This is a genomic window from Pseudomonas fluorescens (assembly GCF_902497875.1).
GTDB classification, from domain to species: Bacteria; Pseudomonadota; Gammaproteobacteria; order Pseudomonadales; family Pseudomonadaceae; genus Aquipseudomonas; species Aquipseudomonas fluorescens_BR.
Window position 1 is genome coordinate 1 of the sequence record NZ_CABVHY010000021.1, and the last position, 115343, is coordinate 115343.

The following is a 115343-nucleotide window of genomic DNA, read 5'->3' on the forward strand; positions in this document are numbered from 1 at the left end:
CGGGCCGCTTCGATGGCGGCGTTGAGTGCCAGCAGGTTGGTCTGGTCGGCAATCGAGCGAATAACACTCAGCACGCTGACAATCGACAACACATCCTTTTGCAGGCTATCCAGGGACGTACCGCTGTTGCGGATGTCGCTGACCAATGCATGGATCTGCTTGATGCTGCCATCCACCACGCGCTTGGCAGCCTGGCCTTCTTCGTCGGTCTGCTGCGCAGCGACTGCGGCGCCCTGGGCGCTTCTCGCAACTTCCTGAGCCGCCGAGGACATCTCGTTGATCGCCGTCGCGACCTGATCGGTTTCATGGCGCTGACGCTCCATGGCATGCTCCGAACGATGAGCCTGATCGGTGACTTGAGTGACAAGCCCGGTCAATTGCGAGGTCATTTCGGTGATTTGCCGCACCAGGCCATGAATCTTGTCGACGAAGCGGTTGAACGAACCAGCCAGTTCACCCAGCTCATCCTGACTGGTAATTGCCAGACGCCGGGTCAGATCGCCCTCGCCGGCGGCGATATCGTCAAGGTTGGCTTTCATCAGATGCAGCGGACGCAGCATAGTGTTCGCCAGCAGCATGCCGACCGCGCCAATCACCAGCAGCACCACCACGGCGATGCCGACGATACTCAGCACCACCCCTTCCATGCGCTCATGAACCTTGGCTTCGACCAACGCGACCTGCGCTTCGATACCGTCGAGGTTGACCGCAGTGCCGATGACCATGTCCCACTTGGGCAGGTATTCGGAGTAGCCGAGTTTGGGCACCAGGACTTTGTTGTTACCCGGCAGCGACGAGCTGTATTGCAGATAGTGGGTACCGTCCTTGGCGACTTGCACCAACTCACGGTTGAAGTACACGCCATTCGGATCGCGTTTGTCGTTGAAGTTCTGACCCACACCTTCCGGGCTGTTGCCCTTGAACAGGCGCACGATTTGCGAGTCGTAACCGAAGAAGTAGCCATCCTTGCCGTAGCTGATGCTCGACAGCAGCTTGACCACCTGCGCCCGCGCCGCGTCATCACCCGGTGCCGCCGCGTCGTACAGCGGCTTGATCGCACTCATCGCCACCGCTACATAACTTTGCAGGGTCGCCTTGGCATCGCTCAGCAGACGCTGACGGGTTATTTCGACTTCGCTGCGGGCCTGATTCTGCAGAATGAACACCGTGGTCAGACTGATCACCAGCGCAAACAGTAAAACCGGGAGTACCGCGAGGGATAAAACTTTGGCCTTCAGGCTCAGGCGCATGGCGTTCACTCTTGATTGGCGTGGTTAAAGCTATAACGGCACGCCACCGCAAAACTGTAGGAGCGTCGACCGACTGCTCCTTGTAGGGAGAATTGCGGGCCCCACGATATTTCAGATGCCTGCGGTCGGCGAGCTGGCGAAGCCTGCGATCTTTGAGGCGGACAATACGTTGGCCGGACGGGCGCCAGGATCAAAAGATCGCAGCCTGCGGCAGCTCCTACAGGGATTCCGGGATGCAGGGTTATGGGATTACAAAATCATCGCCGCCACCCAGCCAAATGCCAGCAGCGGCAGGTTGTAGTGCAGGAAAGTAGGAACCACGGTGTCCCAGATATGGTGATGCTGGCCGTCGATATTCAGACCGGAGGTCGGTCCCAGGGTCGAGTCGGACGCTGGCGAACCAGCATCACCCAGGGCTCCGGCGGTGCCAACGATGCAGACGATCGCCAACGGACTGAAACCCAGCTGCACGCACAATGGCACGAAGATCGCCGCGAGAATCGGCACGGTGGAGAACGACGAGCCTATCCCCATGGTCACCAGCAAGCCGACCAGCAGCATCAGCAAAGCGCCGATGCCTTTGCTGTGACCGATCCAGGTTGCCGAGGCTTCGACCAGGGTGCGTACTTCACCGGTGGCTTTCATCACCTCGGCAAAGCCCGAAGCGGCAATCATGATGAAGCCGATCATGGCCATCATCTTCATGCCTTCGGTGAACAGTTCATCGGTCTCGCGCCAGCGCACCACACCCGACACTGAAAAGATCAGGAATCCAGCCAGCGCGCCGATGATCATCGAATCCAGCAGCAACTGAATGATGAACGCGGCGGCAATGGCCAGCCCGGCCACCAGCAGGGTCAGCGGGTTGTACTGCACCGCCACCTGCTCGACCTTCTCGATTTTCTCGAGGTCATACACGCGCTTCTTGCGATAGCTGACGAACGCCACCAGCAAACCGAAGACCATGCCCAACGCCGGAATACCCATCGCGTGGGTGACATTGACCTGGCTGACATCCACGCCACTGCTACGGACATTGGCCAGCAGAATTTCATTGAGGAAGATATTGCCGAAACCCACCGGCAAGAACATATAAGGCGTGATCAAACCAAAGGTTATAACGCAGGCAATCAGCCGACGGTCCAATTGCAACTTGGTCAACACATACAACAGGGGTGGGACCAGCAACGGAATGAAGGCGATATGAATCGGCAGGATGTTTTGCGAGGCAATAGCCACCACCCACAGCAAGCCAATCAGTATCCACTTCACCTGCCCGCCACCCGTGGCGTCCTGGCGGTCGACCAGCAGCAAGGCTTTATCCGCCAACGCATGGGCCAGTCCCGACTTGGCAATCGCCACCGCGAAAGCGCCCAGCAAGGCGTAGGACAAGGCCACGGTTGCGCCGCCACCAAGACCACTGTTGAAGGCTTTCAAGGTGGCTTCCATGCCCAGGCCACCGGTCAAGCCGCCCACCAGCGCACCCAGGATCAGCGCGATCACCACATGCACGCGGGACAGGCTGAGTACCAGCATGACGCCAACCGCGGCAATTACTGCATTAATCATCGTTACCTCAAAGCACTACCAAGGGGAAAAACCACCGCAAACGGCATGAGTCCGGCCAAAGAGCTGTGAATCACAGCTGCCGGATTGAGCTCAAAGGGGGGAGTTTTATTAGAGGGCGCGCACTGTGCAGCAGCAGGCTGCTCTTGTCAAAAGTGCCACCCCTCTAACAACTTGATATTTGATTGATATGGATCAAGAAACAAAAAGCGCGGCCGCTATAGAGCGAGGTCTCTCTCGTTTTATCCGCTCAAGGACATCTCCATGTCGCTCAGACAGCTTTCCATTCAATGGAAAATCACCCTTCTGGCCGGTCTCTGCCTGCTCGGCATTGTCACCTTGCTGGTGGGCCTTTCACTCTATCGCATGGAGCACAACGCCGAACTGGTCAAAATCTCGAGCATGGAGATGCTCAACGAAGCGGCCCAATCACGGATCGAGGCCCAGGGTGAAGTCCAGGCGCTGGAGATTCGCCGGCAATTCATGGACGCCTATCAATACGGTCACGGCTTCTCCCGCCAGGTGCTGTTCCTGCGTGAACAGGCCGAGAAACGTTTCCTCGATGCCTTCGACCTGCGCGAAGACCTGACCCGTCAGGTCAAATCGGCCCTGCAAGCCAACCCGGATCTGCTCGGCCTGTCGTTGGTGTTCGAAGCCAATGCGCTGGACAGCAAGGATGAGCTGTTTGTCGACCAGAAAGAAATCGGCAGCAACGACAAGGGCCGTTTTGCCCTGTACTGGTCGCAAACGGCGCCGGGCAAATTGACCTCGATGGCCCTGCCGGAAAGCGACATGGCCGATACCAGCACCGGCCCCAGCGGCGAACCGGCCAATGCCTGGTTCACCTGCCCGCGCGCCACGCTCAAACCTTGCGTGATCGAACCGTACTTCTATGTGATCGACGGCCAGAACGTGCTGATGACCAGCATCGTCTTCCCGCTGATGGTCGACGGCAAAATCATCGCTTCGCTATCGGTCGACATCAACCTCAACAGCCTGCAAACCGTCAGCCAACAAGCGAGCAAGAAGCTCTATGACGGCCAGACCAACGTCAGCATCATCAGCCCGGTCGGTCTGCTGGCTGGTTACAGCCCGGACGCCAGCAAACTGAGCCAGCGCCTGGACATGGTCGACAAGGCCAGCGGTACCGAACTGATCCGCATGTTGTCGGGCAACAGCCAGACCCAGAGCCTGCACAGTAATGAACAACTGAAAGTGCTCGCTCCCTTCATGCCAATCCCCGGCGGCAAGCCATGGGGGGTGTTGCTGGAGGTGCCAGAGAAGGTCCTGATCGGCCCGGCTGAGACCCTGAAGAAAGAACTCGACGAACGCACCACCACCGGCACCCTGATCGAGCTGAGTCTCGGCCTGTTGGCAGCGGTCATTGGCCTGTTGCTGGTCTGGCTGATGGCTCGCAGCGTGACCAGGCCGATCCTCGGTGTCGCGCACATGCTCGAGGACATCGCCAGCGGTGAAGGTGATCTGACCCGGCGCCTGGCTTACGACAAACAGGACGAACTCGGGCAACTGGCCGGCTGGTTCAACCGCTTCCTCGATAAGCTGCAACCGATCATCGCCGAGGTGAAACGCTCGGTGCAGGACGCCCGCAGCACCGCCGACCAATCGGCCGCCATCGCCACCCAGACCAGTGCCGGCATGGAACAGCAGTACCGCCAGGTTGATCAGGTGGCTACTGCTTCCCATGAAATGAGCGCCACCGCCCAGGACGTGGCCCGCAGCGCAGCACAAGCGGCGCAGGCTGCTCGCGACGCCGATCAGGCAACCCGTCAGGGCTTGACCGTGATCGACCGCACCACCACCAGCATCAACACTCTTGCGGCGGACATGAGCACGGCGATGACCCAAGTCGAAGGCCTGGCCGCCAACAGCGAGAAAATCGGTTCGGTGCTGGAAGTGATTCGCGCCATTGCCGAACAGACCAACCTGCTGGCCCTCAACGCGGCCATCGAGGCTGCTCGCGCTGGCGAAGCCGGACGTGGTTTCGCGGTGGTCGCCGATGAAGTGCGCAACCTGGCCCGACGCACCCAGGAGTCGGTGGAGGAAACCCGCCAGGTGATCGAACAGCTGCAAAGCGGTACTCAGGATGTTGTCGGTTCCATGAGCAACAGCCATCGCCAGGCCCAAGGCAGTGTCGAGCAAGTCAGCCAGGCCGTGATCGCCCTGCGCCAGATTGGCGATGCGGTGACCGTGATCACTGATATGAACCTGCAGATCGCCAGCGCCGCGGAAGAGCAAAGCGCCGTGGCCGAGGAGATCAACAACAACGTGGCGACCATTCGAGACGTGACTGAATCGCTGTCGGGGCAAGCCAACGAATCGGCGCGGGTCAGCCAGGCGCTGAACAGCCTGGCCAATCAGCAGCAGAGCTTGATGGATCAGTTCAGGGTTTGATCGGGTTTGGCGGTGTGCATGGCACACCGCCTTTGCGGGCAAGCCACGCTCCCACAAGGTGTGCGCAAACCTGTGGCGAGGGAGCTTGCTCCCGCCGGCCGGTCCGCGCTCGGGCGCAGCAGTCGTAAACCCGAGTGACGCGGTTTACCTGATGGACGGTGTCAGATGATTTTGGGGGCGCTACGCGCCCCAGCGGGAGCAAGCTCCCTCGCCACAGTGGTCTGCGGGCTCAGCTTCCGGGCAACTCAATCACCACCTTCAACCCGCCCAGTTCACTATTCTCCAGGCGCATTTCGCCGCCCCAGACCTCGACGATGTCGCGCACGATGCCCAGTCCCAGGCCATGGCCGTCGGTCTGTTCATCCAGCCGCGTACCGCGGCTGAACACTCGATCGCGATTCTCCTCGGGGATCCCCGGGCCGTCGTCTTCCACCATCAGACGAAACCCCTCATCCGTCTCGGTAATGCTCAGCTGCACCTCGGCATCCGCCCATTTGCAGGCGTTGTCCAGCAGGTTGCCGAGCAATTCGAGCAAGTCTTCCCGGTCCCATGGCAGCTGCAAGCCAGGGCGCACGGCGTGGCTGAGTTCAAGGTGTGCGCCGTGAATCATGTTCAGGGTGGAGAGCAAGCCGGGCAGTTCCAGGTCGCAATCGAACTGCGCGCCCGGCAAGGAATCGCCCGCCAGACGGGCTCGGTTCAGCTCACGATGGAGGCGTTGCTGCACGTGCTCGAGTTGTGTCTGCAGGACCTTGCGCAGCTCAGGATGCGCATCCAGCTTTTCGCTCGAGGCCAGGCTCAGCAGCACCGCCAGCGGGGTTTTCAGCGCATGTCCCAGATTGCCCAAAGCATTACGTGAACGCTTGAGACTGTCCTCGGTGTGCGCGAGCAAATGATTGATCTGCGCCACCAGCGGCTCCAGTTCGACCGGAACCTGGGCGTCCAGTTGTGAACGCTGGCCCTGCTGCAGCTGAGCAATTTGTTCTCGGGCCTTTTCCAGCGGCCGCAAAGCCCGGCGCACGGTGATTCGCTGCAATAGCAGAATCAGCAGCAAGCCCGCCAGGCCAAGGCCCAGGCCGATCTGCTGCATGCGCCGAAAGCTTTCCCGTACCGGGGTGTAGTCCTGCGCCACGCTGATGGAGATCGATTGCCCCAGCCGCCGATAGTCGGAACGCAGGATCAGCAACTGCTGCCCTTCCGGCCCCAGTTGCAAATTACTGTGCAGACCGGGGTGATCCAGCGTCGGCATTTCCTGGTCCCACAAGGACCGCGAGCGCCAATGCGCGTCGGCAAAGTCGATGCGAAAGTAATGCCCGGAAAAGGGCCGCTGATAGGCTGGCGACAAGCGTCGCTCATCCAGTTGCAAACCCTGGGGGCCACGTACCAGGGCCACCAGCAGATTCTCGCTGTCGTTGCGCAGCCCGTCTTCCAGATAACTTTGCAGGCCCCTTTCGAACAGCCAGAGGCTGGTCTGCGCCAACACCAGGCCGACGATGACCAGGACACTGATCAGACCCAGACTCAGTCGGCGCTGAATCGACCTCACTGCGCAGTCCCGCCGAACAGGTAACCCTGGCCGCGACGGGTTTCAATCACGCTGCGACCAAGCTTGCGCCGCAAATGGTTGACGTGGACTTCCAGGACATTCGAGTCGCGCTCGGTTTCACCGTCGTACAAGTGTTCAGCCAGGTGGCTTTTGGAAAGGATTTGCTCAGGGTGCAGCATGAAGTAGCGCAACAAGCGAAACTCGGCCGCTGTCAGCTGAATATCGGCGCCGTCGCGGGTCACGCACTGGCGCCCTTCATCAAGATGCAAGCCGGCGGCCTTGAGGGTCGGCTGATTGGCCAGGCCATGGGAACGCCGCAACAGCGCCTGAACCCGCAAGTGCAACTCCTCGGGATGGAACGGCTTGGTCAGGTAGTCATCGGCACCGGCTTTCAGGCCTTCGATCCGCTCGGCCCAGGAACCACGAGCGGTGAGAATCAACACCGGCGTGGCCAGACCGCCGGCGCGCCATTGGCTCAGCACCTCAAGCCCCGGCAACCCTGGCAGGCCAAGGTCGAGAATGATCAAGTCGTAGGGTTCGCTGCTGCCCTGATACACCGCATCGCGGCCGTCGGCCAGCCAATCGACGGCGTAACCCTGACGATTGAGCCCGGCCAGCAACTCGTCGGCCAGCGGGACGTGGTCTTCCACCAAAAGCAGGCGCATCAATCATCTTCCTTGTCTTTGAGGAGCTCACCGGTGTTGGCGTCGAGCTCGATTTCACGCACCACGCCGTCGGCGGTCAAGAGTTCTATTTCATAGATATAGCGCACCGACCGGTCCTTGTGCTCTTCGAGTTCGGCCTCCAGTAACTTGCCTCCGGGGTAGCGTTGCATGACCGCTCCCAGCAGTTGCTCGAGCGGCGCGATCATCCCTTGCTGACGCAGGTGCAGGGCTTCGTCCTGATCCAGGTCACGGGCCACCACTACCGAGCAAAACACCAGAAGCGCCAGCGCCGTTCGACTGCAGGTGCGCAGATTTACCTTCATTACGTATCCTGATGATCCTTGAGAACCTGCCCGCTGACAGCGTCCAATTCGATGTCCCACTCAACTCCCTGGGCATCGCGCAGTTCCACCTGGTAGATGTACTTGCCGTACTCTTCTTCCAGCTCGGTTTCGTGCACGATGCCGCCCGGGTGTTTGGCCAATGCTGTGGCATTGAGCTTCTCGAAAGATTGAATGGTACCAGCGTCGCGCAGTCTCAGGGCTTCGTCCGGCCCCAGGTCACGGGCGTGCGCCAGGCTGGCAGTCAGGCCGATAACGGTTGCGGTAAACAGGGCAGTCAAAGTTTTCATGATGAATCTCCGTTTTTTTGCCTATGTTGCCTACAGGACCCACGATACCTGCATCAACTTAACTGAAACTGAATTGCCACCATGGCAATCCTGAGATCTTCCACAATCCCCGCCCACGACTATTGAGGTCGGTATGACCGCTATCCACATCAAGTTCCCCGCCCTGACCCTCAAGGCCGGCCAACGTGCCTTCGCGCGGATCCGTGAAAATGGTCTGAGCGCGGCCGATGTCGGCACGCTTCCGGGCGCGGCTGGCGGGCCGAAGGCCCTGGGTATTCAGGGGCTGGATCTGGCGTTGTTTGGTGAGTGGCTGCCGGCGGCGCCGCGGGAGCGCTCGTTGATTGGTGCATCGGTCGGCTCCTGGCGTTTCGCCAGTGCCTGCCTGCCGGATGCCGCCGAAGCGATCAGGCGACTGGGCCAACTGTATAACGAGCAAAGCTTCGCCAAGGGAGTGAACATGGCGGATATCAGTCAAAGCTCGCAACGCATGCTCCACGACCTGCTCGAAGGCCGCGACGCGTTGATCCTCAACAATGCTAACTATCGACTGAACATCATGGTGGTAAAAAGCCACGGATTGTTGGCTGACGATCACCGTGGCCGGCTGGGGCTGGGGTTGTCCTCGGTCATCGCCGATAACTTGCGCGGGCGTTCACGGCTGTCCCGGCATTTCGAACGGGTGATCCTGCATGACCCGCGCCTGGCGCCGCCGCTCAATGCCCTCAACGACTTCCCCTCGCGTTTTGTGCCGCTGGACGCCGCCAACCTGCGCCAGGCCCTGCTCGCGTCCGGCTCGATTCCGATGATCATGCAAGGAGTGCGTGACTTGCCCGGCGCGGGCGTCGGCACCTATCGCGACGGCGGCTTGCTGGATTACCACCTCGACCTGCCTTACAGCGGCGAGGATATCGTGCTCTATCCGCACTTCACCGACCGGGTGATTCCCGGCTGGTTCGACAAAGGCCTGCCATGGCGGCGCGGCAATCCGCAACGGTTACAGGACGTCTTGCTGCTGGCACCCTCCAGGGATTACCTGGCCCGCCTGCCCTACGGCAAATTGCCGGATCGCAACGACTTCAAGCGCTTCATGGGCGATGACCAGAGCCGGCAAAAATACTGGCGCACGGCCATGGAGGAAAGTCGGCGCCTCGGTGACGAGTTCCTTGAGCTGGCAACGAACGGTCGGCTGGGGGAGCACCTGCTGACCCTTTAGTCAGGGATTTCCCGCATCGGCAAAGGCAAACTGTTAAACTCAACACCTGCCTTCATCGCCGCGGGCGATAGCCATCTGACAGAGCTCAAACCACTGTGGAAATTTTCAAAGAGTTTACCTTCGAGTCCGCCCACCGCCTGCCCTACGTTCCAGAAGGCCACAAGTGCGGACGCCTGCATGGCCACTCGTTCAAAGTGGCGATTCACCTGAGCGGTGACCTCGATCCGCGCACCGGCTGGATTCGCGACTTCTCGGAAATCAAGGCGATCTTCAAGCCGCTCTACGAACGTCTCGATCACAATTATTTGAACGACATCCCTGGCCTGGAAAATCCGACCAGCGAAGTCCTGGCCAAATGGATCTGGAGCGAGTTGAAGCCCCTGCTGCCAGAGCTCAGCGCAATCCGCATCCATGAAACCTGCACCAGCGGCTGCATCTATCACGGCGAATAAGCCGGCGATTAAAGAAAACCACCAGGCCCGGTGGTTTTTTTATGCCTGTCCCTTCGGCTTTCAGGTCGTTACAGTCGAGTCTCGTCCCTCGGACCAAAGGCTTTACCCATGCAGTCCATCATTCGCCCGGCCACCCTGGGAGATATCGCGCTGATCGAGGCTATCGTCGAGGCCGCCTACTCCCCGTACATCGAGCGCATCGGCCGCAAACCCGGCCCGATGCTCGATGACTACGCCAGCCAGGTGCTGGCCCGACGCGTTCATGTCATCGAGAGCGACGTGGGGATGGTCGGCCTGGTGGTGTTGATCAATACCGAGGAATACCTGCTACTGGACAACCTGGCCATCAGCCCCGAGGCGCAGGGCCAGGGTTATGGCCGGCAACTATTGGAATTTGCCGAGTTCCACGCGGTGGAAGCGGGCTATGCCTCGATCCACCTGTACACCCATGAAGCGATGAGCGAAAACATTGCGATGTATGCCCGCAGAGGTTTTTACGAAACCCATCGGGTTGAAGAGAATGGTTTGCGGCGGGTGTATATGAGCAAATCGTTGGAGTGACCCCTGATGCCAGATAACTAACATCAGTGTCCAGTCTGGCACGCAATTGTGGCGAGCCACGCTCCCACAGGTTCTGCATCTGATTCATATCTTTCTTATTTCCCACACCGGTGATTCATTTTGTATCACCGCCCCGCTTTCGTGCCTCTGACCTATATTGTGCTGACGGGCCTGCCTGGCACCCGCGAACCGATGGCGGCCGACGCCCAAACATAAGATTGAATAGAAGGATGGTCCCCATGCATATCATCAACGCCCGTCTGCGCAACCGTGAAGGTCTGCATGAGCTGCACCTGGAAAACGGCTTGATCGCCAACATTGCCCGGCAAACCGAAGCCCCGACCCTCGGTCCCGAGGACCTGGACGCCGGCGGCAATTTGGTGGTGCCACCCTTCGTCGAACCACACATCCACCTTGATGCCACCCTCACCGCCGGCGAGCCGCGCTGGAACATGAGCGGCACGCTATTTGAAGGTATCGAATGCTGGGGTGAACGCAAGGTGACTATTACGCAGGAAGACACCAAGACCCGCGCCAGGAAAACCATCCGCGCCCTCGCCGTCCATGGTATCCAGCATGTGCGCACCCATGTCGACGTCACCGACCCGAGCCTGACCGCGCTCAAGGCAATGCTCGAGGTGCGCGAGGAAAGCCGTCATCTGATCGACCTGCAGATCGTCGCATTTCCCCAGGAAGGCATCGAGTCCTACCGCAATGGCCGGGAGCTGATGGAGGAAGCGATTCTGCTGGGTGCCGATGTGATTGGCGGCATTCCGCATTTTGAATACACCCGCGATCAGGGCGTCAGCTCAGTCAAGTTCCTGATGGACCTGGCCGAACGCACCGGCTGCCTGGTGGATGTGCATTGCGACGAAACCGACGACCCGCACTCGCGTTTTCTCGAAGTGCTCGCCGAAGAAGCCCGCAGCCGCGACATGGGCGCCCGGGTCACGGCCAGCCACACCACCGCCATGGGCTCCTATGACAACGCCTACTGCGCCAAACTGTTCCGCCTGCTCGGGCACTCGGGGATCAGCTTCGTTTCCTGCCCGACCGAAAGCATTCACCTGCAGGGGCGCTTCGACAACTTCCCGAAACGCCGTGGCGTGACCCGGGTCAATGAGTTGCTCGAGGCCGGGATGAACGTTTGTTTCGGCCAGGACTCGATCGTCGACCCTTGGTATCCGCTGGGTAATGGCAACATTTTGCGGGTACTGGAAGCCGGGCTGCACATCTGCCACATGCTCGGTTATCGCAATTTGCAAAGCGCCCTCGACCTGGTCACCGACAACAGCGCCAAGGCCCTGGCTTTGGGTGAGCGTTACGGCCTGGAATCCGGTCGCCCGGCCAATCTGTTGATTCTGTCGGCCGACAGCGACTACGAAATGATCCGCAGCCAGGGATTGCCGCTGTATTCGATTCGTGGCGGGGAGGTGTTGATGAAACGACAGATGCCGCAGGTGGAGTTGATAGGGGATTCGGGTTTTAGCTGATTGGCTTTAGAGATTCGCTGGCCGGGCGGGCGCTTTCGCGAGCAAGCTCGCTCCTACACTTGATCAGCGTCGGGCCACAATTGTGAGACCAACACAGAACCAATGTGGGAGCGAGCCTGCTCCGGGCGGCGTTCCGACGATGGCAATCGGTCAGTCACCATAACTCTATGGCATCAGCCGAGCAGTCCCAAACAAGCTGACCCGCCGCAACTCGCCATCCTGTTCTTCCAGAAGCACTGGCGTCGTACCCCCCGGCATGCTCACCGCAACCTCCCCCGCCGCCACCCAGCCTACGCTCCAGGCGGCACAGGCCACCGCACTGGCGCTGGTGCCGGAGGACGCGGTCGGACCTTCGCCGCGTTCAAACACCCGGGCGACTATCCGCCCCTCGGACTCCAGCATCGCCCATTGCAGGTTGACCCCGGCTGGACAAGGCTGACCAGCGCCGGTCGGCATGGCGAAGGCGATGCGGGTCAGACCCGTGGACAACTCGAGCTCGCGCATCTGTTCATTGCTCGGCAACGACGCAATATCTGCCACCAGGGTTACGCAATGGGGATTGCCAATACGCACGAACTGGCTGTGATTCCAGGCCGGGTTGATACTGCAAAGCGCAGCCACCTGATTCAGGCGGTAGCCATTCAATTCGACTGCCTCTAGCCGCTGGGCACCCACGGCCGACGGACCGAACTCAGGTTTGCCCAGGTCCAGCCAGAATCCGCGAATGCCTTCCACCTCAGCCGGCTCTACCGAGGTTTCCACGGGCGACACGGCATCGCCCTTATCGTGATGCACCTTGAGCAGACAATGCCCGTGCGCAGGCATCAATCCTTGATCGGTCAACGCCTGAGCAAAGATCGTCAAACCGTTACCACTGCGCTCGGCCAGCGTACCGTCAGTGTTGACGATCAGCAGGTCATAGGGTGGCACGGACTGAAAGGGGCCAATGAGCAGACCATCCGAGCGATGGGCCTTGGCGCCTGCCGGTTGCGTCCCGGGCGCCCAACCGCAGAATGCCGTTATCGTTCGACAAGCCCAGCGTTCCCTCGTTTGCGCGGCCTCGGCAGCCGTCTGGGGCAACCGGATGCCCGACCTGCGCACGGCGTCGGGGGAAATCACTGCATAAATGTTGCCGCGCGCATCGTAGAACTGTGTCATAGCTCCCCTTTCTCTACAAAATAGCGCCCCGGTGTCACGCCAAACGAGCGGCGAAACATAGCAATAAAGGCGCTGACATTGTCATAACCCACGTCGAGCGCAATACCGGTCACGGGTTTCCCCGCTGCGAGCAATTCAAGCGCGCGCAATAACCGGGCGCGTTCGCGCCATTGGCTAAAAGTAAAACCGGTTTCGATAACAAAACGTCGCGCCAATGTGCGCGAGGACAACCCCGTCCATTGCGCCCATTGTTCCAGTCGGCGGTTATCGGCGGGGTCATCGACCAGTGCCTGGGCGACGCGACGAATACGCGTATCCCGGGGCAGTGGCAAACCGAAAGGCTCAATCGGTAGAGTCGCGATTTCATCGAGAATGACCTGGGCAACCCGCAATTGCAGCGTATCGAGCGGCCCCTCACCCCAGGTGGCGGCTCGCTGGACTGCTTCGCGCAATAGACCGGAGGTGCCAATGATGCAGGGCTGATCTGGCAAACCGGCACAGGCCTGCGGTTCGATATACAGACTCCAGCCGTTGAAGGGGCCGTGGGAGCGCACCCCGTGCAGGCACTGCGCGGGGATCCACACTGCATGAGTGGCAGGGACGACCCAATGGCTGTGAGCCACTTCAACCGACAGCAACCCACGCTGCGCGCCCAACAGCTGTCCGCGAGCATGACGGTGGGCAGCCGTCACGCGCTCGATGGCAGCGTTTTGCACGGCGACAAACAGCAGCGGACCACTGGGCGATTGCATGAGGGATGGGTTGACCAGAGGCTCAATCATTGGCTGATCTGCGGTATCCGATGACCTGAATAACGCAGTTTAGCCAATCCCGACGCACTAGACTGCACATTCAGCCCATTACAGGAACACACCATGCGCGCCGAAGACTTGCTTCCCGACGATCTGGACCTGGGTGATTTCAACGGCACCCAAGTGCGCAAGGGCACCGTCGGTGCCTTTCTGATCAACGCACGTTTGCTGACCGATCCGCGGACACCCCGGGAGCAACGCAATGTCGCCGAGCAGCATATCGTTGAAGCCCTGCCGGCCCTGCGCGCTCTGGGCCTGTTCGATATTTTCCGTTTGCGCGACGAAGGGTTGCGGGCCCTCTGTGAACTGCATTGCGTCGGCGGGAACCCCCTGGCCTCGCCCGACGCAGTCTGATGTGCAAGGATGTTGCGCTGCACATCGTTATAGACCGGATTGCCAAGGATTTTTCATGACCGCCATCAGTACCCCAGCGTCCGTAGTCCCCGGACGCCTGGAGCAAATGTCCACGCGCATCGCTTTCTTCATCGCCGGTTTCGGCATCGCCGCCTGGGCGCCACTGGTGCCTTACGCCAAGGCCCGGGCCGGGCTCGATGAGGGCACCCTTGGTTTATTGTTGCTGTGCCTGGGTGTCGGCTCGATCATTGCCATGCCGCTGGCCGGAGTCCTTGCCTCGCGCTTCGGTTGCCGTCGGGTGATGGCCGCCGGGACTCTTCTGATCTGCCTGGCGCTGCCGCTATTGGCGACGGTTTCTTCGATACCGCTGTTGATTGCCGCGCTGTTCATGTTCGGTGCCGGGCTCGGCTCGGTGGACTCGACTGTGAACCTGCAAGCGGTGATCGTCGAGCGAGCCAGCGGCAAGACCATGATGTCGGGCTTCCACGGGTTGTTCAGCCTCGGTGGGATCGTCGGTGCGGCCGGGGTCAGTGCCTTGCTCGGGTTGGGGATGTCACCGTTGGGCGCGATGCTGGTGGTGATGGTGTTACTACTGCTCGCTTTGCTCAAGGCCGCGCCGCATATGCTGCCCTATGGCAGCGAAAGCACGGGGCCGGCGTTCGCCGTGCCCCATGGCGTGGTGCTGTTTATCGGCATCCTGTGTTTTATCGTATTTCTCGCCGAGGGCGCTGTGCTCGATTGGAGCGCAGTGTTTCTGACCTCCGAGCGCAATCTCGACGCCGCCTACGCCGGCCTGGGTTATGCCGCATTCGCCCTGACCATGACCGCTGGCCGCCTGACTGGTGATGCCATCGTGCAGCGGCTCGGCGCCAAACGGGTGATCGTTATTGGCGGACTGACCGCCGCCGCAGGCCTGCTGCTCGCCACCCTGGCCCCGGCCTGGGAAGCGGCATTGGTAGGTTATGCATTGGTCGGTGCCGGCTGCTCGAACATTGTCCCGGTGCTGTACACCGCCGTCGGCAAACAGAAAGTCATGCCCGAAAACATCGCCGTGCCAGCCATTACCACCCTGGGCTACGCCGGCATCCTCGCCGGCCCGGCGGTGATCGGCTTTATCGCCCACGGCAGCAGCTTGAGCATTGCCTTTGGCTTGATTGCGCTGCTGTTGCTGGCCGTTGCGGCCAGTGGGAAAGTGTTGAAGGTTTGACAGCAAGTCCTCTGTAGGAGCGAGCTTGCTCGCGATGGACTCAAGGGCGGCGCGTTTATTCAGAAAACACGCGTTATCGTTAACGTCCATCGCGAGCAAGTCGGATCGCCGCACCGTCGCTCCTACAATTATCAGAACCCCACGCTGGCCTGCACAAAGAATGTCCGTGGCTGCCCGACGTAGATCCCCGAGTTGTTGTCGCTCGAGCGGGTGTAGTACTGGTGATCGAAGAGGTTTTTCACCCCGGCGCCGAGTTTCAGGTTCGACAACTGTGAGCCGAAGTCGTAACCGCCGCGAACGTTCCAGGTCACGTAACCCGGCATGTCACCGAACTGACCATCGGCGGTACCTTCGGTGATGTAGTTGCCACTGAAGCTGCCATCGGCGTTGATCCCGGTGCCCGGTGCATGCTGTTTGGACTGGGCGAACGCATCGAGGTTATAGGTCCAGCGATTGATGTCGTAACGCAGCCCCAGGGTAGCGACTTGCCGGGAATAGAACGGCAGATCACGGCCCTTGAAGCCGGGGATGTCACCTTCGTTGGTGGCGCGGGTGTAGGTGAACCCGGCGTTGGCGGTCAGGCCAGACAACCGTGGGTCGAGGGCGGCCAGGTCATAGCGCACCGATGCTTCCAGGCCCTGGTGCTTGGTGGCACCGAGGTTGGTCCAGCCGACATCGTTGCTGACGTATTGCAGCTCTTCGTCGAAGTCGATGTAGAACAGCGTGACCTCACCGCCCCACACCTCATCGTTGTAGCGGGTACCGATCTCGTAGGTCTTGGCTTTTTCCGGGTTCAGGCCGTTCGCGGTCTGGTCACCCACCCCGCCTTGACCGAGCTGGAAGTACTGCAGGCTACCGAACGAAGTCTCGTAGTTGGCGAAGAGTTTCCAGGCGTCGGACAGGTGATACATCACGCTCAGGGCCGGTAGCGGCTCGTTACTTTCGATGTCGCGACGTTTCTCCTGCACCGGCCGGCCATTGAGGCCCAGCACCGGTCGCTCGTGCCACTCGGTTTTAATGTTTTCGAAACGGATGCCCGGGGTAATGGTCCAGTTGCCGACATCGATCTTGTCGTCGATGTAAAACGCATTGGCTTCGGTGCCGCCGGTACGGTCCTGATAGACATGCCCGTCCGAGGTCGGGGTGACTACCGGCTCATTGTTCACCAGCGCCAGGCGGCTGGCCTCTTCGTGCATGCCTTCTTTCAAGTAGCGATAACCGACGCTGGCTTCCTGAGTGGTCGGCCCGACGTCGAACACATGGGACACCCGCGGCTCGATGCCGTAGGTGTAATAGGTGCGCGGATAGGAACTGAGGGTTTTCTGATCGCGGGCGGCGATGTTGCTGCCACGGAAGCTGTCGGAGTAATAAGTCAGCACTTCGAACTGGGTGCGGTCGTCGATTTGGCGCAGGTACTTGAAGGACACGTCCTTGCGCCGGCCGCTGAAGTTGTCCCAATCACGGTCGGACTGGAACGGATCAGCATCGAATTGCGCCTGGGTCAGGCCGCCGGGCATGTCGGCGCTGGCGTCGTAGTAATGGAAATTCAGCGAAAAATCGTCCTGATCGGTCGGTGCCCAGTGGGTCTTGAGGATCACGTCGTCGATGTCGTTGTCATTATTGCTTTTGCGGTAGCCGTCGCCATTCACACCCGAGTAGAGCAAGGCCACGCCCATGCCGTTATCCGCGGTGCCACCAAGGAACGCCGTGTCGATGTGCTTCCAGCCGCCGCGTTGCGAGGTTTCCAGGGTGCTGCCGACTTCACCGGAGAACTTCTCGGGGATTGCCCGGGTCACGAAGTTGATCACCCCGCCGACGTTCTGCGGTCCGTAACGCACGGAGCCGGCACCCCGGACCACGTCGATGCTGTCGAGGTTGCCGGAAGAAATCGGCGCCATGGACAACTGCGGTTGGCCGTAAGGAGCAAAGGCCGCCGGCACGCCGTCGATCAACACCGTGGAGCGCGGCGACAGGCGCGAAGTCAGCCCCCGCACGCCGACGTTCAGCGAAATGTCACTGCCGCCAGTGCCGTTGGCTTCTTGTACTTGCACGCCGGGAACCCGGCGCAGCACATCGCCGACGTTCATCGCGCCCTGCTCGACCATCGCTTCGCGGCGGATCACCGTCCGCGCGCCCGGGTGGTTTTGCACCACGGCGGCGTCGGCGTCGCCGAGCCAGTCACCGACCACCTTGATATCAGTCACGCCCAATTCCAGTGGGCCGGTTGGCGCAGCGGAAGCGGATGAGGGAGCCGGACTCAAGGTCACCGAGCCGGCATCGATCTGATAGTCCAGACCACTGCCTTCAAGCAATTGACGCAGCGCCTGTTCCGGCGACAGGTTGCCATCCACGGCCGGCGCCTGCTTGCCGGCCACCAATTCCGGGTTGAAGAATACTTGCAGCGACGTTTGCTGACCCAGTTGGCTCAGGGCTTCACCCAAGGGTTGAGCCTGGATGTGAATGTTGCCGGGCGCCTGCTCGGCATAAGCCAATGGCAGGCCTGCGCTGACCGCGAGGGCCAGCGCCAGTGGCAGCCAACGAAAAGAGCGCGTGGCGGTATTGTTGTTTTTAACGTCGAGGTTCTTCACGTCGAGCTTGTCCTGTTGATCACACATGTGTGCACCTGTTAATGCAAACCAGTTGCAGTTGGACAAGAAGACGAAGAACTCGAAAAAAACCTGAATCTATCGCGCAATTATTTCCTGACTGCCATCGTCAAGGGTTCGCACCGCCACCGGCAGAATGCTCGGCAAGGCCTTGAGCAGCGCATCGGTGTCGGCGGATTTGAACACGCTGGTCAGGCGCAGATTACCCACCGCAGGATTGGTTACACGCAGGGGTTTATCCCGATAACGCGATACTTCATGGGCCACTTCAGTCAGGCTGGCGTTGTTGAATACCAGCTTGCCGCTGCGCCAGGCCGTGAGTTCCTGAGGGTTGACGGCATAAGCCGCGGCCACCTGGCCCAGTGCATCGACTCGGGTGCCAAGGCCGGCGGTCAGGCTGACAAACTTGCCGTCGGCGGCCTCGCTGCCTTGCACCTTGACCGTCCCTGCTTCAACCACCACCCGGGTTTCGGCCTCATCGCGGCGCACGTCGAAGCGCGTCCCGGTCACTGTGACCTTGCCGGCCCCGGCGGCGACAATAAAGGGCCGACGACTGTCGTGCTCGACGCTGAACATCGCTTCGCCCTGGGTGAGTTCGATCCTGCGACGGTCCTGTTCATAGCGCACCTGAATTTGGCTGCGGCTGTTCAATTCGATCACCGAACCGTCCGGCAACGCCACCTGGCGACGCTCGCCGAGGGCCGTGGAGAATTCGGCGGTGTAGGCTGCCGGCTGGCTCAAACCGTTAAACAAGCCCAAGCCGAGGGACACTGCAAGCACACTGGCCGCCACCGCATAACGCATGATCGGGCGGCGTTTGGCTCGAGGTGGTGGGGTGTCACACAATGCCTGCAAACGCGCCCTGGGCAACAGGTCGGTAGCCGTCCAGAGTTTTTTCAGCAACAGGAATTCATCCCGATGCTGAGGATGCTCCTCCAGCCAGGCCCCGAAGCGCAGATGATCTTCGGCGCTCACCGGCTGATCCTGCAGGCGCACGAACCACTGCGCCGCTTCATCGCGAACCGTCATCGAACCGCACGCACAATCACCCGTCTCCATCATGGAATGTCCTGTTTGGCGGTGGGAGAAAAGTCACGGCAGATCATTGACTCAGTCCATCGAGACGGTCGCGCAGATGCCGCAGGGTGCGGATCATATACTTTTCCACCATGTTTTTAGACAGCCCCAGGCGTTCGGCGATCTCCGCCTGGGTCAGGCCTTCGATCTTCTGCCAGACAAACACCTTGCGGCAGTTGACGGGGAGCTCGGTGAGCGCCCGCTCGATGGAGTCAGCCAGCTGGATCGCGTGCATGAAATGCTCCGGATCGCCGCTGGGCGGCGAACTCTGATGAATCGCTTCCAGTTCCATGGCACCGCGGCGATCTTCACGCCGATAAGCATCCACCGCGATATTGCGCGCGGTTTGATGCAGGTATGCCCGTGGCTGCTCGACCGTCGCCGAATCGGACTCGAGCACCCGCACGAACGTGTCATGGGCCAGATCCTCGGCCTGCTGACGATTTCTCAGCCGACGCGTCCAGGTGCCGATCAACTCTTCGTAGTGCTCGAAAAAGCCTTGTCTGCGGGGCAGCTTGGGGGTCATTGCGGTGCGCTATGGAGGCGGGGCGCGAATAGTAATGCTTCCTATTAAGCCCGGCAATTCATTCAAGCCGCAAGTCGTTCCGCTCGTCGCGTTTTCTTCTTCCGCCCCTCGCTCTGGAATGATCCACACCTCAGGCGGGCCTATGCTTAATGAGTACCAAAGACGTTCACAGGCCAGTCCCGCCTGTGCCGGGAAGACCGCTGCAGAGCGTTGTCATCCCGGATTGTGCCCTCGAGGTGGACAGGCAACCCGGACATTTGCAATCCACCTCGAAGTGACCCAAGAGGAGAAAAAAATGTCCAACTCAGTGAAAAAAATGCCCATCAGCTCTGAAGAGAAAACCAGTCGGCAGCCGGGCACACTGGACCCAAGGCGAACCTTTGAGAAACTGCGGCAGCAAGTCGACCATCTGTTCGAAGATTTCGGTCGAGGCTCGGCGCTCTCTCCTTTCAGCCGCAGCGCTTTCGATCTCGAGCCGTTCTGGCGCAGGGAATTGATCGGTCACGGCATACCCGCGGTGGATATAGCCGAGAAAGAAAAAAGCTACGAAATCAGCGCCGAACTTCCCGGTCTGGATGAAAAAAACATCGAAATCAAGCTATCTGATAGCTCTTTGATTATCAGAGGCGAAAAGAAAGAAGACCGGGAAGAGAACCGCAAAGGCTATCACCTCTCCGAACGCCGTTATGGCTCATTCGAACGGGTCTTCAACTTGCCCAAGGGAGTCGATGCCGACAGGATCGAAGCGCATTTCAGCAAAGGCGTGCTGACGGTGTCGCTGCCGAAAAAACCCGAGGCCATGAAGGCGGAAAAAATCGTGCAGATCAAGGCCGACTGAAACCATGAGTGGCAGTGCCCCTTGTCGGGAGACCGGCAAGGGGCTTTTGCTTGACCGCAGCAACCTCCTCATTTCACCGCTGATCTACAGTGAATCTTGTAACCTTCTCTGGAGAAGACCCATGCGTGCCATGGTGTTACAAGCCCCTGGCGAGCCTCTGCAATTGCAGGATCGTCCGGTGCCGACCCCCGCCGCTCACCAACTGCTGATCAAGGTGCTTGCCTGTGGGGTCTGCCGTACCGATCTGCACCTGGTCGATGGCGAGCTGCCGCAAGCTATATTGCCGAGAGTTCCCGGCCATGAAATTGTCGGTCAGGTGATGGCCGTCGGCTCGCAGGTGGCGCCTTACTGGATCGGCAGGCGAGTCGGTGTTCCTTGGTTGGGCTGGGCCTGTGGGCACTGCGCTTTCTGCCTTGCAGGACGGGAGAACCTGTGTGATCAGGCACTATTCACCGGGTGCCAGCTTGATGGCGGTTATGCTGACTACACCTTGGCCGATGCACGTTTTTGCCTGTCAATTCCAGCCGCACTGGCGCCTGTCGAGGCTGCCCCGCTACTGTGTGCCGGGCTGATCGGTTATCGCGCCTTGCGGCTGGCGGGAGCGTCGCAACGACTGGGCCTCTATGGTTTTGGCGCCGCCGCTCATTTGCTCATACAACTCGCACTGGCGCGTGGTCAGCAGGTCTATGCCTTTACCCGCCCTGGCGATACTAAAGGCCAGGATTACGCAAAAAAACTCGGTGCAGCCTGGGCCGGCTCTTCAGAACAAATGCCACCGCAGCCGCTGGACGCCGCGCTGATCTTCGCCCCGGTCGGGGCCCTGATCCCACTGGCCCTGGCAGCCACGATCAAGGGCGGCTGTGTGATTTGCGCCGGTATCCATATGAGCGATATTCCGGCCTTCCCTTATCAGCTGTTGTGGGGCGAACGGATACTGCGTTCGGTGGCCAATCTGACCCGCGAGGACGGCAAGGCGTTCTTCGCCGAAATCAGTCATACCCCCGTTCGTTCCCAGGTCACTCGTTTTGCCCTGATCGACGCTAACTCCGCCCTGTCCTGCCTGCGACAAGGACAGGTCAAAGGCGCGATCGTGCTGACGCCATGAGCGCCAATGCCTGTTAACGCTGCTCTCCCCAATCCTGTACCTCCGGCAGACGGCTCGATAACGCGCGCCTGACAAGTGGCAGGAAAATCCACTTGCGACAAAATATTACAAACGTCATATTATACATGTAATATTTTCGTCCCACAGGTGCCCTGCCATGACCAGTTTCACTGCAGTTGAAGAACCCGGCGTCGCCGCCACACTGGCCCCACCGCGGCCGGCCTTGTTCAAACGTCTGCTGCTGATGCTGCTGGTGGCTGCTTCGCTGGTACTGATCGGGCTTTATGGTCTGCATTGGTGGACCAGCGGACGTTTTATCGAAGACACCGACGATGCCTATATTGGCGGCGATGTCACGGTGATCGGGCCAAAAGTACCCGGCTACATCGAGCAGGTGCTGGTGACCGACAATCAACCGGTGCATGCCGGTGACTTGCTGATTCGCCTCGACTCACGGGACTACCGCGCCAACCTGGCCAAGGCCGAGGGTGCAGTCGCCGCCGAAGAAGCCTTGCTGGCCAACCTGGATGCCACCGAACAACTGCAGCACGCGGTGATCGCTCAAGCCCGGGCCGGGATCGATGGGACCGCTGCGGAGATGTCCCGTGCGCGGGACGATAATGCGCGCTACAAGCGCCTGGTCGGCAGTTCCGCGGTGTCGGTGGAAAGCGCGCAGCGGGCCGACGCCACCTTCAAGACCGCGCAAGCCCTTGGTGCTCGGGCGCAGGCTGAACTGCTCGCCAGCCAGCGTCAGCTGATGGTCATCGCCACCCAGAAACAGCAGGCCAGAGCGGCCTTGATCCAGGCCCAGGCCGAGCGCGATATCGCTCGCTTGAACCTCGGCTACACCGAGTTGCGCGCGCCGATCGATGGGGTCATTGGTAACCGGCGCGCGCGGGTCGGTGCCTATGCTCAGGCCGGTTCGCAACTGCTCTCGGTGGTGCCGGCCAGCGGCCTGTGGGTCGATGCCAATTTCAAGGAAGATCAATTGGCGCACATGCTCCCGGGTCAGCGGGTCAGCATCCACGCCGATGTGCTGCCCGGGCGTGAATTCCATGGGCATCTGGACAGCCTGGCGCCAGCCACCGGCGCGCAGTTCAGCGTACTGCCGCCGGAAAACGCCACCGGCAACTTCACCAAAATTGTCCAACGGGTGCCGGTGCGCATTGCCCTCGACCCGGCCGATGCGGTGTTGGGGCAACTACGTCCGGGCCTCTCGGTGACGGCCTCGGTCGACACCAAAGCCGAGGATAAACAGTCCTCGCCTGCGCTGACCCAGGCCAGCGCACCATGAGTCGCGCCCTCATCGCCCCGGCCCAACCCTTCGATGCCGCTACCATGGCCACCGCGACCAAGGTGTTCGCCTTCGCCACCATGTGCATCGGCATGTTCATTGCGCTGCTGGATATCCAGATCGTCTCGGCCTCACTGCGGGACATCGGCGGCGGACTCTCGGCCGGCACCGACGAAACCGCCTGGGTGCAGACCAGCTATCTGATCGCCGAAATCATCGTCATCCCGCTCTCGGGCTGGCTGTCCCGGGTGTTTTCCACGCGCTGGCTGTTTTGCGCCTCGGCGGTCGGTTTCACCCTGGCCAGCCTGCTCTGCGGCGCGGCCTGGAACATCCAGAGCATGATCGCCTTCCGGGCGCTGCAAGGCTTTCTCGGCGGTTCGATGATTCCCCTGGTGTTCACCACTGCGTTCTTTTTCTTTGCCGGCAAGCAACGGGTGATCGCCGCCGCCACCATCGGCGCCGTCGCTTCGCTGGCACCGACCCTGGGCCCGGTGATCGGCGGCTGGATCACCGACATCTCGTCCTGGCACTGGCTGTTCTACATCAATCTGGTGCCGGGGATTTTCGTCGCGGTGGCGGTGCCGATGCTGGTGAAAATCGACCAGCCGGAACTGTCACTGCTCAAGGGCGCCGACTACTTGAGCATGCTGTTCATGGCGCTGTTTCTCGGCTGCCTGCAATACACCCTCGAAGAAGGCCCGCGCTGGAACTGGTTCAGCGACAGCACCATCCTCACCACCGCATGGATCTCCGGACTGGCCGGCCTGGCCTTTATCGGCCGCACGTTGCATGTGGCCAATCCGCTCGTCGATTTGCGCGCCTTGAAAGATCGCAACTTTGCCTTGGGCTGTTTTTTTTCCTTCATCACCGGCATCGGCCTGTTTGCGACCATTTACCTGACGCCGCTGTTTCTCGGACGGGTGCGCGGCTACAGCGCGCTGGACATCGGGCTGGCGGTGTTTTCTACCGGGGTGTTCCAGATCCTGGCGATTCCGCTCTATGCGTTTCTGGCCAATCGCATCGACCTGCGCTGGATCATGATGACCGGGCTTGGGTTATTCGCCCTGTCGATGTGGGATTTCAGCCCGATTACCCACGATTGGGGGGCCAGGGAGTTGATGCTGCCACAAGCCTTGCGCGGTATCGCCCAGCAATTGGCCGTACCGCCGGCCGTGACCCTGACCCTCGGTGGGCTGGCCCCCTCGCGGTTGAAACATGCTTCGGGGCTGTTCAATCTGATGCGCAACCTCGGTGGTGCGATCGGTATCGCCGCCTGCGCGACCATCCTCAATGACCGCACCAATCTGCATTTCACCCGGCTGGCGGAGCACCTCAATAGCAGTAACGAAGCCTTGAACCACTGGCTGACGCAGGTGGGCAGCAACTTTGCCACCCTTGGCCTGACCGGCGACCAAGGCGTCACCGCCAGCCTGCATCAGTTGTGGCTGCTGACCTTCCGCGAAGCCCAGACGCAAACCTATGGCGATGCATTTCTGATGATCATGGTCTGCTTCATCATCGCCACAGCGATGGTGCCCTTGATGCGTAAGGTGCAACCACCGGCCGCGCCGTCAGCAGACGCTCATTGATCGTGACTCAGGCCTGCGGCATTTTGCGAAAGCCCACCGCCAGGCGATTCCAGGCGTTGATGGTGGTGATCGCCACCGTCAGGTCGACCATTTCCTTGGCATCGAACTCGGCGCTCAACTGTGCGTAATCTTCATCCGGTGCGTGAGTTTCGCTGAGCAGCGTCAGGGATTCGGTCCAGGCCAGGGCCGCACGTTCACGTGGAGTGAAGAAGGGTGTTTCACGCCAGACCGACACCGCATACAGCCGGCGTTCGGTTTCACCGCCCTTGCGGGCGTCAGCGGTATGCATGTCGACGCAGAAGGCGCAGCCGTTGATTTGCGAAGCGCGCAACTTGACCAGTTCGATCAGCGTTTTTTCCAGCGGCAGTTTCGTCACCGCGGTTTCCAGCGCGATCATGGCTTTGAGGGCGTCCGGCGAGGCGGCGTAGAAATCGATACGAGGTTGCATGATGTGCTCCATAACAAGTGGGTGTGCAGCTACGGTAGCCCCGCCTGTGGTTGGCACAAATAGCCAATTATTGGGAAGTTGAGGATGCCAATCGGCGGTGAATACTCGCCGACTGCCACCAGAAAACACCACACACCCCCTAAGTCCTGCTGCGCAACCACTGCAAAAAGCCCTTCTTCTCCACCGCTTTCGGCACTTCCCGGGTCAAGGTTTGCGCGGTATGCAGACGGTAATCCAACAGGTTTTTCATCGCATCACCGATGTCGCGACGGGCATCCAGGCAGGGTGTGAGGTATTCCTTTTCGATGCGATACAAGGTGCAAAAGGTCTTGGCCGAGAAGTCCGCGGGCACCGCCCCGCCTTCGAGGATCCCGGCCTCGCCGATCACTTCTCCGGGGCCCATGCGCCCGGCCTCGAATTTACTGCCGCCGCGGCTGAGCGCCACCGATACCACTCCGGATTCGATAATGAACAGATGATCGCTGACTTCGCCGCTGGGCAGGATCATCTCGCCGGCGCGGAAGGTTTGCAGCTTCATGTTCTGGCTGAAGGTGTCTTTCTCCTCCTGGCGCAGGGTCGAGAAGATATTCGAGCTTTCCAGCAACGCCCGGGGCCGGGAAAAGTTGGCCGGCGCAGCGTTCTCTACCGTCGACAGCACGCTCACGCCCGAGGCCTTCAGGTGCCGGAAGGCCAGATCGAACAGCTGATTGCGCACTTCGCGCTTCTGGCCCATGGACGAGACAAATCCGCTGATTTCGTATTCCACCCCGCCACTGCCGAAGCTTTTCAGCGTCACATTCGGTGCGGGTTGGCCAAGCAGTTGCCGACAGCCCTGCATGGCCCGCTCCAGCGCTTCGATCACCGTTTGCGGGCGGGCATGAGGGCTGATCTGCAGGCTGACGGACAAGCCGTGCATGTCGCTGGGCCGGCTGAAGTTGATGATCTTGGCCTTGGCCGCCAGGGAATTGGGGATCACTGCCATGCTGCCTTGGGCGGTTTGCAGGCGAGTCGCCCGCCAGTCGATATCGGTCACCCGACCTTCGGTGCCGTCGATGGAGATCCAGTCATCCAGTTGATAAGGTTTGGTGGTATTCAGGACGATGCCGGAAAACACATCGCTGAGGGTACTTTGCAACGCCAGACCGACAATGATCGCCACGGCACCGGAAGTCGCCAGCACACCCTTGACCGGTAAATCCAGCACGTAGGCCAGTGCGGCGATGATCGCGATCAGGAAAATCACCGCGCCGAGCAAATCCTGCAACAGCCGCCCAGTGTGGCCGACCCGCTGCATCATCAAAACGCCGCTCAACACCGTCAGGGTCCGCGCGCAGAACAGCCACCAAGCGATCTGCAAGCCAGTGGCGGCCAGGTGCAAGGGCACATTCTCCGGCCAGGGCGGCGGTTGCATCGGGTTCATGCCTTCGTTGAACAGCAGCACGCTGAACAGCGAGAAAATCACCAGGCGCACCGCCAGTCTCCAGTTGCTGCCACTGGCCGAGATCAGCCGCCACAACAGCAGGTCGATAAGGATCAAGGCCAGAGCGCAAAGCAGCGGGTGATCAGTGAGAAGAGACGGCATCAAACAACTCCAGCGAAGGCCAATGGCGCGAAGATCGCACAAATTACCCATGTGGAGTTATAGCTTTAAAAAGCCAGACAGGGGCTTCTGAAGAAGCCCCTGTCTGTTGTTGAACCGCTCGGGTGTACACGCACCTGTAGGAGCTGCCGAAGGCTGCGATCTTTTGATCTTCCACCGATTCAGCTGATCGCGAAAAGATCGCAGATTACACCAGCGCCTACCCAAGGCAGGTTTATTTGCTGCTGCTGAGGGTGTTGTAACTGGTCATCAGGTTGCGGTAGTCGGGTATATGGTTGGAGAACAAAGTGCCCAGCCCTTCCACATCGTTGCGCCAGTCGCGGTGCAACTCGCAGGCCAGGCCGAACCAGGTCATCAGCTGTGCGCCAGATGCCGACATGCGGTCCCAGGCCGATTGGCGGGTGAGTTCGTTGAAGGTGCCAGACGCATCGGTCACCACGAACACTTCAAAGCCTTCCGCCAGTGCCGACAGCGCCGGGAATGCCACGCAGACCTCGGTCACCACGCCAGCGATGATCAGTTGCTTCTTGCCGGTGGCCTTGATTGCCTTGACGAAGTCTTCGTTGTCCCAGGCGTTGATCTGCCCCGGCCGGGCAATGTACGGCGCATCCGGGAACAGTGCCTTCAACTCCGGCACCAGCGGGCCGTTGGGGCCGGTCTCGAAACTGGTGGTGAGGATGGTTGGCAGCTTGAAGTACTTGGCCAGATCGGCCAGGGCCAGCACGTTGTTCTTGAACCGGTCCGGTTCGATGTCGCGCACCAGCGATAGCAGGCCTGCCTGATGATCGACCAGCAGCACCGCGGCGTTGTCTTTATCCAGACGTTTGTAAGAGGTAGCCATTGTAGTAGTCCTCGCTTCTTATCGATGCCGAGTGAAATTCGGCGTGGGGGTACTCGATTAGCGCTGGGAGTCCAGCACTTCGTGTTCGTTCGCCACTTGCTGAGCCTTGAGATAGCTCTCGATCAGCAATTGATAATGGGGCATGGCCTGGGCGTAAACAGCAGCCCACTGCTCGGCGTCAGGACGGTTCCACGACCCTTGCAGCTCAGATAGCGTAGCCATGATGTCGATCGGCACCACCCCGGCCTGGGCCAAACGGGCAATCGTCAGATCAGTGGCAAGTTTCGAATGGTTGCCGGAGGCGTCGACCACGGCAAAGACCTTGTAGCCTTCATGCACCGCGGCAATCGACGGAAAGGCCAGGCAGACACTGGTCAGGGTGCCGGCGATGACCAGGGTTTTCTTGCCGGTGGCTTTCACCGCGGCGTGAAACTCAGGGTTGTCCCAGGCGTTGATTTCACCTTTGCGGGCCACGTATTGCGCGTGCGGCGCCTCCTGATGAATTTCCGGAATCAACGGCCCGTTCGGTCCTTGTGGCACCGAGGCGGTGGTGATCACCGGCATCTTCAGCAAGGTCGCGGCTTTGGCCAGGGCAATGGCATTGGCGCGCAGTTGCGGCACGTCGATATCCTTGACGATCTGGAACAGCCCGCTCTGGTGGTCAATCAACAGCAGTGCGCTGTCGTTGGGGTCGATGATTGGTTTCAGGCCATTGAAGTTGGCCGCATTGGTAGTGCTCATGAGCGTTTCCTCTTTATGTTGGGCAACAGCCATCCCTGGCCTGTAACCGACCTACGCATCCTGGGTAGAACGGAGTGTTTTATCAGCCGCGCATCTGACCGAACTGGCCGGACTGGAAGTCGGCGAATGCCTGATGGATTTCCTGCTCGGTGTTCATTACGAACGGGCCATGGCCGACGATGGGCTCGTCGATCGGTTCGCCACTGAGCAGTAGCACCACTGCATCGTTATTAGCCTCCAGGCTGAGCTGATCGCCGTTGCGTTCGAACAAGGCCAGCTGTCCTTCGCGAACGCTTTCCAGGCCGTTGACCTGAACCGTGCCGCGCAGCACCACCAGCGCCGTGTTACGACCTTCGTGCAGGTCCAGGGTCAGCGCCTTGCCGGCGTTCAAGCGAATGTCCCAGACATCGATCGGGGTGAACGTGCGCGCCGGTCCGGTATGACCGTCGAATTCACCGGCGATCAGCCTCAGGCTGCCGGCCTGGTCCTTGAGCGGCAGGTTCGGGATATCGCCATCGAGGATGGTCTGGTAACCGGCATCGGCCATCTTGTCCCGGGCCGGCAGGTTGACCCACAGCTGGACCATTTCCAGGGTGCCACCGCTGCGGGCGAACGCTTCAGAATGGAACTCCTCATGCAGGATCCCGGAGGCAGCAGTCATCCACTGCACGTCGCCGGGGCCGATCTTGCCACCGCTGCCGGTGGAATCACGGTGTTCCAGTTCGCCTTTGTAAACGATAGTCACGGTTTCAAAACCACGGTGCGGATGCTGACCAACGCCACGTCGTTGCGTCGTTGGGGTGAACTCGGCAGGGCCGGCGTGATCGAGCAGCAGGAACGGGCTGATGTGTTTGCCCAGGCTGTCGTAGGAAAACAGCGTACGAACCGGGAAACCGTCGCCCACCCAATGGGCCTTTGGGCTGGTGTAGATACCGATGATGTTCTTCATGGTGGGCCTCCGAAAGTGGTTGAGTGAAACCATGGACACACCTTAAATCCGATACCTTTGATGCGGTAGACTGCAAAAATCACTCTTAGCGTTCTATTTGGAGAACGATAGTGGAAGACCTGAACACCCTCTACTACTTCACTCAAGTGGTGGAACACGGTGGTTTCGCCGCCGCCGGGCGTGCGCTGGACATGCCCAAGTCGAAACTCAGCCGGCGTATTTCGCAGCTCGAAGAGCGCCTCGGCGTGCGGCTGATTCATCGCACCAGCCGGCATTGTTCGCTGACCGAAATCGGTCAGGAGTACTACCAACGTTGCCTGGCCATGCGGGTCGAAGCCGAAAGCGCGGCGGAAGTCATCGAGCGCAACCGCTCCGAGCCTCAGGGGCTGGTGCGCATCAGTTGCCCGACGGCGCTGCTCAATTCCTGGGTCGGGCCGATGCTGACCCGCTACATGCTCAAGTACCCGCGGGTGGAGCTGTTTATCGAGAGTACCAACCGCCGGGTCGACCTGATTCACGAAGGCTTCGATATCGCCCTGCGCGTGCGTTTCCCACCACTGGAAAGCAGCGACCTGGTGATGAAAGTGCTGGGCAACAGCACCCAATGCCTGGTGGGTAGCCCGGACTTCCTGACGCGCCTGTCGTCACCCGCCTCTCCTGCCGACCTCAGCGGCCTGCCAAGCCTGCACTGGGGTGCGGCGCAACGCGAATACCACTGGGAACTGTTCGGCCCGGAGGGGGCCAGCGCGGTGATCCGCCATCACCCGCGGATGGTCACCGATGACCTGATCGCTCTGCGTCACGCGGTGCTGGCCGGTATCGGCATCGCCCACCTGCCCGGCGTGGTGGTGCGCGAGGACCTGGCCGCTGGCAGGCTGGTCCAGTTGGTACCGGGCTGGACGCCAAAATCCGGGATTATTCATGCGATCTTCCCCTCCCGACGTGGTTTGCTGCCTTCGGTGCGGACCTTGATCGACTTCCTGGGGGAGGAATTCAGCCAAAGCGACATTGCCTGAGTCGCTGGTGAAGCGGTCGAATTGTCCGATTTGTGGCGTATTTGTCACTGGCTCAGATTATATTTCAATCATAATATTCATCTCGTACTCTTCACTGAACCGCAGAGGAATTCCCCATGCAAAGCCCCTCCCGCGAAGCAACCCTGGCCCAGTGGATCGCTCAGGAACAGACCATGCGCGCCCGTCTGGCCGGGCCCGGCAGTCTGTCCATGGCCGAAGTCAGTGCGTTGTCGCCAACGGAGTTTTTCGAGGGGATCGGTAACGGCGAACTGCCCTCGCCGCCCATTGGCACGTTGCTGGACTTCATCCCTATCGAGTGGTCCGCCGGGCTGTTCATTTTTCAGGGTACGCCCGACTCACGGCACTACAACCCGCTGGGCAGCGTACATGGCGGCTATGCCGCGACCTTGCTGGATTCCTGCATGGGCTGCGCGATCCACACCCAACTGAAAAAGGGTCAGGGCTATACCACCCTGGACCTGCGCATCAGTTATGTCCGCGCCCTTACAGGCAGCAGCGGGCCGGTACGCGCCGAGGGCAAGATCGTCCATCTGGGGCGTTCGACGGCATTGGCCGAGGGGCGGATTTATGATGTGGATGGCCGGCTGTATGCGACCGGGTCGACGACTTGCATGATTCTTGAGGATCGGGGGTAAGGCGAGCAAGCTTGGTCTTGCGGGGACGCTCTTTGGGGCCGGATTCATGACTTGCGGTAAACATTGCTTTGTCGTTCCAGCGGTTTTTCTCATAGGCACGAATGGGGATACTCGTGGCCATCCCCACTGCAACCCCTGGAGTCATGCATGTCTATTCCCGCGTTCGGCCTTGGCACTTTTCGTCTGCAGGGCCAGGTGCTCATCGACTCGGTGAGCAACGGCCTTGAACTGGGCTATCGAGTGATCGACACCGCGCAGATCTACGAGAACGAAGCCGAGGTCGGCCAGGCCATCGCCAACAGTGGCATCCCTCGCGAAGAGCTATTCATCACCAGCAAGATTTGGGTCGCCAACTTCGCCAAAGACAAGCTGATCGATAGCCTCAAGCAAAGCCTGCAAAAACTCCAGACCGATTACCTGGACCTGACCCTGATTCACTGGCCATCACCGGAAGACCAGGTACCGGTTGCCGAATTCATGGGCGCGCTACTCGAAGCCAAACAACAAGGCCTGACGCGGCAGATCGGTATTTCCAACTTCACCGTCGACCTGATGAAGCAAGCCATCGCAGCCGTCGGTGCCGAGAACATCGCCACCCACCAGATCGAACTGCATCCCTACCTGCAAAACCGTACCGTTGTCGAGTTCGCGCAAAGCCAGGGCATCCACGTCACTTCGTACATGACCCTGGCCTATGGCGAAGTGTTGAAGGACCCGCTGATCCAGCAGATCGCCGATCGACTTCAGGCCACTGCGGCGCAAGTCACACTGGCCTGGGCCATGCAGTCGGGTTACGCGGTGATCCCCTCCTCCACCAAACGTGCCAACCTTGCGAGTAACCTCAAGGCCTGTGCCCTGACCTTGAGTGCCGCCGACATGGCGCTAATTACCACCCTTGAACGTGGCCAGCGTCTGACCAGCCCCAAAGGCATCGCGCCAATCTGGGATTGAACCACCCAGCCGTCGCGATCAGTGCTGGTGCAGAGCCTGGGCCAGGCGTTCCATAGCCTCTTGCAAGGCCGCGACCGCCTGGGTCAGTGACGCTTTATCACGCTCGCCAATGGCCGCTTCCAGACCTTCGCAACAAAGGATCAAGTGCTGCGCCTGGACGATTCGGGCACCGCCCTTGATCCGGTGCGCCAGATCCCTGAGACCTCGGTGGTCGCGGTTGGCGTAAAAATCCTGAAGCCGGATCAGGTCTTCTTTGTTGCTGGAAGCCAGGTCATCCAGCAGATTGTCGATCAGCGTCCGGTCCGCGCCGACCCATTGCTCCAGACCGCGCAGGTCAAATTCAGCGGATGTTGGTCCGATGCTCTTTTCAAGCGGTATCGAGGTCGTGCCTGGAGCCCTGGAGGCCAATCGGGCGTTCAGGTCGTGCAGGCTGATGGGTTTGAACAGGCAATCGTCCATCCCCGCGTCCATGCAGCGGATCTTTTCTTCGCGCTGGGCATTCGCGGTAAATCCAAGGATCAGGCAAGCCTCGAGGCCCAGGGTTTGTTCTTCATCGCGAATGGCGACGGCCAGTTCATAGCCGCTCCTGACCGGCATATTGCAGTCGGTGATGACCACGTCGAACTGATGATTTCGCCAGCATTCAAGTCCCTGCTCCCCATCCTCGGCCTCCAGTATGCGGTGACCCAGATAGCTCAGTTGCTGGGTCAACAACAGACGATTGGCCGGGTAATCATCCACCACCAGGATACTCAGCGGTTGAGTAGGCAGCAGATCTTCCGTGACCGGGACTGTCGGTTGAGCCAGCGCCTGCAGAACCGGCAGTTGCAGCCTGACCTCGATCTGCGTTCCCAGGCCCGGGACACTGTTCAGTCGCAAGGTACCGCCCATCATTTCACACAACGAACGGCTGATGACCAAGCCCAGACCCGACCCGTGACGCACCGACTGAGCTGGATTGCCGACCTGAGTGAACGGACTGAACAAGCGCTGCTGGTCATGGATGCTGATACCGATTCCCGTGTCCTCGACCCGCAGGCAAATGCCCAGATGTCCCGGCTGCGAGCCTGGCTCGACCTGCACCCTCAGACGCACTTCACCGGTGTCGGTGAACTTGATGGCATTGCTCAGCAGATTGGAAACGATCTGCTTGAAGCGCAGTGGGTCAATAAGCACTTCGCGGTCACTCTTGTCGTCCAGCTCCAGTACCAATCGCAGGTGCTTGTCCTGAGCCAACCCTTCGAAGACCCTCACTACAGACCCGACCAGTGCCCGAAAATCGGCCCGCTCCGGGGTCAGGGAAAGATGCCCCGATTCGATCCGCGCAATGTCCAGAATGTCGCCGATCAAGTCCAGCAACTCCCGCGCCGCGGCTGAAGCGACCCCTATCGAAAAGCGGTCCGTGATGCCCTGCGCCGCCCGTTTCGTGGCCAGTTCGAGCATGCCAATCAGCGCGTTCATCGGGGTACGGATTTCATGGCTCATCGTTGCCAGGAACCTGGTCTTGGCCCGATTGGCATCGTCCGCGGCATCCTTGGCTTCTTGCAGTTGTTGCAACAGCAACTGACGCGTGCGGATCAGTCGGCGCTGGTAGGCAATCCAGCTCAATGCCAGTAACAGCAACCCGGCAGCCAGGGCAAAGCCCTGGATGATCACCGTACGGTTGCGCAACCAATAGCTGTCCGCCACTACCACTTCATTGCGCCAACGATTGGCCAGCTCATCCATTTCTTCCGGCGGGATGCTTAACAAGGCCTTGTTCAGGATCGAATACAGTTCAAGGGCACCCCGATTGGTGGCAAAGGAAATACGCGCTGGCTCCGTGCCCACTGTGCTGGTTATGCGCAAGCGATCGCGGTAGCGGCGGGAAATCATGTAACGCGCGCTGATCAGCGAGTTCAGGGCCGCATCGGCCTTTCTATTGACTACCAGTTCCATCGCCTGGGCCTGGTTTTCCACTTCAATCAAACGAATGCCCGGAGCCGCGGCCAGAACAAATTCGCGCATTCCGTTGCCGCGAACAAGGGCCAGGCTCTTGCCTGCCATATCATCCAGTGTGTCGGGACTGCCGGCGCGGGTGTTGGTGACTAACACAAAAGGGTTGACCAGGTAGGGTCGAGTGAAACGCAACCCGGTCTCACGCTCAGCGCTATGGGTAATGACCGCCAGCAGATCGGCCTCACCGTCTTGCACTTTCTGGATTTGCCCGGTCAACGAACTGCCCCGCACCATATCGAACTTCAGTCCGGTGCGCAGGCTGATCTTGGCCAGGACCTGGGCACTGAGCCCAAGGAACTCGCCCTTTTCGTCGAAAAATGAAAGGGGCACAACGTCATTGATAACCGCGACTTTCAGCCGCGGATTTTTTTCCAGCCAGTGTTGCTCGCTGAGACTGAAGTTCAGCATCTGCTGGCCGGTGAAGCTGGTCCTGCCGGAGCTCCAGCGGCGCAGAATGGTCATCCGCTCACCGATTGGAATCACCGCCAGCGCTGCGTCGACAATTCGCCGCAGACGCTGGTTTCCACTGTCCATTGCAAAAGCGAAAGGGTTCATTTCCAGCCGGGAAAAGTCTGTCAGCTGGACATTGTTCAGGTAGTTATTGTTGATCAGATATTGGGCGCTGATCGAGTCGCCCAGGTACACATCTGCCTGACCAAAAGCCACCGCGCCGATGGCACTCAGGGGCGAAGGATAAAGTTGCAGGCTGGCATCCGGATAGAAATCGCGCACGGCCTGAGGCGGCAGGTAATGGTTGAGCATCGCCACGCGCTTGCCTGCCAGATCGGGTGGTAGCTCGCTGCTGTCGCCATTGCGAGTGACCAGTGTCGGCAAGTCTTCGGCGTACTCCTGAGACATGGCCAGTTGCGGGTCGGCGGCCTCGAAACCGTTGGCCGTGCCTAACAGATCCAGCTCCCCGCGTTTCAATGCATCGATGACCGCCTCGCGTGACTCATAGCGCAGCACGTCGATGCGGATGTGCAGCAACTGCGCGAGCAAGTCCGCATAGTCCGCGGTGATCCCTTCAAAATCATGGTTGTTAAGGGTCAGATCGAACGGCGCATAATCCGGTGCCGAGGCGCCCAGCCGTAAAACCCCCTTGGCCCTCAACCAGCGCCAATCCGCCTCATCGAGCTCGACCCGGTAATCCTGAACCTGCGAGCGGCCCAGCAGATGCAAAGCTTGCGTCTGGGCAACGGCGCCGGACGAAAACAACAGTTGGCCGAGCAGTATCCCGAAGGCCAGCCCCACGCGCAGGATGGTTTTCATTCAGATCAGATGATTACGTATCGCGTAATCGCGCAAGTGGACCAACGATTGGACCTTCAGCTTTTCGATCAATCGGGTTTTGTAGGTGCTGATGGTCTTGTGGCTCAAGAGCATCGACCTGGCAATGTCCTTGTTACTCAGACCTCGCGCAAGGCCCTGGAAAATCGTCAGCTCACGGTCGGACAATTTTTCGATCAACTGCATTTCCGAGTACTGCAGGTCGCCCAGATGCACCGAACTGCAAGGCAAACGAGGAAAGTAGGTATAACCCGACATCACCGCATTGAGCGCTTTACTCAACTCTTCCAGGTCGTTGGTTTTCGAAATGTAACCGAAGGCGCCGTTACGCATGCAGCGAGCGGAGTAGTGAGCCGCCTCGAGGGAGGTATACACCAGTATCGGGCCGAACGACTGCAAGTCCTTGAGCCGGCTCAAGACTTCCAACCCGTCCATATTGGGCATGCAGATATCCAGCACAATGAGATCGGGTTTATGTTCTCGGGCTATTTGCACCGCTTCCACGCCATTGCAGGCCTCCAGAATTATCTGGAATTTTTCCTTCAAAACCATTTTGACCGCAGCCCGAATGACCGGATGATCATCCACAACCAGAGCTTTTGTGTTTTTCGGATCTTTGCTCATTTGACTTCCTACATAAGCGCCGGTCTATGCCGGTGGCAAGAACGTCCTTGCGCCAAGAAGCTTCTACGTCTCAACCCGCGCGGCTGACTGACGGGACGGCGCGTCAGCACTACGCCTGCGCTGATTACTCTTACATGACGGGACTTGCTTCATCTACCTGTCAGAAATGACAGTTCAGACGAACGGTAACCTCAAAACTTGTGCGTACAGAGGTGAAATGGCGAGAGTTTGGGTGATCTACTGCTCAGATTGCGGGCTTCGATTTCCCGCTCGCTGATTCGGAACAAACGAGAACAGCAACCGGGTTGCACGGAACGAGAGACTTCTCTCTGAAGCCCAACGAGCCAGGGAGTGACGCAAAAAAACGCATCCGGAATAGATCTGGAACAGGGAAGCCTGTCCCTTAGCATGCGTAGCTATGACAGAAACCGCTCTGCCACGGTGTCCCGGATACTTCGGCATATCGAGTGTGCGGATCGATACTGTTCATCAACCGCCCGATCGACTCGAGATCCGGCGTGCGCGCCAGGCTTACCTCGACCTTCTGCCGGTGGCTGGCCTGGATCGGTGTCCGTTGCACACGCTGGTCATCATAGATAAACCCATGCCGAATCTGCTCGTTGTCGACACAGAACGCCAACAGATCCAGGTCGAAGCCGGTGGTCATTGACGCACTGATCATCACCAGATCGAACGGCTCGCAGCCGTATTCCACCAGGGATAAAAGCTCTTGAAGGGTATTTGCCGGAGCTATCCGGAAATAACCCAGCTGGTTCAACACCCTCTCGATTTTCATTCGATGAAAATGCTGATCATCGGCAATCAAGATGCGTAACGCTTTATTCGACATATTTGGCGACCATGGCAATGACATTTCGGCAGACCTGCGCCTGCCAACTTCCGATAGGAAACTAGGCTATGCGAGAGCCAGCGAATTTTATGTAGGACTTTTCTCAAAAAATCCGGACATTTCCTTACGCGTGGCGGTGTGCCTCGATACCTGCATTGCACCCGTGATCACTATTCAGTGGTACTCGGACTCCAGAACGCCTGCACCACCAGCGTCGAAGTGGAGATACGCGCCACCAGTCCATCCAGTTCGTCACCGTCAACCGAAGTCGTGGCCAGGGTTGCTTCGATTTCCACCTCGTCCGTGCCTAACGCGTGCACATCGACATCGCTCGCCGGATAGTTGCTGCGTTCCAGTTCGGCTTCGAGCAACGCCAGCACCGCCTTTTGCTGCGAGCGCCGGGCAATGACGTAGACGATATTGGTGACCTCGGCCGACACCACGTCCAGTGGCTGGCGATTGATGTTATTGACGATCGGGCGCAGCAAGGTGTTCGCCGCAAGGACGAACAAGGTGCCCAGCAACGCTTCCACAATCAGGTCGGCACCGGCACAGGCACCGACTGCCGCCGAAGCCCAGAGGGTTGCCGCAGTGTTCAGGCCACGGACGTTGCCCTCCTCGCGCATGATCACCCCGGCACCGAGAAAACCTATGCCCGAGACCACATACGCCACCACCCGCACCGCCCCTTCCGCACCGCTCAGGTGGTTGGCCATGTCGACGAAAATCGCCGCGCCCAGCGCCACCAGGACATTGGTCCGCAACCCGGCAGTGCGCTGGCGGTACTGGCGTTCGAAGCCGATCAGCCCGCCGAGAATAAAGGCCGCACTGAGGCTGACCAGGGTGTCGACCAGGGAGGTCGGATTGATAGTGTCGAGTGCTTGCATGGAAATATTTCTCCTTGATCGCCACGGTCCTTTGTGCCCCCATCGGCAACAAAAAGACAGGCGCGTCGACGGTGCTGCGATGACGGCGCAATGCCGTGTATCACACACTGTTCAGCGTCGATGAGAGAGACGTCGGGATGCCGGCCTGGACTGGCCGTGATCGGGAGGCCGCTGCTCGCGTTTCGGCGAGACAACGGCACAGGAGACTGTGCGTTATCTTGCCGAGAATGTGCCGGTTACTGATACCGGCCGACTACTGTCACTCGAACAAGTACCCATTATGGGGCTCCGAAATTGATGAAAACGCGCGAAGCTTATGCGTCGATTTTTAGAGAATAATCCAAATGAAAATCTGCGGGTGGTGAATTAGAGGATTCTTCAGGAAGGGTTCAGGTTTGTGGATTTGTATCGCTCTGGAGGCCTATGTGGCGAGGGGGGCTTGCCCCCGCTCGGCTGCGCAGCAGTCGCAAAACCTGAGAATGCCCCCCGCCACAAATGCCCGCCAGACCAAAGATTACGTTAACTGACTGGCATTGGGGCTTGCCCGCGAAGACGGCCCCACAGACACCGAAAATCTCAGCTGGCAGTCGCCAACAAAAAATCCCGTACCGAACGACTCTGCTCCCGGCTCTTGCAATGCTCGTACAGAGAGGTCGCAATCTCATCCGCGCGGATCGGCAACACCGACAGCAAGGTGTCGCTCAAACCATGGCTGGCCTGGCAGAAACCCTGCATATAAATACCAGCCTTGCAGCGCTCATCGGTGAGCAGTCGATAGTTGCGATCCACCTCGAAGTCGCCCAGCCAGGCTTCAAGCGGGGCAAGCAGTTTGCGGTGCATCTGCCGCTCATAACCGGTGGCGAGCACCACCGCGTCATAGTGGCGAACATTCAGCTCACCGGTGGCGTTGTTGCGCAGCGCCAGTTGCACTCCATGTTCGGTCGCCGTGGCTTTTTCCACGGTGGTCAGGGTACGGAAGGCATGGCGGGCGATTCCGGAAACTTTCTGCCGGTAAAAAATGCCGTAGATGCGTTCGATCAGGTCGATATCGACCACTGAATAGTTGGTGTTGTGGTACTCGTTGACCAATCGTTCGCGCTCGCTGCTGGCTTGCTGGAACACCAGATCAGTGAACTCCGGCGAGAACACCTCGTTGACGAACGGGCTGTCATCGGCCGGTTTCAATGCCGACCCACGCAGGATCATATCGACCTGTACCGAAGGGAAACTGTCGTTCAGGTCGATGAAGGCTTCTGCCGCACTCTGCCCACCGCCGATGATCGCGATGCTCATCGGTTGGCCGTTGACGCAGGGTTGTCGGGCCATGCGTTCGAGGTACTGCGAATGGTGGAATACCCGCCAGTCATCCTTGAGCGCCTTGAACGCTTCGGGAATCCGTGGCGTGCCACCGGCGCTGACCACCACCGCACGGCTGGTACGGACAGACTCCTGGCCCCGGGTATCCCGGGAAATTACCCGCAGCGCCTCGACTTGCTGGTTATGCAGGACCGGCTCGATGGCCAGCACCTCTTCACCGTAACGGCTCTGCTCGTGGAAGTGCCCGGCGACCCAGCGCAGGTAGTCGTTGAACTCCATGCGACACGGATAGAAGGTGCCCAGGTTGATGAAGTCCACCAGGCGGCCGTGGGTTTTCAGATAATTGACAAAGGAATAAGGGCTGGTGGGATTGCGCAGCGTCACCAGGTCCTTGAGGAAGGAAATCTGCAATTCGCTCTGGGTCACCAGGGTATTGCCGTGCCAGCGGTAGTCAGCCTGCTTGTCGAGGAACAGCACATCCAGCGCGCCTTGAGCCGGCCCGCGCTCTCGCAGTGCGATGGCCAGCGCCAGGTTCGAGGGGCCGAAACCGATGCCGATCAGGTCGTGAACGAGGGTCGATGCAATTGCCTGTGTCATTTCCAGTGTCCTCTGGATAAGCCCCCCTCAACGCGGGGAGAAAGCCGTAGTGACCTGACCGGCCTGTGACAGGACAGCAGATCGTCTGTTGAGAGGAACGAGGACGATGAAAAAAAATTTAGCTGCAGCGGCTCAGTGGGCATCCCACTGTTTTACGCGCACCCGGCAATGCTTCATGGCATTGACGATGTGCTTCTCCACCAGGCTGCGGGAGATACCCAGGCGTTCGGCGATTTGCGGATGGGACAGACCTTCGATCTTGCGCAGCAGGAAACTCTCACGGCACAGCGCTGGCAGCTCGGCCAGCGCCCGTTGCAGCATGTCCAGGCGTTGTCCGTGATCGAGGGAGGTCTGCGGTGAAGGCGTGAAGAACCGCTCCTCGGTGTCGAGCACTTCCAGTGGTTCGACCTGGCGCAAGGCATTACGCCGGTGGCCGTCGATCACCAGATTCAGTGCCGTGCGATAGAGGAACGCGCGCGGTTGCTCGATTGGCGTGGCGCTAGAGCGCTCCAGCACCCGGACATAAGCGTCATGCACCACATCTTCGGCCACCTGCAGGTTGCCCAGCCTGGCGTTGAGGTAACACACCAGCTCGCGATAGTAGTTTTCCAACATGACTCCCGGCCGCATTCAACGCGGCTGTTGTCCTTGAGCATGACCGACTGCCCAAAAGCTACGGTGCAAGATGATGGCAGTTTGAAGGCGCGTAATTTATAGTAATTCTCATGTAGATTTAAAGAGCTGGTTACAAATGCTTGCGAAAAACCCCGGATAAACCGCGTTAACCGCCTGTATAAACAGCTAAATTCCAACCCCCCGTCCTCGTCTACATGACAGCTCCCCGTGTCTGTCGGCCCACCGACAGCGTTCAACGCTGCCTGAAGCCTGAATGACGGGCCGACTTCCATTGGCCGGAACCCTGCATGAAACGTCCCCAAAAAACCCGACGCGCCCTGTTTGTAGCGCTCGGCCTGCTCCCCCTCATTGCCTTTGCCGCCTGGCAAGTCATCCCGCCGGGCCGCGACAAACTCGCCACCGTCCAGGTCAGCCGAGGCGACATCGAAAGCAGCGTTACCGCCCTTGGCACCTTGCAGCCGCGACGCTATGTCGACGTCGGCGCCCAGGCTTCCGGACAGATCCAGAAGATCCACGTCGAAGCCGGTGACCAGGTCAAGGAAGGCCAACTGCTGGTGGAAATCGATCCCTCCACGCAGAAGGCCAAGCTCGATGCCGCGCGCTTCTCCATCGAGAATCTCAAGGCCCAGCTGCAGGAACAGCGCGCGCAGCATGATCTGGCCCAGCAGAAATACCAGCGTCAGCAACGCCTCGCCGCGGGTGGCGCCACTCGCGAAGAAGACGTCCAGACCGCCCGGGCCGAAGTGCGCGCCACCCAGGCGCGGATCGACATGTTCCAGGCCCAGATCCGTCAGGCCCAGGCCAGCCTGCGCAGTGACGAAGCCGAACTCGGTTACACCCATATCTACGCGCCGATGTCCGGCACCGTGGTGGCGGTGGACGCCCGGGAAGGCCAGACCCTCAACGCGCAACAGCAGACTCCGCTGATCCTGCGTATCGCCAGGCTGTCACCGATGACCGTCTGGGCCGAGGTCTCCGAGGCCGATATCGGTCACGTAAAACCGGGGATGAACGCGTACTTCACCACCCTCAGCGGTGGCAGCCGACGCTGGACCAGCAGCGTGCGGCAGATCCTGCCGATCCCGCCCAAACCCCTGGAGCAAACCGGTCAGAGCAGTGGCAGTCCGACCAGCACCAGCAAAAGCGGCAGCGCTCGGGTGGTGCTGTACACCGTGCTGCTGGACGTCGACAACGCCGACCAGGCGTTGATGGCTGAGATGACCACCCAGGTGTTCTTCGTCGCCAATCGCGCGCAGAACGTCTTGACCGCGCCCATCGCGGCCTTGCAGGGCAGCTCGAAGGCGGACAGCCAGACCGCCCGGGTGGTCGCCAAAAACGGAGATATCCAGCGCCGCGAGGTGCGCACCGGGATCAGTGACCGGCTGCGGGTTCAGGTGCTTGAGGGGCTCGATGAGGGCGAGCACTTGCTGATCGGTCCTGCTGCCGGCAGTGGAGGCTGAATGCAAACGCCGCTGATCGACCTGCGCGACATCCGCAAATCCTATGGAGGCAATGACAGCCCGCTGGTCGAAGTGCTGCGCGGCATCGACCTGTCGATCCATGCCGGAGAGTTCGTGGCGATAGTCGGCGCTTCCGGGTCAGGCAAATCGACCCTGATGAACATCCTCGGTTGCCTCGACCGCCCGACCTCCGGCGAGTACCTGTTCGCCGGTGAAAACGTCGCGCAACTGGACAGCGACGAGCTGGCCTGGCTGCGGCGTGAAGCCTTCGGTTTCGTGTTCCAGGGTTACCATCTGATCCCTTCCGGCTCGGCCCAGGAAAACGTCGAGATGCCGGCGATCTATGCCGGCACCCCCGCCGCCCAGCGCCACGCCCGCGCCGCCGCCCTGCTGGATCGCCTGGGGCTGGCCGAACGCACCGGCAATCGCCCGCATCAACTGTCGGGCGGGCAACAGCAGCGAGTGTCGATTGCCCGCGCCTTGATGAACGGCGGCCATATCATCCTCGCCGACGAACCCACCGGCGCCCTGGACAGCCACAGCGGCGCCGAGGTCATGACCCTGCTCGACGAACTGGCGAGCCAGGGCCACGTGGTGATCCTGATCACCCACGACCGCGAAGTCGCCGCCCGCGCCAAGCGCATCATCGAAATCCGCGACGGGCTGATCATCAGCGACACCGCTCAGGTCGATGCCGGGGCGCAGGTCCCGGTCAACCCCGGAGCCCTGCAAGCCGTCGATCTGCGCAAGCGCCTGAGCGAGGGCAGTGAAGCCACCGGCGCCTGGAAGGGCGAACTGCTGGACGCGGTGCAAGCCGCCTGGCGAGTGATGTGGATCAACCGTTTCCGCACCGCATTGACCCTGCTCGGAATCATCATCGGCGTCGCTTCGGTGGTGGTCATGCTGGCCGTGGGCGAAGGCAGCAAGCGCCAGGTCATGGCACAGATGGGTGCCTTCGGCTCAAACATCCTGTACCTCAGCGGCTCATCACCCAATCCACGCACGCCGCTGGGCATCATCAGGCTTGACGAAGTCGCCGCCCTGGCCGCCCTGCCCCAGGTCAAGCGGATCATGCCGGTCATTGGCGCGGAAGCCGTGGTGCGCTTCGGCAACGTCGATCACACCGCCTATGTCGGCGGCAACGACACCAACTTCCCGGCGATCTTCAACTGGCCGGTGGTTGAAGGCAGCTATTTCACCCAGGCCGATGAAAACACCGCAGCCGCCGTGGCAGTGATCGGGAAAAAAGTCCGCGACAAGTTATTCAAGGATGTCATCGATCCGATCGGCCAATACATCCTGATCGAGAACGTACCGTTCCAGGTGGTCGGCGTGCTGGAAGAAAAAGGCACCAGCTCCGGCGAACAAGACAGCGACGACCGGATCGCCATCCCCTACTCGGCCGCCAGTATCCGGCTGTTCGGCACCCACGATCCGGAATACGTGGCCATCGCCGCAGCCGATGCGCACAACGTCAAGGAGACCGAATTGGCTATCGACCAGTTGCTGCTGCGCATGCACGACGGCAAGCGCGACTTTGAACTGACCAACAACGCCGCCATGATCCAGGCCGAAGCCCGCACCCAGAACACCCTGTCGTTGATGCTCGGCTCGATTGCCGCAATCTCGCTGCTGGTAGGCGGCATCGGGGTGATGAATATCATGCTGATGACCGTTCGCGAACGCACCCGCGAGATCGGTATCCGCATGGCCACCGGGGCCCGGCAACGGGACATCCTGCGCCAGTTCCTGACCGAGGCCGTGATGCTCTCGGTGGTCGGCGGGATCGCCGGGGTCGCCCTGGCGTTGATGGTCGGCGGTGTCCTGCTGCTTGGCAACGTCGCGGTGGCCTTCTCTCTGCCAGCCATTTTCGGCGCCTTCGGCTGCGCCCTGGTCACCGGGGTGGTTTTCGGTTTCATGCCTGCCCGCAAAGCTGCCCGGCTCGACCCGGTCACAGCCCTTACCAGTGAATGATCGCCCTATGAAACCCCCTCTGAGTCTCCTCGCCGCCTGCCTGCTGCTGAGCGCTTGCGGCACTCCTGCGCAGCGTCCGGACAGCGGCATTCAACCGCCCGCAGCCTGGCATTCGCCCGCTGCCGCAGCCGCCCGTCAAACCAGCGAACACTGGTGGACGCACTTCGGCAGTAGCGAGCTGGATCGGTTGATCGAACAGGCACGGCTGGGAAGTTTTGACCTGGCCGCGGCCATGGCCCGGGTACGTCAGGCACAGGCAAGCGCGGTGATCGCCGGCGGGCCACTGCTGCCGGAGATCAAGGGCGGATTTAACGCCAACCGGCAAAAACTGCTGCGTGGCAACGGCTACAGCCAGCTGGACGCCGACAGCAGTAATAAGGCGGTGGATTATTTCGATGCGAATCTGAGCGCCAGTTACGAGATCGACTTCTGGGGTGGTAAGCGCGCGGCCCATGACAGTGCCCTGCACGGCGTGCGCGCCAGCGAGTTCGACCAGGCCACCGTGGAGCTGACATTGCTCAGCAGCGTGGCCAACAGTTATGCCCAGGCCTTGTCGTTGCGTGAGCAAGGGCGGATTTCCGAGTTGAACCTGGCCAACGCGCAAAAGGTCCTGCAACTGGTGCAGACCCGTTACGACGCAGGCTCGGCGACCGCCCTCGAACTGGCTCAGCAAAAGAGTCTGGTCGCCGCCCAGCAACGGCAATTGCCAGCGGTTCAGCAGCAAGCCGAGGACGCCCTGATCACCCTGGCTGCCTTGCTCGGCCAATCGGTGCAAGCACTGTCACTCGGCGAGCAGCGCTTCGAGCAATTGAGCTGGCCGAGCATCGGCGCAGGCCTGCCCAGCGACCTGCTCAGTCGCCGTCCGGACATCGCTCGTGCCGAAGCCCAGTTGGCTGCCGCGCAGGCTGACGTCAGCGTCGCTCGCGCTGCCATGCTGCCCAGTGTCACCTTGAGCGCCAACATCGGCTCGGGCGCCAACAACGCCTCGGATATTTTAAGCAGCCCGTTCTACAACCTGACTGCCGGGCTGGTGGCGCCGATCTTCAACAACGGCCGCCTGGGTGCCGAACGCGACAAGGCCACGGCCCGCCAGCAAGAACTGCTGGAAACCTATCGCGGCTCGATCATCAACGGTTTTGCCGACGTCGAAAAAGCCCTCAACAGCATCGACGGCCTGGACCGGCAACGGCAGTGGCAAAGCGAAGAACTGAGCCAGGCGCAAACCGCCTTCCGGATCGCCGAAAGCCGCTACCAGGCCGGTGCCGAAGACCTGCTCACAGTGCTCGATACCCAGCGCACGCTGTATGCCGCGCAGGATCTGAATGTGCAGCTGCGACTGGCGCGGGTACAGGCCAGTGTGGCGCTGTATAAGGCATTGGGTGGGGGGTGGTCGGTGCTGTGATTCTTGGTTCAAGAGATGCAGTGATTGTCATATCCCAATCGCGAGCAAGCTCGCTCCCACATCTAGTTCTCTGTATGCCCACAATTTTGTGGGCGACATAAATCTAATGTGGGAGCGAGCTTGCTCGCGATGAACACGACGCGGTCTACCTGTCCTGACTAAAGTATTCGCCCTTTGACCTTCAGATTCCGCGCATACCAAGGCCTCTGCGGCACCTTGCGCAACAGGTCCGCGACTTTCTTTTCATCACCAAAGGTGATGCGCAACGCCAGCTTCATGGTCTCCGGATCCATCTCCACCGACTTGCCAGCCTGCAGCCCCGGGGTGGTGCTGCAACCATGGGTGGTCGGCCCCAGCCATGGGTCAGCGATTTCGACCCAGCGTCCCGGGGCGAACCAGGGCACGCCGTTGACTTGCAGCCGGCTGAGTTCACCGGGATGGAAGCGCTCGTGGGCCCGAAACCAGTCTTCCAGGCGGTCGTCGATCCAGCCGTGGAAATGCCAGAACACCGGGTTTACGTGAGAGGAAAACGGGTCGCCGAGAAAGTCGTTTTCCGCCGAGTACCAGCGCGCCGCGAAGTCCGAAGGGTCCCGGGCAAACGGCACCGGCACGCCATTCGACGGATCGCGCGGCACCGAGGCCCAGCGCATGTGCAGCCAGTCATGCAGACCCAGTTCGACCTCCGAGCCGAACTGGCCGAGGGTCAGCTTCGCCAGGTAACGCGGGTCACGGTACTGCGACTCCCATACCTGGAAATTGCTGTGGTAGGTCTCGGCCGCCTTGATATCGCTGACCCATTGGCTGTACTCGGTATCACCCTCGGCCAGCCAGGTCGGTGGCAAGGCGAACCCGTCGTGGTTGTCGAAATAGCGCGCGAAACCTTGCCGGTCGCGTTCAAGCTCCGGCTGCGGCACGGGAAAGTCCGGCCAGGAGGGCAAGTCCTGCATTGAGCGCGCGGTGCCGAGCATGTGCCGGTGCATGAAGAAGAAATCAATCCCCGAACCATTGCGGTCTTTGCGCGGGCCTCGGGCGTCACGCTCCAGATCCCGCGGACCCGGCTGCCAGCCAATGCCACGCAATGCGCCGCGCTGCGTTTCGGAAAGGCTGTGCCACTTGTCCCGCGAAGCATGCCAGAGCTGATGGAACAGCCGGTGCTCGAGGGAAATCAACCACGCCAGAAAGCCCGGGTTCAGGGCAATCCGCTCACGGGCTTCGGGGAACCGGCGCTTGCTGGCGACAAATCGATTGTCCAGCTCGGGCAGACCCAAGGGCCGATCCAGGCGCAGGATCCGCCCGCTGAGGGTGGCGCTGCCGGCATTGCCGAAATCGGCCCAGACTTCATCGAGGCTGAGGTTGAACTCGTACGCGGGTGCGCCACTGGCACTGTCGACGCTGACCAGTCGCCAATGCAACTCGGCGGGATTGGCCTGCAGCAAATCTCCGACGACTCGGAACCGCGGCTCGTCGGCCGCTCGCAAGCGCTCGGCGCTATCCAGATAACCGCGCAGCCCGCGACCACGATGGGCGATGTCCAGAAACAGCTCCAGACCGTTCAGCGGCAAGCCGTCCAGGCCGGCATCCCGACCCTCGAAACGAATCTCCCAGACGCCGCGCAGGCTGTCCGCCAGGTGCTGCCCGGCGGTGTCCGCGAGATCGACCGTGGCCTCACCCGCAGTGATCGTCTCATCCACCCGCGTCAACTCGCGATGCGCATAAAAAGCCGCAGGCACGGCGGCACCGGTCAGCGCCAAGCCCGCGATGAACCCTCGTCGAGAAATCGTCATTGCCCTACCTGTGTCAGCCATGAAGCTGGCTTTATCCAAGCTAGAACGTTTGTTGGGTGGGGAAATTTAAGCGCTGCGGGGGCGAAAAAAGATCGCAGCCTGCACCAGCTCCTACAGGAATTGCAGGTGTACGCGGTCGGCGTAGGAGCTGGCGAAGCCTGCGATCTTTCTGGGAACGACCTAAATTTCCCGGCCTTCTCCTCGTTCTTCCCAGATAGCAAAGGCCCCTGCGCCTGCACCTCGACGGCGAACCTGACTGAGATGGCAATGACAAAACCACGTTCGAAAAAGGCTCTTTACATCGGCCTGCCGCTAGCCCTGGCCGTCACCGCCGGCGCGGGTTTTCTGGCCTGGGATTACTGGTTCAAGGACAATCCCGGTTATCCGGTCAAGGTGATGAAGCAGGCCGATGAGCTGCATGAACGGATGATTTCCTTCGACAGCCACATCACCGTGCCACTGGATTTCGGTACCGCGGAAAACGAAGCTGACAAAGACGGTTCAGGGCAGTTCGATCTGCCCAAGGCCAACCGCGGACGCCTGTCCGGTGCGGCACTGACGATCTTCGGCTGGCCGGAAATGTGGAACGGCCCGAATGCCCCGCACAAACCTACCGCCGGTTTCGTCGAAGAGGCCCGCAACCAGCAGGAGGTTCGCTACAAGATCATCTCCGGCATCGTCCGCGATTTTCCCAACCAGGTCGGCATCGCCTACACCCCGGCAGATTTCCGACGCCTGCATGGCGAAGGCAAGTTCGCGATCTTTATCAGCATGCTCAACGCCTACCCGCTGGGTCACGACCTGAACCTGCTGGACAAGTGGGCTGCGCGCGGCATGCGGATGTTCGGCTTCAGCTATATCGGCAACAACGATTGGGCTGACTCCTCGCGCCCGCTGCCCTTTTTCAACGACTCGCCGGACGCCCTCGACGGCCTCTCGGACATCGGCAAACAGGCGGTGCAACGGCTCAACGATCTGGGGGTGATCATCGACGTGTCGCAAATGTCCACCCAGGCACTGAGCCAAGTCGCCCAGCTGAGTCGCACGCCGATGGTCGCTTCGCACTCGGCGCCCCGGGCCATGGTCGATATTCCGCGCAACCTCAGCGACAAGGAGCTGCAGCTAATCAAGAACAGCGGTGGCGTGGTGCAGATTGTCGGCTTCTCGGCCTACCTGCGGCCATTGAGCCAACCGACCCAGGACAAGCTCAACGCCCTGCGCGCGCGCTTTGACCTGCCACCGCTGCCGAATCTGGCCATGGCCCTGATGCCCGGCGACCCGATCATTGCCGCCTGGCCGGAACAGAAGTTCGGCCAGTACGCCGGCGAGCTCTACAGCATTCTCGAGGAGGAACCCAAGGCCACGCTAAAAGACCTCGGTGACGCCATCGATTACACGGTGAGAAAGATCGGTATCGATCACGTCGGCATTGCCTCGGACTTCAACGAGGGTGGCGGGGTCAAGGACTGGGAAAACGTCGGCCAGATTCGCAATGTCACCGCCGAACTGATCCAGCGCGGTTATGCCGAAGCGGATATCGCCAAACTTTGGGGTGGCAACTTCCTGCGGGTCTGGGACCAGGTGCAGAAAGCCGCCAAACCCGCCCTGACTTCTGCCAAGTGAACAACACCACCATGAATGATCGTCGAACCTTTCTCAAACAGGCCGGGATCCTGGCCGCCGCGCTGCCCCTCGGTGCCGGGCTCGACAGCCAGGCCATGGCCGACACCCTGCAAGCGCTGCCCAAGGACAAATGGGCGCAACTGCGTCAGCTGTTCCTGCTCGACCCCGACTACATCCACTTCTCGAACTTCCTGGTCACCTCCCACCCAAGACCGGTACGCGAGGCCATCGACCAGCACCGCGCTTGGCTCGACCGCAATCCGGGACTGGCAATGGACTGGGACCGCGAAGAAACCTGGAAGCACGAAGCCGAGGTCCGCAACCAGGCCGGCAAATACCTGCAGGCCAAACCCGGGCAAATCGCCCTGACCGGCAGCACCACCGAAGGCCTGGCGATGATTTATGGCGGAATTCATGTGCGCCCGGATCAAGAAATCCTCACCACCGAACACGAGCATTATTCGACCCACAGCATTCTCGAGTTCAGGGCCCAAAAGCAGCAAACCCGGGTGCGCAAGATCAGGCTGTTCAAGGACCCGCAACAGCTCTCGACCGACGAAGTGCTCGACTCGATTCGTCGCAATATCCGGCCCGAGACCCGGGTCCTGGGGATGACCTGGGTGCACTCGGGCAGCGGCGTGAAATTGCCGCTGGCAGAGATCGGCAAGCTGGTGGACGAACACAACAAGGATCGTGACGACCAGAACCGGCTGCTGTACGTCGTCGATGGCGTCCACGGCTTTGGCGTGGAAGACCTGAGCTTCTCGCAAATGAACTGCGACTTCTTTATCGCCGGCACCCACAAGTGGCTGTTTGGCCCGCGCGGTACCGGCATCGTTTGCTCGCGCTTCGAGGAGCTGAAATACCTCACACCCAGTGAGCCGACCTTCTCCGAAGACAACAACTTCGCCACCAGCATGTCCCCCGGCGGCTACCACGCCTTCGAACATCGCTGGGCCCTCAACGAAGCCTTCAAATTGCATTTGCAACTGGGCAAGGCCGAGGTTCAGGCACGCATTCATCAACTCAACAGCTACCTCAAGCAGCGTCTGCAGGAACACTCGCGGATCGAGCTGGTGACGCCCCTCAGTCCCGAGCTGTCGGCCGGTTTCACTTTCTTCCGGATCAAGGATCAGGACAGCGACCAGGTCGCAGCTTATCTGATGCAGAACCGGGTAGTCGTCGATGCCGTGGAGCGCGATGTCGGTCCGCTGATCCGGACCGCTCCGGGCCTGCTCAACAGCGAAGCGGAGGTCGATCGTTTCATGGCCTTGCTGAGCAACAGACGTTGACCCCTTGAAGCCTCCCAGGATGCCATTTCCCTTGATCGAGATGACTCATGACCAATGACCCGCTCACCGCCCAACCGCACGCCTATCCGTTGAAGACGCTGACCGCGTTGGCCTTCACCGCACTGCTCGGCGGCCTGCTGCCAAGTACCGCCCTGGCGGCCACGCCGCCACAACCGGGCAAGGTATTCAAGGACTGCAAGGACTGCCCGGAAATGGTCGTGCTGCCAGCTGGCACCTTCACCATGGGCACTCCGGACGGCGAAGCCGGCCGCGAACCCGACGAGGGTCCGATGCATGAAGTAACCTTCGCTAGACCTTTCGCCATGAGCCGCTTTCAGATCACCGCCGGTGAATGGGACCGCTACGTGCGGGAAACCGGGGTCAAGATCGCCAACGGTGATACCCGGCCCGGTCGCGAATGCGTGGCCAGCAAGCCCCGCTATGCACAGACCCCGCGCCAGCCAGCGGTGTGCATGGACTTCGCCGACGTGCAAGCCTATGTCGCCTGGCTGTCGAAAAAAACCGGGCAGAGCTATCGAATGGTCAGCGAGGCCCAACGCGAGTACGCCGCCCGTGCCGGCTCCAGCGGCCCCTTCCCGTTCCCCTTCGATGAAGGCAAGGCATACAGCATCGCCAAACATGCCAACACCTATGGCCCGGCTGATGGCTACAGTTTCAGCTCGCCGGTCGGCAGCTATCCGCCCAACGCATTCGGCATGTACGACATGCACGGCAATGTCTATGAGTGGATCGCCGACTGTGAACACACCAACTACCTCGGCGCGCCAACCGATGGCAGCGCGTGGGTCGAGCCTGGATGTGAAGCGCTGCAGATCCGCGGCAACGACTGGGGCGAAGCGCCGGTGTTTTCCCGCTCGGGCAACCGCAACAACATCTATCCGCAAACCCGCGGAGACTGGATCGGCTTTCGCGTTATACGTGAGCTCTAGACTATAATCCTGCCCGCCCCTGCATACAGGTCGCCGCCAGTCGGCGGCCTTCTAAATTAAGCGCCTGACCAGACGTTCTACTGGGTATCTGCCTCTACGACCCAAGGAACTGTCCCCTCATGACCCAGCCTGCGCGCGGTGCAATTCATGAATTGTTCACCCTCCTCAAACCCTTTCGGCTAGTCGTCGCGCTATCGATCCTCCTCGGCATGGTCGGCGGGTTGAGCGTCACGGTGTTGCTGGCAACCATCAACACTGCCCTGCACTCGGAAAGCGGCCTGACCCAAGGGGTGGTGGCCCTGTTTGCCGGCCTGTGCCTGCTGGCATTGTTCAGTTCGATCTGCTCGGACATCGGCACCAACTACGTCGGCCAGCACATCATCGCCAAGCTGCGCAAAGAACTGGGAGAAAAGGTCCTCTCGGCCCCCATCGAACAGATCGAGCGTTATCGCAGCCACCGGTTGATCCCGGTGCTGACCCATGACGTGGACACCATCAGCGATTTCGCCTTCGCCTTCGCTCCGCTGGCGATTTCCCTGACCGTGACGCTGGGTTGCATGGGTTACCTGGCCATGTTGTCGTGGCCGATGTTCCTGATGATGGTCGTGGCGATCATCATTGGCACGGGGATTCAGTACTTCGCCCAAAGCCGGGGTATCCAGGGCTTCATGGCCGCCCGGGACGCCGAGGACGAGTTGCAAAAGCACTACAACGCCATTGCCGAAGGCGCCAAGGAACTGCGTATCCACCGGCCACGTCGCCAGCGCATGTTCGTCTCCGGGATCAAGGCCACTGCCGACTTCATCTGCACTACGCAGATCCGTTCGATCAACACCTTCGTCATCGCCAAGACCTTCGGTTCGATGCTGTTCTTTGTCGTCATCGGCCTGGCCCTGGCCCTGCAATCCTTCTGGCCCAGCGCCGACAAGACGGTGATGAGCGGCTTCGTGCTGGTGTTGCTGTACATGAAAGGCCCGCTGGAACATCTGGTGGGCACCCTGCCGATTGTCAGCCGGGCACAGATCGCCTTTCGCCGGATCGCCGAACTCTCCGAGCAGTTCTCTTCCCCCGAGCCACACCTGCTGCTGGATGACCAGGGCAATAAGGCCAAGCCGGTGCACAGCCTCGAGCTGCGCAATGTCAGCTACGCGTTTCCCGCCGCACCGGGCAGCGAAGCGTTTCGCCTGGGGCCGGTGAACCTGAAGATCGAACACGGCGAAATAATCTTTATCGTCGGTGAAAACGGTTGCGGCAAGACCACCTTGATCAAATTGCTGCTGGGACTCTATCCGCCGCAGCAAGGAGAAATCCGTCTCAACGGGCAGAGCATCGACGCCGAACACCGCGACGATTACCGCCAATTGTTCACTACGATTTTCGCCGACTACTACCTGTTCGATGACGTCGTGCAAGGCGACCAGCACATCCCCGAAGACGCCAACCAGTACCTGCAACGCCTGGAGATCGCCCACAAGGTCAGCGTCGCGGACGGCGCCTTCACCACCACCGACCTCTCCACCGGCCAGCGCAAGCGCCTGGCCCTGGTCAACGCCTGGCTGGAACAACGCCCGGTATTGGTATTCGACGAATGGGCGGCCGACCAGGACCCGACCTTCCGGCGGATCTTCTACACCGAGCTGCTCCCGGATCTGAAACGCCTGGGCAAGACCATCATCGTCATCTCCCACGACGACCGCTACTTCGATGTCGCCGACCAGCTGGTGCGCATGGAGGCCGGTCAGGTGGTCACAGCGCTGAGCCCGGCCTGATCCGCTGAAAGCGCGGTCCGGCAGGGTGCCTGCGACCGCGCGGTAGCACCGATTCAACGTTTGGGGGATTTATTTTTTCCGGTTTCACCAACGTGCCGCGTCTAATAATAATTATCATTTACTAAAAACTGCACACTTCGCTTCAGGAGCATTTAGAGCAATGCAAAGCCCTACCCTGTCCCGCACACCTCTGGCAAAGGCGATCCACCGGCAAAAATCCCGCAGAGCAGTCCTGCCCGGCGCTCTGTTGACCCTACTGTTGCTCGGGGTCTCTGAAGTGCAGGCGGCACCGGTCGAGGTGGACATTCCCGCGCAGTCGCTGGCCAGCGCCCTGCAGCAACTGGGGCAACAAGCCAACCTGCAGATCCTCTACAGTCCGGACATGGTCAAGGGCATCAAGTCCACCGCGGTTGCCGGGAACCTTGAGCCCGAACAAGCGCTCGACAGACTGCTGCTGGGGAGCGGCATCACTTTTCAACTGACTGGCAACACAGTCTCGCTGATCCCGGTGGCGGGGGCCTCCAGCGCCGTGGAACTGGGCGCGGTGTCGATCTCCGGCAAGGCGCCGGGTTCGACCACCGAAGGCACCGGCCTGTACACCACTTACTCGTCCAGTAGCTCGACCCGGCTCAACCTGACGCAGAAAGAAACTCCGCAGTCGGTCACCGTGATGACCCGTCAGCGCCTGGATGACCAGCGGCTCACTAATCTGACCGATGTCCTCGAAGCCACCCCGGGTGTCACCGTTACTCGCCTGGGCCTGGGCACCGAGAACGACACCTATTGGTCCCGCGGTTTCCAGATCCAGAACTTCGAGATCGACGGCGTGCCTACCTCCACCCGCCTGGACAACTACACCCAAAGCTCGGCCATATACGACCGTATAGAAATCGTCCGCGGCGCCACCGGCCTGATCAGTGGCATGGGTAACCCATCGGCGACCATCAACCTGATCCGCAAGCGTCCTACCGCGCAAGCACAGGCGAGCATCACTGGCGAAGCCGGTAGCTGGGATCGCTACGGCAGCGGTTTCGATGTTTCCGGGCCACTGACCGAAAGCGGCAATGTGCGCGGCCGCCTGGTGGTCGACTACAAGAACCAGCAAGCCTGGGTCGATCGCTTCAAGCAGGACTCCCAACTGATCTACGGCATCACCGAATTCGACCTGAGCGAATCGACCATGCTGACCGCCGGCTTCAGCTATCAGAAGACCCAGGTCGATGCGCCGCTGCGCGGGGGTTACCAGACCAAATTCAGCAACGGCAACAAAACCCACATGCAGCGCTCGCTCAACCCCGCGCCGAACTGGGCATACAACGACCACGATCAGACCAACTACTTCACCTCCATCGAACATCAATTCGATAACGGCTGGAGCGGCAAGATCGAATACGGCCACACCGAAAACAAATTCGACGAGCTCTTTTCCTACACCATCGGCAGCCTCGACCAGGCCACCGGCTCCGGCGCCGTGCTGCTGCCCGTGCACTGGTCGGGCACACCCCGCCAGGACAACATCGACGCCTACCTGACCGGGCCGTTCTCGGCGTTCGGTCGCGAACATGAGCTGATCGTCGGTGTCACCGCCACCGACTATGAGGAGAACACCCCGAACTACAACGACTGGTTGCGGGACTATGGCTTCCAGGTTCCGGACTATAGAACCTGGAACGGCGATGCACCGAAACCCGCCACACCGGTCGTTGGCAAAGGCAGCATCAAAGAGAAGCAATACGCCGCCTACCTGACCTCGCGCCTGCACGTTACCGACGATCTGAGCGTGATTCTCGGTGGCCGTCTGACCGACTGGAAACGCGACACCGATACCCACCTTTACGGGCAAGGCACGACCACGGTCGAAGAGAAGGAAAGCGGCGTCTTCATTCCTTACACCGGTGTGGTCTACGACCTGGACGATAACTGGTCGCTGTATGCCAGTTACACCAAGATCTTCAACCCGCAGGCTTCCTACGTTCGCGACATCAACCGCAAAGCCCTCGAACCACTGGAAGGCACGGGTTACGAAGTCGGTATCAAGGGCAGCTTCTACGACGAAAAACTCAACGCCAGCCTGGCCCTGTTCAAGCTGGAGCAAGACAACCTCGCGGTATGGCAGTCGAACACCCAGGCCTACATCACCGAGGAAAGCACCAGCACCGAAGGTGTCGAGTTTGAAATGAACGGCGAGCTGGCTGAAGGCTGGCAGGCATCTGCCGGTTATGCCTACAGCGTCACCACCGACGCCGAAGACAAGCGCATCGTCACCAACCTGCCACGCCATATGCTGAAGACGTTCACTGCCTATCGCCTGCCCGGCATGCTGGACAAGCTTACTGTGGGTGGTGGTGTGAACTGGCAGAGCAAGACCGGCGAAAACCTGCACTACTACGAGCAGGGCAGCTATGCGATTACCAACCTCATGGCCCGCTACGACATCTCCAAAAACCTCAGCGCCTCGGTCAACCTGAACAACGTGTTCGACCGTGAGTACTACTCCTTCGTCTACTCCGAAGGTGTGTATGGCGCGCCGCGTAATATCATGACCGGCTTCAAGTACAACTTCTGAGGCTGAGTTCTGGCTGAACAAGCCATGTCGGAAAAAGCGCACCTGGTTTCAGGTTCGCTTTTTTTATGCCTGGGACATTGACTGAACGGCTAAAATGACAAAGCCCAGCGCCAAGGCCAGGCTTTCAATCTTCAAGCGCTTTCTGGTGGAACCGCAGATTGAGAGATGACGATTTTTTCGGAATCCTTCTTGAGGCTGGAGGGGGATAGCACCTCCCCGCAAACAAACAGCAAGCCAAGGAAACCGGCGACACTTAGCGACGCCTTTGATTCAACTGCGGCCTGCATGAAGTCATCAGAAAAACTGGCGCCCATCATGAGGCAGAAAGGGAACACCGATGCTCCATTGAGCAGCGACATCACCGTATCAGTTGTGGTGATTTGTTTTCTGCAGCGCCATTGCTGGGCAAAGCTGATAAGTACACAGATACCTGCAACTATCAGGGTAATTCCGTCGCTGCCAATCTCATGACCATGGACGGTAAACACCTAGGCGATCGCTAGCAGCTTCATTGTCACAAACGCACCGCCAGCGCCGAGAACACCCGCCATAAGTTCGCCAGAGGCTTCCACGCCGAAAAATGCGTTCGCCGCCGCAATCCCCAATAGTGCGCCAGACAGAACAAGCCGCAGAGTCTTGAGGTTGGATATTTTCATGAGTGACCCTTCCTGGGTGAATTGCTTGCCGGTTTTCGAGCATCACACGCGTTGCGATTTGCAGATGCTGAAGGTGGAGTAATTATCCACGCCAATTCTGTGTAATGGTTGAAATGCTCGTCAGTTAATTGTTTACCGGTATTACAGTCTCGCAAGCCTGATCTACGGGCCAAAACATACGCACCAGTTAATCCCTTACACGGTCCGTAGCAGCTGCCGAAGGCTGCGGATACAGCGCCCGCTGCAGTACTTCGGCCAGCTCCCGGTAAACCGCTTCAACCTCGGCAGTCACCATCGGCATACGCAGGAAGTCATGGACCAGCCCGCGATACTCACGGCACTCCACCACACTCCCCTGCGCCGCAAGTCGCTGCGCGTAGGCGCGCCCTTCATCGATCAACGGATCGAAGCCTGCCAGGGCAATGAAGGCTGGTGCCACGCCCTGCAGGTCGGGTGCGAGCAACGGCGAGAAACGCCAGTCATCGCGGTCTTCGGGCGTTCGCGCGTAGTGGTCGTAGAACCACTCCAGGGTCGCGCTTTCCAGTAGATAACCTTCACTCAGCAGCTCCATGGATTCGCTGCGCCGCGAGGCGTCGGTCACCGGGTAGCAAAGCAATTGCAGGCAGGGCTTGAGTCCCGAAGGATCGGCGGCGGCCTCGATGGCCAACACCGTGGCCAACGTTGCGCCGACACTGTCGCCGCCATAGGCTAGCCGATCGGTATCCAGAGCCAGTTCTTCGGCGTTTACGGCCAGCCAGTGCAGGGCATCGGCGGCGTCGTCCACGGCGGTCGGGAACTTGTACTCCGGCGCTCTCCGGTATTCCACTGCGAGCACCGCACAGGGGGTTCGCGCACAAAACTCGCGGCATACCCCATCGTGTGAGTCGAGGCTGCCGACCACAAAACCGCCGCCGTGCAGGAACACCAGCACTGGCAGGGTTTCCTGGCTTTCCCCCAAGGGTCGATAAAGCCGCATCGGCAATGAGCTGCCATCGCGGGTCGGATAATTCAGGTCGAGGCAATCGACCTCGGGCGCCTGCCAGCGCATCCGCGCCGAAGACTGCTCGAACGCCTGCCGTGCCTGCTCTGGCGTCTGCCGATGCAAGGCTATGGAGTCGCCTGTCTGATTCGCTTCGACAAGGTCGAGAAAGGCCGCGATTTCCGGATTCAATGACATCAAATGCATCCTGGGGCGGCCACGCTGGCCGCCCCTCAATCGAACGTTAAAAGAGAGTCAGGCGGTCTGGGCCAGGCAATGTTCGATCAGCGCTTGCAGTTCCGCCTGGTAATCGTCCATCAGCCTGTCGACGGTGCTGGTGCGATAGCGACGGGTGCTGTAGATGCAGCGGAACGACAGCCGACCGTTGAACACCTGCCCCACCAGCTCCAGCCAGTTGGCCATGCCGGCGTCGAGGCTGTAGCTGTCGCCGATGTTGTCATCGGCCGGCAGCAACAACGCCTGTTCATCGAAGCTCTGGTCGAACTGCCCGAGGTAGTTGAACGTCACCCGCGCCTGGGGCAATGCCCCCAGTCGCTGGCTCAGCTCGGGGCCGGCCATATAACGCAAGGCGCCGTAACCGACGCCCTTGTTCGGCAGGCTGCCCAGCTGATCGCGCACTGCTACGATCGAGCTGCCGATGTCAGCACTCAGCCGCGGAGCCAGGCGAATCGGGAACATGCTGGTGAACCAGCCCATGGTCCGACTCAGATCCAGCGCTTCGAACAGATCCTCGCGACCATGGCCTTCGAGCTGCACCAGTACCGATGACTCATCGCTCCAGCGGCACAGCACCCGGCCCAGCGCCGTCAGCAACAGGTCGTTGATCTGCGTCTGGTAGACCGCCGGCGCCTGCTTGAGCAACTGCGCCGTATAGGTTTCGTCCAGCTGCATGGTCGCTTCGGCCCGGTGGCGCAGCCGATTTTTCCCCCGCGGGTTGTCGCACGGCAGCTCCTTGCCTGGCTGATCGAGGGCCTCGAGCCAGAAGCCCAGTTCCTGGTCGATCAGGGTCCGGGTATGGCCGCTGAGATTTTCCGCCCAGTCGCGCAAGCTGCTGGTGCGCACTGGCAATTGCGGCTCGCGCCCCGCACAAAAGGCGTCGTAGGCCACTTGCAGATCCTGCAGCAGCACTCGCCACGACACCCCGTCGATCACCAGGTGATGGATCACCAGCAGCAGGCGTGCCTCGCCATCCGGCAAGGTCGCCAGCAGGCCACGCACCAGCGGCCCCTGTTCCAGGTCGAGGCTACGCTGGGCCTGGTTGGCCAGTACTTCGAGCTCGTCCTTGTCAGCCACCTGGCGCACCCAGAGCAATGGTGTCTCTTTTGCCTGGCGCAGGCACTCATCCAGCGCCTGATAGTGTTGCGACCATCCGCCTTGATCGCGGACGAAGCGCAGGCGCAGTGCATCGTGCTGCGCCAGCATGCACAACAGGGTCTGCTCCAGCGCCACCGCATCCAGCGACTGACGCGAGCGCAGGATCAATGCCTGGTTGAAATGCTGCGGCTGGTCCATCTGCTCGGCGAAGAACCATTCCTGGATCGGAATCAGCGGGAAACTGCCTTCACGGGCGACCTGGGTCTGGTCCTGGGCCTGACTGGAATGAGCCACCAACTGCTGGTCGAACAGATTGCCGATGGTCTGATAGCGCATCAGGTCGCGCAGCTTGATGTCCAGCTTGAGTAGCGGATGGTTGCGCGCCTTCGAGATGACTTGCAGGCTGAGAATCGAATCCCCGCCCAACTCGAAGAAGTTGTCGCTGATACCGACCTGCTCCACCTGCAACACCTCAGCCCAGATCTGCGCCAGCAAACGCTCCTCGGCAGTGCGCGGTGGCAGGTATTGCGCAGTCTGCAATTGCGGCTCCGGCAAGGCCTTGCGGTCAAGCTTGCCATTGGGCGAAATCGGCATACGCGCCAGGCAGATAATCTGCAGCGGCACCATGTAGTCCGGTAGCCGCGCCCGCAGCTCGGCCTTGAGTCGATCGCCCTGGTTGGCATCGCCGTCGCTGACCACATAGCCGATCAACTGCTTGCCGCCGAGGCCATCGCGGGCAATCACCACCGCATCGCTGACACCCTCCTGCAGACGCAGGCAGGCTTCGATCTCGCCGAGTTCGATACGAAAGCCGCGCACCTTGACCTGATGGTCGACGCGCCCGACATAGTCCAGCAGCCCTTCGGCGCGCAGCCGCACCAGATCGCCGCTGCGATACAGGCGGCTGCCCGGCGCGCCGAATGGATCCGGCACAAAACGCTCAGCAGTAATCGCCGGACGCCCGTGATAACCCCGGGCGACGCCATAACCGCCGATATGCAGTTGCCCCGCCAGCCCGGCCGGCAAGGGATTGAGGTCATCGTCCAGGACCCACAGCGAGCGCTGACCGACCACCCGCCCGATAGGCGCATAGGCGGCGCCGCATGGTTCCTCATTCGGCGCCTTCCACAGCATCGGCGTGACCACGGTTTCGGTCGGGCCGTAGCCATTGGTGATGTAGCGCGGGCGCAGGAGGGTCCTGACCTGTTCCAGAGTTTGCTCGGGCACGGCGTCGCCGCCCAGGCAGTAGATGCGCACCGCAGGCGCCGCTACGCCGCTGGCTTCGACATACTCGGCGACCTGCTTCAGATATGCCGGCGGGAAGCAGGCGATGTCGATGGCGCCGCGTTGCAAGGCCTGACAAGTTTGCTCGGGGGTCCAGAGCTCATTGTCGCGCAGCACCAGGGTGCCGCCGAACGCCAGAGTGGTCAGCCAGCGCTCGTGGGCACCGTCGAAGGCGAACGACATGAAGTGCAGCTCACGGGTGCTCTGGTCCATTTCATAAAGTTCAGCAATGGCCTGGCAATGCATGCTCAACGGCCCGTGGGTGACTGCCACACCCTTGGGTACACCGGTCGAACCGGAGGTGTAGATCAGATAGACCAGGCTGTCGTCAGATACTTGGACCCGCGGCGCGTCCTGTGGATAACTTACACCGTCGAAACCATCCAGATCGAGCAGCGGCAACCCGGGTGGCAGCGGCAGGCGCTGGCACAGCTGACCGCGACTGATCATCTGCGCCATGCCCGAATCCTCGATCATGAACGCCAGCCGCTCGGGCGGGTAATCGATATCCAGTGGCACATAGGCCGCACCGCTCTTGAGCACGGCCAGCAGCGCCACCAACAGGTCCAGCGAACGCTCCAGCGCGACCCCGATCAGCACCTCGGGACCGGCACCGCAAGCGATCAAGTGATGGGCCAGGCGATTGGCGCGGGTTTCCAGCTGTGCATAACTCAAGACCTGCCCGGCGCACTCCACCGCTGCAGCATGCGGGCGCTGTTCGGCATGCCGGGCGATCAGCGCCGGCAGCCATTGACGCGGATGCCCCTGGGCCGGTTCCGCTCCCCACTGCTGCAAGGCCTGCCATTGTTGCGGCGCCAGGCGCTGCAGATTGCCGAGGCGCTCGTGGGGCGCGTCGAGCATCGACTGCAGGGTGACTTCCATGGTCTGGCGAATCCGTTCCACCGCTTCGACGCTGAAGCAGTCGCGCAGGAACAGGTACTCGATGGACAGTTCCTCGTTCAGATGCACCGCCAGGTCCATCGGAAAGTTGGTCACGTCATGGTTGGCCGAGGCACCGAAGCACAAGCCGCCCTTGGCTTCCTCCAGGCGCCGATCAATCGGGTAGTTTTCAAACACGATGATGCTGTCGAACAAGGCCTGACCACCCTGGCCCGACCAGCGCTGGATATCGGCCAGCGGCGCATGGGCATGATCGCGCAGGTCGAGGTTGTAGGCTTGCAGCCCGGCCAGCCAGTCGCTCAGGCGCTGGGCCGGATCGAGGGTCTGGATTACCGGCAGGGTGTTGATGAACAGACCGAGCATGCTGTCGGCATTGGGCAGGCCTTCCGGACGTCCGGCAACCGTGGCGCCGAAGGCGACGCTGTGCTGGCCGGTGAAACGCTGCAGAACCAGCAGCCAGGCGCCCTGGATCAAGGTGTTGGCGGTGATGCCCTGGGCACGGCAATGCTGCTGCAGTGTGCTGGTCTGTTGCGTGTTCCAGCGAGTATAGAGCGCTTCATGCCCAGCCAATGTTGCGTCATGCCGCGGGTACATCGCCTGGCTCAATGCCGTCGGCTCGACCAAAGTCTGTAGATGACCTCTCCAGAACTGTTCCAGGCGGCTTTGGTCCTGGGCTTGCAGCCACTCGATGAAGTCGCGGTAACGCCCGCTTTCACCGCTGACCTGGCCGCTGGCGTAATGCTGCAGCACCTCACCGAACAGCTGCGAACTGCTCCAGCCGTCCATCAGGATATGGTGGCTGGTCCATATCAATTGGTGGCTGTCTTCAGCAGTACGAATCAGCACCAGACGCTGCAACGGCACCCGGCTCAACTCGAACCCGCGGGTGCGCTCCTCCCTGGCGCGCTCGGCAAGCTGCTCCAGATCGATCGGGCGATCACGCCAGTCGAGGACTCGCAGGTCGACCTCGGCCTGACGCTGAACCACCTGAATCGGCGAGGTCTGGCCACCCTGCCAATGAAACGAGGTGCGCAGGATGGCGTGGCGCCCGATCACATGCTGCCAGGCCCGGCGAAAACGCTCGACTTCGAGCCCCTCGACCGGCAGGTTGATCTGGTTGACGTAGAGGTCGTCGCCGTCGTCGGACAAGGTATGAAAGAGCATGCCCTGTTGCATCGGTGACAGCGGATAGATGTCCTCGATCTCGGCCACCGGCACCGGCAAGGCATCCAGTTGCGCCTGGCTCAACTGCGCCAAGGCAAAGTCCGAAGGCGTCACCCCGCTGTTGACCGGGTCACAGCAATGCTCGATCAAATTCGTCAGCTCTGCCGAGTAGTCGTCGGCCAGGCGCTGGATGGTTGCTTCGTCGAACATCTCGCGGCTGAAGGTCCAGCCAAGACTCAACTCGCCCGCATAAACCTGGCCATTGAGCTCCAGCCAGTTGCCCAGCGGCGCCAGCGGGCTCTGCTCGCGTCCGGCGCTTTCTGCGGCAGGGACCAACAGCGCCGAGGGGTCGAACTGACCGAGATAGTTGAAGGTGATGCGCGGGCTCGGCAACTCCCGCAGGGCCGCCTGGGTCGGTGCATCGCCCAGATAGCGCAAGGCGCCGAAGCCAATGCCCTTGTTCGGGATCGAGCGCAGCTGTTCCTTGACCTGCTTGATCGAGCTGGCAACTTGCGTCGTCGGCGTGAGTTTGACCGGGTACAGGCTGGTGAACCAGCCCACGGTGCGGCTCAGATCGATGCCCGCGAACAGCTCTTCACGGCCGTGGCCCTCTAGCTGAATCAGGGTCGAAGCCTGCCCGGTCCAGCGACAAATCACTCGCGCCAGGGCGGTCAGCAACAGATCGTTGACCTGAGTCCGGTAAGCCGCTGGCGCCTGCTGCAGCAACTGCCGGGTCAGTGCCGGGCTCAAGTGGCTGCGCACGCTCAGCGCCTGACTGTTGCACAGGCTGCCTTCGGGGTAGTCGCACGGCAAGTCCGTCGGGGTTGCGAGCAATTGCTCGCGCCACCAGGGCAATTCACCGGCGAGACTCGCCGTATGCCGTTGCAACTGCTCGGCCCAGGTTTTCAAGGCGCTGGTCTTGGCCGGCAGCTTCAGCGGCTGTCCGCTCTGCAATTGTTGATAAGTGCTCTGCAAATCTTCGAGCAGCACCCGCCACGACACCCCGTCCACCGCTAGGTGGTGGATTACCAGCAACAGGCGCTGACTGCCATCGGCCAGGCTCAGCAGCATGCCGCGCAGCAGCGGACCCTGGGCAAGATTCAGGCTGCGTTGGGCCTCTTCACAGGCCGCTTCGACTTCGCTGCCAGCGTCCAGCGCGGTCTGCCAGAGCAAGGGCTGCGCGGGGTCAAACGGACGGTAGTGGGCGCTCCAGCCATCGGCGCCCTGATTGAACGACAAACGCAGCGCATCATGTTGCTGTACCAGCACCTGCAAGGCCTGCTCCAGCAGTTCGCCGTGCAGCGGCCCGGATGGTTTGAGCAGCAGTGACTGGTTCCAGTGATGACGCTCGGGGATATCGGTGTCGAAGAACAGCTGCTGGAACGGCAGCAACGGCGTGCTGCCGCTGACCGGCCCCTGATCGATGTTCAGGACACCATCGTCGAGCTGGGCGACCGTCGCCAGCCCGCGCACCGTCTGGTGCTGGAACAAATCCTTGGGAGTGAAGCGCAGGCCCGCCTGGCGCGCCCGGCTGACCACCTGGATGGAGATGATCGAGTCTCCGCCCAAAGCAAAAAAGTTGTCGGTCACGCCGACTTGGGCCAAGCCCAGCACGGCCTGCCAGATCTCTACCAACTGCTGTTCGAGGGCATTGGCAGGCGCCTGATAATGCGGCTGCAGATCAGCCGTATCCGGCTTGGGCAAGGCCTTGCGATCGAGCTTGCCATTAGGGTTCAGCGGCATCTGCGGCAGTACCTGCCATTGCACCGGAACCATGTACTCGGGCAGGTGCTGTTGCAGATGAGCAGCCAAGGCATCGCGCCAGGCTTGTGGCTCATCGTTCAGCACCAGATAGGCGACAAGCTGTTTGCCGTCGACTACCAGCACCGCGGCTTCGCGCACATTTTCGTGCTCCAGCAGGCGCGCCTCGATTTCCCCCAGCTCGATGCGCAGGCCGCGAAGTTTGACCTGGTGGTCGATCCGCCCGGCGTACTCGATGACGCCATTGCTGCGATAACGCGCCAGATCACCGGTACGGTAGAAACGCTCGCCATGACCAAAGGGACTGACCACGAAGCGTTCCGCGGTCAACGCCGGACGTCGGTGGTAGCCTCGCGCCAGGCCCGCGCCCGCCAGGTAAAGCTCACCCAGCACTCCGACCGGCACCGGTTCGAGATTATCGTCAAGGATGTAGCACCCCAGGTTGGCGATCGGCTGGCCGATCGGCACGCTGTCGCGCCCCTCCTCCTCCACACAGGTCCAGTGAGTCACGTCGATGGCGGCTTCGGTCGGACCATAGAGATTGAACAGGCCCGCCGCCGGCAGCTTGGCGAATACCTGCTGCTGGGCGTCCACCGGCAGGGCTTCGCCGCTGCAAATGATCCGTTTGAGCCCGCTGCAACTGGCCACGTCGGCGTCCTGCAGGAAGGCCTGGAGCATCGACGGCACGAAGTGCAAGGTGCTGACCCGCTCGCGGTTGATCAGCTCGACCAGCCGCGCGGGGTCCCGGTGATCCCCCGGTGCAGCGACCACCAGCCGCGCGCCGGTCATCAATGGCCAGAAGAACTCCCAGACCGACACGTCGAAGCTGAACGGGGTTTTCTGCAGGACCACATCGCTGCTGTCCAGCCCATACGCCTGCTGCATCCAGCACAGCCGGTTGGTCAGCGCCGAGTGACGGTTGCCGGCGCCTTTGGGTTTGCCGGTGGAGCCGGAGGTGTAGATGACATAGGCCAGATTCTCGCCGGCCACTGCGACCTGTGGATTGCGCTCGCTATAGCCTTGCAGCCAATCGCCGGACTGATCCAGCACCAGGGTCTGCCCGCCGGAACACCGCGGCAGTTGCGCGAGCAAGTGCGACTGGCTCAGCAGCAACTCGACGCCACTGTCTTCGAGCATGTAGCGCAGGCGTTCCGGCGGATACTCCGGGTCCAACGGCACATAGGCGCCACCTGCCTTGAGGATCGCCAACAGGCCGACCACCATCTCGATCGAACGCTCGACGGCAATGCCGACCAGGGTGTCCGGGCCGACACCCTGCTCGATCAGTTTGTGGGCCAGGCGGTTGGCCCGGGTATTCAGTTGCGCGTAATTCAGCACCTCGTCGGCAAATACCAGCGCCGGTGCATCCGGGGTTTTCAGCACCTGGGCTTCGATCATCTGCTGGACGCTCAGCTCCAGCGGATAGTCGGTGCCAGTGTGATTCCAGTCCCCGAGAATCATTCGCCGTTCAGCGGCACTCAACATCGGCAGTTCGCCGACCGGCTGCTGCGGCTGCGCGGCGATGCCCTGCAGCAATGCCACCAGGTGCCGGCCCATGCGTTCGATGGTCATGGCATCGAACAGGTCGGTCGCGTAGATCAATGCCGCCGCCAGGCCGTCCGGCGATTCGTGGGTTTCCAGGGTCAGGTCCAGCTGTGCCAGGTTGGCGTCCCAGCTCAGGCTTTCGACGCGCAACTGCGGCAATTGCAGCGCCGGCCCGGCCTGACGGTTGGCCGTCTGATGGTTGAACATCACCTGGAACAACGGGCTGCGGCTCAGGCTGCGCTCCGGTGCCAGGGCCTCGACCAGTTGTTCGAACGGCAGGTCCTGATGAGCCTGGGCCCCCAGTGCGGATTCTTTGACCTGTTGCAACAACTGATTGAACGGCAGACGCCCATCCAGCTCGGCACGCAATACCTGAGTGTTGACGAAGTAGCCGATCAGTTGCTCGGTCTCGGTCCGGTTGCGGTTGGCATTCGGCACGCCGATGCGAATATCGCCCTGGCCGCTGTAGCGGTGCAACAAGGTCTGAAACGCCGCCAGCAGCAGCATGAACAGGGTCACGCCTTCGAGCCGGGCGACTTCTTGCAGCGCGTTATTCAAAGCCCCATCGAGAGCGATATCCAGTCGCGCCCCGCGATAACTTTGCAGCGCCGGACGCGGCCGATCCAGCGGCAACACCAGCTCCGGTTGCTCGCCCCCCAGGCGCTCGAGCCAATAGGCCAGCTGCCGTTCGCGCTCGCCGGCTTCCATCCAGCTGCGTTGCCACAGCGCATAGTCGGCATACTGGATCGGCAGCGGCGCAAGCTCGGTCGGCTGGCCACGGCTGTAACTGGCATAGAGCCGGATCAGCTCGTCGACCATCAGTTGCATCGACCAGCCATCGGAGACGATATGGTGCTGGATCAGGATCAGCACATGGTCATCGGCCGCCAGACTCAGCAGCTTGACCCGCAGCAACGGCCCCTGCTCCAGGTCGAACGGCTGCAGTATTTCACGCTCGACGCCGGCCTTGAGTTCGGCCTCGCTGGTATCGGCCGCCAGGGTCTGCCGGGCGATGGTCAGGGCGAACGCTGCCTGAATGATTTGCTGCGGTCGATGTTCGGTGTGGCTGAATGAAGTGCGCAGGGATTCGTGACGTTCGATCAGCGCATCGAAGCTGCGTTGCAACGCCTGGAAGTCCAGGGCGCCATGAAGTCGCAGGGCCATGGGGATGTGATAGACCGCGCTGCCCGGCTCCAGTTGCCAGAGAAACCATTGGCGTTCCTGAGCGTAGGAAAGCGCAATCTCCTCGAACGCCGACTGCACCTCGGGGATCGGCAGGTTGGCCGGAGATACGCCCTCGGCCAGCATCTTCAGCAGGTATTCCTTGCGCTTCTCCAGTGGCAGGGTGATGAAGCGTCGGGCAATTCGCGTCGCGACGTTAGTGTCCATTCACGCTTCCTCCATTTCGTCGAGCAGGTCTTCCAGGGCACTCAGTTTCGAGGCCGTGACCTGTTCGCCATGGTCTTGCAGTTGCGCCACCAGATCGCCGAGCACCGGGTACTGGAATATCGTTTGCGGGACCAGCTTCATTCCGAGCTCAAGTTGAATGCGCGACACAATGTTTATCACCAGCAGGGAGTGACCTCCCAATTCAAAGAAATTGTCGGTCAAGCCGACCCGTGCAAGCTTCAGCACATCCGCCCAGATCGCCGCCACCTGGCGCTCCAGCTCACTGCGCGGCGCCACATAGGCTTGCTGCACCAGGCTCGCATCGGGCTCGGGCAAGGCGTTGCGATCGAGTTTGCCGTTAGCGGTCAGCGGCAGGTTTTCCAGGAGCAACAGGTGCGCCGGCAGCATGTAGTCGGGTAGCTGTGCCTTGAGTTGCAGGCGGATCTGCTCGCGCCACGGGCCCTGGTCGGAGGGCTGCAGCGGCTGGGAGGCAACGAGGTAAGCAACCAGTTGCGGACCGTTCGCCCCGGGTCGATCCAGCACCACCGCCTGCCGAACCTCGGGCAACGCCAGCAAGCGCGCCTCGATCTCGCCCAGCTCAATGCGGAAACCGCGAATCTTCACCTGATGGTCGATGCGACCGATGTATTCGACTGCGCCATCGGCCCGATAGCGTGCCAGATCGCCACTGCGATACAGGCGCTCACCGCGAGTGCCGAATGGATCGGGGATGAAGCGCAAGGCGCTGAGCCCGGCACGCTTCAGATAGCCCCGCGCCAGACCGGCGCCGCCGATATAGAGTTCACCGATGCAGCCTCTGGCGAGCGGATTCAGATCGCCGTCGAGCACGTACCAGGACAGGTCCGCGATCGGCTCGCCGAGGGGGCTGCTGGAGTCGCCGTCGAGGTCAGCCAGGGTCAGCGCGCGATAGGTCACATGCACCGTGGTCTCGGTGATGCCGTACATATTGATCAGCTGCGGCGATCGATCACCGAAGCGCTCGAACCAGGGTCGCAGGCTGTTGACCTCCAGCGCCTCACCGCCGAACACCACGTAGCGCAACGACGGCTGCAGGCTTTGCCCGGGCTTGCAGGCAACCTGCAGCAACTGCTTGAACGCCGACGGGGTCTGGTTCAGCACCGTGATTTTCTCCCGGCACAACAGCCCATAAAAATCCTCGGGCGAGCGGCTGACTTCATGGGGCACGATCACCAGTCGGCCGCCGTACAACAGCGCGCCGAAAATTTCCCAGACCGAGAAGTCGAAACCATAGGAGTGGAACAGCGTCCAGCTGTCCTCGGCGCTGAAATCGAACCCGCCTTCGGTGGCCTGGAACAACCGCAGCACATTCTGGTGGGCGAGCAGCGTGCCCTTGGGTTTGCCGGTGGAACCGGAGGTGTAGATCACATACGCCAGATTGGCGACATCGACTTCGACCTGCGGATCCGCCTCACTGCTGCCTTGCAGCCAGTCGTCCTCCGCGTTCAGCAGCAGGGTCGACAGGCTTTCGTCGGTCGGCAGGCGCTCGAGCAGGCCGGGCTGGGTCAACAGCAGCTTGATCCCGCTGTCCTGGATCATGTAGCGCAAACGCTCATCAGGATATTGCGGGTCCAGCGGCACATAGGCGCCACCGGCCTTGAGAATCGCCAGCAGCCCCACCAGCATTTCGATCGAGCGCTCGGCGGCAAGGCCGACCAGCACATCGACGCCGACCCCCAGTTCGATCAGGCGGTGCGCCAGGCGGTTGGCCCGCTGGTTCAGCTCGGCGTAACTCAAATGGCGCTCGCCGAGCGTCAGCGCGATGGCCTGCGGTGTCTTGTGTGCCTGGGTTTCGATCACCCGATGCAGCGGCTGCCCCAAGGGCTGGCTGAGCGGCGGCTTGTTCCAGTGGGCCAGGGTCTGGTTACGTTCGGCCTCGCCGAGCATCGGCAACTTACCGATGCGCTGCTGTGGCTGCTGACTGATGCCCCGCAGCAAGGTGCGCCAATGCCCGGCCATGCGCTCGATGGTCGAAGCCTCGAACAGGTCACTGGCATAGACCAGGGACGCATGAATGCCATCCACCGATTCCTCGGTATTGAGGGTCAGGTCGAACTGCGCCATGAGGCTGTCCCAGTTGACCTCGGCAATGCTCAGGCCCGGCACTTGACGGACTTCTATGTTCCGCCGGGTAGCGGCCTGGTGATTGAACATCACCTGGAACAACGGACTGCGGCTCAGGCTGCGTTCCGGTTGCAGCGCTTCCACCAGCTGTTCGAACGGCAGGTCCTGATGGGCCTGGGCACCCAGGGCGGCCTGCTTGACCTGTTGCAGCAGTGCATTGAACGCCAGGCCGCCATCGAGCTCGGCGCGCATGACCTGAGTGTTGACGAAAAAGCCGATCAAGCCCTCGGTCTCGACCCGGGTGCGGTTGGCAATGGGCACGCCGACGCGGATATCGCTCTGGCCGCTGTAGCGGTGCAACAGGGTCTGGAGCGAAGCCAGCAGCAACATGAACAGGGTCACGCCTTCGCGGCGGGCAACGCCGTGCAGGGTTTCGCTCAAATCGCCATCGAGGGCAATGTCGAAACGCGCGCCGCGATAACTCGGGGTCGCCGGACGCGGGCGGTCCAGCGGCAACTCCAGCACCGGTTGTTCGCCTCCCAAGCGGTCGCGCCAATAGAGCAGTTGTCGATCGCGCTCACCCGCCTCCATCCACTGGCGCTGCCAGAGGGCATAGTCGGCGTACTGGATCGGCAACGGCGGCAAGTCTGGGGTTTCGCCGCCGCGGTATGCGGCATAAAGCCGGACCAGTTCCTCGACCATCAGTTGCATGGACCAACCATCGGAAACGATGTGGTGCTCGATCAGCACCAGCACATGATCGTCTTCCCTCAGGCGCAGCAATCTGGCGCGCAGCAACGGGCCTTGGCGCAAATCGAAGCTGCGGCCGATCTCGGCCTCGACCAGCAGCTTGAGCGCGGCATCGTCAGTGTCCGCGGCAATCTGCTGATGTTCGATCTGCAGCGCAAACGGTGCCTGGATGATCTGCCGGCTGCCCTGGACGGCGTCGTGCATGAAACAGGTGCGCAGGCTCTCATGGCGGGCGATCAGTGCATCAAAACTGCGGTGCAAAGCGGATAGGTCGAGGCTACCGCGCAGACGCAAGGCCGTCGGAATATGGTAAGCCGAACTGCTCGGGTCCATGTGCCAGAGGAACCATTGCCGTTCCTGGGCATAGGACAGCGCCAGCGGTTGACCGCGGGGCACCGGGGCAATGGCGGGCAACTGTTCTTGAAGACTGGCCCGGGCCAGGTAGTCGGTGAAATCCACCAGAGAGCTGTGCTCGAACAGCACCTTGAGCGGCACCTCCAGCTGCAGCGCCTGACGGACCCGGGACACCACCTGGGTCACCAGCAGCGAATGTCCGCCCAACTCGAAGAAGTTGTCGGTCAGGCCGACCCGTTCAAGTTTCAGCACCTCGGCCCAGACCAGAGCGACCTGCTGCTGCAATTCACTGATCGGTGCCACGTAGGCTTGTTGCAACAGGCTCGCGTCGGGTTTGGGCAGGCCTTTGCGGTCGAGCTTGCCATTGGGTGTCAGGGGGATCCGCTCAAGCACCAGCAGATAAGACGGAACCATGTAGTCGGGCAGGCTTTGCTTGAGGCAGCTGCGCAGTTGTTCACGCCATGGCCCGTGCCCGTCAGCGTCGATAGCCTGGGTGGGTACGACGTAGCCGACCAGCTGCGCGCCGTTCGGACCTTCCTGTGCCAGCACCACAGCCTCGCGTACCGAATCCTGAGCCATCAGCCGTGCTTCGACTTCTCCCAGTTCGATGCGAAAGCCACGAACCTTGACCTGATTGTCGACCCGCCCCTGGTAGTCGAACACCCCGTCCTCGCGCAGCCGCACCAGATCGCCACTGCGATACAGACGGGCGCCAGGCTCACCGAATGGGTCCGGGACAAAACGCTCGGCGGTCAGCCCCGGGCGATCGAGGTAACCTCGCGCCAGACCATAACCACCCAGGTACAACTCACCGATCACGCCCTGGGGCAGCACGTTGAGCTGCGCACTCAGGACCCAGGTACTGCGCTCGCCGACCCGCGTACCGATCGGCGCATAGGCCGCACCGCACGAGGTGTCGCGATCGGCCTTCCACAGTAATGGGGTAACCACCGTTTCGGTTGGGCCATAGCCATTGATGATGTGCTCCGGCGCCAGGGCGCGGCGGACTCGCTCGAAACTGTCGTTGGGCACCGCATCGCCACCGAAGCAGTAAATCCGCACGGGCGGTGGATTGCCCTGGACTTCGGCCTGTTCCGCCAGCTGTTGCAGATAGGCCGGCGGAAACGCCGCCACCGTGACGCCGTGGCGGTGCATCGCGAGCAAGGTTTGCTCCGGGCTCCACAGACTGTCGTCGCGCAGCAGCAGGCTCGATCCATGGGTCAACGGGGTGAGCCAGCGTTCATGGGCACCATCGAAGGCAAAGGACATGAAGTGCAATTCACAGTCGGACTCACTCATGGCATAGCGCTGACCGATAGCCTGGCAATGCATGGCCAGGGGACCGTGGGCGACACAGACCCCTTTGGGTTGGCCGGTAGAGCCCGAGGTGTAGATCACATAGGCCAGGCTCTCTGCCTGCAACGCGACTTGCGGTGCGCTGTCCGGCAGATGGCTGAGGTCGAGGCCATCGAGCGCCAGACAACGCAGGCCGCTGGTCAGCGGCAGCTGTTGGCGCAACCGCGAATCGCTGAGCAGCAAGGCGATTCCCGAATCCTCGATCAGGTAGGCCAGGCGCTCGCGCGGATAACTGGCATCCAGCGGCACATAGGCACCGCCAGCCTTGAGAACCGCCAACAACGCCACCAGCATCTCCGGACCGCGCGGCAGGGCTACGCCGACCCGCACCTCAGGCCCGACGCCCTCGGCAAGCAGATGCCGGGCCAGTCGGTTGGCCCGGGATTCCAGCTCGGCATAGCTGAGTTGCTGATCGCCACAGCACACCGCCAGATGTTCCGGCTGCTGCCGGGCCATCCGCGAAAAGCGCTGATGCACCGGCAGTAAATCCATGGCCGCCAGTGCGTTGCTCGCCTTGAGTTGCAGCAGTTCATCCGCACCGAGCATCGGCAGATCGCCGATGGGTTGTTGCGGCTGGGCGACCATGCCTTGCAGCAGGCGCTGCCAATGCCGGGCCATGCGCTCGATGGTCGAAGCCTCGAACAGGTCCGTCGCATACACCAGCGAGGCCGACAGTCCATCTTCCGATTCATGGGTATCGAGGGTCAGGTCGAACTGTGCGGTATGGCTATCCCAGCCCATGGCCTCAATGCTCAGCCCCGGCAACTGCGTGGCCCCACCGCTGGAGCGAGCGGAAGTCTGGTGGTTGAACATCACTTGGAACAACGCGCTGCGACTCAGGCTGCGTGCCGGCGCCAAGGCTTCGACCAGTTGTTCGAAAGGCAAGTCCTGATGGGCCTGGGCTTGCAGCGCCGTTTGCTTGACCTGCAGCAACAGCTCGCTGAACAGCATGCGTTCGTCGACCTCGGCCCGCAGCACCTGGGTGTTGACGAAGAAGCCGATCAGCCCTTCGGTCTCGCGGCGGTTACGGTTGGCGATGGGCACGCCGACACGGATATCGCCCTGGCCGCTGTAGCGGTGCAGCAGGGTCTGGAACGACGCCAGCAACAGCATGAACAGGGTCACCCCTTCACGCCGGGCGAGGTCCTTTAATCCTTTGCTCAAGATCGGTTCGAGGACGATCTCCAGGCCGGCTCCCCGATAGCTCTGGAGCGCCGGGCGCGAATGATCCAGCGGCAACTCCAGCACCGCTTGTTCGCCACCCAGGCGTTCGGTCCAGTAGGCCAGTTGCCGCTCACGCTCGCCGGCCTCCATCCAGTTGCGCTGCCAGAGGGCATAGTCGGCGTACTGGATCGACAGCGGCGCCAACTCCACCACTTCGTCCCGGCTGAGGCCGGCATACAGCTGGATCAATTCGCTGACCATCACCTGCATCGACCCGCCATCGGAGACGATATGGTGCTGGACCGCGACCAGCACATGCTCGTCATCGGCCAGGCGCAGCAAACACACGCGCAACAGCGGGTCGCATTGCAGATCGAACGGCCGGGCGATGTGCGCCTGGATGATCCCCTTGAGCTGCGCCTCATCGATCCCCGCAACGTCCTGCACCAGCCGTTCCAGGGCAAAGGGCGCCTTGATCCACTGCAAGACCTTGCCCTGCTCATCGGGGCTGAAGCCGGTGCGCAGACTTTCGTGGCGCTCGATCAGCGCATCGAAGCCGGCGTACAAGGCCTGCAGATCCAGCGCCCCGCGCAAACGCAGGACGGTCGGGATGTGATAGGCCGGGCTGTCCGGCTCCATTTGCCAGAGGAACCACTGCCGCTCCTGAGCATAGGAAAGCAACAGGGGCTCGCCGGCACTGCGCCGAAAAATCGGGGCAATGCCGTAGAGGTTGATGCCCTGTTTGCCCAGTAGAATCGCCAGCGCCTTGCGTTTCTCGGGAGAAAGCGCGCCCACCGATTCAATCAACTCCTGCATGCCGTGGTCCTCGTTAGGAAATCAGTTTTTCAAGTTCATCTGCTGATAAACGATTGAGGGCCTCCAAGGATTTAGCCAAAACATCGTGAACCGGTTGCAAATCAGGTTGCAGGGCTTGCACCGCCTGGCTGAAGCCGTGCAGATCGGCGCTGTTGAACAAGGTCTTGATCGGTATCTCCAAGCCCAGTTGCTCGCGCACGCGCAACGTCACCTGAGTCGCCAGCAAGGAGTGCCCGCCCAGTTCGAAGAAGTTGTCGCCAAGGCCGATCCGCGGAAGCGTGAGCACTTCGCCCCAGATCGCGGCGAGCTGTTGCTGCAAGGCCGTGACCGGCGCCACATAGGTGTGCTGCAGCAGGCTGGCATCGGGTTTGGGCAAGGCCTTGCGATCCAGCTTGCCGTTGGCGCTCAACGGCATCTGCGGCAACAGCAGCAGGTGGCTTGGCACCATGTAGTCCGGCAAGGACTGCCCGACATGCGCCTTGAGCTCGGCAACCAGCTGCTGGCTCTGGTACTCCAGCAAAGGCTCGTCGACCGGCACCACATAGGCCGCCAACAGCACGCCGTCCACGGCCACCACCACCGCTTCGCGAACCTGATCATGTTCCAGCAGGCGCGCTTCGATCTCGCCCAGTTCGATCCGCAGGCCGCGCAGCTTGACTTGATGGTCGATCCGCCCGGCGTACTCGATCACCCCGTTGGCGCGATAGCGCGCCAGATCTCCGGTGCGGTACAGCCGTTCACCGTCGCCCAACGGGCTGACCATGAAGCGCTCGGCGGTCAGTGCCGGGCGCCGGTGATAACCGCGCGCCAGGCCCTGGCCCCCGAGGTACAGCTCACCCAGCACACCGACCGGCAGCGGTTCGAGGTTGGCGTCGAGGATGTAGCAACTGAGGTTGGCAATCGGCTGGCCGATCGGCACGCTGTCCCGGCCTTCTTCGACACAGGTCCAGTGAGTGACGTCGATCGCGGCCTCGGTCGGGCCATAGAGGTTGTACAGGCCGGCATTCGGCAACTTGCCGAACACCTGCTGCTGGGCATCCGTCGGCAGGGCTTCGCCGCTGCAGACGATTCGCTTCAGGCTCAGGCAACTGGCGACCTCGGCATCCTGCAAGAACGCCTGCAGCATCGACGGCACGAAGTGCAAGGTGCTGACCTGCTCGCGCTTGATCAGCTCAACCAGCCGGGCCGGATCGCGATGATCACCCGGCGCGGCCAGCACCAGACGCGCACCGGTCATCAGTGGCCAGAAGAACTCCCAGACCGACACGTCGAAACTGAACGGGGTCTTTTGCAGCACCGTATCCTGCGCGTCGAGACCGTAGGCGTCCTGCATCCAGCACAGCCGGTTGGTCAGCGCCGAGTGGCGGTTGCCGGCGCCTTTGGGTTTGCCGGTGGAGCCCGAGGTGTAGATCACGTAGGCGAGGTTTTCCCCCTCGACCGCGATGTTCGGGTTGTCTGGCGAACAAGCGTCCAGCCAGTCGCCGGGCTGATCCAGCACCAGAGTCCGAACCCCGGGTGCCAGCGGCAGGCTGTCGACCAGTGACGCCTGGGTCAGCAGCCATTCGACGCCGCTGTCCTCGATCATGTAACGCAGACGATCCTGCGGGTAGTCCGGGTCCAGCGGCACATAAGCGCCACCGGCCTTGAGGATCGCCAGCAGCCCGACCACCATCTCGATCGAACGCTCCACGGCAATCCCCACCAGACTTTCCGGCCCCACGCCCAGTTCGATCAGCTTGTGCGCCAGGCGGTTGGCCCGGGCATTGAGCTGGGCGTAGTTCAGCCGGGTTCCAGCAAATGCCAGCGCCTCGGCATCGGGGGTTTTCAACACCTGAGCCTCGATCAACTGCTGGATGCTGCTGGCCAGTGGGTAAGGGGTAGCGGTGGCGTTCCAGTCGCGCACAATTAATTGTCGTTCGGTTTCACCCAACAGCTTGATCTCACCCAGCAACTGATCGGGGACGGACTCGGCTATCTGTTGCAGCAGCTGCTGCAGATGGGCTGCCAGCCGTTCGATCACCCGAGGGCTAAAATGCTCGCGGCCATAGGCAAATTGCAGTGACAGGGTTTCCCCCAGGTCCACCAGCACCGTCAACGGGAAGTTGGTCTGTTCCTGGCTCTTGACTTGACCGAAGCTCATCCCTGGCGGCGCACCTTTTTCCAGCGCCGCGGACACCGGGTAATTCTCGAACACCAGCAGGCTGTCGAACAGGCTTTCACCGCCCTGCCCGGCCCAGCGCTGGATATCGAACAAGGGCGTGTGCTCGAACTCGCGCAACCGCAGGTTCAGCGCCTGCAGATCCTGCAGCCAGGCGCCGAGCGGCTGCTCCGGGCGGAGACTGGCGATGACCGGCAAGGTGTTGATGAACAGCCCGACTTGCTGCTCGACGCCCGGCAGGTCGGTCGGACGCCCCGACACCGTCGCGCCGAACGACACGGTCTGCTGCCCGGTATAACGCTGCAGCAGCAACAGCCACGCGCCTTGCACCAAGGTGTTGAGCGTGATCTTCCGGGCGCGGGCGAAGGCTTCCAGACGGCGAGTCTGCTCGGCCTCAAGCAGTTGCACGTGGTGGTCATAGCCGCTGGTTTCCAGCGCCAGCGTGCCATCGTTGCAGCTGCGAGCCAACCGGGTCGGTTCGTCCAGTTGGGTCATCTGTGCTTTCCAGAAGGTTTCGCTGGCCTGCGCGTCCTGACGTTGCAGCCAGCCAATGTAGTCGCTGTAGCGCCCCGTCTGGCTCTGTGGGACTTGCCCGCTGTAGCGTTGCAGCACCTCGCCGAGCAACTGCGAATTGCTCCAGCCGTCCATCAGAATATGGTGACTGGTGTAGATCAATTCATGGCTGTCGTCGCCGATGCGCACCAGCACCAGGCGCAACAACGGCGCCGTGGCAAGGTCCAGGCCGGCCTGCAATTGCTCTTCGGCCAAGGCGTCCAGCACCTGCGGCAGAGCGACCTGGTCACGCCAGTCATGGACGATGAAAGGCAGCTCGGCACGCCGCTGGACGATCTGCAGCGGCTGCTCCTGCTGGCTCGGCCAGATGAAGCGGGTCCGTAGCACCTCGTGCGCCTGCACGGTGTCCTGCCAGGCGGCGCGGAAGTCCTCGACATCCAGACCTTGCACGGTGACGCGCATCTGGTTGATGTAATCGCCCCCGCCTTGCTCGTAGAGGCTATGAAACAGCATGCCTTGCTGCATCGGCGACAACGGGTAGATATCCTCGATGTCCCGGGCTGGCAACGGCAGGTCATCCAGTTGCTGTTGGTGCAGACGCGCCAGAGGGAAATCCGCAGGCGTTACTCCGCCATTGGCGGCCTCGCGGCAATGGGCGATCAGCGCCGCCAGTTCGCTGGCGTAGTCGTCGGCCAGATGCTGGATAGTCGCTTCATCGAACATCTGCCGGCTGAAGCTCCAGCCCAGGCTCAACTCGCCGCCATAGACCTGGCCATTGAGTGACAGCCAGTTGCTCAGTGGCGCCGCATCGCTCTGCTCGGCACCGGCCTGCTCGCTGGCTGGCACGAACAGCGAGTTTTCATCGAACTGCTGGTCAAACTGGCCCAGGTAATTGAAGGTAATCCGTGGCCTCGCCAGATTGCCCAGCGTCGCCTGGGTCGTGGCATCCCCAAGGTAACGCAAGGCACCGAAACCGAGACCTTTACCGGGTATCGCCCGCAGTTGTTCCTTGATCGCCTTGATCGAAGCATCCAGGGTCGCCTGGGGTGTCAAGCGCAGCGGGTACAGGCTGGTGAACCAACCGACCGTGCGAGTCAGGTCGAGATCGTCGAACAGCGCCTCGCGGCCATGGCCTTCCAGCTCAATCGAGGTCTCAACCTGCCCCGTCCAGCGACAGATCACTCGCGCCAGTGCGGTCAACAACAAGTCATTGACCTGGGTCCGGTAGGCGGCCGGGGCGTCTTGCAGCAACTGCCGGGTCAGGCCCTGGTCAAGGCGCGTCTGGACGATCGCCAGGTGGCGGTTTTCCAGGCTGCCCTGGGGGCGGTCGCAAGGCAGCTCGGCGGCAGCACCCTGGGTCTGCCAATAACCGAGTTCGCGTTGCAGTTCGACGCTTTGCCCGTAAACCTGCAGACGCTCGGCCCAAGCCTTGAACGCATTGCTCTTGAGCGGCAGCTTGACGGCCTGCCCGAGTACTCGCTGTGCATAAGCACTCTGCAAGTCTTCAAGCAAAATCCGCCAGGACACGCCGTCCACCACCAAGTGGTGAATCACCAACAACAAACGCTGGCTGCCATCGGCCATCTGCGCCAACAGGGCACGCAACAAGGGGCCTTGTTGCAGATCGAGCGAACGCTGGGCCTCGGCGCACGCGGCCTCAAGCTGATCGGCATCGGCCACTTCGGTTTGCCAGAGCAACTGCACGGTCGAATCAACCAACAGGTGAGTCGCCTGCCAGCCCGCTTGCGCCTGGCTGAAGCTCAGTCGCAGGGCATCGTGATGACTCAGCAGCGCCTGCAACGCTTGCTCAAGGGCCTCGGGCTGCAGCCTTTGCGCCGGTTTGAGCAACAACGACTGGTTCCAGTGATGACGCTCAGGGATGGCCTGGGCGAAAAACTCATGCTGGATCGGCAGCAGCGCAGTTGCCCCGGTGACCGGTCGCTGATCGACCAGCGTGCCGGCTTGGGAGACTTGAGCGACTCGCGCCAGCCCTTGCACGGTCTGGTGCTGAAACAGCTCCTTGGCGCTGAAGTGGATACCGACTGCGCGAGCGCGACTCACCACCTGGATCGAGACGATCGAGTCACCGCCCAGCTCGAAGAAGTTGTCAGTGATGCCGACCTGTTCGAGCTTCAGCACCTCCTGCCAGATGTCGATCAGACTTTGTTCCAGCGGATTGGCTGGCGCCTTGTAGCCGTGCTGCGCTGCCGCGACATTCGGCTCTGGCAGGGCCTTGCGGTCCAGCTTGCCATTCGGCGTCAGCGGTAACTGCTCGAGAAACACCAGGTGCGCGGGCAGCATGTAATCCGGCAAGGTTGCCTTGAGCCAGGCGCGCAGGCCTTCCTCAAGTTCCGCCTCTCCCTGGACGGGCACCACGTAAGCCACCAGCTGCGTTCCACTGCCCCCCTCCCGGGCAACCAACACGGCTTCATGGACCTGAGCATGCTCGAGCAGACGCTTTTCGATTTCCCCCAGCTCGATGCGGAAACCACGGACCTTGATCTGATGATCGACCCGTCCCAGGTACTCAATCTCGCCATTGGGCTGGTACCGCACCAGATCCCCGGTGCGATACATCCGGTCAGCGAGTTCGCTGAACGGGTTGGGCACGAAGCGTTCGGCGCTCAAGTCAGGCCGCAGCAGATAACCCCGGGCAATCCCCGCGCCCGCCAGATACAACTCGCCGACGACGCCCAGCGGTACTGGCTGCAGCCGCGCATCGAGCACGTAACTGCGGGTGCCGGCAATCGGTCGGCCGATGCTCGGCGGTCCACCAGCCACCCGCCGTACGTAAGTCGAGTAGGTGGTGTCTTCGGAAGGTCCGTAGAGATCGTAGACATGGGACAGCTGCCGATGACTGTAGAGCGCATCCACCAGCGGCTGCTTGAGCGGCTCGCCGGCCAGGTTGATGATCCGCACGCTCTCGGGAATTTGCCCGGACTGGTGCAAGGCGGCAATTGCCGAAGGCACGGTATTGATCAGGGTCACCCGATCGCGAGCCGGAAGCTCGGGCAGTTCCAGGGCATTTTGCGCAAGAACGAAGAAGCCACCGCCAGCGAGGGTGACGAACAGTTCCCAGACCGACAGATCGAAGCAGATCGAAGTGGAGGCCAGCACACCCTCCAAGTCATGTCGGGAATAGACCTGATGGGCCCAGTGAATCAGCGCTACCGCATTGCGATGGGTAATCGCCACGCCCTTGGGTTTGCCGGTGGAGCCCGAGGTGTAGATCACATAGGCAAGGTTGTCGGGACCGGCGCAAGGCGCGAGGTTCGGCGAGTCGAACCGCTGATCGTCGCTGTCCGGTTCGACCGCCAGGACCTCGAGGCCCTCGGCGGCCATCGTCGCCAACGGCCCATCGACACCCACCAACAGCAGCCGTGCCCGGCTGTCGTGCAGCATGTACGCCAGGCGCTCGGCCGGGTATTGCGGGTCCAGCGGGACATAGGTGCCACCCGCCTTCAACACCGCCAGCAACGCGACGATCATTTCCACCGAGCGCGGCAGGGCGATACCGACCCGTACTTCAGGACCGACCCCGCGCTCGCGAAGTCGAAGTGCCAGGCGGTTCGCTCGGGCGTTGAGCTGACCATAGCTGAGCTGCTGCTCACCAAAGACCATTGCCAGCTGGTCGGGGGTCGCCTGCACTTGGGCCTCGACCAACTCATGAATGCAGTGCTCGGTCGATTGCTCCAGCGCGTGACTGTTCCAGTCGTGCACGATCATCTGCTGCTCAGGCGTATCGAGCAGCGGCAACTCGGCAATGCACTGGGTCGGGTCGGCGACTATCGCCCGCAGCAGATTCAGCCAATGGCGCGCCAGCTGTTCAACGGTGCGGCGTTCGAACAGGTCGGTGGCGTAAGTCAGGGAGGCGCATAGCCCGTCTACTACTTCAGCGGTATCCAGCGTCAGGTCGAACTGGGCGGCGCCGCTATTCCAGGCGATGCCCTCGATGCGCAAGCCCGGAAGTTCGGTCGGTCGACGCTCGACGTTCTGATGATTGAACAGCACCTGGAACAGCGGGCTATGGCTCAGGCTGCGTTGCGGTTGCAGCGCGTCCACCAACTGTTCGAACGGCAAGTCCTGATGGGCCTGTGCCTCAAGCACCGTCTGGCGAACCTGTTGCAACACGTGCTTGAAGTCTTGCTGCCCATCGACCTCGGCACGCAATACCTGGGTGTTGACGAAGAAGCCGAGCAAGCCTTCGGTCTCGACCCGGTTGCGGTTGGCCACCGGCACGCCGACGCGGATATCGCTTTGCCCGCTGTAGCGGTGCAGCAAGGTCTGGAACGAAGCCAGCAACAGCATGAACAGCGTGGCGCCTTCACGCCGGGCCAACGCCTGCAAGGCCTCGGCCAGCGGGAGATCCAGCGCGAAATCCAGACGGGCGCCACGGAAACTCTGCTGCGCCGGGCGTGGGAAGTCGAACGGCAACTCCAGCACCGGCTGCTCGCCCGCCAGTTTTGCGCTCCAGTAGGCCAACTGGCGCTGACTCTCGCCATCGCTCATCCATTGGCGTTGCCACACGGCATAGTCGGCGTATTGCAGCGGCATCGGCGCCAGGGCAACGGCTCGTCCTTCGCTGTAGCCGGCATAGAGTCGCACCAGCTCATCGACCATCAGTTGCATCGACCAGCCGTCCGAGACAATGTGATGCTGGGTGATCACCAACACATGCTGCTCCGCTCCCAGCGTCAACAGCTTGACCCGCAATAGCGGCCCGGCGAACAGGTCGAAAGGACGACGGATCTCCTCCTCCACTCGCGCCTGGATCGCCTGCTTATCCGCCAGCAGCTCTCGTTCGATCTGCAACGTCAGTGTGGGCGCAATGACTTGCAAGGTGCGCTGCCCTTGCTCGACGAAGGTCGTGCGCAAGGATTCATGACGTTCCACCAAGGTCTGCAGACTGCGCTGCAGCGCATCGATATCCAAACGGCCGCGCAGCTGCAGTGCACTAGGCACATGGTAAGCCGCGCTCTGCGGGTCCAGCTGCCAGAGGAACCACTGCCGTTCCTGGGCAAAGGACAGCGCCATCGGCTGGCCGCGCTCCTGGGCGAGCATCGGCAATGTCAGCGTCTGCTGCTGGCGGGCGCATTCGGCGGCAAATGCCTTGAGGGTCGGCTGCTCGAACAGGGCCCGCAGTGGCACGTCCAGTTTCAACGCATTCCGGACCCGCGAAATCACCTGGGTCGCCGACAAGGAGTGGCCGCCACGTTCGAAGAAGTGATCCGCCAGACCGATCGGCTCGACCTGCAACACCGCTTCCCAGATGCTCGCCAGCTGCAGTTGCAGAGGGCTGCGCGGAGCCTCGTAAGCGTGTTGCGCGAGGCTGAAATCAGCGCTTGGCAGGGCCTTGCGGTCTAGCTTGCCGTTGTTGTTCAGCGGTAGGCCGGCCAGCAACAGCAGCTGCGCGGGCACCATGTACTCCGGCAGTGTCTGGCGCAGAGCCGCCTTCAGCTGATCAAGGTACCGCTGCCGATGCAGTTCATCGGCCTGCATCAGCGCCGGATCGCTGGCCACCACATAAGCCACCAGCTGTGCGCCGGTCGGGCTTTGCTGGGCGATGACCGCCGCCTCGCGCACCTGATCCAGAGCTTGCAGGCAGGCTTCGACTTCGCCCATTTCGATGCGCAAGCCGCGAATCTTCACTTGATGGTCGATACGCCCGACATACTCCAGGTCACCGGCCGGGTTGTAGCGCGCCAGGTCGCCGCTGCGATACAGACGTGCGCCCGGCTCACTGGCGAATGGATCGGGCAGGAAGCGCTCGGCGGTCAGCCCCGGTCGGTCGAAATAGCATTGCGCCAGGCTGGTGGCGGCGCCGATGCACAACTCGCCGACACCACCGGCAGGCAGCAGATTGCCCGCGCTATCGAGGACATACAGCGCCCGCCCGGCAATGGCCCGACCGATCGGAATGCCGAAGGTGTCACTGGCATCTTCCAGGCGACATTCATGAATGCTGGAAACCACCGTGGCCTCGGTCGGCCCATAGGTGTTAAGCAAACGCACATGGCCGAGCCCGGCGGCGTGCCACAAGCGCAAGCCTTCGACCGACATGGCTTCGCCACCGACATGCAGCTGGCGCAACTCGCCGAGACTACGGCCTGCTCCGCTCGCACACTCCTGGGCCAGCAGGTACCAATAGGCCGCTGGCAGGTCAGCCAGGGTCACTCGCTGGCGGACGATTTCATCGACCAGTTGCCCGGCATCCCACAGCTCATCGCCGCGCATGATCAACGCCGCGCCGACGCACAAGGACGGGAAGCACTGCTCGACAAATCCGTCGAAGCTGAAGGTGGCGAACTGCAGCACCCGGTCCCGGGCCGACAGCACGGAATAGTGCGCGGCGCTCTGGCAGAACTCGCGCAGGGCTGCGTGATCGATCGCCACGCCCTTGGGTTGGCCGGTAGAGCCGGAGGTGTAAATCACATAGGCCAGGTCGTTCGCCGTGGACTGGTTCTGCGGATCGCTGTCAGGGTAATCGGCCAGTTCCGCACCGGACTGACTGAGGCACAGCTCCGTCAGCTGCGGCGGCAACGTCAGCTCCTCGAGCAAACCGGATTCCCACAGCAGCACATCGAGTCGGCTGTCGCCAATCATGTAGGCCAGTCGCTCGGCCGGGTATTTCGGGTCCAGCGGCACATAGGCCGCACCCGTCTTGAGTACCGCCAACAGGCTGACGATCAGTTGCGGGCCACGGCGCAGCGCCAGCCCGACTCGCTGACCGGGGCCAACGCCGCATTCGAGCAGGCGGTGCGCCAGGCGGTTGGCCCGGGCATTCAACTGGCCATAGCTGAGGGTCTGATCCCCCGCTTGCAGCGCCAGCGCCTCGGGGGTCGCCGCGGCCTGTGCGACAATTCGCTGGTGCACCAGCGCCTGACTTTGCAGCTCCACTTCAACGCCCGTGTTGCGGCCGAGCACCGCTTGGCGGCCGGCCTCGTCGAGCAGTTCCAGGGCCCCCAACCGGGCCTCCGGCATCCGCACCAGTTGCTCCAGCAGATGACTGAGATTGGCCCCCAGCTCGACCACCTGAGCCGCGCTGAACCGCGCCCCGTCGTAACTGAACTCCAGGCTCAGGCTCGCGCCCAGTTCAATGCCCAGGGTCAATGGATAATGGGTGCGCTCATGGTTGTGCATCTCGCCGAACTGCAACCCGGCGGGAGCGCCTTGCTTCAAGGCCTCGGCCACCGGGAAGTTTTCGAACACCAGCAGGCTGTCGAACAGCGCGCCCTGCTGCCCGGCCCAGCCTTGAATGTCGTAGAGCGGCACATGCTCGTGCTCGCGCAAGCTCAGGTTCAACGCCTGCAATTCGCTCAACCACTGCGACACTGGCTGGTCCGCAGAGGCCGCACAGATAATCGGCAACGTGTTGATGAACAGACCCAGTTGCTGCTCGATTCCCGGCAATGGCGCCGAACGTCCAGCGACCGTGGCGCCGAAGGCGACGCAATCCTGGCCGGTGTAGCGCTGCAGCAACAGACCCCAGGCAGCTTGCAACAGGGTGTTGAGGGTGACCTTCTGCTGCCGGGCAAAATCGCCAAGACGCCGAGTCGCCGTGATATCCAGGGCCAGCCGATATTCGCCGTCGGCGCTGGCGCTGGCTGGTCGGCGTAGCGCTTGCGCCAACAATGTCGGAGTCTGCAGCGGCGCCAGCGCGGCTTTCCAGAATTGCTCGGCGTCCAGCGCCGATTGCTGCTGCAACCAGCCCAGGTAATCGCTGAATTGCCCCAAGGGCGCGCCCGGCGTTTGTCCGGCGTAATGCTGGATCACTTCGGCGAGCAACTGCGCGTTGCTCCAGCCGTCCATGAGGATGTGGTGGCTGGTGTAGATCAACTGCCAGGCATCGACGCCGGTGCGCACCAACAGCAGACGGAACAACGGCGCCGCGCTCAGCTCGAAACCCCGAATGCGTTCAACTTCGGCCAGGGCATCGAGGTCCGGATCAGCGGCCTCGACCACTTGCAACTGCACATCGAGTTGACGATGGATCACCTGATGGGCGACTTCGAGCCCCAGCCAGTGAAAACTGCTGCGCAGAATATCGTGGCGATCCAGCGCGGCCTGCCAGGCCCTGGTGAACTTCTCCAGGTCCAGCCCCTGTATATCCAGGCGCAGTTGGTTGATGTAGGCCCCCACTTCGGGTTCATACAAGGTGTGAAACAGCATGCCTTGCTGCATCGGCGATAGCGGGTAAATATTCTCGATAGCCGCAGCCGCGACCGGCAATGCATCCAGCTGCGCCTGGCTGATGCGTGCCAGCGGGAAGTCGGATGGCGTGGCTTGCCTGGCGGGAGTCAGGCAGCAATGTTCGATCAGCGCCTGGAGTTCCTCGACATAGGCATCGGCCAGTCGCTGAACGCTGGACTCGGCGAACATCTCCCGGCTGAATCCCCATTGCAGCGACAGCTCGCCGCCATATACCTGGCCTTCCAGCGTCAGCCAGTTGGCCAGCGGCGCCTCGGCATCCTGGGCCTGGCCACTACTTTCCGCCGCCGGTTGGAACAACGCCGACTCATCGAACTGGCGGTCGAACTGGCCCAGGTAGTTGAAGGTGATCCGGGGTGGCGTCAGGCTGGCGAGGGACTCGCGCACCGACGGCTCGCCCAGGTAACGCAACAGGCCATAACCGAGGCCTTTGCCGGGTACCGCACGCAGCTGCTCCTTCACCGCCTTGATCGAAGTCGGCAGCTCTTGGTCCGGCTGCAACCTGACCGGAAATAGGCTGGTGAACCAGCCCAGGGTCCGGGTCAGATCCAGCTCGTCGAACAGATCCTCGCGACCATGGCCTTCCAGCTGGATCAGCGTGGAGTCCTGCCCGCTCCAACGACAGATGACCCGTGCCAGGGCGGTCAGCAGCAAGTCGTTGACCTGGGTGCGATAGGCCGCCGGCGCGCTTTGCAGCAGTTGCCGGGTCAATTGCGCATTCAGTCGCGACTGGATTTTTTGCCCGTGACGATTCTGCAGGTCACCCCGGGGGTTATCACAGGGCAGTTCGACCACTCCCTGGTGCTGCGCCTGCCAGTAAGGCAGCTGTTCGACGAGCTGTGCCGCATGTTCTTGCAGGTGCCCGGCCCAGGCCTGATAGGCACTGGTCTTGGCCGGCAGGACCGAGGCGAGGCTGTAGGCCTGCTGCAAATCTTCCAGCAGGATCCGCCAGGACACGCCATCCACCACCAGGTGATGAATCACCAGCAGCAGGCGCTGGCCGCCCTCCTCCAGGTTGACCAGCATGGCGCGGATCAGCGGACCCTGCAGCAGATCTAGACTGCGCTGTACCTCGTCGCACAAGGCTGACAATGCCTCGACGGACGTAGCCCGACGCAGCCACAACCCGGACTCGCTGACCGGGGCCGCGTGCTCCTGGCGCCAGCCGGTCGGCTCCTCGGAGTAACGCAGGCGCAGGGCATCGTGGTGATTGATCAGCCGCGTCAGGGCCAGTTCCAGCCGCTCGGGGACCAGCGCTTCGCGCGGGGTCAACAGCAGCGACTGATTCCAGTGCCCACGCGCCGGAATCGTCTGGTCAAAGAACGCCTGCTGGACCGGGGTCAGGATCACCTCGCCGATGACCGGCCCCTGATCGATCAGGTTTAGGCTATCGAATCCCGCCACCCGCGCCAGACTGCGCACACTCTGGTACTGGAACAGATCCCGCGGGCTGATGCGGATCCCCGCCTGACGGGCGCGGCTGACCACTTGAATCGAGACGATCGAGTCGCCGCCCAATTCGAAAAAATTGTCATCGAGGCCGACTCGCTTGAGTCCCAGGACATCGCGCCAGATGGCGGCCAGGGCCTTTTCCATTTTACTGTCGGGTTCGACGAAGCCTTGTTGTGGCGCCGCTTCCGGCTGCGGCAAGGCCTTGCGATCGAGCTTGCCGTTGGCCGTGACCGGCAACTTCGGCAAGCTCATCAGGTAGCCTGGCACCATGTATTCCGGCAGGCTGTCGAGCAGCCAGGTCTTCAGATCCTGCTGCCATTGACCATCGACCTGCGGGCCCTCCAGCACCAGATAAGCCACCAGATGCCGGGCGTTTTGCACCAGTACCACGGCCTCGCGCACCAGCGAATGCTGCATCAGCCGGGTCTCGATCTCACCCAGTTCGATCCGCAGGCCGCGCAGTTTGACTTGATGATCGAGGCGCCCGAGGTACTCGATCACCCCGTCGAGACGCTGCCGCACCCGGTCGCCGGTGCGATACAGCCGCGCTCCGGCCTGGAACGGGCACGGCACGAAGCGCTCGGCACTCAGGCCCGGACGCCGATGATAGCTGCGCGCCAGACCGGCGCCGCCCAGGTACAACTCGCCTGCCACGCCGGCGGGTACCGGCAACAACTGCGCGTCGAGTACGTAGGTGTGCAAATTGGCGATGGGCCGACCGATCGGCACGCTGTCCGCGCCTTCATCGATGCAGGTCCAGTGAGTGACGTCGATGGCCGCCTCGGTCGGACCATAGAGGTTATACAACGCCGCGGCCGGCAACCTGGCGAAGACCTGCTGCTGCGCATCCAGCGGCAGTGCTTCGCCGCTGCAGACAATGCGTTTCAAGCTGACGCAAGCGGCGACGCCCGGCTCATGGATAAACGCCTGGAGCATAGAAGGCACGAAGTGCAAGGTGCTGATCCGCTGCTTGCCGATGGTCTCGATCAGCCGTGCCGGTTCGCGATGTTCGCCTGGCGCGGCCACTACCAGTCGGGCACCGCTCATCAGAGGCCAGAAGAACTCCCAGACCGACACGTCAAAACTGAATGGGGTTTTCTGCAAGACTGCATCGCTGGCATCCAGTCCATAGGCCTGCTGCATCCAGCACAGACGGTTGACCAGCGCCGCGTGGCTATTGCCGGCGCCCTTGGGTTTGCCGGTGGAGCCGGAGGTGTAAATCACATAAGCCAGGTTCAGGGCATTCATTGCAATCTGCGGACGGCTTTCGCTGTAGCGATCCAGCCAGTCATCATCCTGGTCCAGGGTGATCACCTTCACCCCCTCGCTCGGCAAGGTCTGCTGCAGCGAGCTTTGCGTCAGCAACAGGGTGATGCCGCTGTCTTCGATCATGTAGGCCAGGCGTTCCTGGGGATACTCCGGGTCCAGCGGCACATAGGCCCCGCCCGCTTTTAAAATCGCCAGCAGCCCGACGACCATTTCCAGCGAGCGCTCGACGGCGATCCCAACCAGCACATCCGGACCGACACCCTGTTCGCACAGCAGATGCGCCAGCTGGTTGGCCCGGGCATCCAGCTGCCCATAGCTCAACTCACGCTCGCCAAACACCAGGGCTGTGGCCTGCGGAGCGCGTTGCGCCTGGGCTTCGATCAACTCATGGATACAGCGTTCGACCGGATAGCTTTCTTCGGTGCGATTCCAGTCGTGGACCAGCGTCTGATATTCCCTCGCCTCGAGCATCGGCAGTTCGCCGATGCGCTGGGTCGAATCACCGACCAGCGCGTGCAACAGGTGGGTCCAGTGCCGGGCCATGCGCTCGATGGTGACGGCGTCGAACAGGTCGTTGGCGTAATTCAGGGCCGCCTGCAATTTGCCGGACTTTTCGTAGGTGTCGAGGGTCAGGTCGAACTGGGTGGTGCGGCTTTGCCATTCGATCAGGCCCAGCTCCAGGCCAGAGGCGGGGGTTACCGTGGAAATGTCCGCGACCAGCGGCTGATGGTTGTACATCACCTGGAACAGTGGTGTGTGGCTCAGGCTGCGCTCCAGCTTGAGCGCCTCCACCAGCCGCTCGAAGGGCAGGTCCTGATGGGCCTGGGCGCCGAGGGCGGTTTCCTTGATGTCCCGCAACAGGTCGGCGATCCGGGTCTGCCCGGTAAGTTGGGTGCGCAATACCTGTGTGTTGACGAAGAAGCCGATCAGGCCTTCGATTTCCACGCGGTTGCGGTTGGCGATCGGCACGCCGACCCGGATATCCTTCTGCCCGGTGTAACGGTGCAGCAGCACGTTGAACGCGCCGAGCAACAACATGAACAAGGTGATGTTGTGCTGCTGCGCGGTGGCCCGCAATTGCTCGGCCAACTGGCCGTCGATCGCGAATTCATAACGCGTGCCGCGATAGCTGGGCATCGCCGGACGCGGATGATCGGTCGGCAACTCCAGCACCGGATGCTCATCGCCCAGCTGCGTTTGCCAGTACGCCAATTGCCGCGCCTGCTCGCCGGCCTCCAGCCAGCGGCGTTGCCAGAGCGCGTAGTCGCTGTACTGGATCGGTAACGGCGCCAGTTGCGGTGGCTCGCCACGATCATGGGCGTCGTAGCAGCGGATGAACTCGTCGATCAGCACGTTCATCGACCAGCCATCAGAAACGATGTGGTGCAAGGTCAGCAACAGGACGTGTTCTTGCTCGTCGAGCTTGAGCAGCTTGACCCGCAGCAGCGGCCCGAACGCAAGATCGAAGGGCAACAGCGACTGCAGCCCGGCTTCAGCCACCACCGCCTGTTCGCGCTCGACGTCCGGCAAGGCACTGAGGTCGAGCTGCTCGATAGCCAATGAAGCCAGCGCCGGGACCTGTTGCAGGCTGTCGTCGGGCTGGCGCTGAAATACCGTGCGCAAGGTTTCATGCCGCGCCAGCAGACTGGCGAACGCCTGCTCCATGGCCGGCAGATTCAACTGTCCCTTCAGTCGCACCGCGCCTGGCAGGTTATAGGCACCACTCTGCGGATCCAGCTGCCAGAGAAACCACATGCGTTGCTGGGCATAAGACACTGCTTGACGATCCTGCGCCTCGACCCCCGCCGGAATCGGCAGCTGGGCGAAATCCACGCCCTCCTTCTGCAAGGCGGCCAGAAAAATCTGGCGCTTTTCCAGGGGCAACCCGATAAACCGGCGAGCGAGTTTCAAGGAGTCATCAGCATTCATTTCTTAGCATCCGGATCAATAGGCAGGAAGCACAAAGGCACGTCGTCCCTATAAAACGAATGCAGTCGGGAAAAATTAGCGAGTGAGAACAAGTAGCAGAAGGGAGGGTGTAGCGCGGAAACAGACCGGCAAAAACCGCAGCCACAGGGCATGTGGGCGGTCACATCCACCAGCTTTTTTATGGGCCAATCACATCAGCCAGGCTCGACACAGATCCACTGTGGGAGCGAGCCTGCTCGCGATGAACGAAAACGCGCTGCACCTGAAAGACCGCATCGCCTTCATCGCGAGCAAGCTCGCTCCCACAGGTATTGCGCCGGTCACAACAGTTGGGGTTGCCGCACCTTTAAACAGCCACCTGGAAATGGCGCCGGTGATGGATTTCCAGGTGACTCTTGATCATCAGCAGGACCTTGGCCTCATGCTCGTGGATGAAGAAGTGCCCACCGGCCAGCATGTCTACCGAAAAACTGCCCTGGGTTTCCTTGCGCCAGCCAATCAGTTGTTCGGTGCTGGCCCGGTCCGTGGTGCCGCCGAGCACGTGCACCGGGCATTTGAGCAGCGGTCGGGGTGCCGGATTGAAACTTGAACACAACAGAAAGTCGGCGCGCAGCACCGGCAAAGTCAGACTCATCAGTTCTTCATTGGCCAGTACTTCTTCGCTGGTGCCCTCAAGGGTGCGCAACTGCTCGATCAACTGTGCATCGGTTTTGCGCACCGACAGCTCTCGATCGTATTCCGCGCGCTGAGTCGGCGCCGCGGTACCCGACGCAAACAACGCCACCGGCTCCGGACACCCCAGCGCCCGCAGGGCATGGGCCATCTCACAGGCCAGCAAGGCACCCAGGCTGTGACCGAACAAGGCATACGGTGCCCTCAGCGTAGGCATGCATTCTTTGGCCAGTTGCAGCGCCAGGGTGCGCATGTCGGTCTGCAAGGTTTCGTCAAAACGTGCGCCGCGTCCCGGCAGCTCCACCGGTTGCAATTGCAGCCACTGCGGCAGCTTGCTCCGCCAGCGGCTGTAGACCATGGCGCTGGCCCCGGAATACGGCAGGCACAGCAGTGTCAGCTTGGTCACCGCGGTTACCTCATTAAGTTGTCTGTAAAAAGGGAACGGACGACAGGCCCGGCGAATTAGTCGCAAGACCATAAATTTCCCGACAGAGCGCTCGTTCCCTGTTCAGACCAAAACCAACAAGAGGCATCGTCGTGGACCTGCAGACCATCCTGTCAAAGCTGTTTGCCAATGCCGGCGCGGTTGGCATTGAAGGCGTCTTTCAGTTCGTGTTCGCGCCGCAACTGGCGTTCTGGTCCGAGGTCAAGGCACAAAGCCGCACTGAAGCCGGCCACCACGCCAATCCCGACGTCACCATCGAGGTAGCGGAAAAGGACTTTCTGGGAATCATGGGTGGGGTGGCCAATGTCGAGGAACTGTTCGCCAGCGGTCGGCTGAAGATCGGCGGCAACATGGGCCTGGCAACGATGCTGCCGCAGATCATCGACCACGCACGCCAGGGCGGTGGCAAGGCCGAGAAAGTCGACATGAACAAACGCTATCCGACCCCGCCGCGCTTCAGCGAAAAAATTTCCGCCAGCCTGCCGATCCAACACAGGGTGGAACGCCGGCCGCGCAGTGAAGTGACGGTCAGCGAGTTCCAACAGCGCTACCTGCCCTACGGTATCCCGCTGGTGATCAGCGATGCCTTGCAGGACTGGCCGCTGTTCAAACTGAGTCGCGAAGAGTCGCTGGTGCATTTCGCCGAGTTGCAAGGCATCACTCGCCATGGCGACTACGTGAAAAAAACCTTTTCCACCGAACGCGACTTTCGCTCGACCTCCATGGTCGACTTCATCGCCTCGCTGGAGACTCCGGCAGTTAAAGGCGCGAATGGCGAACCGCCGGCCTATATGGGCAACAACATCCTGCCAGCGCAACTGATGGAGCAGATCAACTACCCACCCTACTTCGAACAGGCGCTGTTCATTGCCCCGCGGATCTGGATCGGCCCGAAAGGCACCCTGACCCCGCTGCACCGCGATGACACCGACAATCTATTTGCCCAGGTCTGGGGCCAGAAAACCTTCACCCTCGCCGCCCCCCACCATCGCGAGGCACTCGGCACCTGGTCGACGTCCCCCGAGGGCGGGCTCGATGGCTGTGAGGTCAACCCGGATGCACCCGACTATCAGCGCTTCCCTGCTTCCCGCGAGGTGACCTTCCTGCGGGTGACCCTGCAGGCCGGCGATCTGCTGTTTCTGCCCGAGGGCTGGTTCCATCAGGTCGAATCGGTAACGACCTCCCTGTCGGTGAATTTCTGGGTGAATTCGGGACGTGGATGGTAAATGGGCATTCTTTCTCCAAATTTCGCCGGACGCGGACCCTGTGGGAGCGGGCTTGCCCGCGAAGAACGATAATGCGGTCCGCCTGACAGACCGAGGTGGCTTCTTCGCGGGCAAGCCCGCTCCCACAGGGTCATTCGGCATCAGGGCAAGCCCAATCCCACCGGGACAAGCGTCGACCGCTCAACCCAGGCGCCGAAAGCTCTGAATCGCCGCACCCAACACCACGACCCCCGCCGCCAGCGCCACCCAGAACCCGCTGCGGGCGCCGAAGGCATCCACCAGCCAGCCCGAGCTGGCCGCGCCGATCGCCACGCCGATGCTCAAGCCCGTGACCAGCCAGGTCAGGCCTTCAGTGAGCTTGGCCGGCGGCACCAGGTTTTCCACCAGGGCCATGGCCACGATCAAGGTCGGAGCAAAAAACAGTCCGGAGACGAACACCGCCATCGACAGGCCAAAGATATCGCTGGCCAACAGCAGCGGCAGCGTGGTCACCGCCGTAGCGACGCCCCCATACAGAAACAGCCGCGGCAACGGGATGTCCAGTTTCAACGCACCAAAGGCCAGCCCGGCCAGACACGAACCGATGGCGTACACCGACAGCACGATACTCGCGGCCGCCGGCTGGCCCTGCTGCTGGGCAAAAGCCACGCTGACCACATCAACCACACCGACGATAGTGCCCAGGGCCACCATCAACAGGCACAACAGACGAATCGCCCCCGAACGAATGATCGAACCACGGTCATGATCCTCATGCGGATGTACCGGCGGCTCGGTTCCACGTTGCAAGACGAACGCCGTCACGCCGACCGCCAGCATCAACAACGCCGCCAGCGGACCCGCCTCGGGAAACGCCACCACGCACAACCCCACCGACAACGGCGGGCCAACGATAAAACACACCTCGTCCAGCACCGACTCCAGCGCATAGGCCGTCTGCAACTGCGGCTGGCCGCGATACAACTCGGTCCAGCGGGCTCGGACCATCGCCGACATGCTCGGCATGCACCCGGCCAGCGCGGCAAAAACGAACAACGTCCAGTTCGGCGCCTGCAAGCGGGTGCAGAGCAACACCATCAACAACGCCCCACCACCGACCAGCGCCGACACCGGCAGCACCCGCCCCTGGCCGAATCGATCGACCATGCGCGACACCTGCGGCGCACACAGCGCCGTGGCCAGGGCAAAGGTGGCTGCCACCGCCCCCGCGAGCGCGTAACCACCCTGCAATTGCGCGAGCATGGTGATCAGCCCGATGCCGGTCATGGAGATCGGCATCCGCGCGATCATCCCCGCCAACACAAAGGCTCTGGCGCCGGGGGCGTTGAATAACTCGCGATAGGGGTTTGCCATCTGGTTCCAGCCTCATCAGGGGACTGCAACTTGCCACAAACCGCAATTGAGCAGAAGCAAAGATCAAAAGATCGTCCGAACGCGGCCCGAACCTGCGGCAGCTCCTACGGGATTAGGGTTTACCCTGAGCATGCGGGTGTACGCGGTCGGCGGAGCTGCCGCAGGCTGCGATCTTTTCGGCTTCACGCGACTTCAGGTCAAATCAACCACCGTCCCCTGAACTCTATCCCCACCCATCAGTCAGCTAATTAGGCCCTCTATCCGGAGTTCCATGGCAATGGCTGCCCCTCATTCAGAACGACAAAGCACCGAACGACAGAGTCTGATCGACGCCCACGGCATCATCGGCGACATGCGCAGCGCGGCGCTGGTGAACGACAAGGGCAGCATCGACTTCTTTTGCTGGCCGGAATTCGATAGCCCATCGATTTTCTGTTCCCTGCTCGACTCCCCGGCCGCCGGAATTTTCCAACTGGCGCCGGATCTACCCGATGCCCGACGTGAACAGATTTATCTGCCCGACACCAACGTGCTGCAAACCCGCTGGCTGAGTGAACGTGCCGTGGTCGAAGTCACCGATCTGCTGACCATTGGCGACAGTGAGGATGACTTGCCGTTGTTGATCCGCCGGGTGCGAGTGGTCAGCGGCACAGCCAGCATTCGTATGCATTGCGCGGTACGCCACGATTACGCCCGCACGCGTACCAAGGCGCGAATGGAAGGTCCGGATGTCTGCTTCGAGGCGCCCGCTCAACCCGGTTTACGTCTGGTTTCAAGCCACTCGCTGCAGATCGATGAGCACGCCGCCAACGCTGAATTCGTGCTCGAACTGGACCAGAGCGCCGAATTCATTCTCGGCGGGAGCGACGACCCGCGGGTACAAACGGGGTGCAGCGAGCTGTGCCTGGAGCGCACCCTGAAGTTCTGGCGCGACTGGATCGGCCGCTCCAGCTACCGCGGCCGCTGGCGAGAAATGGTCAACCGTTCGGCGCTGGCGCTGAAGCTGCTGACCTCGCGCAAACACGGGGCAATCCTCGCCGCCGCCACCTTCGGCCTGCCGGAAACCCCGGGTGGCGAACGCAACTGGGATTACCGCTACACCTGGATCCGCGACGCCTCGTTCACCGTCTACGCCTTCATGCGCCTGGGCTTCGTCGACGAGGCCAATGCCTATATGCGCTGGCTGCGCGGACGGGTCAGCGATTGCAGCGGCAAGTCGATGAAACTGAACATTCTGTACGCTATCGACGGGCGCCAGGAGTTGCCGGAAATCGAGTTGTCGCACCTGTCCGGCCACGGCAATGCAGCGCCGGTGCGCATCGGCAACCAGGCGTACGAGCAGATCCAGCTGGATATTTTCGGCGAGCTGATGGACGCCGTCTACCTGGTCAACAAGTACGGCGAAGCCATCTCCCATGAAGGCTGGCGGCACACTCGAGAGGTGGTCGATCAGGTGTGTGAAGCCTGGCAGCAGAAGGATGTTGGCATCTGGGAAATGCGCGGCGAACAGCATCACTTTCTGCATTCCCGGCTGATGTGCTGGGTCGCCGTCGACCGCGCCATCCGCCTGGCCTCCAAACGCTCCCTGCCCGCGCCATTCGCCCGCTGGGACCAGACCCGACAAGCGATCTACGAGGACATCTGGAGCAATTTCTGGAACGAGGAACGCGGGCATTTCGTCCAGCACATCGGCAGTACCAGCCTCGACGGCTCGATGCTGTTGATGCCTCTGGTGCGCTTCGTCGCCGCCACCGATCCACGCTGGTTATCGACCCTGCACGCCATCGAGAAAAGCCTGGTGCGCGCTGGCATGGTCTATCGCTACCACAATGACGACAGCCAGATCGACGGCTTGCCAGGCACCGAAGGCGCCTTCGCCGCCTGTTCCTTCTGGTACGTGGAATGCCTGGCCCGCGCCGGCCAGGTGGAAAAAGCCCACCTGGAATTCGAACAACTGCTGCGCTACGCCAACCCGCTCGGGCTCTACGCCGAAGAGTTCGACAGCCATGCCCGGCATCTGGGCAATACCCCGCAAGCGCTGACCCACCTGGCGCTGATCAGCGCGGCGAGTTTTCTCGATCGCAGGTTGAGTCGAGAGAAAACTCTTTGGCAGCCATAAGGGTCTGGACCAAAAACGAAAAGCCCGGCACTGGGCCGGGCTTCAAGGACATCAACTGATCAGGAATCAGTCGTGTTTGTGGTGCTTACGCTTGTGGCCGTGCTTGTGCTTTCGGCCGCTGGAATGACTGTCATTATCATTCGCCAGGTTGCTACCCACTGCACCACCCGCCGCGCCGCCGAGGCCGGCACCGATGGTGGAACCGGTGGAACCACCGAGTTTGTTACCGATTACCGAACCGCCCGCCGAGCCGATACCACCGCCAATCGCGGCTTCGGTCCGGCTGCCCTTGCGAGCGCCCACGGCACTCCCCGCTGCGCCGCCAACACCGGCGCCAATCGCTGCACCGGTGCTGCCACCGAGCTGCTGGCCCACCACGTTCCCTAACGCACCACCAAGACCGCCGCCAACCGCGGCTGTACCATCGCCTGCCGCCATTGCACCCTGAGCGACCAAAAGCCCAAGAACCATTGTGGGCAATGTTAAACGCATGATGAGAACCTCAAAAAATGCTGGATATTGTAGGTGGGAGAATGCTGGATGATAGCAAGTTACGCACCTGACCCTGCTAGATCCCTGTGAGATGCAGGGGATTGGACATCTTTTAAGGAAAGAGTTTTCACGCAGGCAAAAAAAAGCCCGCTGGGGAACGGGCTTAATGGATTTGCTTTTTAACGGATGGTTTAAGCCTACGCAGCCGCTTGTGAATAATTCGTGAAAGAAATGTCGCGCAGATGAGAAAACCGCAGGCACACAGAGGGTCGGAACACATCCGACCGCTACAGCGTTCTTTGGCCATTACCGATGCTTCTGGCAATGCCTATCGCCAAATCCATAGCGGCCTCCATGTCCAGATTGTGCAGCTCGGGTGCGTAGTCCTCGACGATGGCTTTTCCGTTCGGCGCGTGAACATTCACCAGCAGCAGCAGGGAACCATCCTTCAATATCTGCGCTTTCACTTCGATCCTGCAGCCATTGGAGAGCGTTTCCCGATGATCCACATGGCGTTCAGTCATCACCCGCATCCTTCTGAAGTTCAAGTCTCGTAGGTACACCCGGTCGCGTCACGCTACTTGGGTGCACGATCGTTAAAAGTCAGGTAAGTCCTTGATGGATCTACCCGAGCCACCATGCTCTTCAACTTCGACGGTCACGTGGCCATCCGGGAGCGCCTTGAGAACCAGCCGACCGCCATGGACCTGCTGGCCCTCGGCAATAAAGAGCGTATCGATGATGTCGCCGTCATCAATGGAAGCCACTACTACCGAAACTGGCACAACCTCTTCGCTGCCACTCTGGTGAGGTTCATCTCCGCTATAGGGAGCCCACTTGAGGTATTCGACAATCCCGGCCTCATTCCTGCGAACGCTGGTCACGACATAAAGAGACATGGGCCCACCTTGAAAGCTTGCGCTTTCATGTACTGATCAAGACTCCAACCTACCCCCATTACGCGCCACCAGCCATAGCGTAACGACGAGTTGCGCCAGCAGGTGTTCCTGCAAAATCCCGGTCACCTTGTCGGTCGGTCAGCCTGGCTTCTGAGCCTATTGGAACTGACTCCGTCCTGAAACAGAATTACAGCTGTTTCAGCCAAACGCCCTCAGCGTTTTCAAGCCTTGCGGGCATAGTTACTGGCGCCAAACCAGTCGACCACCACCACTGCTTCGTCACCAACCACCCAGGCATCGTGGCCTGCCGGCAGAGAGGTGATGTCTCCCGGCCCGGCGATGATCTCAGTGCCGTCATCCATAAGAATCGCCAGTTTGCCAGCGACGTGATACTGGAAGTGCGGCGCCTGACAAGTAGGTGTCTGGGCCAGCGGCTGGATGTCATTGGTCCAGCGCCACCCGGGTCTGAAGGTGAAACGCCCCACCTCTGAATGACCAATTCTGAGGATTTCAGCTTTCCCGTGAGAAAATTCGCGCGTTTCGTCGGGTTCCGAGAAGGACTTATGCTCGATCACTTGCTCGTAAGTAGACATGAAATAGCCCTCGAATGAGTGGCTGGAAAGTCTGTAGCAACGCAAATGGCATCAGGCTGCCAGCAGACCATCGGCATCGCACTTCATTGATGCATCCAGTAATTCTAGTCCTTTAATGGTGGAAACCCGAGGATTGGCAACTGACCGCTAAACGAGCGCGATCCCGGAAAAAAGCACCAATGGCGGCGTTGCATTTCATCGCCGCAATATTGACGTCCGCCCGCAGTGGGCGCGCAATGGTTGTTCACCGATTGCCACCAAGGGAAGATCCAAATGGCAGACATCACAGTCTTGGCGGGGGACTTTCTGCAGGGTGATGGAGATTATCAAAATGGTGTTTTCACCCTCAGGACCTCTCTCAATCGATGGCCCGGCATCACTCTCCCCCTGACAGCGTTTAAAACGCTGGAAGTTGCCAATGAGGAATCCATAAACAACGTCAAGGACGCCATAGGTTTCGGCATAGCCGGTGCCATGTTGCTCGGCCCCATAGGAGCCATCGCCGGGTTCATGCTGGCGGGCAAGGAAACCGAAGTGACATTTGTCGGGACACTCAAGGACGGCAGAAAGCTGCTGGCTGCCGTTGACAGCACGACCTATGAAGAAATTTCCCGGCGAGTCCACCATTAGTAACGCTCAAGTACGCCGCACCACCGCGGTGGTGCGGCGTACTTCAAACCTGAACACCTCTCAGAACCACCAGCGAAACAGATAGAACAACCTCATGTTCAACAACACGCGGGTCAACACGCCGCAGATACCTCTTCGGAATCTTGTCATACTCTCGTCACACCGGACTGGCACATTGAAGTCAGTCACAGGGATGTGACCACTCACTATCCGAAGCCCGCCATGTGCGGGCTTTTTGTTTTCGTTTTCCCTGCCTCTACCCGTTTGCAATCTGCCCGGTCAGCGACCTTTTGAGGTATCACCTCTGGTTCGTTGCAGAAATGTTTTACGCCTACTCTGGTGCATGACACAGCGCTCCAACCCGGTAGCGCCGAGAGGATGTAATGCCTATGACAAGCTCTACTGCGATCGCCTTGACCGGTTTTATCGGATGGACATTGGTTCTGCTGATTCTCATGGAACTGCTGCGCGGTCGACTCGTTGTCTTGAAGCGAATCCCCGCAAACGAGTTCAAGCCAGACAACTCCAATCTTTCACCCTTCATGCAACGCCTGGCGCGCACGCATGCCAATTGTGTCGAAGGCCTGCCCCTGTTCGGCGGTCTGCTGCTCTTGGCCCTTGCCATCGACCTGACTTCAATTACAGATCCACTGGCTTATGCCCTGCTGACTGCTCGCATTGCGCAGTCGATCCTGCACCTGGCCTCGCCCAGTGTTCTGGCAGTTAATGCGCGTTTCGGGTGCTTTGCCATTCAGCTGGCAATCGCCGTCTACTGGGTCATTCAGCTATGGAGAACAATGGTCGGCTGAGGCCGGCCAGATGATTTTCAGATTTATTTAACCTCTACATAGTAATCCGCTTTTTTCAACGTTCGACGGAAGCAAAAAAGGGTGTGATGTGCTTGATGTCATTGGGCGGCGTTTGGATGCACTGCCGTCTTGAAAGAACAATCGATTTACGGATCGCCTTTCTGACTGACAAACAAAAGGGGAAGATTTCAAGTCTTCCCCTTCTTGTGATTCCACGGCGTAACCTAAACGCAATTCTCCCTGCGCTCCTTGTGCTCGTACTCCCACCCCTTACACGCCAACCCCACATGCTTTGGGATTAATGCTGCTCCGCTGCTATAGGCGGTAATCGTTCGGCGAGTGAACCCTAGCTCAATAGCCGCTGCCGATAACGAGAGATTGTTACTCAGCATCCAGCGTTTGAAATCACGGGTCGGCATGACCTCTCCAGATTGCTCCAGGGCCATGCGATGCAGTGTCGTGGCGGAGAGCTCGATGTCATCACCCCACGTCACGTCGAATCCCCACTCGCCTACCGCGACCTGGCTGAACAACCTCAGGTCTTGCAACGGCTCGAGCACAGGAAACGTCTTGATGTGTTCGGTGACATCAACGGTATGCCGCTTGCCGTTGTTCCACTCGATGTTAAGGGCATGTTTGCCGGCAACTGGTTGCACAGCAGAAATGCGAAGCTTGCTGGTCATTAGTCAGTACCTCCGGTTTTGCTCATTCCATACACGCCAGAGATCGGCGGTATGAGCTCTTGCCCAAAGCAGGGCTGCTTTCAAGGCCTTGGTTTCAGCACCTTTGCCTAAAACCACGAGCCCTTCTATCTGAACCAACGATTCCCCATCTGGCGTTTGCACGTGAAAGTGCGGCGGCGCATGGTCGTCGGGGTAGATTTTTATTTTCCAGTTTCGTTCGCTATGAACGGTAGCCATAGCGGGATGCTAGAGAAATTTTTTCCCTAGCACAACTGACTTTTTAAAAACGCATAAACCACAAAACTCCTGATTTCTTTCGAAACCAGGGGTTTTGTGTAAATCGAATATGGCGGTGACGGAGGGATTCGCCCCCTTAAGGTTGGTCCCTTGCACCGCTGTAGACCACGTAAACTGAGGGGCGCGCTCTCGCTATCGTCCTGGAGCGGCCTGTAAAATCCTGCGAACGGTCCTGGCTTTAGCGCCAGCCAGTCCCTACTCCGAGGTCACTTTGACAGTACTGTCGCACTTCCTCTCTACGGTGCCCTGCCGACCGAACACGCTTCCCATAGCAGTAGTGAATCACCGACACATCACTGGTAATCTCGCAGCCATGCTCGCCCGACATTAAAGGATTGAGGCGAAAATAAAAGCCGCTGGAGGATGCGATTTTTGGGGACTTTGCTTTACTCCCGGCAATCACCATCTCCAACACCTCCATTCAAAGCCGGCCTGTGAGTCTTGGGTCAGGTGTACAGGGTATTGACTCTCAACACTTGGCTGTCTCCTGGGGCTTAACGGCCTGGCGTCTGCTCATCTGGCACGGCGGGGATCTTTAGCCTCTGGCTCGAGGATTGATAGGTATGGCGCACTCACTTCACTACCAGATAGCGGAATCCGTTCGTACCATTGAAATCGAGGTAGGGAAGCTGCTCGATTTGGCCGCAATGCTTAAAGACGCTGGGAATGATGGCTTGGCTGCGGAGGTCTCGTTCCAGGCGCAAAAGCTTCTTGAGGCTGCAGTAGCGCTAAGAATTGCAATGGCCGGCTAGCCCTTTCGAGGTTCCGATAAGCGCAAAGACTGGAAGGGGCGCGGTGTTCGCTTTGGGCGAGAATCACTGGATAGAAGTCAAAGCGGCTTAACGCATGAATTTCCGAAGCCCGGCCCAGCACCCGGCTTCATTCTGCCTCGTGAAGCCTTCACCCTGCTATCTTGCGGCCTGTATCAAAACCTTGGTCACAGGAACAACAACGAAATGGATTTCTGCAAAGTTGTCGCCCTCACACTTTTAAGCACGCTCATCCAACCTTCAGTGGCGGGAGAGATAAAAAACCCGTGGGATCGTGCGATGTTTTGGACCACGACAGGACCAACAGTCTTCACTTCTTTAGCTGCTGACTTTACGACAAACCCTGGTTCCTATTTCGCACCTGCCAAAGGTGACGCGCTCGCCTTCATTGGCTCAGGCGGCGAAATCCGGGGCGCTCAATTTGAGCAGGCGGTTCGTTTCTACCGCGCGACTTATAGCCCTCCCCACATGCCAGACGATCAACTGGCCGGGGCAATCGCTGCGTCCTTTTAACGCTTGGCGCTACCCAGCACCGCCCATGCACTCAGCCGTACTGGCAAGAGCAACGCCTGCCTGCTGGAAGAGCTTTCGCCATTCGTCACTGCTGATGAGGTCAGCGTGCCCCATGGCGTCAGCTGCCTTCAGTAATATGAAGGCCCCTATCCCTGCAGATGATGGGCTTTGGGCCTGATGACGGGCTTTCAATCGAATGAGCCACAGAACGGCTTAAAGTCCTGGAGCGGCATGGAAACCCTGTTTTGGCCCTGAAATGGTCCTGAAATGGTCCTGAAATGGTCCTGAAATGGTCCTAAACCTACTACCCTGAAACGCAAAACCCCCGACTTCCGCTAGGAAAATCAGGGGTTTGGCTTGTAGCAAATTTGGCGGTGAAGGAGAGATTCGAACTCTCGATACAATTTCTTGTATACACACTTTCCAGGCGTGCTCCTTAAGCCACTCGGACACTTCACCGTATCTCGTCAAACATGTTCTGTCTGTCGAGGCGCGCTAATGTAGTCGAAAGCTTTTCCAATGGCAAATATTTTTTTCAGAATTTTCATGCGCTTAGAGATTTATCTCGGTGGAAGCGATTGGCCGCGGTATCGGGCCATGGCAAACCGGCCAATCTCTGGCCTTGCCTGCGCTTCTATATAGAGGGCAACGCGGCGCCAGCATGGCCGGCTACGCCTGTCGGGCGGGTAAAGGCTGACTCGTCAGTCAGTCACGGCGCTTTACCTGGCTTGTCACGGTGGGTAACGTCTACCCCACTTTATTACAAGGAATAGCGTCATGAGTGAGTTGATTTCTTACCACCTCGAAGACGGTATCGCGACCCTGACCTTGAGCAATGGCAAGGTCAATGCCATTTCCCCGGACGTGATTGCTGCATTCAATACTGCGCTGGATCAGGCGGTGAAGGATCGCGCGGTGGTGATCATTACCGGTCAGCCGGGGATTCTGTCGGGCGGTTATGATTTGAAGGTGATGACCTCCGGGCCCAAGGAAGCGGTGAGCCTGGTGACGGCGGGATCGACTCTGGCCCGTCGCCTGTTGTCGCACCCGTTCCCGGTGATCGTTGCTTGCCCCGGGCATGCGGTGGCCAAAGGTGCATTCCTGCTGTTGTCGGTGGATTACCGGATTGGCGTCGAAGGCCCGTTCAGCATCGGCTTGAACGAAGTTCAGATCGGCATGACCATGCACCACGCTGGCATCGAGCTGGCCCGTGATCGTCTGCGCAAGTCGGCGTTCCATCGCTCGGTGATCAACGCCGAGATGTTTGACCCGCAAGGTGCGGTGGATGCCGGGTTCCTCGACAAGGTGGTTGCTCCCGAGGAGCTGCAAGGCGCCGCATTGGCTGCCGCGCATCAGTTGAAGAAGATCAACATGACCGCCCACAAGAACACCAAGCTGAAAGTGCGCAAGGCACTGCTGGAGACCCTGGACAACGCGATCATCCAGGACCAGGAGCATTTGGTTTAACCACCTGAAGCCACACCGAGAAAAGCCCGACCATCGAGTCGGGCTTTTTCTTGGGTGTTCTTTGAAAACCCTTACAGCCGCTCTAGATCGCACTGACACGACAAATTGGAAACATGCGCTCAAACATCGGCTATCTCCCGCTTCTATACAGGTAATTGCCGAAAACAGTGCACATCCGTACACTGCGCCACCTTTTGTCCCGGCGGGCTCGTAAATGCTTTATCTGTTTCGCATGTTGTTGATGGGCTTGCACTTTATGGCGGCGGGTATGCTCGGGGTAGCGCTCGGACTGTGCCGACCGTTCAATCCGGACAACAGCCGTTTATGCGCCCGCCTCTATGCCTGGCCGGCCATGTGTATCTTGCGCCTGCGGGTGAAAGCCGAGGTCGGGACATTGATGGACAAAGCTCCAGGTTGCGTGATCATTGCCAACCACCAGTCCAACTATGATTTGTTCGTGCTCGGCAATGTGGTGCCACGGCGCACGGTGTGCATCGGCAAGAAGAGCCTGAAATGGGTGCCGTTGTTCGGGCAGTTGTTCTGGCTCGCCGGCAACGTGTTGATTGACCGGGGCAATGCGCACAAGGCTCGCCAGGCGATGCTGACCACCACCCACACCTTGCGGCACAAGGACACCTCGATCTGGGTCTTCCCGGAAGGCACGCGCAACCTCGGCGAAGAGTTGTTGCCGTTCAAGAAAGGCGCATTCCAGATGGCGATTGCCGCGGGTGTGCCGATCGTTCCGGTGTGCGTCAGCAGCTATATCAAACATATGCGCCTGAACTGTTGGCGCAGTGGCAGGATCCTGATCCGCTCGCTGCCGGCGATTCCCACCGCAGGGTTGAGCCTGGACGATATGCCGATGCTGATCGCCCAGTGCCGCGAGCAAATGCGCGAGTGCATCGAATCAATGGATCGGCAGCTGCAACCGGCCTGAACCCCGCCCGCCTCGCGCGGGCTTTTTTTTGTCGGTGAACCGCGCCGATGTTGCTGACTCTGATCAGACAGAGCAGGCTAGGCATGCACCATGCCTGTCACTGCCATTGGCCACGAAGAAGCGAACAAGAATTATGGGTAGAGTCGTTGCTGCTGCGGTTTACAGCGCCGGTAAGAAAGTCACCAATATCACCCTCGATGAAGGCAGCGCCTGGGCGGCGAAACCCGGGCACTTCGTCTGGATTGGCCTGGAAGAACCAAATGCCCTGGAGCTGGCCAACCTGCAAAAGCAGTTCAACCTGCACGAACTGGCCATCGAAGACGCCCTGGAAAAACACAGCCGACCGAAACTGGAAACCTTCGGCGATGCGTTGTTTATCGTCACCTATTCGCCGGTGCGCACGGCGGGCAGGCTGGAGTTCATCGAAACCCATATCTTTGCCGGCAATGGCTACATCATCACTGCCCGCAACGGTCAATCAAAGTCTTACGCTCATGTCCGACAGCGTTGTGAGGCGCGACCGCTGTTGCTCGAGCACGGGGAAGATTTCGTACTCTATGCCCTGCTCGACTTCGTCATCGAAAACTACCAGCCGGTGGGCGAAGCGATTCATGCCGAGATCGATGAGCTGGAGAGCAACGTGATGTGTAGCTCACTGAATGAGCGCGACATCCAGAAACTCCACAGCCTGCGCCGCGATGTGCTGCGTTTGCGTCGGTATGCAGCGCCGATGGTGGAGATCGGTGAGGAATTGCAGAAGCTGAGCTTCCCGTTCATTGACAAGAACATGCGTCCATATTTCCGCGATGTGCAGATTCATGTCACTCGGCAGATGGAAGACCTGACGACCCTGGCGGACATTGCCAGCCAGACTATCGAGATCGGTGTGCTGCTGGAGGCTTCGCGGCAAAGTGTGGTGCAACGCAAGTTCGCGGCCTGGGCGGCGATTCTGGCGTTCCCGACGGCGGTGGCCGGGATCTATGGGATGAACTTTCAGAACATTCCCGAACTGGCTTGGCACTACGGATATTTCGGGGTGCTGGGGTTTATCACGGTGGGGTGTGTCGGGTTGTGGGCCAGCTTCAAGCGGTCGGGGTGGTTGTAGGTTGTGGATTGTGTGCTTTGCAGGTCAAGCCGGTTGAGCCCATCGTCGGAACGCCGCCCGGAGCAAGCTCGCTCCCACATGGGAATTGCGGACACCCACGATATTGCAGGTGCATGCGGTCGGCGTAGGAGCTGGCGAAGCCTGCGATCTTTTCGGCGGACACCACAATCGCCAAGATCAAAAGATCGCAGCCTGCGGCAGCTCCTACACGAGCGGCGTTCCGACGATGCTTTTAGCGGTTTAAACCGGCTCAGCGCCGGGCTTGTGCGCCACAAAGCGCATCATCCATTCCGCCACGGTGGCGCCGTGGTGTTCGCGGTCGAGGCTGGCCACGCCTTTCTGATAGATCTGCTCGCCAAGGGCCTGCTGACGAAGCTCCAGCAGCGCTCGCGAATAGTCGTGGATGAACTCCGGGTGGCCCTGGAAGCACAGCACCTGGTCGTTGATGTGGTACGCGGCGAACGGGCAGAAGTCGCTGGAAGCGATCACCGTGGCGTTTTCCGGCAAGGCGGTGACCTGGTCCTGGTGACTGATCAACAAGGTCAGTTCTTCGACCACAGGGCTCATCCACGGCGCTTTGGCGGCCGCGGCCATTGTGTAGTGATGGGTGCCGACACCCCAGCCCTGGGGTGCGCGCTCGCTCTTGCCGCCCAGCAGTAGAGCCAGCAGTTGATGGCCAAAGCAGATGCCCAGCAGTTTGTCGCCGCGCTCATAGCGCGCCAACAGGTAAATTTTGAGGGTTTCAATCCACGGATCGGTGCCGAAGGAATCGGCTTTGCTGCCGGTGACCAGATAGGCGTCGAAACTCAGCTCATCGCCGGGGTATTCGCCCTGCATCACGTTGTAGACGGTGAACTCGGCAGCGATCGGCTGCTGCGAGAACAGGCGCTGGAACATCTGCCCGTAACCCTGATATTGATCGACCAGTTCTGGACGCAGGATATCGGTTTCCAGAATGCAGATGCGTAACGACATAAAAAATACCTGACACAATTAAGGCGATAGTGCACACCTCAGAGCCTGCCTTGAAATACCGGTTCAAGGCAAGCTCCGAACGCGTCACTCACCCCTCAAAAACGTCAGAACAATTTATCCTGGGCAGCCTTCTCCAACAGCAGAGCCGGTGGCGCAAAACGTTCGCCATACTGCTCAGCCAGATACTGGGCGCGGGCAATGAAGTCCTTCAAGCCATACTGGTTGATGAACTGCAGCGCGCCGCCGGTCCAGGCCGCGAAGCCAATGCCGAAAATCGAGCCGATGTTGGCGTCGGCCGTCGATTGCAGCACGCCCTCCTCCACACAGCGCACGGTTTCGATGGCCTGAACGAACAGCAGGCGATCACGCACGTCTTGGGGCGAAATCTGCCCGTCGGCTTTTTCGAAATGCTTTTTCAACTCCGGCCACAGGTGCTTTTGCCCACTGGCCGGATAGTCGTAGAAACCGCCACCGGCAGCCTTGCCTGGGCGTTTGTACTCATTGAGCAGCAAATCGATCACCGCAAAAGCCGGATGCAGCGGCAGCGGCTTACCTTCGGCTTGCAGGTCCTTGGCGGTTTGCTGACGGATATGGCTCATCAGGCTCAGCGACACTTCGTCGGAAATCGCCAGCGGGCCAATCGGCATCCCGGCTTTGCGCGCTTCGGTCTCGATCATCGGTGCGCAGATGCCTTCGCCAAGCATGGCGATGCCTTCGTTGGTAAAGGTCCCGAACACCCGCGAGGTAAAGAAGCCCCGGCTGTCGTTGACCACAATCGGGGTTTTGCGGATTTGCAGGACGAAGTCGAATCCACGCGCCAGGGTTTCATCGCTGGTGCGCGCGCCCTTGATGATTTCCACCAGGGGCATTTTTTCCACTGGGCTGAAGAAGTGCAGCCCGATGAATTTTTCCGGCTGCGGCACCGCGGTGGCGAGACCGCTGATGGGCAAGGTCGAGGTGTTGGAAGCGATCACCGCCTCGCTGCCGACCACTTTTTGCGCAGCGCTGGTGACCCGGCCTTTGAGTTCACGATCCTCGAACACCGCTTCGATGATCAGGTCGCAACCGACCAGGTCGACATCCTGCTCGGTGGTGCTGATTCGTGCGAGGGTGGCGTCGCGCTGCTCGGCGGTCAGTTGCCCGCGAGCGACTTTCTTGTCGAGCAACGCCGCCGAATGCGCCTTGCCTTTTTCGGCGGCGACGAGGTTGATGTCCTTGAGCACCACCTCGATCCCGGCCACCGCACTGACATAGGCAATCCCGGCCCCCATCATGCCCGCACCGAGCACCCCGACCTTGCGTGTCACGTAGGGCGAAAACCCTTGCGGCCGTGAGCTGCCGGCATTAATTTCATTGAGCTGGAACCAGAAGGTGCCAATCATGTTCTTCGCCACCTGGCCGGTGGTCAGTTCCGTGAAATAGCGGGTTTCGATCAACTGTGCGGTAGCGAAATCGACTTGAGCGCCCTCCACCGCAGCGCAGAGGATTTTCTCCGGCGCCGGCATACAACCATAGGTTTTACTGCGCAGGATCGACGGTAAAATGGCCAGCGTCTGCGCCACCTTCGGCTGTGACGGGGCACCTCCGGGGATCTGATAGCCGCTCATGTCCCAGGGCTGTTTGATCGCCGGATTGGCGACGATCCACGCCCGAGCCTTGGCCAGCAGTTCATCAGTGTCAGCCGCCAGCTCATCGATCAAACCGGCTTGCAGCGCTTGCTGCGGGGTGACTTTCTTGCCTTCGAGCAGGTATGGCAAGGCTTTTTCCAACCCGAGCATGCGGACCATGCGCACCACCCCGCCGCCACCCGGCAGCAGGCCGAGGGTGACTTCCGGCAAGCCGATCTGCAGCGATTTTTTGTCCAGCGCGACCCGGTGATGACAGGCCAGGCAAATCTCCCAACCGCCGCCCAGCGCTGCACCGTTGATCGCGGCAACCACTGGCTTGCCCAGGGTCTCCAGCGTTCGCAGCTGGCCCTTGAGCGTCAGCACCCTGTCGTAAAACGCCTTGGCCTGGGCTTTGCCGACGCTGATCAGCTCATTGAGGTCGCCGCCGGCAAAGAAGGTTTTCTTCGCCGAGGTGATGATGACCCCGGCGATCGACGCTTGCTCGGCAACCAGCCGGGCAACGCTGGCCGCCATGGCATCGCGGTAGACCGCGTTCATGGTATTGGCGCTCTGGCCGGGCATGTCGATGGTCAGGACGACAATCTGGTCCTGACCTTTTTCGTAACGGATGGCATCAGTCATGAAAGTGTTTCCTTGTAGTCAGGGCTCAGAGACGTTCGATGATGGTGGCAATACCCATGCCGCCGCCGACACAGAGGGTCGCCAGGCCATAGCGCAGGCGTCGCACTTCCAGCTCATCGAGCAAGGTCCCGAGGATCGCGCAACCGGTAGCGCCCAGCGGGTGGCCCATGGCGATGGAGCCGCCGTTGACGTTGACCTTGCCCGGGTCGATAGCCATGTCCTTGATGAACTTCAGCACCACCGAAGCAAACGCCTCGTTAACCTCGAACAAATCGATGTCTTCAACCCGCAGCCCGGCCTTGGCCAGGGCTTTACGGGTGGCCGGGGCAGGACCGGTGAGCATGATGGTCGAATCAGTGCTGGTGACGGCCGTGGCGACTATCCGCGCCCGCGGCTGCAAACCCAGCGCCCGGCCCTTGGCCTCGGAACCGATGAGCATCAACGCGGCGCCGTCGACTATCCCCGAACTGTTGCCCGGGGTGTGCACGTGGTTGATGCGCTCAATGTGGCTGTAAACCCGCAACGCCGTGGCGTCGAAGCCCATTTGCCCGATCATTTCAAAGCTCGGCTTGAGATTACCCAGGCCTTCGAGGGTGGAACCCGCGCGAATGAATTCATCGTGATCGAGCAGGACGATACCGTTCTGGTCCAGCACCGGCACCAACGACTTGTTGAAAGAACCGTCCGCCCTCGCCCGTGCGGCCTTTTGCTGGGAGTGCAAGGCAAAACCATCGACCTCCTGGCGACTGAAGCCTTCCAGCGTGGCGATCAGGTCCGCGCCAATGCCCTGGGGCACGAAGTGGCTGTGCAGGTTGGTTTGCGGGTCGAGCGCCCACGGACCGCCGTCGCTGCCCATTGGCACCCGCGACATCGACTCGACGCCACCCACCACCACCAGGTCTTCGAACCCGGAGCGGACTTTCATGGCGCCGAGGTTGACCGCTTCCAGGCCCGACGCACAGAAGCGGTTGATTTGCACACCGGCCACGCTGACGTCCCAATCGGCAACCAGCGCGGCGGTCTTGGCGATATCGGCGCCCTGGTCGCCGATTGGGGTCACGCAACCGAGCACAATGTCATCGACCTGGCTGGTATCGAGCGCCGTACGCTGTTGCAGAGCGCTCAGCAGCCCGGCGAGCAGGTTGACCGGCTTGACGCTGTGCAAGGCGCCATCGGCCTTGCCTTTGCCCCGGGGAGTGCGTAACGCATCGAAAATCAAAGCTTCAGTCATGACGTCCTCGAACCATTGGGCAGGTGAGTAATACAGACCTCCCACCTTAGGCTCGGCTGTGTTGGATTCAATGACCGAAGCGCTCACTGACCTTGACGGTCACGCTCAGACGAACGGTAGCGAGCAATCGATCGCGCCGATGGAGCAACGGAACTGTCTAGCCAAGGGGCGGCCAAGAAGCTGGCAATAGGCCTCATACTTTTTTATACAGTTTTGTATCAGTGCTGATATGAAATGGATCTAAAGCAAGTGGGACGTGGCCCCTAAGGTAAACCTGTACGAGGTTGTCGTCGGGTTTTGCCGAGACCCTCGTCAGAAAGGAAGTACAGCGCCTTGCCATCATGGAGAAAATGTAGGCAAGCAATTTGACGCTCCACCAATAACAAAAAAGGCAGTCAGCCATGTTCAAACAATCGAAAGTACGTCAAGCCGGGCTCATTCTATTCGCCACTACGCTGCTCCTGATATTGCCGAACCTGACCAAAGTGATCGGCTAAAGGCGTGGCCGTTTCACAGCGCCGCACTCAATTTGTGCCCCGGTTCACTATCGGGGCCGGCGCTTGTGTGCCAATCTTCGAGCACGATCCGGGGGCTCGATGGCGCCCTGTCCGGCTACGTCCCGCCGTCCCGGGACGAATTTACTGACGACATTACGGCGACCCATTGAAACCTTTCATTTTGCTCGGGGCCTTGCTGCTCTGCACGCCCCTGTACGCCGCGCAACTGGTCCTGGACCTGGGCGCCGGCAGCCGAACCTGGCAGACCGAGGAATTGCTCAAGCACCCTCAAGCTCAGACGATCCGGATTACTGACGATGTGTCCTACAAGCGGGACATGAGTTATCGCGCCGTGCCGTTGGCAGCGTTGCTCACGGGCATTGCCGCCGATGACCATCTGCAAGCGGTGGCGCTCGACGGTTTTGCCGCCGAGCTGGCCGCTGGCCCGCTGCTGAATGTCAGCGGTGCCCAAGCCTGGCTGGCAGTGGAAGATCCGCAGCGTCCCTGGCCGCCACTGGCTGAAGGAAAACCCAGTGCCGGGCCGTTCTATCTGGTCTGGAGCGATCCCCAGGCCGGTCAGATCAGCCCTGAACAATGGCCGTTCCAGGTCGCCAGTATCAAACGCCTGGCGCCTGTCGCCGAGCGTTTCCCGGCCTTGCGCCCGGATTCGAAGCTGGCGCCGAATGATCCGGTGAACCAGGGCTTTGCGCTGTTCCAGAAGAACTGCCTGGCCTGCCATCGCTTAAATGGCGCGGGTGATGCGCAGATGGGTCCTGATCTGAATATCCCCTTCAGCCCTACCGAATACTTCGGTGCCGATTTCCTCAAGCGCTATATCCGCGACCCGCAAAGCCTGCGCCATTGGCCACAGGCGAAAATGCCCGGCTTCTCCACCAGCGTATTACCGGATGCGGAGCTGGAGTTGCTGGTGGGGTATTTGAAGCATATGGCGGGGCGTAAGCAGCAGCCTTGATGGTTTGAATCTTGTGGTGTCTGTTCTGGCCCCATCGCGAGCAGGCTCGCTCCCACAGTTGACTGAGTGATCCTGTGAGAGCGGGTTTGCCAATTCTGGCCCCATCGCGAGCAAGCTCGCACACATTAGATTTTCGATGTGTGCATTATCTGCAATTCACTGAAGATCGAGTGTGGGAGCGAGCCTGCTCGCGATGCGGTATCCCCGATTTTACTGCTGCTGCACCGAAAAAACCGGCGTCGGTGAAACGGAGACTTTGGCGTGCATTTGCTCGCAGCCACCGCCGCGGCGCATGCCGCGAACCGGGCAGGCGTCCAGATAGTCGAGGCCGACCGCCAGTTTCAGGTGACGCTCGGGCCGGGCCAGTTGATTGGTCACATCGAAGCTGTACCAGGCGTCGTCAAGCCAGGCTTCGGCCCAGGCATGACTGGCCAGATGTTCGCTGTTCTCGCTGAACAGATAACCCGAGACATAACGCGCCGGAATGCCCAGGCTGCGGGTGCAAGCCAGAAATGCATGGGTATGGTCCTGGCAAACCCCGGCCCGCCCGGCGAAGGCTTCGGCAGCGCTGGTATCGACTTCGGTGGAGCCTGGGGTGTAGGTCATGTGCTGGTTCAAACCGTGCATCAGATCGATCAACCCGGTGCGATCACGGCGCTTGAGGCATTGCCTGGCGGCAAAGGCACGCAAGGCCTCGTCTGCCTCGGTCAACCGGGTAAAACGCAGGAACGGCAGTGCCGACTGGCTTTCATGCTCGGCTTCGTGCTGTTCATCGATATCCACTTGCCCACGGGCACCAATGACTATGGCTGCATGGGGTTCGTCCATGGTCAGCACGTGCAGGATATTGCCGAACGGATCCAGCTGCGCGCGCACCGGCCGCGGCAGGTCGAGCTGCCAGCTGAGCACGTGCTGACGCTCGCTGTCGTGGGGCGTCAGACGCAAATACTGGATGCTCGCCCGCACCTGATCTTCGTAGTGATAGGTGGTCTCGTGGCTAATGGAAAGTCTCATGCAGCCTCCAGGTAGGAACGGTGAATGGCGTTGCCCAACTGGCGCACCAGCGGGATGAATTCGGTCAGCCAGGCGTGCAGGCCTTCCTCGAGGATTTCGTTGATTGCGGTGTAGCGCAGACGCGCGTCCATTTCGGCGGCCAGGCGTTGCGCTGGCCGGCCGTTGGCGCCCGGCAGGCTGGCGAGGATCTGGTCGATCTCTTCGGTGCATGCACGCAGGGAACGCGGGACGTCGGCGCGCAACAGCAACAGTTCGGCGACGTGTCGCGCTCCGGGGGCGTCGCGGTAGATCTCGGTGTAGGCCTCGAACGAGGACAAGGCGCGCAGCAAGGCACTCCACTGGTAGTAGGCGTGGGCGGTGCCGTCGCTGACCGCTTCGGCCTGGTCACCGGCCATTTCGTAGCGGGCATCGAGCAACCGCAGGGTGTTGTCGGCCCGTTCGATGAAGGTGCCGAGACGGATAAATCGAAACGCATCATTGCGCATGATGGTGCCGTAGGAAGCGCCACGAAACAGGTGGGAACGCTCCTTGATCCACTCGCAGAAACGGCTCATGCCATAACGGCTGAGACCTTGTTCGGCGATACCGCGAATCTCCAGCCAGGTGGCGTTGATGTTTTCCCACATGTCCGCGGTGATTCGCCCACGCACCGCATGGGCACTGGCCCGCGCGGCCCCGAGACAGCTGTAGATGCTCGCCGGGTTGGCCGCATCCAGGGCGAAAAAGTGCAGCAACCGTTCGGCATGCAATGCACCGTGGCGCTCCAGATAGTCGTCCAGGGTGCCGGTGATCAATAGCGGCATCGCCAATTCATGCAAACCGTCACCGCGGCCGTCCTGCGGCATCAATGACAGCGAATAACTGATGTCGAGCATCCGTGCGAGGTTTTCCGCCCGCTCCAGGTAACGCGACATCCAATACAAATCCGAGGCAGTTCTACTTAACATGGCAGGCTTCCTTCAATCCTCGACCACCCAGGTGTCCTTGGTTCCACCACCCTGGGACGAATTCACCACCAGGGATCCTTCTCGTAAAGCGACACGGGTCAGGCCGCCGGGCACGACTCGGGTTTCGCGACCAGACAGTACAAACGGGCGCAAGTCGATATGGCGCGGCGCGATGCCGTTTTCGACAAAGGTCGGGCACGTCGACAGGCACAAGGTTGGTTGGGCGATGTAAGCGTGAGGCTTGGCTTTGATCCGCGCCCGGAACGCTTCGATTTCCGCCGCCGTCGCCGCCGGCCCCACCAGCATTCCGTAACCACCGGAACCCTGGGTTTCCTTGACCACCAGATCCCCCAGGTTCGCCAGCACGTGGGACAGTTCCTCGGGCTTGCGGCATTGAAAGGTGGGCACGTTCTTGAGGATTGGCTCCTCGTCCAGATAGAAGCGGATCATGTCCGTGACGAACGGATAGACTGACTTGTCGTCCGCCACGCCGGTGCCGATGGCATTGGCCAGCACCACATTGCCCGAGCGATAGGCCGACAGCAGGCCCGGCACGCCGAGCATCGAGTCCGGATTGAATGCCAGCGGGTCGAGAAAGGCGTCGTCGAGGCGTCGATAGATCACATCGACTGCTTTCGGCCCGTCGGTGGTGCGCATGAATACCCGATCATCGCGGACAAACAGGTCAGCGCCCTCGACCAGTTCGACGCCCATTTCCCGAGCCAGGAACGCGTGTTCGAAGAACGCACTGTTGAAGCGCCCGGGCGTCAATACCACGACACTGGGGTTATCCAGCGGGCTGGAGCTTTTCAGGGTATCGAGCAACAGATTGGGGTAATGATCGATCGGCGCAATGCGCTGGGCAGCGAACAATTCGGGGAACAGCCGCATCATCATCTTGCGGTCTTCAAGCATATAGCTGACGCCGCTGGGGGTGCGCAGGTTGTCTTCGAGCACGTAATAGGTGCCATCGCCATCACGCACCAGATCGACGCCAGAGATGTGCGAGTAAATATCGCGATGCAGATCCAGCCCTTGCATGGCCAACTGGTATTGCTCGTTGGCCAGTACCTGCTCGGCCGGGATAATGCCGGCTTTGATGATGCGCTGCTCGTGGTAGAGGTCGGCGAGGAACATGTTCAACGCCTTGACCCGCTGGATGCAGCCACGTTCGACGATCCGCCATTCGCTGGCGGGGATACTGCGGGGAATGGTGTCGAAGGGAATCAGGCGTTCTGTCCCCTGCTCATCACCATAGAGTGTGAAAGTAATCCCGGCGCGATGAAATAGCAGATCGGCCTCGCGTCGCCGTTGTGCCAATAGCTCGTCAGGCGTTTCGGCCAGCCAACGGGCAAACTCCCGATAATGCGGGCGGACCTGGCCGCCGGCATCGTACATTTCATCAAAATAGGTGCGGATCATGCCGTACTCCTTGTCACCCGGACACCTAAGCTTCGCAAGCCCCGTGCCAGCGGCATAACCGCTTTAATATCAATCGGTTGGATAAGCGCCCAGGAAACACCGCACCATTGCTGTGCAGCAAACTCCCCCACTCGATCGCCCCCGCTTCATTGCGAAGCATAGCCAGCGTTGATTTCGTTACACGGCAAAAGATCTTTCTGTCAGCCACAAACGAAATCGGCCGACCCGAAGGTCAGCCGATGCTGAGTGTTGATGCTGTTCATAGGTGTTATGCGAGTAACCCTCGTACCTCCTGCTTCACGCCCCAACCTTCGATTATCCCGCCCAGAGGCTCGACCACCGCCTCGAAATCCTGCTCGAAGTCACCGATGCCGCCGTAGGTGGCGTACATCACCTTGCTCAGTTCCAGGTGCCAGGCGCCGTCATCACGCGCGCTGACTTGAGCATTGAGTGACTCACCGCGAAAATGCCCTGCCGCCCTGCGTGCCCGCTCCTCGTCCGGGAAAATGGCGTAGAACTCGATGGGATGGAATCGTGAAAAGTCGAAACCGCCTTCTTTCATGCGGCGCAGCACGCTGCTGCTGATGTCTTCTTGATAGGCTGTGCTCATGAAAACGTCCTCCTAAAACCCAATGGATAGACTTTCCGTACTCCCCCGCGCTCGCAACCGAATGGTGAAAGCGATACGGCACTATGACTGCCGCGGGGAAACAAGCATGTAGCTGACAAGACCAGACCTTAGCGATTCATTCGCTGATCTCGATTGCAGAGTAACGCGAAGCCAGTACCTGTACTAGAGGGGCTGGACAAGGATTTTGCGCGAGGCTCAGGGAGCCTGAGTGATGCTGAGGATTTGAATGCTGCATTGTTCCTTCAGGTTTTTCACCGTGGGGTCTTCGATACGGCCTTCCAGATCATTGAGATCCAGCGCGGCCGGGACAGGGAGAAGTTTTGCCCGAATCATTTGCGCAGCCTGCTCCATGCTGGGCTTTTGCTCGCATTCGAAATGCTCAACGGCTTGAACACCATGATCATCAACGAAGGTGACTTCCCACTTTTGCATCAGTGTCTCCTCGATAAATCCCGTTAATGGGCTTACAACATCTCGACCTTGAGCACCGGGCATCGTTCCACCCATGACGCCAGCGGACTTCGCATAAAAAAAGCCGTCCATAGACGACCTTTTTTCAAAGGGCAACTGGCTCGAGCCGTTACGGCTTTTCAGCCCTTGCTTTCAATGCTTTCAAGGTGTTGAACGGAGCATCGACCACAAACTTGTTGGCCAGCCACGACGGGACACTGCCGCCCGGATCGGTGTGAACCTGATAGGTCACTTCGACCTGATCCGCGCCTTTAGGGACGAGCTTCCAGAAGCCCTCGACCCGGGCCACCCGCACAAAACCCTTTTCTTCAGGAACATAAGTCGGCACGCCTTCCAGTTTGCGGGTGAGGCTGCCTTCGGCACCCTCGACGGTCGTAATGTGCAATACCGAGTCGCGGGCAGTCACCGGCCAGGGTGTATTGAACTGGGTGTAGGTCCAGCTTTGATTGCCTTCGTGCTTGAGCAGCTTCTGCGACTTGCACTCATGGATCCAGGCGCAGGCACCGACGACGTCTTCCTGCAAGCCGCGTAACTTGGCCATGGAGGTTTTCAAGAGCGTCACACCGCGGTAGGCCTTGTATTCGGAGCCGGCCACTTCACTCAAGGAGATGTTGATGCCATCCGCCTCCTTGGCGGTTTTCCATTCCTCGGCCCGGGCCGTTGCGGCCAGCAAAACAGTCAAGCCACAGAGCACAGCCATTCGATGCAGCGAACCCATTGTCTTTTTCCTTGTTGTTGAAGTTCCGTTCTTTGAACCCCCTTAAGCTGCCGTCATTTGCTCCCACCAGCCAATCAATTTGATGGCTTCTTCACGATTGCTGCCGCAGACCTCGATATCCGCGTGAAATGCCCCGCAGACCAGCGGTCGTTCAGGCATCCCGAAAATCGCGCACAGGTAATCGGCGGAAAGGTGCAGGCAACGTTCTCCCGCGACTTTGCCATTGGGCATGCCGGGAATCGGAGTACTGATGGAAGGGGCAATGCAGCAAGCGCCACAGCCTTCACGGCATTTCATGACGACAGAACTCCTGGCGACGGCAAAGGGTTAACGACGCGGGATAGAGTACCCGCTAAAACAGCTGTTTGAAATTGACCAGCGGGTGGTTTTCTCGATCAAACAGCCGTGACTGACCAGTCTCCGACAAAGCGTCAAGGTCGGGGCTCACAGTCGGTGTCTGGATTTACCGTTTGAACTCGAACTCAAGCGCCGCACCCTCGACATCCCGCCGCTCCTCATTACGCAGCTGCAACCCCATTTCATTGTTGATCAAGCGGCCATTCAGCTGGAACGGACCGCTTTCCCCGGGCTTATCGCCAAACAACTGCGGCAGCAAAGGCGCATGCTGGGTCTGTACAAGCGTACCTGGCGGCTGCAACTGGCTGACCATATCCGGCGGCAGGCTCAGGTCCACTCTGGCCGAGGGCAGTGGAGTCTTCACCAATTCTCTTGCAGACTTTGACTTGGACGCGATGGGCGCGCGCTTTTTAACAGGCTTCGGTTTTTTAGCTGTAACCGCCTTTTTTACGGGCGCGACTTTCTTCACTGCCGCAGGCTTCTGCGATTTGGTCGCGGGGGTAGACTCCGCAGGCTTATCCGGATTGGAAGCGGCCATCACTGCCCCGCTATTGAACGCGCTCAAAAGACAGATTAAAAACCAGCCAACAGCAAAAGTCGCTTTCATAGACACTACAGCCCTAACGGCAGGGGGCCGTATGCTCGCTTGTTGGACGGTTCATGACAAGCGCGCCGACCAGCCGATCATCCGATGGCATCTGCACCCCGCTCAAAAACCGCCCGCCGCCTCCTGACACAGTTGATTGGCGAGCATGCCCAGGGTCATCAACGTGCGCTCCGCTTCGCGATTCCAGGGGGTGCCGCAGTTCAATCGAATGCAGTGATTGAACTGCTCGGTATTACTGAAAATCAGCCCCGGCGCGATACTGATGCCCTGCTGCAAGGCACGCACGTGCAGCTCTTGGGTGTTGACTCGCCCGGGCAGACTGACCCAGAGGATGAAGCCGCCCGTGGGCCGGGTCATCTGCGTGCCTTCCGGGAAGTACTGCTGCACCGCCAGCTGAAAGGCGCTGAGGTTCTTGCGGTACTCCTGACGGATGTAGCGCAGATGGCGGTCATAACCGCCGTTCTCCAGATAAGCCGCGATGCCCATCTGCGTGACGCTGCACGCCGAATGGGTGCTGAAGGTCTGCAAGCGCTGGATTTCCTGCTGGTACTTGCCGGCAATCATCCAGCCGATCCGCACACCCGGC

Annotated in this window: 80 protein-coding genes, 1 tRNA gene and 2 pseudogenes (1 of these 83 running past the window's edge); 33 read left to right on the forward strand and 50 right to left on the reverse strand. The window is 60.7% G+C overall.

Annotated features, from left to right (window positions below):
* Both F8N85_RS20560 and F8N85_RS20565 read right to left on the reverse strand, forming a co-directional pair.
* A partial coding sequence (locus F8N85_RS20560; RefSeq protein WP_150805359.1) for a methyl-accepting chemotaxis protein occupies nucleotides 1-1250 on the reverse strand: 1250 nt, incomplete at its 3' end.
* A 249-nt stretch (nucleotides 1251-1499) separates the two neighbouring features.
* On the reverse strand, nucleotides 1500-2816 hold the full coding sequence (locus F8N85_RS20565; protein WP_191636225.1) for a Na+/H+ antiporter family protein: 1317 nt from the start codon (nucleotides 2814-2816) through the stop codon (nucleotides 1500-1502).
* Between the two features lie 483 nt (nucleotides 2817-3299).
* Between F8N85_RS20565 and F8N85_RS35835 the strand changes: the two are divergent.
* Nucleotides 3300-4370, forward strand: a pseudogene (locus tag F8N85_RS35835) (HAMP domain-containing protein); the annotation flags it as partial.
* A gap of 345 nt (nucleotides 4371-4715) precedes the next feature.
* Nucleotides 4716-5228: pseudogene (locus F8N85_RS35840) on the forward strand (methyl-accepting chemotaxis protein); the annotation flags it as partial.
* A 229-nt stretch (nucleotides 5229-5457) separates the two neighbouring features.
* On the opposite strand, the gene F8N85_RS20575 reads toward F8N85_RS35840, so the two are convergent.
* From F8N85_RS20575 to F8N85_RS20590, 4 genes are read right to left on the reverse strand one after another with little or no spacing between them, the layout of a single operon-like run.
* Nucleotides 5458-6771, reverse strand: coding sequence for a sensor histidine kinase (locus tag F8N85_RS20575; RefSeq protein WP_150805362.1), 1314 nt, complete (start codon nucleotides 6769-6771; stop codon nucleotides 5458-5460).
* Nucleotides 6768-7436, reverse strand: a complete 669-nt coding sequence (locus tag F8N85_RS20580; RefSeq protein WP_150805363.1) for a response regulator transcription factor — start codon at nucleotides 7434-7436, stop codon at nucleotides 6768-6770. The genes F8N85_RS20575 and F8N85_RS20580 overlap by 4 nt, the downstream gene beginning before the upstream one ends.
* Nucleotides 7436-7759 (reverse strand): PepSY domain-containing protein, encoded by a 324-nt coding sequence (locus F8N85_RS20585; protein WP_150805364.1) that lies wholly within the window; start codon nucleotides 7757-7759, stop codon nucleotides 7436-7438. The genes F8N85_RS20580 and F8N85_RS20585 overlap by 1 nt, the downstream gene beginning before the upstream one ends.
* Nucleotides 7759-8067 (reverse strand): PepSY domain-containing protein, encoded by a 309-nt coding sequence (locus tag F8N85_RS20590; RefSeq protein WP_150805365.1) that lies wholly within the window; start codon nucleotides 8065-8067, stop codon nucleotides 7759-7761. The genes F8N85_RS20585 and F8N85_RS20590 overlap by 1 nt, the downstream gene beginning before the upstream one ends.
* A 133-nt stretch (nucleotides 8068-8200) precedes the next feature.
* On the opposite strand from F8N85_RS20590, the gene F8N85_RS20595 reads away from it, so the two are divergent.
* The 4 genes from F8N85_RS20595 (at nucleotide 8201) to codA (ending at nucleotide 11786) form a co-directional block, all read left to right on the forward strand.
* Complete coding sequence (locus tag F8N85_RS20595; RefSeq protein ID WP_150805366.1) at nucleotides 8201-9280, forward strand: patatin-like phospholipase family protein; 1080 nt, start codon at nucleotides 8201-8203, stop codon at nucleotides 9278-9280.
* A 95-nt stretch (nucleotides 9281-9375) separates the two neighbouring features.
* Nucleotides 9376-9732, forward strand: a complete 357-nt coding sequence (queD, locus tag F8N85_RS20600) for a 6-carboxytetrahydropterin synthase QueD (protein WP_150805367.1) — start codon at nucleotides 9376-9378, stop codon at nucleotides 9730-9732.
* Nucleotides 9733-9840: 108 nt separating this feature from the next.
* The gene (locus F8N85_RS20605) at nucleotides 9841-10293 is read left to right on the forward strand and encodes a GNAT family N-acetyltransferase (RefSeq protein WP_150805368.1); all 453 of its coding nucleotides are present in this window, start codon (nucleotides 9841-9843) and stop codon (nucleotides 10291-10293) included.
* 239 nt (nucleotides 10294-10532) lie between these two features.
* A complete protein-coding gene (gene codA / locus F8N85_RS20610; protein ID WP_150805369.1) occupies nucleotides 10533-11786 on the forward strand; it encodes a cytosine deaminase in 1254 nt (417 codons plus the stop codon).
* A gap of 165 nt (nucleotides 11787-11951) precedes the next feature.
* Here codA and F8N85_RS20615 read toward each other — a convergent pair whose 3' ends face one another.
* Together F8N85_RS20615 and F8N85_RS20620 are read right to left on the reverse strand one after the other, a co-directional pair.
* Nucleotides 11952-12944 (reverse strand): diaminopimelate epimerase, encoded by a 993-nt coding sequence (locus tag F8N85_RS20615; protein WP_150805370.1) that lies wholly within the window; start codon nucleotides 12942-12944, stop codon nucleotides 11952-11954.
* On the reverse strand, nucleotides 12941-13726 hold the full coding sequence (locus F8N85_RS20620) for an AraC family transcriptional regulator (protein WP_150805371.1): 786 nt from the start codon (nucleotides 13724-13726) through the stop codon (nucleotides 12941-12943). The genes F8N85_RS20615 and F8N85_RS20620 overlap by 4 nt, the downstream gene beginning before the upstream one ends.
* Before the next feature lie 93 nt (nucleotides 13727-13819).
* Between F8N85_RS20620 and F8N85_RS20625 the strand changes: the two genes are divergently transcribed.
* Both F8N85_RS20625 and F8N85_RS20630 read left to right on the forward strand, forming a co-directional pair.
* On the forward strand, nucleotides 13820-14110 hold the full coding sequence (locus F8N85_RS20625) for a hypothetical protein (RefSeq protein WP_150805372.1): 291 nt from the start codon (nucleotides 13820-13822) through the stop codon (nucleotides 14108-14110).
* A gap of 55 nt (nucleotides 14111-14165) precedes the next feature.
* A complete protein-coding gene (locus F8N85_RS20630) occupies nucleotides 14166-15317 on the forward strand; it encodes an MFS transporter (RefSeq protein WP_150805373.1) in 1152 nt (383 codons plus the stop codon).
* Nucleotides 15318-15448: 131 nt separating this feature from the next.
* Here the strand turns inward: F8N85_RS20630 and F8N85_RS20640 are convergent, their stop codons facing one another.
* The 3 genes from F8N85_RS20640 to F8N85_RS20650 all read right to left on the reverse strand — a co-directional run bounded on the left by F8N85_RS20640 (nucleotide 15449) and on the right by F8N85_RS20650 (nucleotide 19526).
* Nucleotides 15449-17905, reverse strand: coding sequence for a TonB-dependent receptor (locus F8N85_RS20640; protein WP_150805444.1), 2457 nt, complete (start codon nucleotides 17903-17905; stop codon nucleotides 15449-15451).
* A 96-nt stretch (nucleotides 17906-18001) separates the two neighbouring features.
* On the reverse strand, nucleotides 18002-18985 hold the full coding sequence (locus F8N85_RS20645) for a FecR family protein (RefSeq protein WP_150805374.1): 984 nt from the start codon (nucleotides 18983-18985) through the stop codon (nucleotides 18002-18004).
* A gap of 40 nt (nucleotides 18986-19025) precedes the next feature.
* Nucleotides 19026-19526: a sigma-70 family RNA polymerase sigma factor gene (locus tag F8N85_RS20650; RefSeq protein ID WP_150805375.1), complete on the reverse strand. Its 501-nt coding sequence runs from the start codon at nucleotides 19524-19526 to the stop codon at nucleotides 19026-19028.
* A 295-nt stretch (nucleotides 19527-19821) separates the two neighbouring features.
* Between F8N85_RS20650 and F8N85_RS20655 the strand changes: the two genes are divergently transcribed.
* The 4 genes from F8N85_RS20655 to F8N85_RS20670 all read left to right on the forward strand — a co-directional run bounded on the left by F8N85_RS20655 (nucleotide 19822) and on the right by F8N85_RS20670 (nucleotide 24352).
* On the forward strand, nucleotides 19822-20364 hold the full coding sequence (locus tag F8N85_RS20655; protein ID WP_150805445.1) for an Hsp20/alpha crystallin family protein: 543 nt from the start codon (nucleotides 19822-19824) through the stop codon (nucleotides 20362-20364).
* A 121-nt stretch (nucleotides 20365-20485) separates the two neighbouring features.
* A complete protein-coding gene (locus F8N85_RS20660) occupies nucleotides 20486-21469 on the forward strand; it encodes a zinc-dependent alcohol dehydrogenase family protein (RefSeq protein ID WP_150805376.1) in 984 nt (327 codons plus the stop codon).
* A 157-nt stretch (nucleotides 21470-21626) separates the two neighbouring features.
* The gene (locus F8N85_RS20665) at nucleotides 21627-22763 is read left to right on the forward strand and encodes an HlyD family secretion protein (RefSeq protein WP_150805377.1); all 1137 of its coding nucleotides are present in this window, start codon (nucleotides 21627-21629) and stop codon (nucleotides 22761-22763) included.
* Complete coding sequence (locus F8N85_RS20670; protein ID WP_150805378.1) at nucleotides 22760-24352, forward strand: DHA2 family efflux MFS transporter permease subunit; 1593 nt, start codon at nucleotides 22760-22762, stop codon at nucleotides 24350-24352. The genes F8N85_RS20665 and F8N85_RS20670 overlap by 4 nt, the downstream gene beginning before the upstream one ends.
* Before the next feature lie 7 nt (nucleotides 24353-24359).
* Here the strand turns inward: F8N85_RS20670 and F8N85_RS20675 are convergent, their stop codons facing one another.
* The 5 genes from F8N85_RS20675 to F8N85_RS20695 form a co-directional block, all read right to left on the reverse strand.
* Entirely contained in the window at nucleotides 24360-24800 is a 441-nt protein-coding gene (locus tag F8N85_RS20675) for a carboxymuconolactone decarboxylase family protein (protein WP_150805379.1), read from the reverse strand.
* A 139-nt stretch (nucleotides 24801-24939) separates the two neighbouring features.
* Nucleotides 24940-26382, reverse strand: a complete 1443-nt coding sequence (locus tag F8N85_RS20680) for a mechanosensitive ion channel family protein (RefSeq protein ID WP_150805380.1) — start codon at nucleotides 26380-26382, stop codon at nucleotides 24940-24942.
* Between the two features lie 232 nt (nucleotides 26383-26614).
* Nucleotides 26615-27241 (reverse strand): isochorismate family cysteine hydrolase YcaC, encoded by a 627-nt coding sequence (ycaC, locus tag F8N85_RS20685; RefSeq protein ID WP_150805381.1) that lies wholly within the window; start codon nucleotides 27239-27241, stop codon nucleotides 26615-26617.
* Nucleotides 27242-27298: 57 nt separating this feature from the next.
* Nucleotides 27299-27982: an isochorismatase family protein gene (locus tag F8N85_RS20690; protein WP_150805382.1), complete on the reverse strand. Its 684-nt coding sequence runs from the start codon at nucleotides 27980-27982 to the stop codon at nucleotides 27299-27301.
* An 82-nt stretch (nucleotides 27983-28064) separates the two neighbouring features.
* Entirely contained in the window at nucleotides 28065-28931 is an 867-nt protein-coding gene (locus F8N85_RS20695) for a pirin family protein (RefSeq protein WP_150805383.1), read from the reverse strand.
* A 107-nt stretch (nucleotides 28932-29038) separates the two neighbouring features.
* On the opposite strand from F8N85_RS20695, the gene F8N85_RS20700 reads away from it, so the two are divergent.
* The 3 genes from F8N85_RS20700 (at nucleotide 29039) to dkgB (ending at nucleotide 31554) form a co-directional block, all read left to right on the forward strand.
* Nucleotides 29039-29947: a LysR family transcriptional regulator gene (locus tag F8N85_RS20700; RefSeq protein ID WP_150805384.1), complete on the forward strand. Its 909-nt coding sequence runs from the start codon at nucleotides 29039-29041 to the stop codon at nucleotides 29945-29947.
* Between the two features lie 116 nt (nucleotides 29948-30063).
* Nucleotides 30064-30603, forward strand: coding sequence for a PaaI family thioesterase (locus tag F8N85_RS20705; RefSeq protein ID WP_150805385.1), 540 nt, complete (start codon nucleotides 30064-30066; stop codon nucleotides 30601-30603).
* A gap of 147 nt (nucleotides 30604-30750) precedes the next feature.
* Nucleotides 30751-31554 (forward strand): 2,5-didehydrogluconate reductase DkgB, encoded by an 804-nt coding sequence (gene dkgB / locus F8N85_RS20710; RefSeq protein ID WP_150805386.1) that lies wholly within the window; start codon nucleotides 30751-30753, stop codon nucleotides 31552-31554.
* An 18-nt stretch (nucleotides 31555-31572) separates the two neighbouring features.
* Here the strand turns inward: dkgB and F8N85_RS20715 are convergent, their stop codons facing one another.
* From F8N85_RS20715 to F8N85_RS20740, 6 genes are all read right to left on the reverse strand, one after another.
* Nucleotides 31573-34821 (reverse strand): transporter substrate-binding domain-containing protein, encoded by a 3249-nt coding sequence (locus tag F8N85_RS20715; protein WP_150805387.1) that lies wholly within the window; start codon nucleotides 34819-34821, stop codon nucleotides 31573-31575.
* The gene (locus tag F8N85_RS20720) at nucleotides 34822-35463 is read right to left on the reverse strand and encodes a response regulator transcription factor (protein WP_150805388.1); all 642 of its coding nucleotides are present in this window, start codon (nucleotides 35461-35463) and stop codon (nucleotides 34822-34824) included.
* A 403-nt stretch (nucleotides 35464-35866) separates the two neighbouring features.
* A complete protein-coding gene (locus F8N85_RS20725; RefSeq protein ID WP_224795718.1) occupies nucleotides 35867-36313 on the reverse strand; it encodes a response regulator in 447 nt (148 codons plus the stop codon).
* 170 nt (nucleotides 36314-36483) lie between these two features.
* Nucleotides 36484-37200, reverse strand: a complete 717-nt coding sequence (locus F8N85_RS20730) for an MgtC/SapB family protein (protein WP_150805389.1) — start codon at nucleotides 37198-37200, stop codon at nucleotides 36484-36486.
* A 576-nt stretch (nucleotides 37201-37776) separates the two neighbouring features.
* Complete coding sequence (locus F8N85_RS20735; protein ID WP_150805390.1) at nucleotides 37777-39114, reverse strand: lysine N(6)-hydroxylase/L-ornithine N(5)-oxygenase family protein; 1338 nt, start codon at nucleotides 39112-39114, stop codon at nucleotides 37777-37779.
* 132 nt (nucleotides 39115-39246) lie between these two features.
* A complete protein-coding gene (locus F8N85_RS20740; RefSeq protein WP_150805391.1) occupies nucleotides 39247-39729 on the reverse strand; it encodes a sigma-70 family RNA polymerase sigma factor in 483 nt (160 codons plus the stop codon).
* A gap of 308 nt (nucleotides 39730-40037) precedes the next feature.
* Here F8N85_RS20740 and F8N85_RS20745 point away from each other — a divergent pair, with 308 nt between their 5' ends.
* The 3 genes from F8N85_RS20745 to F8N85_RS20755 are packed head-to-tail and all read left to right on the forward strand — an operon-like array spanning nucleotide 40038 to nucleotide 44586.
* Nucleotides 40038-41210 carry an efflux RND transporter periplasmic adaptor subunit gene (locus F8N85_RS20745; RefSeq protein WP_150805392.1) on the forward strand — a complete coding sequence of 391 codons (1173 nt, stop codon included), beginning with the start codon at nucleotides 40038-40040 and terminating at the stop codon, nucleotides 41208-41210.
* Nucleotides 41211-43184 (forward strand): MacB family efflux pump subunit, encoded by a 1974-nt coding sequence (locus tag F8N85_RS20750; protein WP_150805393.1) that lies wholly within the window; start codon nucleotides 41211-41213, stop codon nucleotides 43182-43184.
* A gap of 7 nt (nucleotides 43185-43191) precedes the next feature.
* Entirely contained in the window at nucleotides 43192-44586 is a 1395-nt protein-coding gene (locus tag F8N85_RS20755) for an efflux transporter outer membrane subunit (RefSeq protein ID WP_150805394.1), read from the forward strand.
* 158 nt (nucleotides 44587-44744) lie between these two features.
* Here F8N85_RS20755 and F8N85_RS20760 read toward each other — a convergent pair whose 3' ends face one another.
* The gene (locus tag F8N85_RS20760; protein ID WP_150805395.1) at nucleotides 44745-46370 is read right to left on the reverse strand and encodes a PvdJ/PvdD/PvdP-like protein; all 1626 of its coding nucleotides are present in this window, start codon (nucleotides 46368-46370) and stop codon (nucleotides 44745-44747) included.
* Nucleotides 46371-46637: 267 nt separating this feature from the next.
* Between F8N85_RS20760 and pvdM the strand changes: the two genes are divergently transcribed.
* The 5 genes from pvdM to F8N85_RS20785 all read left to right on the forward strand — a co-directional run bounded on the left by pvdM (nucleotide 46638) and on the right by F8N85_RS20785 (nucleotide 54570).
* Entirely contained in the window at nucleotides 46638-47993 is a 1356-nt protein-coding gene (gene pvdM, locus F8N85_RS20765; RefSeq protein WP_150805396.1) for a pyoverdine-tailoring dipeptidase-like protein PvdM, read from the forward strand.
* Between the two features lie 11 nt (nucleotides 47994-48004).
* The gene (locus F8N85_RS20770; RefSeq protein WP_150805397.1) at nucleotides 48005-49285 is read left to right on the forward strand and encodes an aminotransferase class V-fold PLP-dependent enzyme; all 1281 of its coding nucleotides are present in this window, start codon (nucleotides 48005-48007) and stop codon (nucleotides 49283-49285) included.
* A 47-nt stretch (nucleotides 49286-49332) separates the two neighbouring features.
* A complete protein-coding gene (locus F8N85_RS20775; RefSeq protein ID WP_150805398.1) occupies nucleotides 49333-50235 on the forward strand; it encodes a formylglycine-generating enzyme family protein in 903 nt (300 codons plus the stop codon).
* A 119-nt stretch (nucleotides 50236-50354) separates the two neighbouring features.
* Nucleotides 50355-52004, forward strand: a complete 1650-nt coding sequence (locus F8N85_RS20780; RefSeq protein ID WP_150805399.1) for a cyclic peptide export ABC transporter — start codon at nucleotides 50355-50357, stop codon at nucleotides 52002-52004.
* Nucleotides 52005-52164: 160 nt separating this feature from the next.
* Entirely contained in the window at nucleotides 52165-54570 is a 2406-nt protein-coding gene (locus F8N85_RS20785; RefSeq protein WP_150805400.1) for a TonB-dependent siderophore receptor, read from the forward strand.
* Nucleotides 54571-54701: 131 nt separating this feature from the next.
* Here F8N85_RS20785 and F8N85_RS20790 read toward each other — a convergent pair whose 3' ends face one another.
* The 7 genes from F8N85_RS20790 to F8N85_RS20815 form a co-directional block, all read right to left on the reverse strand.
* Nucleotides 54702-55058, reverse strand: a complete 357-nt coding sequence (locus F8N85_RS20790; RefSeq protein WP_150805401.1) for a hypothetical protein — start codon at nucleotides 55056-55058, stop codon at nucleotides 54702-54704.
* A complete protein-coding gene (locus F8N85_RS34580) occupies nucleotides 55059-55226 on the reverse strand; it encodes a hypothetical protein (protein WP_191636223.1) in 168 nt (55 codons plus the stop codon).
* A 187-nt stretch (nucleotides 55227-55413) separates the two neighbouring features.
* Entirely contained in the window at nucleotides 55414-56403 is a 990-nt protein-coding gene (locus F8N85_RS20795) for an alpha/beta hydrolase (RefSeq protein WP_150805402.1), read from the reverse strand.
* Nucleotides 56404-56460: 57 nt separating this feature from the next.
* Nucleotides 56461-65583: a non-ribosomal peptide synthetase gene (locus F8N85_RS20800; RefSeq protein WP_150805403.1), complete on the reverse strand. Its 9123-nt coding sequence runs from the start codon at nucleotides 65581-65583 to the stop codon at nucleotides 56461-56463.
* Nucleotides 65584-72126 (reverse strand): non-ribosomal peptide synthetase, encoded by a 6543-nt coding sequence (locus F8N85_RS20805; protein ID WP_150805404.1) that lies wholly within the window; start codon nucleotides 72124-72126, stop codon nucleotides 65584-65586.
* 13 nt (nucleotides 72127-72139) lie between these two features.
* Nucleotides 72140-87655 carry a non-ribosomal peptide synthetase gene (locus F8N85_RS20810; protein WP_150805405.1) on the reverse strand — a complete coding sequence of 5172 codons (15516 nt, stop codon included), beginning with the start codon at nucleotides 87653-87655 and terminating at the stop codon, nucleotides 72140-72142.
* 346 nt (nucleotides 87656-88001) lie between these two features.
* Nucleotides 88002-88733, reverse strand: a complete 732-nt coding sequence (locus tag F8N85_RS20815; protein ID WP_224795719.1) for a thioesterase II family protein — start codon at nucleotides 88731-88733, stop codon at nucleotides 88002-88004.
* Between the two features lie 131 nt (nucleotides 88734-88864).
* Between F8N85_RS20815 and F8N85_RS20820 the strand changes: the two genes are divergently transcribed.
* A complete protein-coding gene (locus F8N85_RS20820) occupies nucleotides 88865-89998 on the forward strand; it encodes a cupin-like domain-containing protein (RefSeq protein WP_150805407.1) in 1134 nt (377 codons plus the stop codon).
* A 180-nt stretch (nucleotides 89999-90178) separates the two neighbouring features.
* Here F8N85_RS20820 and F8N85_RS20830 read toward each other — a convergent pair whose 3' ends face one another.
* Nucleotides 90179-91351, reverse strand: a complete 1173-nt coding sequence (locus F8N85_RS20830) for an MFS transporter (RefSeq protein ID WP_150805409.1) — start codon at nucleotides 91349-91351, stop codon at nucleotides 90179-90181.
* Between the two features lie 277 nt (nucleotides 91352-91628).
* On the opposite strand from F8N85_RS20830, the gene F8N85_RS20835 reads away from it, so the two are divergent.
* Nucleotides 91629-93470 carry a glycoside hydrolase family 15 protein gene (locus F8N85_RS20835; RefSeq protein WP_150805410.1) on the forward strand — a complete coding sequence of 614 codons (1842 nt, stop codon included), beginning with the start codon at nucleotides 91629-91631 and terminating at the stop codon, nucleotides 93468-93470.
* Between the two features lie 66 nt (nucleotides 93471-93536).
* Here F8N85_RS20835 and F8N85_RS20840 read toward each other — a convergent pair whose 3' ends face one another.
* The 4 genes from F8N85_RS20840 to F8N85_RS20855 all read right to left on the reverse strand — a co-directional run bounded on the left by F8N85_RS20840 (nucleotide 93537) and on the right by F8N85_RS20855 (nucleotide 95454).
* Nucleotides 93537-93962, reverse strand: coding sequence for a hypothetical protein (locus F8N85_RS20840; RefSeq protein ID WP_150645240.1), 426 nt, complete (start codon nucleotides 93960-93962; stop codon nucleotides 93537-93539).
* Nucleotides 93963-94249: 287 nt separating this feature from the next.
* Nucleotides 94250-94486 carry a hypothetical protein gene (locus F8N85_RS20845; protein ID WP_150805411.1) on the reverse strand — a complete coding sequence of 79 codons (237 nt, stop codon included), beginning with the start codon at nucleotides 94484-94486 and terminating at the stop codon, nucleotides 94250-94252.
* Nucleotides 94487-94558: 72 nt separating this feature from the next.
* On the reverse strand, nucleotides 94559-94861 hold the full coding sequence (locus F8N85_RS20850) for a hypothetical protein (RefSeq protein ID WP_150805412.1): 303 nt from the start codon (nucleotides 94859-94861) through the stop codon (nucleotides 94559-94561).
* A 221-nt stretch (nucleotides 94862-95082) separates the two neighbouring features.
* Nucleotides 95083-95454, reverse strand: coding sequence for a cupin domain-containing protein (locus tag F8N85_RS20855; protein WP_150805413.1), 372 nt, complete (start codon nucleotides 95452-95454; stop codon nucleotides 95083-95085).
* Between the two features lie 273 nt (nucleotides 95455-95727).
* Here F8N85_RS20855 and F8N85_RS20860 point away from each other — a divergent pair, with 273 nt between their 5' ends.
* Both F8N85_RS20860 and F8N85_RS20865 read left to right on the forward strand, forming a co-directional pair.
* Nucleotides 95728-96084, forward strand: a complete 357-nt coding sequence (locus F8N85_RS20860) for a hypothetical protein (RefSeq protein WP_150805414.1) — start codon at nucleotides 95728-95730, stop codon at nucleotides 96082-96084.
* A 389-nt stretch (nucleotides 96085-96473) separates the two neighbouring features.
* Nucleotides 96474-96893, forward strand: coding sequence for an MAPEG family protein (locus F8N85_RS20865; RefSeq protein ID WP_150805415.1), 420 nt, complete (start codon nucleotides 96474-96476; stop codon nucleotides 96891-96893).
* Between the two features lie 224 nt (nucleotides 96894-97117).
* Here the strand turns inward: F8N85_RS20865 and F8N85_RS20870 are convergent, their stop codons facing one another.
* Together F8N85_RS20870 and F8N85_RS20875 are read right to left on the reverse strand one after the other, a co-directional pair.
* Nucleotides 97118-97576 (reverse strand): DUF2442 domain-containing protein, encoded by a 459-nt coding sequence (locus F8N85_RS20870; RefSeq protein WP_150805416.1) that lies wholly within the window; start codon nucleotides 97574-97576, stop codon nucleotides 97118-97120.
* 3 nt (nucleotides 97577-97579) lie between these two features.
* Nucleotides 97580-97813, reverse strand: a complete 234-nt coding sequence (locus F8N85_RS20875; protein WP_150805417.1) for a DUF4160 domain-containing protein — start codon at nucleotides 97811-97813, stop codon at nucleotides 97580-97582.
* 623 nt (nucleotides 97814-98436) lie between these two features.
* On the opposite strand from F8N85_RS20875, the gene F8N85_RS20880 reads away from it, so the two are divergent.
* Nucleotides 98437-98625 (forward strand): hypothetical protein, encoded by a 189-nt coding sequence (locus F8N85_RS20880; protein WP_150805418.1) that lies wholly within the window; start codon nucleotides 98437-98439, stop codon nucleotides 98623-98625.
* Between the two features lie 204 nt (nucleotides 98626-98829).
* Nucleotides 98830-99156 (forward strand): DUF2388 domain-containing protein, encoded by a 327-nt coding sequence (locus F8N85_RS20885; RefSeq protein ID WP_150805419.1) that lies wholly within the window; start codon nucleotides 98830-98832, stop codon nucleotides 99154-99156.
* Between the two features lie 369 nt (nucleotides 99157-99525).
* Here F8N85_RS20885 and F8N85_RS20890 read toward each other — a convergent pair.
* Nucleotides 99526-99615: transfer RNA gene (locus F8N85_RS20890), tRNA-Ser, on the reverse strand.
* 318 nt (nucleotides 99616-99933) lie between these two features.
* Here F8N85_RS20890 and F8N85_RS20895 point away from each other — a divergent pair.
* The 3 genes from F8N85_RS20895 (at nucleotide 99934) to F8N85_RS20905 (ending at nucleotide 102665) form a co-directional block, all read left to right on the forward strand.
* A complete protein-coding gene (locus F8N85_RS20895; RefSeq protein ID WP_150805420.1) occupies nucleotides 99934-100623 on the forward strand; it encodes a crotonase/enoyl-CoA hydratase family protein in 690 nt (229 codons plus the stop codon).
* Between the two features lie 214 nt (nucleotides 100624-100837).
* Nucleotides 100838-101560, forward strand: a complete 723-nt coding sequence (locus F8N85_RS20900; protein WP_150805421.1) for a lysophospholipid acyltransferase family protein — start codon at nucleotides 100838-100840, stop codon at nucleotides 101558-101560.
* 133 nt (nucleotides 101561-101693) lie between these two features.
* Nucleotides 101694-102665, forward strand: coding sequence for a magnesium and cobalt transport protein CorA (locus F8N85_RS20905; protein ID WP_150805422.1), 972 nt, complete (start codon nucleotides 101694-101696; stop codon nucleotides 102663-102665).
* 240 nt (nucleotides 102666-102905) lie between these two features.
* Here F8N85_RS20905 and F8N85_RS20910 read toward each other — a convergent pair whose 3' ends face one another.
* The 3 genes from F8N85_RS20910 to F8N85_RS20920 form a co-directional block, all read right to left on the reverse strand.
* A complete protein-coding gene (locus F8N85_RS20910) occupies nucleotides 102906-103640 on the reverse strand; it encodes an amidotransferase (protein ID WP_150805423.1) in 735 nt (244 codons plus the stop codon).
* A 104-nt stretch (nucleotides 103641-103744) separates the two neighbouring features.
* On the reverse strand, nucleotides 103745-105889 hold the full coding sequence (locus tag F8N85_RS20915) for a 3-hydroxyacyl-CoA dehydrogenase NAD-binding domain-containing protein (RefSeq protein WP_150805424.1): 2145 nt from the start codon (nucleotides 105887-105889) through the stop codon (nucleotides 103745-103747).
* Between the two features lie 25 nt (nucleotides 105890-105914).
* Nucleotides 105915-107120, reverse strand: coding sequence for an acetyl-CoA C-acetyltransferase (locus F8N85_RS20920; protein ID WP_150805425.1), 1206 nt, complete (start codon nucleotides 107118-107120; stop codon nucleotides 105915-105917).
* Between the two features lie 663 nt (nucleotides 107121-107783).
* On the opposite strand from F8N85_RS20920, the gene F8N85_RS20925 reads away from it, so the two are divergent.
* Nucleotides 107784-108590, forward strand: coding sequence for a c-type cytochrome (locus tag F8N85_RS20925; RefSeq protein ID WP_150805426.1), 807 nt, complete (start codon nucleotides 107784-107786; stop codon nucleotides 108588-108590).
* Between the two features lie 210 nt (nucleotides 108591-108800).
* Here the strand turns inward: F8N85_RS20925 and F8N85_RS20930 are convergent, their stop codons facing one another.
* The 9 genes from F8N85_RS20930 to F8N85_RS20970 all read right to left on the reverse strand — a co-directional run.
* Nucleotides 108801-109604 carry a transglutaminase family protein gene (locus tag F8N85_RS20930; RefSeq protein WP_150805427.1) on the reverse strand — a complete coding sequence of 268 codons (804 nt, stop codon included), beginning with the start codon at nucleotides 109602-109604 and terminating at the stop codon, nucleotides 108801-108803.
* On the reverse strand, nucleotides 109601-110551 hold the full coding sequence (locus tag F8N85_RS20935) for an alpha-E domain-containing protein (protein WP_150805428.1): 951 nt from the start codon (nucleotides 110549-110551) through the stop codon (nucleotides 109601-109603). The genes F8N85_RS20930 and F8N85_RS20935 overlap by 4 nt, the downstream gene beginning before the upstream one ends.
* Before the next feature lie 12 nt (nucleotides 110552-110563).
* Nucleotides 110564-111973, reverse strand: coding sequence for a circularly permuted type 2 ATP-grasp protein (locus tag F8N85_RS20940; RefSeq protein ID WP_150805429.1), 1410 nt, complete (start codon nucleotides 111971-111973; stop codon nucleotides 110564-110566).
* 268 nt (nucleotides 111974-112241) lie between these two features.
* On the reverse strand, nucleotides 112242-112583 hold the full coding sequence (locus F8N85_RS20945) for a ribonuclease E inhibitor RraB (RefSeq protein WP_150805430.1): 342 nt from the start codon (nucleotides 112581-112583) through the stop codon (nucleotides 112242-112244).
* A gap of 216 nt (nucleotides 112584-112799) precedes the next feature.
* The gene (locus F8N85_RS20950) at nucleotides 112800-113036 is read right to left on the reverse strand and encodes a hypothetical protein (RefSeq protein WP_150805446.1); all 237 of its coding nucleotides are present in this window, start codon (nucleotides 113034-113036) and stop codon (nucleotides 112800-112802) included.
* A 148-nt stretch (nucleotides 113037-113184) separates the two neighbouring features.
* A complete protein-coding gene (locus F8N85_RS20955) occupies nucleotides 113185-113793 on the reverse strand; it encodes an START domain-containing protein (RefSeq protein ID WP_150805431.1) in 609 nt (202 codons plus the stop codon).
* A 42-nt stretch (nucleotides 113794-113835) separates the two neighbouring features.
* Complete coding sequence (locus F8N85_RS20960) at nucleotides 113836-114090, reverse strand: YkgJ family cysteine cluster protein (protein WP_150805432.1); 255 nt, start codon at nucleotides 114088-114090, stop codon at nucleotides 113836-113838.
* A gap of 166 nt (nucleotides 114091-114256) precedes the next feature.
* Entirely contained in the window at nucleotides 114257-114757 is a 501-nt protein-coding gene (locus tag F8N85_RS20965; protein WP_150805433.1) for a translation initiation factor 2, read from the reverse strand.
* 102 nt (nucleotides 114758-114859) lie between these two features.
* Nucleotides 114860-115343: the final stretch of a PLP-dependent aminotransferase family protein gene (locus F8N85_RS20970; RefSeq protein WP_150645079.1), read on the reverse strand. 956 nt of this gene lie beyond the right edge of the window; 484 of the gene's 1440 nt are visible here — the last part of the coding sequence; its start codon lies beyond the right edge, outside the window; its stop codon occupies nucleotides 114860-114862.

Excerpts from the sequence above, each read along its gene's own strand:
- F8N85_RS20935 (WP_150805428.1), bottom strand. The coding sequence starts at position 110,551 with ATGTTAAGTAGAACTGCCTCGGATTTGTATTGGATGTCGCGTTACCTG.
- F8N85_RS20730 (WP_150805389.1), bottom strand. The coding sequence starts at position 37,200 with ATGCAAGCACTCGACACTATCAATCCGACCTCCCTGGTCGACACCCTG.
- F8N85_RS20665 (WP_150805377.1), top strand. The coding sequence starts at position 21,627 with ATGACCAGTTTCACTGCAGTTGAAGAACCCGGCGTCGCCGCCACACTG.
- F8N85_RS20775 (WP_150805398.1), top strand. The coding sequence starts at position 49,333 with ATGACCAATGACCCGCTCACCGCCCAACCGCACGCCTATCCGTTGAAG.
- F8N85_RS20650 (WP_150805375.1), bottom strand. The coding sequence starts at position 19,526 with ATGACCCCCAAGCTGCCCCGCAGACAAGGCTTTTTCGAGCACTACGAA.
- F8N85_RS20865 (WP_150805415.1), top strand. The coding sequence starts at position 96,474 with ATGACAAGCTCTACTGCGATCGCCTTGACCGGTTTTATCGGATGGACA.
- F8N85_RS20955 (WP_150805431.1), bottom strand. The coding sequence starts at position 113,793 with ATGGGTTCGCTGCATCGAATGGCTGTGCTCTGTGGCTTGACTGTTTTG.
- F8N85_RS20830 (WP_150805409.1), bottom strand. The coding sequence starts at position 91,351 with ATGGCAAACCCCTATCGCGAGTTATTCAACGCCCCCGGCGCCAGAGCC.
- F8N85_RS20840 (WP_150645240.1), bottom strand. The coding sequence starts at position 93,962 with ATGCGTTTAACATTGCCCACAATGGTTCTTGGGCTTTTGGTCGCTCAG.
- F8N85_RS20735 (WP_150805390.1), bottom strand. The coding sequence starts at position 39,114 with ATGACACAGGCAATTGCATCGACCCTCGTTCACGACCTGATCGGCATC.
- F8N85_RS20595 (WP_150805366.1), top strand. The coding sequence starts at position 8,201 with ATGACCGCTATCCACATCAAGTTCCCCGCCCTGACCCTCAAGGCCGGC.
- F8N85_RS20915 (WP_150805424.1), bottom strand. The coding sequence starts at position 105,889 with ATGACTGATGCCATCCGTTACGAAAAAGGTCAGGACCAGATTGTCGTC.
- F8N85_RS20800 (WP_150805403.1), bottom strand. The coding sequence starts at position 65,583 with ATGGACACTAACGTCGCGACGCGAATTGCCCGACGCTTCATCACCCTG.
- F8N85_RS20585 (WP_150805364.1), bottom strand. The coding sequence starts at position 7,759 with ATGAAGGTAAATCTGCGCACCTGCAGTCGAACGGCGCTGGCGCTTCTG.
- F8N85_RS20835 (WP_150805410.1), top strand. The coding sequence starts at position 91,629 with ATGGCTGCCCCTCATTCAGAACGACAAAGCACCGAACGACAGAGTCTG.
- F8N85_RS20770 (WP_150805397.1), top strand. The coding sequence starts at position 48,005 with ATGAATGATCGTCGAACCTTTCTCAAACAGGCCGGGATCCTGGCCGCC.
- F8N85_RS20850 (WP_150805412.1), bottom strand. The coding sequence starts at position 94,861 with ATGTCTCTTTATGTCGTGACCAGCGTTCGCAGGAATGAGGCCGGGATT.
- F8N85_RS20930 (WP_150805427.1), bottom strand. The coding sequence starts at position 109,604 with ATGAGACTTTCCATTAGCCACGAGACCACCTATCACTACGAAGATCAG.
- F8N85_RS20625 (WP_150805372.1), top strand. The coding sequence starts at position 13,820 with ATGCGCGCCGAAGACTTGCTTCCCGACGATCTGGACCTGGGTGATTTC.
- F8N85_RS20705 (WP_150805385.1), top strand. The coding sequence starts at position 30,064 with ATGCAAAGCCCCTCCCGCGAAGCAACCCTGGCCCAGTGGATCGCTCAG.
- F8N85_RS20810 (WP_150805405.1), bottom strand. The coding sequence starts at position 87,655 with ATGAATGCTGATGACTCCTTGAAACTCGCTCGCCGGTTTATCGGGTTG.
- F8N85_RS20755 (WP_150805394.1), top strand. The coding sequence starts at position 43,192 with ATGAAACCCCCTCTGAGTCTCCTCGCCGCCTGCCTGCTGCTGAGCGCT.
- F8N85_RS20920 (WP_150805425.1), bottom strand. The coding sequence starts at position 107,120 with ATGACTGAAGCTTTGATTTTCGATGCGTTACGCACTCCCCGGGGCAAA.
- F8N85_RS20885 (WP_150805419.1), top strand. The coding sequence starts at position 98,830 with ATGGATTTCTGCAAAGTTGTCGCCCTCACACTTTTAAGCACGCTCATC.
- F8N85_RS20875 (WP_150805417.1), bottom strand. The coding sequence starts at position 97,813 with ATGGCTACCGTTCATAGCGAACGAAACTGGAAAATAAAAATCTACCCC.
- F8N85_RS20900 (WP_150805421.1), top strand. The coding sequence starts at position 100,838 with ATGCTTTATCTGTTTCGCATGTTGTTGATGGGCTTGCACTTTATGGCG.
- F8N85_RS20860 (WP_150805414.1), top strand. The coding sequence starts at position 95,728 with ATGGCAGACATCACAGTCTTGGCGGGGGACTTTCTGCAGGGTGATGGA.
- F8N85_RS20855 (WP_150805413.1), bottom strand. The coding sequence starts at position 95,454 with ATGTCTACTTACGAGCAAGTGATCGAGCATAAGTCCTTCTCGGAACCC.
- pvdM (WP_150805396.1), top strand. The coding sequence starts at position 46,638 with ATGACAAAACCACGTTCGAAAAAGGCTCTTTACATCGGCCTGCCGCTA.
- F8N85_RS20645 (WP_150805374.1), bottom strand. The coding sequence starts at position 18,985 with ATGATGGAGACGGGTGATTGTGCGTGCGGTTCGATGACGGTTCGCGAT.
- F8N85_RS20910 (WP_150805423.1), bottom strand. The coding sequence starts at position 103,640 with ATGTCGTTACGCATCTGCATTCTGGAAACCGATATCCTGCGTCCAGAA.
- F8N85_RS20895 (WP_150805420.1), top strand. The coding sequence starts at position 99,934 with ATGAGTGAGTTGATTTCTTACCACCTCGAAGACGGTATCGCGACCCTG.
- F8N85_RS20615 (WP_150805370.1), bottom strand. The coding sequence starts at position 12,944 with ATGACACAGTTCTACGATGCGCGCGGCAACATTTATGCAGTGATTTCC.
- F8N85_RS20960 (WP_150805432.1), bottom strand. The coding sequence starts at position 114,090 with ATGAAATGCCGTGAAGGCTGTGGCGCTTGCTGCATTGCCCCTTCCATC.
- F8N85_RS20805 (WP_150805404.1), bottom strand. The coding sequence starts at position 72,126 with ATGCAGGAGTTGATTGAATCGGTGGGCGCGCTTTCTCCCGAGAAACGC.
- F8N85_RS20680 (WP_150805380.1), bottom strand. The coding sequence starts at position 26,382 with ATGCCGTCTCTTCTCACTGATCACCCGCTGCTTTGCGCTCTGGCCTTG.
- F8N85_RS20950 (WP_150805446.1), bottom strand. The coding sequence starts at position 113,036 with ATGCAAAAGTGGGAAGTCACCTTCGTTGATGATCATGGTGTTCAAGCC.
- F8N85_RS20630 (WP_150805373.1), top strand. The coding sequence starts at position 14,166 with ATGACCGCCATCAGTACCCCAGCGTCCGTAGTCCCCGGACGCCTGGAG.
- F8N85_RS20760 (WP_150805395.1), bottom strand. The coding sequence starts at position 46,370 with ATGACGATTTCTCGACGAGGGTTCATCGCGGGCTTGGCGCTGACCGGT.
- F8N85_RS20605 (WP_150805368.1), top strand. The coding sequence starts at position 9,841 with ATGCAGTCCATCATTCGCCCGGCCACCCTGGGAGATATCGCGCTGATC.
- F8N85_RS20965 (WP_150805433.1), bottom strand. The coding sequence starts at position 114,757 with ATGAAAGCGACTTTTGCTGTTGGCTGGTTTTTAATCTGTCTTTTGAGC.
- F8N85_RS20725 (WP_224795718.1), bottom strand. The coding sequence starts at position 36,313 with ATGTCGAATAAAGCGTTACGCATCTTGATTGCCGATGATCAGCATTTT.
- F8N85_RS20870 (WP_150805416.1), bottom strand. The coding sequence starts at position 97,576 with ATGACCAGCAAGCTTCGCATTTCTGCTGTGCAACCAGTTGCCGGCAAA.
- F8N85_RS20795 (WP_150805402.1), bottom strand. The coding sequence starts at position 56,403 with ATGTCATTGAATCCGGAAATCGCGGCCTTTCTCGACCTTGTCGAAGCG.
- F8N85_RS20690 (WP_150805382.1), bottom strand. The coding sequence starts at position 27,982 with ATGAGCACTACCAATGCGGCCAACTTCAATGGCCTGAAACCAATCATC.
- F8N85_RS20655 (WP_150805445.1), top strand. The coding sequence starts at position 19,822 with ATGTCCAACTCAGTGAAAAAAATGCCCATCAGCTCTGAAGAGAAAACC.
- F8N85_RS20745 (WP_150805392.1), top strand. The coding sequence starts at position 40,038 with ATGAAACGTCCCCAAAAAACCCGACGCGCCCTGTTTGTAGCGCTCGGC.
- F8N85_RS20940 (WP_150805429.1), bottom strand. The coding sequence starts at position 111,973 with ATGATCCGCACCTATTTTGATGAAATGTACGATGCCGGCGGCCAGGTC.
- F8N85_RS20590 (WP_150805365.1), bottom strand. The coding sequence starts at position 8,067 with ATGAAAACTTTGACTGCCCTGTTTACCGCAACCGTTATCGGCCTGACT.
- F8N85_RS34580 (WP_191636223.1), bottom strand. The coding sequence starts at position 55,226 with ATGAAAATATCCAACCTCAAGACTCTGCGGCTTGTTCTGTCTGGCGCA.
- F8N85_RS20740 (WP_150805391.1), bottom strand. The coding sequence starts at position 39,729 with ATGTTGGAAAACTACTATCGCGAGCTGGTGTGTTACCTCAACGCCAGG.
- F8N85_RS20780 (WP_150805399.1), top strand. The coding sequence starts at position 50,355 with ATGACCCAGCCTGCGCGCGGTGCAATTCATGAATTGTTCACCCTCCTC.
- F8N85_RS20670 (WP_150805378.1), top strand. The coding sequence starts at position 22,760 with ATGAGTCGCGCCCTCATCGCCCCGGCCCAACCCTTCGATGCCGCTACC.
- F8N85_RS20620 (WP_150805371.1), bottom strand. The coding sequence starts at position 13,726 with ATGATTGAGCCTCTGGTCAACCCATCCCTCATGCAATCGCCCAGTGGT.
- ycaC (WP_150805381.1), bottom strand. The coding sequence starts at position 27,241 with ATGGCTACCTCTTACAAACGTCTGGATAAAGACAACGCCGCGGTGCTG.
- F8N85_RS20715 (WP_150805387.1), bottom strand. The coding sequence starts at position 34,821 with ATGAAAACCATCCTGCGCGTGGGGCTGGCCTTCGGGATACTGCTCGGC.
- F8N85_RS20750 (WP_150805393.1), top strand. The coding sequence starts at position 41,211 with ATGCAAACGCCGCTGATCGACCTGCGCGACATCCGCAAATCCTATGGA.
- codA (WP_150805369.1), top strand. The coding sequence starts at position 10,533 with ATGCATATCATCAACGCCCGTCTGCGCAACCGTGAAGGTCTGCATGAG.
- dkgB (WP_150805386.1), top strand. The coding sequence starts at position 30,751 with ATGTCTATTCCCGCGTTCGGCCTTGGCACTTTTCGTCTGCAGGGCCAG.
- F8N85_RS20580 (WP_150805363.1), bottom strand. The coding sequence starts at position 7,436 with ATGCGCCTGCTTTTGGTGGAAGACCACGTCCCGCTGGCCGACGAGTTG.
- F8N85_RS20675 (WP_150805379.1), bottom strand. The coding sequence starts at position 24,800 with ATGCAACCTCGTATCGATTTCTACGCCGCCTCGCCGGACGCCCTCAAA.
- F8N85_RS20905 (WP_150805422.1), top strand. The coding sequence starts at position 101,694 with ATGGGTAGAGTCGTTGCTGCTGCGGTTTACAGCGCCGGTAAGAAAGTC.
- F8N85_RS20660 (WP_150805376.1), top strand. The coding sequence starts at position 20,486 with ATGCGTGCCATGGTGTTACAAGCCCCTGGCGAGCCTCTGCAATTGCAG.
- F8N85_RS20880 (WP_150805418.1), top strand. The coding sequence starts at position 98,437 with ATGGCGCACTCACTTCACTACCAGATAGCGGAATCCGTTCGTACCATT.
- F8N85_RS20945 (WP_150805430.1), bottom strand. The coding sequence starts at position 112,583 with ATGAGCACAGCCTATCAAGAAGACATCAGCAGCAGCGTGCTGCGCCGC.
- F8N85_RS20845 (WP_150805411.1), bottom strand. The coding sequence starts at position 94,486 with ATGACTGAACGCCATGTGGATCATCGGGAAACGCTCTCCAATGGCTGC.
- F8N85_RS20720 (WP_150805388.1), bottom strand. The coding sequence starts at position 35,463 with ATGAGCAAAGATCCGAAAAACACAAAAGCTCTGGTTGTGGATGATCAT.
- F8N85_RS20785 (WP_150805400.1), top strand. The coding sequence starts at position 52,165 with ATGCAAAGCCCTACCCTGTCCCGCACACCTCTGGCAAAGGCGATCCAC.
- F8N85_RS20695 (WP_150805383.1), bottom strand. The coding sequence starts at position 28,931 with ATGAAGAACATCATCGGTATCTACACCAGCCCAAAGGCCCATTGGGTG.